At 67.1% G+C, this 115343-nt stretch carries 105 protein-coding genes, 3 pseudogenes and 1 riboswitch (2 of these 109 only partly in view); of the genes and pseudogenes, 71 read left to right on the top strand and 37 right to left on the bottom strand.

Annotated features, from left to right (window positions below; all coding sequences use genetic code 11):
* Positions 1–513 carry the 5' portion of an acyltransferase family protein gene (locus tag ACFU5V_RS25590; RefSeq protein WP_378702874.1) on the bottom strand. It extends 1674 nt beyond the left edge of the window, so the window shows 513 of its 2187 coding nt (coding positions 1–513); its start codon is at positions 511–513; its stop codon lies off the left edge, out of view.
* A gap of 214 nt (positions 514–727) precedes the next feature.
* Positions 728–1039: pseudogene (gene tnpA / locus ACFU5V_RS25585) on the bottom strand (IS200/IS605 family transposase); the annotation flags it as partial.
* A 23-nt stretch (positions 1040–1062) separates the two neighbouring features.
* Between tnpA and ACFU5V_RS25580 the strand changes: the two are divergent.
* Entirely contained in the window at positions 1063–2301 is a 1239-nt protein-coding gene (locus ACFU5V_RS25580) for an RNA-guided endonuclease InsQ/TnpB family protein (RefSeq protein ID WP_378702873.1), read from the top strand.
* A 2-nt stretch (positions 2302–2303) separates the two neighbouring features.
* Here ACFU5V_RS25580 and ACFU5V_RS25575 read toward each other — a convergent pair.
* From ACFU5V_RS25575 to ACFU5V_RS25565, 3 genes and pseudogenes are all read right to left on the bottom strand, one after another.
* Positions 2304–4148: pseudogene (locus tag ACFU5V_RS25575) on the bottom strand (FAD-dependent oxidoreductase); the annotation flags it as partial.
* Positions 4149–4237: 89 nt separating this feature from the next.
* A complete protein-coding gene (locus ACFU5V_RS25570) occupies positions 4238–5389 on the bottom strand; it encodes an MFS transporter (RefSeq protein WP_378702872.1) in 1152 nt (383 codons plus the stop codon).
* A complete protein-coding gene (locus ACFU5V_RS25565) occupies positions 5386–6351 on the bottom strand; it encodes a PAC2 family protein (RefSeq protein WP_378437558.1) in 966 nt (321 codons plus the stop codon). Before ACFU5V_RS25565 ends, ACFU5V_RS25570 begins: the two co-directional genes overlap by 4 nt.
* 51 nt (positions 6352–6402) lie before the next feature.
* On the opposite strand from ACFU5V_RS25565, the gene metH reads away from it, so the two are divergent.
* Genes metH through hisG (ACFU5V_RS25535) form a run of 6 tightly spaced genes read left to right on the top strand, consistent with a single transcriptional unit; the run spans position 6403 to position 13631 of the window.
* On the top strand, positions 6403–9972 hold the full coding sequence (gene metH / locus ACFU5V_RS25560; RefSeq protein ID WP_378437560.1) for a methionine synthase: 3570 nt from the start codon (positions 6403–6405) through the stop codon (positions 9970–9972).
* Positions 9965–10657: an HAD family hydrolase gene (locus ACFU5V_RS25555; protein WP_378437562.1), complete on the top strand. Its 693-nt coding sequence runs from the start codon at positions 9965–9967 to the stop codon at positions 10655–10657. Before metH ends, ACFU5V_RS25555 begins: the two co-directional genes overlap by 8 nt.
* Positions 10658–10672: 15 nt before the next feature.
* Entirely contained in the window at positions 10673–11530 is an 858-nt protein-coding gene (locus ACFU5V_RS25550) for a rhodanese-related sulfurtransferase (protein ID WP_378702871.1), read from the top strand.
* 1 nt (position 11531) lies between these two features.
* Entirely contained in the window at positions 11532–12425 is an 894-nt protein-coding gene (locus ACFU5V_RS25545; protein ID WP_378702870.1) for a pseudouridine synthase, read from the top strand.
* Between the two features lie 25 nt (positions 12426–12450).
* Positions 12451–12732: a phosphoribosyl-ATP diphosphatase gene (locus tag ACFU5V_RS25540; RefSeq protein WP_009473527.1), complete on the top strand. Its 282-nt coding sequence runs from the start codon at positions 12451–12453 to the stop codon at positions 12730–12732.
* Positions 12733–12779: 47 nt separating this feature from the next.
* Positions 12780–13631 carry an ATP phosphoribosyltransferase gene (gene hisG / locus ACFU5V_RS25535; protein ID WP_012687844.1) on the top strand — a complete coding sequence of 284 codons (852 nt, stop codon included), beginning with the start codon at positions 12780–12782 and terminating at the stop codon, positions 13629–13631.
* Between the two features lie 37 nt (positions 13632–13668).
* On the opposite strand, the gene ACFU5V_RS25530 is transcribed toward hisG (ACFU5V_RS25535), so the two are convergent.
* Positions 13669–14505: a thioesterase family protein gene (locus ACFU5V_RS25530; protein ID WP_378702869.1), complete on the bottom strand. Its 837-nt coding sequence runs from the start codon at positions 14503–14505 to the stop codon at positions 13669–13671.
* On the bottom strand, positions 14502–15407 hold the full coding sequence (locus tag ACFU5V_RS25525) for a RecB family exonuclease (protein WP_378702868.1): 906 nt from the start codon (positions 15405–15407) through the stop codon (positions 14502–14504). The genes ACFU5V_RS25530 and ACFU5V_RS25525 overlap by 4 nt, the downstream gene beginning before the upstream one ends.
* 95 nt (positions 15408–15502) lie before the next feature.
* On the opposite strand from ACFU5V_RS25525, the gene ACFU5V_RS25520 reads away from it, so the two are divergent.
* Positions 15503–16357 carry a tRNA (adenine-N1)-methyltransferase gene (locus ACFU5V_RS25520; RefSeq protein WP_072941736.1) on the top strand — a complete coding sequence of 285 codons (855 nt, stop codon included), beginning with the start codon at positions 15503–15505 and terminating at the stop codon, positions 16355–16357.
* Between the two features lie 49 nt (positions 16358–16406).
* Here ACFU5V_RS25520 and ACFU5V_RS25515 read toward each other — a convergent pair whose 3' ends face one another.
* Positions 16407–16898, bottom strand: coding sequence for a hypothetical protein (locus ACFU5V_RS25515; protein WP_378702867.1), 492 nt, complete (start codon positions 16896–16898; stop codon positions 16407–16409).
* A 183-nt stretch (positions 16899–17081) separates the two neighbouring features.
* On the opposite strand from ACFU5V_RS25515, the gene arc reads away from it, so the two are divergent.
* Positions 17082–18857: a proteasome ATPase gene (gene arc / locus ACFU5V_RS25510; protein WP_378440839.1), complete on the top strand. Its 1776-nt coding sequence runs from the start codon at positions 17082–17084 to the stop codon at positions 18855–18857.
* Between the two features lie 63 nt (positions 18858–18920).
* On the opposite strand, the gene ACFU5V_RS25505 is transcribed toward arc, so the two are convergent.
* Complete coding sequence (locus ACFU5V_RS25505) at positions 18921–19469, bottom strand: NUDIX domain-containing protein (protein ID WP_378440837.1); 549 nt, start codon at positions 19467–19469, stop codon at positions 18921–18923.
* A gap of 82 nt (positions 19470–19551) precedes the next feature.
* On the opposite strand from ACFU5V_RS25505, the gene ACFU5V_RS25500 reads away from it, so the two are divergent.
* The 5 genes from ACFU5V_RS25500 (at position 19552) to prcA (ending at position 23524) form a co-directional block, all read left to right on the top strand.
* Complete coding sequence (locus ACFU5V_RS25500) at positions 19552–19929, top strand: nitroreductase family deazaflavin-dependent oxidoreductase (RefSeq protein WP_378702866.1); 378 nt, start codon at positions 19552–19554, stop codon at positions 19927–19929.
* A 74-nt stretch (positions 19930–20003) separates the two neighbouring features.
* Positions 20004–21503, top strand: coding sequence for a depupylase/deamidase Dop (gene dop / locus ACFU5V_RS25495; RefSeq protein ID WP_007299057.1), 1500 nt, complete (start codon positions 20004–20006; stop codon positions 21501–21503).
* A 169-nt stretch (positions 21504–21672) separates the two neighbouring features.
* A complete protein-coding gene (locus ACFU5V_RS25490) occupies positions 21673–21867 on the top strand; it encodes a ubiquitin-like protein Pup (RefSeq protein WP_378440831.1) in 195 nt (64 codons plus the stop codon).
* On the top strand, positions 21864–22748 hold the full coding sequence (prcB, locus tag ACFU5V_RS25485; protein ID WP_378440829.1) for a proteasome subunit beta: 885 nt from the start codon (positions 21864–21866) through the stop codon (positions 22746–22748). The genes ACFU5V_RS25490 and prcB overlap by 4 nt, the downstream gene beginning before the upstream one ends.
* Positions 22745–23524, top strand: a complete 780-nt coding sequence (prcA, locus tag ACFU5V_RS25480) for a proteasome subunit alpha (protein WP_378440827.1) — start codon at positions 22745–22747, stop codon at positions 23522–23524. Before prcB ends, prcA begins: the two co-directional genes overlap by 4 nt.
* Here the strand turns inward: prcA and ACFU5V_RS25475 are convergent.
* On the bottom strand, positions 23515–24978 hold the full coding sequence (locus ACFU5V_RS25475) for a phosphatase PAP2 family protein (protein ID WP_378702865.1): 1464 nt from the start codon (positions 24976–24978) through the stop codon (positions 23515–23517). The two genes, prcA and ACFU5V_RS25475, sit on opposite strands and share 10 nt — an antisense overlap.
* Before the next feature lie 76 nt (positions 24979–25054).
* Between ACFU5V_RS25475 and pafA the strand changes: the two genes are divergently transcribed.
* From pafA to ACFU5V_RS25440, 7 genes are all read left to right on the top strand, one after another.
* Positions 25055–26413, top strand: coding sequence for a Pup--protein ligase (gene pafA / locus ACFU5V_RS25470; protein WP_012687833.1), 1359 nt, complete (start codon positions 25055–25057; stop codon positions 26411–26413).
* A 47-nt stretch (positions 26414–26460) separates the two neighbouring features.
* Positions 26461–27453, top strand: coding sequence for a helix-turn-helix transcriptional regulator (locus ACFU5V_RS25465; RefSeq protein WP_378702864.1), 993 nt, complete (start codon positions 26461–26463; stop codon positions 27451–27453).
* Positions 27450–28430 carry a helix-turn-helix transcriptional regulator gene (locus tag ACFU5V_RS25460; RefSeq protein WP_378434896.1) on the top strand — a complete coding sequence of 327 codons (981 nt, stop codon included), beginning with the start codon at positions 27450–27452 and terminating at the stop codon, positions 28428–28430. Before ACFU5V_RS25465 ends, ACFU5V_RS25460 begins: the two co-directional genes overlap by 4 nt.
* A 160-nt stretch (positions 28431–28590) precedes the next feature.
* A complete protein-coding gene (gene tatA / locus ACFU5V_RS25455; RefSeq protein ID WP_378434894.1) occupies positions 28591–28887 on the top strand; it encodes a Sec-independent protein translocase subunit TatA in 297 nt (98 codons plus the stop codon).
* Between the two features lie 71 nt (positions 28888–28958).
* A complete protein-coding gene (gene tatC / locus ACFU5V_RS25450) occupies positions 28959–29999 on the top strand; it encodes a twin-arginine translocase subunit TatC (RefSeq protein WP_378702863.1) in 1041 nt (346 codons plus the stop codon).
* An 18-nt stretch (positions 30000–30017) separates the two neighbouring features.
* Positions 30018–32753, top strand: a complete 2736-nt coding sequence (locus tag ACFU5V_RS25445; RefSeq protein WP_378702862.1) for a DEAD/DEAH box helicase — start codon at positions 30018–30020, stop codon at positions 32751–32753.
* Positions 32754–32855: 102 nt separating this feature from the next.
* Positions 32856–33551 (top strand): DUF4333 domain-containing protein, encoded by a 696-nt coding sequence (locus ACFU5V_RS25440; protein WP_378702861.1) that lies wholly within the window; start codon positions 32856–32858, stop codon positions 33549–33551.
* A gap of 16 nt (positions 33552–33567) precedes the next feature.
* Here the strand turns inward: ACFU5V_RS25440 and ACFU5V_RS25435 are convergent, their stop codons facing one another.
* Complete coding sequence (locus ACFU5V_RS25435; RefSeq protein WP_378702860.1) at positions 33568–34524, bottom strand: 5'-3' exonuclease H3TH domain-containing protein; 957 nt, start codon at positions 34522–34524, stop codon at positions 33568–33570.
* 36 nt (positions 34525–34560) lie between these two features.
* On the opposite strand from ACFU5V_RS25435, the gene ACFU5V_RS25430 reads away from it, so the two are divergent.
* Positions 34561–35700 carry a M24 family metallopeptidase gene (locus tag ACFU5V_RS25430; protein ID WP_378702859.1) on the top strand — a complete coding sequence of 380 codons (1140 nt, stop codon included), beginning with the start codon at positions 34561–34563 and terminating at the stop codon, positions 35698–35700.
* Positions 35701–35828: 128 nt separating this feature from the next.
* Entirely contained in the window at positions 35829–36587 is a 759-nt protein-coding gene (locus ACFU5V_RS25425) for a polyprenol monophosphomannose synthase (protein WP_378702858.1), read from the top strand.
* Here the strand turns inward: ACFU5V_RS25425 and ACFU5V_RS25420 are convergent.
* Positions 36547–36960, bottom strand: a complete 414-nt coding sequence (locus ACFU5V_RS25420) for a TIGR03618 family F420-dependent PPOX class oxidoreductase (RefSeq protein ID WP_012687822.1) — start codon at positions 36958–36960, stop codon at positions 36547–36549. The two genes, ACFU5V_RS25425 and ACFU5V_RS25420, sit on opposite strands and share 41 nt — an antisense overlap.
* A gap of 30 nt (positions 36961–36990) precedes the next feature.
* Here ACFU5V_RS25420 and ACFU5V_RS25415 point away from each other — a divergent pair, with 30 nt between their 5' ends.
* The 4 genes from ACFU5V_RS25415 to ACFU5V_RS25400 are packed head-to-tail and all read left to right on the top strand — an operon-like array spanning position 36991 to position 40488.
* On the top strand, positions 36991–37764 hold the full coding sequence (locus tag ACFU5V_RS25415) for an SDR family NAD(P)-dependent oxidoreductase (protein WP_378702857.1): 774 nt from the start codon (positions 36991–36993) through the stop codon (positions 37762–37764).
* On the top strand, positions 37761–38996 hold the full coding sequence (gene cbiE, locus ACFU5V_RS25410) for a precorrin-6y C5,15-methyltransferase (decarboxylating) subunit CbiE (protein WP_378702856.1): 1236 nt from the start codon (positions 37761–37763) through the stop codon (positions 38994–38996). The genes ACFU5V_RS25415 and cbiE overlap by 4 nt, the downstream gene beginning before the upstream one ends.
* Positions 38993–39742 carry a precorrin-4 C(11)-methyltransferase gene (cobM, locus tag ACFU5V_RS25405; RefSeq protein ID WP_378702855.1) on the top strand — a complete coding sequence of 250 codons (750 nt, stop codon included), beginning with the start codon at positions 38993–38995 and terminating at the stop codon, positions 39740–39742. Before cbiE ends, cobM begins: the two co-directional genes overlap by 4 nt.
* A 2-nt stretch (positions 39743–39744) precedes the next feature.
* Complete coding sequence (locus tag ACFU5V_RS25400; protein ID WP_378702854.1) at positions 39745–40488, top strand: cobalt-precorrin-6A reductase; 744 nt, start codon at positions 39745–39747, stop codon at positions 40486–40488.
* Positions 40489–40504: 16 nt separating this feature from the next.
* Here the strand turns inward: ACFU5V_RS25400 and ACFU5V_RS25395 are convergent, their stop codons facing one another.
* The gene (locus ACFU5V_RS25395) at positions 40505–40942 is read right to left on the bottom strand and encodes a cupin domain-containing protein (protein WP_378702853.1); all 438 of its coding nucleotides are present in this window, start codon (positions 40940–40942) and stop codon (positions 40505–40507) included.
* A gap of 206 nt (positions 40943–41148) precedes the next feature.
* Here ACFU5V_RS25395 and ACFU5V_RS25390 point away from each other — a divergent pair, with 206 nt between their 5' ends.
* The 4 genes from ACFU5V_RS25390 to ACFU5V_RS25375 all read left to right on the top strand — a co-directional run bounded on the left by ACFU5V_RS25390 (position 41149) and on the right by ACFU5V_RS25375 (position 45169).
* Positions 41149–41889, top strand: a complete 741-nt coding sequence (locus tag ACFU5V_RS25390) for a biotin/lipoate A/B protein ligase family protein (RefSeq protein ID WP_378702852.1) — start codon at positions 41149–41151, stop codon at positions 41887–41889.
* 246 nt (positions 41890–42135) lie between these two features.
* The gene (locus ACFU5V_RS25385) at positions 42136–43125 is read left to right on the top strand and encodes an NAD(P)H-dependent flavin oxidoreductase (RefSeq protein WP_378702851.1); all 990 of its coding nucleotides are present in this window, start codon (positions 42136–42138) and stop codon (positions 43123–43125) included.
* Between the two features lie 59 nt (positions 43126–43184).
* Entirely contained in the window at positions 43185–44558 is a 1374-nt protein-coding gene (locus tag ACFU5V_RS25380) for an MFS transporter (protein ID WP_378434870.1), read from the top strand.
* A gap of 56 nt (positions 44559–44614) precedes the next feature.
* On the top strand, positions 44615–45169 hold the full coding sequence (locus ACFU5V_RS25375) for a pyridoxamine 5'-phosphate oxidase family protein (RefSeq protein ID WP_378702850.1): 555 nt from the start codon (positions 44615–44617) through the stop codon (positions 45167–45169).
* Here ACFU5V_RS25375 and ACFU5V_RS25370 read toward each other — a convergent pair.
* Positions 45157–46026: a LysR family transcriptional regulator gene (locus ACFU5V_RS25370; RefSeq protein WP_378702849.1), complete on the bottom strand. Its 870-nt coding sequence runs from the start codon at positions 46024–46026 to the stop codon at positions 45157–45159. The two genes, ACFU5V_RS25375 and ACFU5V_RS25370, sit on opposite strands and share 13 nt — an antisense overlap.
* 129 nt (positions 46027–46155) lie before the next feature.
* Between ACFU5V_RS25370 and ACFU5V_RS25365 the strand changes: the two genes are divergently transcribed.
* From ACFU5V_RS25365 to ACFU5V_RS25355, 3 genes are read left to right on the top strand one after another with little or no spacing between them, the layout of a single operon-like run.
* Positions 46156–47187 (top strand): NAD(P)H-dependent flavin oxidoreductase, encoded by a 1032-nt coding sequence (locus tag ACFU5V_RS25365; RefSeq protein ID WP_378702848.1) that lies wholly within the window; start codon positions 46156–46158, stop codon positions 47185–47187.
* Positions 47187–48086 carry a LysR substrate-binding domain-containing protein gene (locus tag ACFU5V_RS25360; RefSeq protein ID WP_378702847.1) on the top strand — a complete coding sequence of 300 codons (900 nt, stop codon included), beginning with the start codon at positions 47187–47189 and terminating at the stop codon, positions 48084–48086. Before ACFU5V_RS25365 ends, ACFU5V_RS25360 begins: the two co-directional genes overlap by 1 nt.
* Before the next feature lie 28 nt (positions 48087–48114).
* Entirely contained in the window at positions 48115–49350 is a 1236-nt protein-coding gene (locus ACFU5V_RS25355; protein ID WP_378702846.1) for a YbfB/YjiJ family MFS transporter, read from the top strand.
* Here the strand turns inward: ACFU5V_RS25355 and ACFU5V_RS25350 are convergent.
* Positions 49278–51002 carry a PucR family transcriptional regulator gene (locus ACFU5V_RS25350; RefSeq protein WP_378702845.1) on the bottom strand — a complete coding sequence of 575 codons (1725 nt, stop codon included), beginning with the start codon at positions 51000–51002 and terminating at the stop codon, positions 49278–49280. The genes ACFU5V_RS25355 and ACFU5V_RS25350 overlap by 73 nt on opposite strands.
* A 51-nt stretch (positions 51003–51053) precedes the next feature.
* Here ACFU5V_RS25350 and ACFU5V_RS25345 point away from each other — a divergent pair, with 51 nt between their 5' ends.
* The 6 genes from ACFU5V_RS25345 to ACFU5V_RS25320 all read left to right on the top strand — a co-directional run bounded on the left by ACFU5V_RS25345 (position 51054) and on the right by ACFU5V_RS25320 (position 56938).
* Positions 51054–52352 (top strand): alpha-hydroxy acid oxidase, encoded by a 1299-nt coding sequence (locus tag ACFU5V_RS25345; RefSeq protein ID WP_378702844.1) that lies wholly within the window; start codon positions 51054–51056, stop codon positions 52350–52352.
* Positions 52349–53272 carry a transporter substrate-binding domain-containing protein gene (locus ACFU5V_RS25340; protein WP_378702843.1) on the top strand — a complete coding sequence of 308 codons (924 nt, stop codon included), beginning with the start codon at positions 52349–52351 and terminating at the stop codon, positions 53270–53272. The genes ACFU5V_RS25345 and ACFU5V_RS25340 overlap by 4 nt, the downstream gene beginning before the upstream one ends.
* Before the next feature lie 11 nt (positions 53273–53283).
* Entirely contained in the window at positions 53284–54219 is a 936-nt protein-coding gene (locus ACFU5V_RS25335; protein WP_378702842.1) for an amino acid ABC transporter permease, read from the top strand.
* Positions 54216–54980, top strand: coding sequence for an amino acid ABC transporter ATP-binding protein (locus ACFU5V_RS25330; RefSeq protein WP_378702841.1), 765 nt, complete (start codon positions 54216–54218; stop codon positions 54978–54980). The genes ACFU5V_RS25335 and ACFU5V_RS25330 overlap by 4 nt, the downstream gene beginning before the upstream one ends.
* 57 nt (positions 54981–55037) lie before the next feature.
* On the top strand, positions 55038–55421 hold the full coding sequence (locus ACFU5V_RS25325; protein WP_378702840.1) for a RidA family protein: 384 nt from the start codon (positions 55038–55040) through the stop codon (positions 55419–55421).
* Positions 55422–55693: 272 nt separating this feature from the next.
* Entirely contained in the window at positions 55694–56938 is a 1245-nt protein-coding gene (locus tag ACFU5V_RS25320; protein ID WP_378702839.1) for a reverse transcriptase family protein, read from the top strand.
* A gap of 14 nt (positions 56939–56952) precedes the next feature.
* Here ACFU5V_RS25320 and ACFU5V_RS25315 read toward each other — a convergent pair whose 3' ends face one another.
* On the bottom strand, positions 56953–57699 hold the full coding sequence (locus ACFU5V_RS25315; protein WP_378702838.1) for an SDR family oxidoreductase: 747 nt from the start codon (positions 57697–57699) through the stop codon (positions 56953–56955).
* 110 nt (positions 57700–57809) lie between these two features.
* On the opposite strand from ACFU5V_RS25315, the gene ACFU5V_RS25310 reads away from it, so the two are divergent.
* Positions 57810–58637: an NADPH-dependent oxidoreductase gene (locus ACFU5V_RS25310; protein WP_378702837.1), complete on the top strand. Its 828-nt coding sequence runs from the start codon at positions 57810–57812 to the stop codon at positions 58635–58637.
* Positions 58638–58714: 77 nt separating this feature from the next.
* Here ACFU5V_RS25310 and ACFU5V_RS25305 read toward each other — a convergent pair whose 3' ends face one another.
* The 4 genes from ACFU5V_RS25305 to ACFU5V_RS25290 all read right to left on the bottom strand — a co-directional run bounded on the left by ACFU5V_RS25305 (position 58715) and on the right by ACFU5V_RS25290 (position 61482).
* The gene (locus tag ACFU5V_RS25305) at positions 58715–59728 is read right to left on the bottom strand and encodes a glutamate ABC transporter substrate-binding protein (protein WP_378702836.1); all 1014 of its coding nucleotides are present in this window, start codon (positions 59726–59728) and stop codon (positions 58715–58717) included.
* Complete coding sequence (locus tag ACFU5V_RS25300; protein ID WP_378702835.1) at positions 59728–61065, bottom strand: hypothetical protein; 1338 nt, start codon at positions 61063–61065, stop codon at positions 59728–59730. Before ACFU5V_RS25300 ends, ACFU5V_RS25305 begins: the two co-directional genes overlap by 1 nt.
* 65 nt (positions 61066–61130) lie before the next feature.
* Positions 61131–61262, bottom strand: a complete 132-nt coding sequence (locus tag ACFU5V_RS25295) for a helix-turn-helix domain-containing protein (RefSeq protein ID WP_378702896.1) — start codon at positions 61260–61262, stop codon at positions 61131–61133.
* A 43-nt stretch (positions 61263–61305) separates the two neighbouring features.
* Positions 61306–61482, bottom strand: a complete 177-nt coding sequence (locus ACFU5V_RS25290) for a hypothetical protein (RefSeq protein WP_378702834.1) — start codon at positions 61480–61482, stop codon at positions 61306–61308.
* Positions 61483–61704: 222 nt separating this feature from the next.
* Between ACFU5V_RS25290 and ACFU5V_RS25285 the strand changes: the two genes are divergently transcribed.
* Complete coding sequence (locus tag ACFU5V_RS25285; RefSeq protein ID WP_378702833.1) at positions 61705–62253, top strand: hypothetical protein; 549 nt, start codon at positions 61705–61707, stop codon at positions 62251–62253.
* 13 nt (positions 62254–62266) lie between these two features.
* On the opposite strand, the gene ACFU5V_RS25280 is transcribed toward ACFU5V_RS25285, so the two are convergent.
* Entirely contained in the window at positions 62267–62962 is a 696-nt protein-coding gene (locus tag ACFU5V_RS25280; RefSeq protein ID WP_378702832.1) for a hypothetical protein, read from the bottom strand.
* An 801-nt stretch (positions 62963–63763) separates the two neighbouring features.
* On the opposite strand from ACFU5V_RS25280, the gene ACFU5V_RS25275 reads away from it, so the two are divergent.
* The gene (locus ACFU5V_RS25275; RefSeq protein ID WP_378439196.1) at positions 63764–63904 is read left to right on the top strand and encodes a hypothetical protein; all 141 of its coding nucleotides are present in this window, start codon (positions 63764–63766) and stop codon (positions 63902–63904) included.
* A 1108-nt stretch (positions 63905–65012) separates the two neighbouring features.
* On the opposite strand, the gene ACFU5V_RS25270 is transcribed toward ACFU5V_RS25275, so the two are convergent.
* The 4 genes from ACFU5V_RS25270 to ACFU5V_RS25255 all read right to left on the bottom strand — a co-directional run bounded on the left by ACFU5V_RS25270 (position 65013) and on the right by ACFU5V_RS25255 (position 72546).
* Positions 65013–65669 carry a PolC-type DNA polymerase III gene (locus ACFU5V_RS25270; RefSeq protein WP_378702831.1) on the bottom strand — a complete coding sequence of 219 codons (657 nt, stop codon included), beginning with the start codon at positions 65667–65669 and terminating at the stop codon, positions 65013–65015.
* Positions 65666–67492, bottom strand: a complete 1827-nt coding sequence (locus ACFU5V_RS25265; protein WP_378702830.1) for a putative nucleotidyltransferase substrate binding domain-containing protein — start codon at positions 67490–67492, stop codon at positions 65666–65668. Before ACFU5V_RS25265 ends, ACFU5V_RS25270 begins: the two co-directional genes overlap by 4 nt.
* A 102-nt stretch (positions 67493–67594) precedes the next feature.
* Complete coding sequence (locus ACFU5V_RS25260; RefSeq protein WP_378702895.1) at positions 67595–68419, bottom strand: FMN-dependent NADH-azoreductase; 825 nt, start codon at positions 68417–68419, stop codon at positions 67595–67597.
* Positions 68420–69120: 701 nt separating this feature from the next.
* A complete protein-coding gene (locus ACFU5V_RS25255) occupies positions 69121–72546 on the bottom strand; it encodes a protein kinase (protein WP_378702829.1) in 3426 nt (1141 codons plus the stop codon).
* A gap of 561 nt (positions 72547–73107) precedes the next feature.
* Here ACFU5V_RS25255 and ACFU5V_RS25250 point away from each other — a divergent pair.
* The 4 genes from ACFU5V_RS25250 (at position 73108) to ACFU5V_RS25235 (ending at position 77353) form a co-directional block, all read left to right on the top strand.
* Positions 73108–74676 (top strand): APC family permease, encoded by a 1569-nt coding sequence (locus tag ACFU5V_RS25250; protein WP_378702828.1) that lies wholly within the window; start codon positions 73108–73110, stop codon positions 74674–74676.
* A gap of 135 nt (positions 74677–74811) precedes the next feature.
* Positions 74812–75645, top strand: a complete 834-nt coding sequence (locus ACFU5V_RS25245; protein ID WP_378702827.1) for a mycofactocin-coupled SDR family oxidoreductase — start codon at positions 74812–74814, stop codon at positions 75643–75645.
* 175 nt (positions 75646–75820) lie between these two features.
* Positions 75821–76453, top strand: coding sequence for a winged-helix domain-containing protein (locus tag ACFU5V_RS25240; protein WP_378702826.1), 633 nt, complete (start codon positions 75821–75823; stop codon positions 76451–76453).
* Between the two features lie 69 nt (positions 76454–76522).
* Entirely contained in the window at positions 76523–77353 is an 831-nt protein-coding gene (locus ACFU5V_RS25235; RefSeq protein WP_378702825.1) for a mycofactocin-coupled SDR family oxidoreductase, read from the top strand.
* 95 nt (positions 77354–77448) lie between these two features.
* On the opposite strand, the gene hemL is transcribed toward ACFU5V_RS25235, so the two are convergent.
* The 3 genes and pseudogenes from hemL to ACFU5V_RS25220 form a co-directional block, all read right to left on the bottom strand.
* Positions 77449–78768, bottom strand: a complete 1320-nt coding sequence (gene hemL / locus ACFU5V_RS25230) for a glutamate-1-semialdehyde 2,1-aminomutase (protein ID WP_378702894.1) — start codon at positions 78766–78768, stop codon at positions 77449–77451.
* 104 nt (positions 78769–78872) lie between these two features.
* Positions 78873–80204, bottom strand: a pseudogene (locus tag ACFU5V_RS25225) (NAD(P)/FAD-dependent oxidoreductase); the annotation flags it as partial.
* Between the two features lie 389 nt (positions 80205–80593).
* Entirely contained in the window at positions 80594–81454 is an 861-nt protein-coding gene (locus ACFU5V_RS25220) for an SDR family NAD(P)-dependent oxidoreductase (RefSeq protein WP_378702824.1), read from the bottom strand.
* A gap of 245 nt (positions 81455–81699) precedes the next feature.
* Between ACFU5V_RS25220 and ndk the strand changes: the two genes are divergently transcribed.
* The gene (gene ndk, locus ACFU5V_RS25215; RefSeq protein ID WP_378702823.1) at positions 81700–82119 is read left to right on the top strand and encodes a nucleoside-diphosphate kinase; all 420 of its coding nucleotides are present in this window, start codon (positions 81700–81702) and stop codon (positions 82117–82119) included.
* Positions 82120–82231: 112 nt separating this feature from the next.
* Here the strand turns inward: ndk and ACFU5V_RS25210 are convergent, their stop codons facing one another.
* The 9 genes from ACFU5V_RS25210 to gcvP all read right to left on the bottom strand — a co-directional run bounded on the left by ACFU5V_RS25210 (position 82232) and on the right by gcvP (position 92770).
* On the bottom strand, positions 82232–82420 hold the full coding sequence (locus ACFU5V_RS25210) for an E3 binding domain-containing protein (protein WP_378702822.1): 189 nt from the start codon (positions 82418–82420) through the stop codon (positions 82232–82234).
* The gene (locus ACFU5V_RS25205) at positions 82408–82686 is read right to left on the bottom strand and encodes a hypothetical protein (protein ID WP_378702821.1); all 279 of its coding nucleotides are present in this window, start codon (positions 82684–82686) and stop codon (positions 82408–82410) included. The genes ACFU5V_RS25210 and ACFU5V_RS25205 overlap by 13 nt, the downstream gene beginning before the upstream one ends.
* Positions 82687–82799: 113 nt before the next feature.
* Positions 82800–84380: an APC family permease gene (locus tag ACFU5V_RS25200; RefSeq protein ID WP_378702820.1), complete on the bottom strand. Its 1581-nt coding sequence runs from the start codon at positions 84378–84380 to the stop codon at positions 82800–82802.
* A 273-nt stretch (positions 84381–84653) separates the two neighbouring features.
* On the bottom strand, positions 84654–85598 hold the full coding sequence (gene rarD, locus ACFU5V_RS25195; protein WP_378702819.1) for an EamA family transporter RarD: 945 nt from the start codon (positions 85596–85598) through the stop codon (positions 84654–84656).
* Between the two features lie 89 nt (positions 85599–85687).
* Complete coding sequence (locus tag ACFU5V_RS25190; protein ID WP_378702818.1) at positions 85688–87073, bottom strand: L-serine ammonia-lyase; 1386 nt, start codon at positions 87071–87073, stop codon at positions 85688–85690.
* Positions 87074–87077: 4 nt separating this feature from the next.
* Positions 87078–88346: a serine hydroxymethyltransferase gene (glyA, locus tag ACFU5V_RS25185; protein WP_378702817.1), complete on the bottom strand. Its 1269-nt coding sequence runs from the start codon at positions 88344–88346 to the stop codon at positions 87078–87080.
* Positions 88343–88747 carry a glycine cleavage system protein GcvH gene (gene gcvH, locus ACFU5V_RS25180; protein ID WP_378702816.1) on the bottom strand — a complete coding sequence of 135 codons (405 nt, stop codon included), beginning with the start codon at positions 88745–88747 and terminating at the stop codon, positions 88343–88345. The genes glyA and gcvH overlap by 4 nt, the downstream gene beginning before the upstream one ends.
* A 55-nt stretch (positions 88748–88802) precedes the next feature.
* A complete protein-coding gene (gene gcvT / locus ACFU5V_RS25175; RefSeq protein WP_378702815.1) occupies positions 88803–89909 on the bottom strand; it encodes a glycine cleavage system aminomethyltransferase GcvT in 1107 nt (368 codons plus the stop codon).
* Complete coding sequence (gene gcvP, locus ACFU5V_RS25170; RefSeq protein ID WP_378702814.1) at positions 89906–92770, bottom strand: aminomethyl-transferring glycine dehydrogenase; 2865 nt, start codon at positions 92768–92770, stop codon at positions 89906–89908. Before gcvP ends, gcvT begins: the two co-directional genes overlap by 4 nt.
* A 156-nt stretch (positions 92771–92926) precedes the next feature.
* A riboswitch (glycine riboswitch) is annotated at positions 92927–93020 on the bottom strand.
* Between the two features lie 218 nt (positions 93021–93238).
* On the opposite strand from gcvP, the gene lipA reads away from it, so the two are divergent.
* The 23 genes from lipA to ACFU5V_RS25055 all read left to right on the top strand — a co-directional run.
* Complete coding sequence (gene lipA / locus ACFU5V_RS25165; protein WP_378702813.1) at positions 93239–94264, top strand: lipoyl synthase; 1026 nt, start codon at positions 93239–93241, stop codon at positions 94262–94264.
* Positions 94265–94296: 32 nt separating this feature from the next.
* Positions 94297–95661 carry a Tm-1-like ATP-binding domain-containing protein gene (locus ACFU5V_RS25160; RefSeq protein WP_378702812.1) on the top strand — a complete coding sequence of 455 codons (1365 nt, stop codon included), beginning with the start codon at positions 94297–94299 and terminating at the stop codon, positions 95659–95661.
* A gap of 63 nt (positions 95662–95724) precedes the next feature.
* The gene (gene iolM / locus ACFU5V_RS25155; RefSeq protein ID WP_378702811.1) at positions 95725–96888 is read left to right on the top strand and encodes a scyllo-inosose 3-dehydrogenase; all 1164 of its coding nucleotides are present in this window, start codon (positions 95725–95727) and stop codon (positions 96886–96888) included.
* Between the two features lie 44 nt (positions 96889–96932).
* Entirely contained in the window at positions 96933–97790 is an 858-nt protein-coding gene (locus ACFU5V_RS25150) for a creatininase family protein (protein ID WP_378702810.1), read from the top strand.
* A 362-nt stretch (positions 97791–98152) separates the two neighbouring features.
* The gene (locus ACFU5V_RS25145; protein WP_378702809.1) at positions 98153–98836 is read left to right on the top strand and encodes a helix-turn-helix domain-containing protein; all 684 of its coding nucleotides are present in this window, start codon (positions 98153–98155) and stop codon (positions 98834–98836) included.
* 46 nt (positions 98837–98882) lie between these two features.
* Positions 98883–99713 carry a mycofactocin-coupled SDR family oxidoreductase gene (locus ACFU5V_RS25140; RefSeq protein WP_378702808.1) on the top strand — a complete coding sequence of 277 codons (831 nt, stop codon included), beginning with the start codon at positions 98883–98885 and terminating at the stop codon, positions 99711–99713.
* Positions 99714–99748: 35 nt separating this feature from the next.
* The gene (locus tag ACFU5V_RS25135) at positions 99749–100042 is read left to right on the top strand and encodes a Dabb family protein (RefSeq protein ID WP_378702807.1); all 294 of its coding nucleotides are present in this window, start codon (positions 99749–99751) and stop codon (positions 100040–100042) included.
* A gap of 75 nt (positions 100043–100117) precedes the next feature.
* Complete coding sequence (locus tag ACFU5V_RS25130) at positions 100118–100312, top strand: hypothetical protein (RefSeq protein ID WP_378702806.1); 195 nt, start codon at positions 100118–100120, stop codon at positions 100310–100312.
* A complete protein-coding gene (locus ACFU5V_RS25125) occupies positions 100309–101121 on the top strand; it encodes a LuxR C-terminal-related transcriptional regulator (RefSeq protein WP_378702805.1) in 813 nt (270 codons plus the stop codon). Before ACFU5V_RS25130 ends, ACFU5V_RS25125 begins: the two co-directional genes overlap by 4 nt.
* Before the next feature lie 89 nt (positions 101122–101210).
* Entirely contained in the window at positions 101211–102089 is an 879-nt protein-coding gene (hisG, locus tag ACFU5V_RS25120; RefSeq protein ID WP_378702804.1) for an ATP phosphoribosyltransferase, read from the top strand.
* Between the two features lie 104 nt (positions 102090–102193).
* The gene (locus ACFU5V_RS25115; RefSeq protein ID WP_378702803.1) at positions 102194–102646 is read left to right on the top strand and encodes a GNAT family N-acetyltransferase; all 453 of its coding nucleotides are present in this window, start codon (positions 102194–102196) and stop codon (positions 102644–102646) included.
* Between the two features lie 529 nt (positions 102647–103175).
* Positions 103176–103841, top strand: coding sequence for a hypothetical protein (locus ACFU5V_RS25110; RefSeq protein ID WP_378702802.1), 666 nt, complete (start codon positions 103176–103178; stop codon positions 103839–103841).
* Between the two features lie 591 nt (positions 103842–104432).
* Entirely contained in the window at positions 104433–104558 is a 126-nt protein-coding gene (locus ACFU5V_RS25105; protein WP_378702801.1) for a hypothetical protein, read from the top strand.
* Positions 104559–106389: 1831 nt separating this feature from the next.
* Positions 106390–107784 carry a protoporphyrinogen/coproporphyrinogen oxidase gene (locus ACFU5V_RS25100; RefSeq protein WP_378433877.1) on the top strand — a complete coding sequence of 465 codons (1395 nt, stop codon included), beginning with the start codon at positions 106390–106392 and terminating at the stop codon, positions 107782–107784.
* Positions 107785–107829: 45 nt separating this feature from the next.
* Positions 107830–108723: a 4-hydroxy-tetrahydrodipicolinate synthase gene (dapA, locus tag ACFU5V_RS25095; protein ID WP_378433878.1), complete on the top strand. Its 894-nt coding sequence runs from the start codon at positions 107830–107832 to the stop codon at positions 108721–108723.
* A gap of 3 nt (positions 108724–108726) precedes the next feature.
* Positions 108727–110220, top strand: a complete 1494-nt coding sequence (locus ACFU5V_RS25090; RefSeq protein ID WP_378433879.1) for an alanine/glycine:cation symporter family protein — start codon at positions 108727–108729, stop codon at positions 110218–110220.
* 240 nt (positions 110221–110460) lie between these two features.
* Positions 110461–111234: a GntR family transcriptional regulator gene (locus ACFU5V_RS25085; RefSeq protein WP_378702800.1), complete on the top strand. Its 774-nt coding sequence runs from the start codon at positions 110461–110463 to the stop codon at positions 111232–111234.
* The gene (locus ACFU5V_RS25080; RefSeq protein ID WP_378702799.1) at positions 111231–111668 is read left to right on the top strand and encodes a phosphonate C-P lyase system protein PhnG; all 438 of its coding nucleotides are present in this window, start codon (positions 111231–111233) and stop codon (positions 111666–111668) included. Before ACFU5V_RS25085 ends, ACFU5V_RS25080 begins: the two co-directional genes overlap by 4 nt.
* Before the next feature lie 3 nt (positions 111669–111671).
* The gene (gene phnH, locus ACFU5V_RS25075; RefSeq protein ID WP_378702798.1) at positions 111672–112259 is read left to right on the top strand and encodes a phosphonate C-P lyase system protein PhnH; all 588 of its coding nucleotides are present in this window, start codon (positions 111672–111674) and stop codon (positions 112257–112259) included.
* 1 nt (position 112260) lies between these two features.
* On the top strand, positions 112261–113376 hold the full coding sequence (locus ACFU5V_RS25070; RefSeq protein WP_378702797.1) for a carbon-phosphorus lyase complex subunit PhnI: 1116 nt from the start codon (positions 112261–112263) through the stop codon (positions 113374–113376).
* The gene (locus tag ACFU5V_RS25065; protein ID WP_378702796.1) at positions 113376–114149 is read left to right on the top strand and encodes an alpha-D-ribose 1-methylphosphonate 5-phosphate C-P-lyase PhnJ; all 774 of its coding nucleotides are present in this window, start codon (positions 113376–113378) and stop codon (positions 114147–114149) included. The genes ACFU5V_RS25070 and ACFU5V_RS25065 overlap by 1 nt, the downstream gene beginning before the upstream one ends.
* A 36-nt stretch (positions 114150–114185) precedes the next feature.
* On the top strand, positions 114186–115226 hold the full coding sequence (locus ACFU5V_RS25060) for an ATP-binding cassette domain-containing protein (RefSeq protein WP_378702795.1): 1041 nt from the start codon (positions 114186–114188) through the stop codon (positions 115224–115226).
* A gap of 31 nt (positions 115227–115257) precedes the next feature.
* A protein-coding gene (locus ACFU5V_RS25055; RefSeq protein WP_378702794.1) for a phosphonate C-P lyase system protein PhnL crosses the window boundary here: on the top strand, positions 115258–115343 show its 5' end (the start). Its footprint extends 652 nt past the window's final position; the window shows 86 of its 738 coding nt (coding positions 1–86); its start codon is at positions 115258–115260; its stop codon lies beyond the right edge, outside the window.

Raw genomic sequence — 115343 nt, 5'->3', positions numbered from 1 at the left:
GTAGAACTGCTCTTCGACGCCCAGCGACCAGTAGTGCTGGAACGGTGACGGCGGCGTGTCGGCGGCCAGGTAGTCGGTGCCGTGCAGCGCCAGCCGGTAGTTGCCGACGTAGAGCGCGCTGGCGATCCCGTCACCGAGGACCGCGCGGGCCTGCAGTGGGGGAAGGAGTACGGCGGCGGCTATCGCGGTGGCCACCAGCACGACGCACCCGGCGGGCAGCAGTCGCCGGGCACGGGCGCCGTAGAATTCGGCCAGCCCCACGCGGCCGGTGGCCGCCACGTCCCGCCACAGCAGACCGGTGATGAGAAACCCCGAGACGACGAAGAAGACGTCGACACCCGCGAACCCGCCGTCGATCCCGGGCACACCCGCGTGGAAGAACACCACGGCCAGCACCGCGAGGGCCCGCAAACCCTCGATGTCCGTACGGAACACGGTTCCGGCGGTCCGGTCACCGGTCCGCGGGCGGTCACCTGACCGGCCCCGTCGTTCCGGGCTGGCGACGGTACTCACTCGATCAGCGATCTGTCCATGCGACGAGCCCCTTCAGCTGCGGCCTTGGCCTCATGATGACAGCGGTGCCGCAGTTTTCCCGAAAGGCACGCCGTACCAGGGCAGAGCGCAATCGGGCGGACTTTCACCGGATTGATCAGAGGAGGCCTGGCCCTTCAGGGCCGGGAGGAAGCTGATTCTGTACTGCGCGATCGCGCATAGCGGGGTCGCTTCCTTGAGTGGGTTCGGTTCGTTTGTGGTTGGTGATGTACTCGGCGATGATGGCGAGTGGGGCTCCGCCGGCGGAGGCGGCGAAGTAGGACGGTGACCAGAAGTGGTTGCCCCACAGGTATTTCTGGATGTGGTCGGGGAACTTTTGGCGCAGGTATCGGGCGGAGACGCCCTTGAGGCTGTTGACCAGGGTGGACAGTTGCACGGTGGGTGGGTAGTGGATCAGTAGGTGGACGTGGTCGGTTTCTCCGGTGAACTCGGTCGACGTTGCGCCGAACTTGTCACACACCTCTGCCATGATTTGCCCGCATCGGGTCGGTGAACGGAAGGGCGCGGGGTGTGAAGCGGATCGTTGTCGTGAAGCTGGCTCCGACCCCGGAGCAGTATGTGGCGCTGACATCGACACTGGAGTTGTGCAATGCGGGGGCGAACTTGGTTGCGCAGTTCGCGCACACCGCCGCTGATCGGCGTCCGTTCGCGCTGCAGAAGCAGGTCTATGCCCGGCTCAAGGCGTGTGGGTTGTCGGCGCAGCCGGCGATCCGGGTGATCAAGAAGGTCGCGGATGCGTACGCGACCCGGACGGCGAACCTGCTCAACGGGAATTACGGCGCGCCGGGATCGAGCCGGTATGCGAAGGTTGCGGGTAAGGCGATCGTGTTCCGTCCGGACGCGGGCCAACCGTTCGACGATCGGTGCTTGTCGTGGCAGGTCGATCGATCGACGGTGTCGATCTGGACGAGCGCGGGCCGGATGCGCGACGTCGGATTCGTGTGCGCGCCGTGGCAGCTGACAATGCTCGCCGACCGCAAAGGCGAGTCGGATCTGATTTTCCGGGACGGATGTTTCTACCTGCATGCAACCGTCGACACCGACGCCCCGCAGCAGCTGGTTCCCGCCGACGACGCCACCGGGTGGCTGGGTGTGGACTTGGGGATCGTGAACCTGGCGGTGACCACCGCAGACGACCCGGCTGAACTGGACGTCCGGTGGTCCGGTGGTGCGGTCACGGCCCGCCGGAAAAAGTACGCAACCATCCGGTCCGCGCTGCAGAAGGTGGGGACCAAGTCCGCGAAACGGAAACTGAAGAAACGGCGGAGGAAGGAGACTCGGTACGCCTCCGACATCAACCACCAACTCTCGAAAACGATCGTTGCCCAAGCACAACGCACCGGTCAAGGGATCGCGGTAGAAGACCTATCGGGAATCCGGGACCGGGTACGGCTCGCACGCAGACAACGGCAACAACTGCACTCCTGGGCATACGCGCAACTGCGCGACCAGATCACCTACAAGGCGCAAGCCGCAGGAGTGCCGGTGCAGGTGATCAACCCGCGCAATACCAGTAAGACTTGCCACCAGTGCGGGCACTGCGACACCGCGAACAGGCACAGTCAAGCACTGTTCCGGTGCCGCGGCTGCGGATGGACCGGCCACGCCGACTATAACGCCGCCGCCAACATCGCCGCACTCGGACACAACAACTACCGGGCCGCCCAATCAACCGTGCCTAAAGCAGCCACCCCTCTCACAGCCAGTGAGAACGTGAGCAGCAAACCCGCGTCCTTCAGGACCGGGTAGTTGATCGTGCGCATGCTCTTGCCGTACGCGAACCCGGACGGCATGTCGAGGTCGCCCCACACCTTGGGGAGGTCCTCCTTCTTGATGCCGAGCAGGTCGATGCGCTGCCCGCCGGTGACCTTCACGAGCGGCACGCCGTACTTGTCGGCGACATCGGCGATCTTGCGGAGCTGATCCGGCGTGGTGACGCCGCCCTTCATCTGCGGGACCACCGAGAACGTGCCGTCGCGCTGGATGTTGGCGTGCACACGGTCGTTGATGAACAGCGCACCGCGCTCGTCCACCCAATCGGGACCCCAGATCGTGCGGAGCAGCGACGCGAGCGGCATCTTTCGCGGACGCGTCCTCCTTCGCGTCCGTCGCGAGTTCGGCGAACACCTGGGACACGGCGCGCAGATCGCGTTCCCGGATGGTCGCGATGAGTTCCGGTTTGCTCATCGGGATGCACGGCACGTACCAGTCGGCGGAGGGGTCTGCTTCGAGTTCGCCGCCCGCGGCGCAGGCCACGATGTCGGCGACGAGTCCCTTGCACGACCCGCAGCCCTTGCCCGCGCGGGTCTGGGCGCAGACGTCGGTGAGGGTCTTCGCGCCGGAGTAGACGCAGGCCACCAGGTCGCCCTTGCTCACGCCGCTGCAGTTACACACCTGCAGGTCGGCGGGAAGGTCGGCGACACTTGGCGCGGCGCTCGGCGCCCCGACGTCGAAGAGCATGCTGATGCGCTCCTCGGGCAGCGGCACCTTGCCGTCGAACGCCTGTGTGAGGAAGCCGGCCTTGCTGATGTCGCCCATCAGGGTGGCGCCGATCAGCTTTCCGTCCCGGACGACGAGGCTCTTGTACGTGCCGCTGCGCGGTTCGTAGTACTGGACGAACTTGTCGTCCGCCGTCTCCGGTCCCTTGACGCCCATCGCGGCCTCCCACACCGGGGCGACCAGGCCGTAGGTTTCTCCCCGGTGCTGCGCGCATTGGCCGACGGCGTACACCGAACCCTCGTCCTCGCAGCGCATCTGGTCGTCCACGACGATCCCGCGCTCGACCACCAGTCCTGCGGCCCGCGCCAGTTCGGTGTTGGGCCGGATGCCGGCGGTGACGACCACCATGTCGGCGTCCAGCGTGGAGCCGTCGACGAACGAGACCCCGGTCACCAGGCCTGCGTCGTCACGGAGCACGGCGGTGGTCCGCATCGAGGTGTGGACGCCGACACCGAGTTTCTCGATCTCGGCGCGCAGGACGCTGCCGCCGCGCTCGTCGAGTTGCTGGTTCATCAGGTGGCCGGGGGAGTGCACGACGTTGACGGTGAGTCCCTGAGTGCGCAGCCCGTACGCCGCCTCCAGACCGAGCAGACCGCCGCCGATGACCACCGCGGACACGTCGTCGCGGGCCTGCGCCATCTGCAGCATGCCGTTGGTGTCGGCGAGGTTCCTGAATCCGAACACCCCGCGGGCCAGGCGGCCGTCGTGCTCGCGCAATCCGTCCATGTTGGGGAAGAACGTGTTGCTTCCCGTCGCGACGATCAGCACGTCGTAGTCGACGACGCGGCCGCTCTCGCACGTGACGGTCTTCGCGAACCGGTCGAGCGCGACCGCGCGGTCACCGGCGTGAAGTTTCACACCGTTCGCCGTGTACCAGCCCACTGGGTTGAGGATCAGGTCCTCGTCGTCGACGGCCGCCTCCCCGGACAGCACGTGCGAGAGCATGATCCGGTTGTAGTTGCCGTAGGGCTCGTCGCCGATCATGGTGATCTCGAACCGCTCACGCCCCCGCGGTTCAGGATCTCCTCGACGGTGCGGGCGCCGGCCATACCGTTGCCGACGACCAGCAGCTTGCTCGAACTCGGTGTGTGGGCCATGCACAAAGGCTGCGCCCCCGGAGTGTCGTAACAGCTGCGCGCACGTTACGTGAGAATCAGGAACAGCTCACAGCGTCCCAGAAAGCATGTCAGGCAGGGGGCCGGTCGCGGGGTATCAGCAGTGGGGCCAGCACTGCGAGGAGCACGGCGGGCAGAAGGAACCCCGCCGCGGGCGACACCGCGTACACCGGGGTGAGGGTGATCGGCGCGAGCGCGTTGCCGGTGAACCGCAACGCCTGCACGACGGACACCGCGCCGCCCCGGTTCGGGCCCGGCGACCCGAGCACGGCGGCGTTGACGCCGACCAGGATGAACTGACCTGCGGTTCCGGCCGCGAACCACGCCACGGCCACGACCGCGAGGAGCGATACCGTCCCGGCGGCGGCGACGAGAGCCGCCCCGACGAACGCGCCGATCAGCACGGCGGAGCGGGCCCCGATCTTGTCGATGACACCGCCGACGAGGCGCGCGGTGAGGATGCCGGCGACACCGAACCCGGTGAGCAGCAGGCCGCGCTGGGTGGGGCTCAGGCCGAACACGTCCTCGGCGCGGAACGCGACCAGGAAGCTCAGCCCACCGAGTGCGCCCCAGCCGAGGAGCGCGACCACCCCGATTCTCAGCACCGACGGGGTGAGGGCGTCCCGCAGTCGCGGACGCGCCGCCCCCGGCTCGGCGGGCGGGCTGTCTGGAACACCGACCAGACCCAGCACCGCGGCCACGAGGGCGATGACGAGGAACGCGAGCCGCCAGTCGACCTCCGCCGCGAGGCCGCCGACGAGCGGGGCACTCGACTGTCCCGCGGCCTGGAAGGCGCCGAAGATCCCCAGCGCCCGGCCGAGGTGCTTCTTCGGCGTCGAGGCGGCGAGCGCGGCCAGCAACAGTGGCGTCGTGAACGAGTTGGAACATCCCTGGAGCACGCGGGCGCCGAGGAACAGCGGCAGCGTCGGCGCCGCGAAGCAGGCCAGCGACGACAGCAGGTAGACGCCGTACGCGATCCGCACGGTCCGCATCTGCCCCCACCGGGCGCCCAGCGTGCCCGACACCAGCATCAGCAACGCGAACGGCAGCAGGTACGCGGTCAGCGACCCGGCCGCGGCGGACGCGCTCACGCCGAGGTCGTCACCGATCTCGGGAAGGATCGAGGCGACCACCCCGCCGCCGAACGGGCCGAGGAATCCGCCGGCGTAGAGCGCCGTGCGCTGGAGCGAGGAACGAAGCGATTCGGACGAGTTCTTCGTCACAGCCCGAAGCTGCCGGGCCCACGCCTGCGGAGATACCGCTCGAACTCGGCCGCGAGCGCGTCACCGTCGATCTTCGAGATGGCGTCGGAGATGTCGGTCTCGGCGTCGCCGCGCTCCTCGAGTGAGCGGACGTAGTCGCCGATCTCCTCGTCGTCCGCGGTCATCTCGGTGACGGCTTCCTGCCAGTCGTCGGCCTGCGACGGGAGTTCCCCGAGGGGCACCTCGATGTCCAGGACGTCCTCGACCCGTTGCAGCAGAGCCACGGTCGCCTTGGGGTTCGGCGGCTGGGACACGTAATGGGGCACGGCCGCCCAGAACGACACCGCAGGCACACCGGCCCGGACACACGCGTCCTGCAGCACCCCGGTGATCCCGGTCGGTCCCTCGTACCGGGTCTGCTCGAGCTTGAACCGCTCGGCGGCCTCGCTGCTGTACGCGCTGCCCGTCACCGGGACCGGCCGCGTGTGCGGGGTGTCCGCGAGCAGCGCCCCGAGGATCACCACGGTGTTGATCTGCAGTTGATCGATCAGCTCGAGAAGGTCCTCGCAGAAACTCCGCCAGCGCATGTTCGGTTCGATTCCGCGCAGCAGCACCACGTCGCGGTCGCTGCCAGGGGGCGAGCACACCGACAGCCGGGTGGCGGGCCACACGATCTCCCGGGTGACACCGTCCACTTGCCGGACCGTGGGTCGATTGACCTGGTAGTCGTAGTACTCCTCGGAGTCCAGCTCGGCCAGCGGCTGGGCGTCCCAGGTCAGTTCGAGGTGCTCGACGGCTCCGCTCGCGGCGTCGCCGGCGTCGTTCCAGCCCTCGAAGGCGGCGACGAGAACAGGGTCACGAAGTACGGGCACGCCAGTGTCGGTGGCACCGTCGTCGGCGCTGTCGGTGGCACCGTCGTACGCGGTGCCGGGGGTGTCGTCGTCGGGGCCCGCAGGCGTGACGGGGAACTCACTGGAACTCACCCACCCAGCCTACGGCCAGCATTGGTTCGCGCGCCCACTAGTCTGGACGGCATGTCTGCGCCATTTCACTCTGCCCTGCTCGATGCGTTGAACCAGCGCGTTGTCATCGGCGACGGAGCCATGGGCACCATGTTGCAGGCCGCGGACCTCACGCTCGACGACTTCCTCGGGCTCGAAGGCTGCAACGAAATCCTCAACGACACCCGCCCTGACGTGCTGAAAGAGATCCACCGCGCGTACTTCGAGGCCGGGGCCGACGCCGTCGAGACCAACACGTTCGGGTGCAATCTCCCCAACCTCGCCGATTACGACATATCGGACCGTATCCGGGAACTGGCAGAGAAGGGAACCCGGCTGGCGCGTGAGGTCGCCGACGAGATGGGGCCGGGACGCGACGGGATGGGCCGCTTCGTCCTCGGCTCGATGGGCCCCGGAACCAAGCTGCCGACGCTCGGCCACGCGCCGTTCGCGACCCTGCGCGACGCCTACGCGGAGGCCGCGATGGGCATGATCGACGGGGGCGCCGACGCGATCCTCGTCGAGACCTGCCAGGACCTGCTGCAGGTGAAGGCCGCCATCCTGGGTAGTCAGCGGGCGATGGAGACGCTCGGGTCGCGGCTGCCGATCATCACCCACGTCACGGTCGAGACCACCGGCACGATGCTGCTCGGCAGTGAGATCGGTGCCGCGCTGACCGCGCTCGAACCGCTCGGTATCGACATGATCGGGCTCAACTGCGCGACCGGTCCCGCCGAGATGAGCGAACATCTCCGCCACCTGTCCAAGTACAGCTCCCTGCCCGTGTCGGTGATGCCCAACGCCGGACTGCCGCAGCTCGGCCCGAACGGCGCCGAGTACCCGCTCACCGCGGAGGAACTCGCCGAGGCGCTCAGCGGCTTCGTCACCGAGTTCGGTCTCGGTCTGGTCGGCGGCTGCTGCGGCACCACCCCGGAACACATCCGCCAGGTGGCCGAAGCGGTCCGCCTCGTCGAGAAGGCCGCGCGCAACCCGGTCCACGAGTCGGGGACGTCGTCGCTGTACACGGCGGTGCCGTTCGAGCAGGACGCCAGCATCCTGATGATCGGTGAGCGGACGAACTCCAACGGCTCCAAGGCATTTCGTGAGGCGATGATCGCCGAGGACTACCAGAAGTGCCTCGACATCGCGAAGGACCAGACCCGCGACGGCGCCCACATGCTCGACCTCAACGTCGACTACGTCGGACGCGACGGCGCCGCCGACATGGCCGCCCTCGCGAGCCGGTTCGCGACGTCGTCGACTCTGCCGATCATGCTCGACTCCACCGAGCCCGCGGTCCTGCAGGCCGGCCTCGAACACCTCGGCGGCCGGTGCGCCGTCAACTCCGTCAACTACGAGGACGGCGACGGACCGGACTCGCGGTTCCAGAAGATCATGCGGCTCGTCAAGGAGCACGGCGCCGCCGTCGTCGCGCTGACCATCGACGAGGAGGGGCAGGCGCGCACCGCCGAGCACAAGGTCCGCATCGCCGAGCGCCTGCTCGACGACATCACCGTGAACTGGGGCCTCGACGAGTCCGACATCATCATCGACGCGCTGACCTTCCCGATCTCCACCGGTCAGGAGGAGGTCCGACGCGACGGCATCGAGACGATCGACGCGATCCGCGAACTGAAGAAACGGCATCCGCGGGTGCACTTCACCCTCGGCGTGTCCAACATCTCGTTCGGTCTCAACCCGGCCGCCCGGCAGGTCCTGAACTCGGTGTTCCTGCACGAGTGCACCGAGGCGGGCCTCGACACGGCCATCGTGCACGCGTCGAAGATCCTGCCGATGGCGCGGATCCCCGACGAACAGCGCGAAACGGCCCTCGACCTGGTCTACGACCGCCGTCGCGAGGGCTACGACCCGCTGCAGAAGCTGATGGAGCTGTTCGAGGGCGTCTCCGCGGCGTCGGCACGCGAATCCCGCGCCCAGGAACTGGCGGCGCTGCCGCTGTTCGAGCGGCTGGAACGGCGCATCGTCGACGGTGAACGCAACGGTCTCGACGACGACCTCACCGCGGCGATGGAGGAGAAGCCGCCGCTCGCGATCATCAACGAGACCCTGCTGTCCGGCATGAAGACCGTCGGCGAACTCTTCGGGTCCGGGCAGATGCAGTTGCCGTTCGTGCTGCAGTCCGCCGAGGTGATGAAGGCGGCCGTGGCGTACCTCGAACCCCACATGGAGGCCACCGACGAGGACGGCAAGGGCCGCATCGTCATCGCCACCGTGAAGGGCGACGTCCACGACATCGGCAAGAACCTCGTCGACATCATCCTCAGCAACAACGGGTACGACGTGGTGAACCTCGGCATCAAGCAGCCGATCGCGACGATCCTCGACGCGGCGATCGAGCAGAAGGCCGACGTCATCGGCATGTCCGGTCTGCTCGTGAAGTCGACCGTGGTGATGAAGGACAACCTGCAGGAACTCAACGCCAAGGGTGTCGCGGAGAAGTTCCCCGTCCTCCTCGGCGGTGCCGCGCTGACCCGCTCGTACGTGGAGAACGACCTGGCCGAGGTGTACGAGGGCGACGTCAGCTACGCGCGCGACGCATTCGAGGGCCTGCACAAGATGGACGAGATCATGGCCGTCAAACGCGGCGGCGGACCCGACCCGGACAGCCCGGAAGCGATCGCCGCCCGGGAGAAGGCGGCCGAACGCAAGGCCCGCCACGAACGGTCCAAGCGGATCGCGGAGAAACGCAAGGCCGCCGAGACCCCGATCGAGGTGCCGGAACGGTCCGACGTGGCCACCGACATCGTCGTCCCGAGCCCGCCGTTCTGGGGCAACCGGATCGTGAAGGGTGTCTCGCTGTCCGACTACGCCGGACTGCTGGACGAGCGCGCCCTGTTCCTCGGGCAGTGGGGTCTGCGCGGGCAGCGTTCCGGCGACGGTCCCACCTACGAGGAGCTGGTGGATACGGAGGGCCGCCCACGACTGCGGTACTGGCTCGACCGGCTGAGCACCGAGGGAATCCTCGCGCACGCCGCCGTGGTGTACGGCTACTTCCCCGCCGTGTCCGAGGGTGACGACGTGGTCGTGCTCACCGACCCGGCACCGGACGCGGAGGAACGCTTCCGGTTCACGTTCCCGCGCCAGCACCGCGACCGGTTCCTCTGCGTCGCCGACTTCGTCCGGTCCCGCACCGAGGCGAAGGAGACCGGTCAGGTCGACGTGTTCCCGATGCAGCTCGTCACCATGGGCCAGCCGATCGCGGACTTCGCGAACGAGCTGTTCGCCGCCAACGCGTACCGCGACTACCTCGAGGTGCACGGCATCGGTGTGCAGCTGACGGAATCGCTGGCCGAGTACTGGCATCAGCGGGTCCGCGAGGAACTCGTGCTGCCCGGCGGTCACAACGTGGCCGAGCAGGATCCGTCGGAGGTGTCCGGGTTCTTCGACCTCGCCTACCGCGGCGCGCGCTACTCCTTCGGGTACGGCGCCTGCCCCAACCTGGAGGACCGCGCGAAGATGGTCGCTCTCCTCGAACCCGAACGGATCGGTGTGAAGTTGTCGGAGGAACTGCAGTTGCACCCCGAGCAGTCCACGGATGCGTTCGTGCTGCACCACCCCGAGGCGAAGTACTTCAATGTCTGAGGCATTCGACGGTCTCGCAGGCGTGCTGTGGGACATGGACGGAACGCTGCTCGATTCCGAGAAGATGTGGGACGTCGCGGTCCGCGAGTTGTCGCTGCACCTCGGCGGTCCGATGACCGAGGAGACACGCCTGAAGACGATCGGCGCGTCCAGCGCCAACGCTCTCGGCGTCATCTTCGACGCTCTCGGACTCGACCGGGATCCGGCGGCGCTCGCCGAGGCCAAGGAATGGATGTTCACCCGCGTCGAGGAACTGTTCGGCGACGGGATCCCGTGGCGGCCGGGCGCCCACGACGCGCTGCGGACCGCCCGGGCACACGGACTGAGGTCGGCGCTGGTGACCAACACCGAGCGCCGGCTCACCGAGCGGGCGCTCGAGACACTCGGCAGGCACCACTTCGACCACTCGGTGTGCGGCGACGAGGTGCCGGCAGGCAAACCGCACCCGGACCCGTACCTGCGGGGTGCGGAGCTGCTCGGGCTGCACCCGTCGCAGTGCCTCGCCGTCGAGGACTCGCCCACCGGTGCCGCGTCCGCGCAGGCCGCGGGCTGCGTCGTCCTCATCGTCCCGTGCGAGATCCCGGTGGCGGACGGCCCGGGGCGGGTGTTCCGCGGCAGCCTCGAAGGTCTCACCGGTGCCGATCTGGCCGAGGCCTGGGCCCAGCCGAGCGGTGTACGTCTCTAGGTAGTCTGGTTTCCCGTGGCTGTCCCGAAAATCGTGCTGTTCTACGTGTTCACTCCGCTCGCCGACCCGGAGGCGATCCGGCTCTGGCAGTACACGCTGGCCGAGGCGCACAACCTGACGGGCCGGATCCTCGTCTCCGAGCACGGCATCAACGCGACCGTCGGCGGCGACATCCGCGACGTCAAGCGGTACGTGAAGGGAACACGCAGCTACGCGCCGTTCAAGGACGCCGACATCAAGTGGTCGGACGGGCTCGGCGCCGACTTCCCGCGGCTCAGCGTGAAGGTGCGGCCGGAGATCGTGACGTTCGGTGCGCCGGGCGAGCTGAAGGTGGACGCGAACGGTGTCGTCGGCGGCGGTACCCACCTGGCGCCGGACGAGGTGCACCGCCTGGTCGAGGGGCGCGGTGACGACGTCGTCTTCTTCGACGGACGCAACGGCTTCGAGGCGGAGATCGGCCGCTTCCGGGACGCCGTCGTGCCGGACGTGTCCACCACCCGCGACTTCGTGCACGAACTCGACAGCGGCAAATACGACCATCTCAAGGACAAGGCCGTCGTCACCTACTGCACCGGGGGAGTGCGGTGCGAGGTCCTGTCCTCGCTGATGCGTTCGCGCGGGTTCGGTGAGGTCTACCAACTGGACGGCGGCATCGTCCGCTACGGCGAGGCGTTCGGTGACTCGGGTCTGTGGGAGGGGTCGCTGTACGTCTTCGACAAGCGGATGACCATCGAGTTCAGCGATGGGGCCAAGACCCTGGGACGCTGCACCCGATGCGGCGGCCCGACGTCCCGGTACGAGAATCTGCCGGAAGATCGGGGCCGCGAACTCGTGCTCGTGTGCGCCGGCTGCACCGAGAACCGGGCGGGCTGAGGTGGCCGGGGCGCCGCTGCCCGTCCGCAACGGCCTCGGTCCCGATCGCATCCGGATGCCGGCCGGGCTCGGGGCGAAGACCGTCGCCGAATTCCTGGTCGAGACGTACCCCGACGAGCGGGCGCACTGGCTGTCGCTGATCGACGGTGGGGAAGTCGTCGACGAACACGGCAGGGTGGTCGACCGCGGCACCCGCTATGCGCCGACCCGATTCGTGTACTTCTACCGCGACCCCGCACCCGAGATCCCGGTTCCGTTCGAGATCGACATCCTCCACCGCGACGACCAACTCGTGGTGATCGACAAGCCCCATTTCCTCGCGACCATTCCGCGGGGTGCGCACATCACCGAGACGGCGGTCGTGCGGTTGCGGCGGACGCTGGACCTCCCCGATCTCACCCCGGCCCACCGGCTCGACCGGATGACGGCCGGTGTGCTGGTGTTCCTGATCCGGCCGGAGGACCGCAGGGCGTATCAGGAACTGTTCGTCTCCCAGCAGGTCACCAAGGAATACGAGGCCGTCGCCGGACACGATCCCGCGCTGGAGTTTCCGCGCACCATCCGCAGCCGCATCGTCAAGGAACACGGGATCATGACGGCCACGGAGGAACCGGGAGAGCCGAACAGCGAAACCGTCGTCGACCTGATCGAGACCCGGGACGGCCGCGCCCGCTACCGGCTGTTGCCGAAGACCGGCCGGACGCACCAACTGCGGCTGCACATGTCGTCGCTGGGGCTGCCGATCGAGGGCGACAACTACTACCCGGACTTCCGCCGATCGGAGCCCGGCGACTTCTCGACCCCGTTGCGGTTGCTGGCGCGGGCCATCGAGTTCACCGATCCCCGTTCGGGCGGGGTCCGCCGCTTCGAGAGTCGCCGCACACTCGGGTGGTGACCGGTTCGGAGAGGTCCGCGGCGGCGTGAAACAATGGGTCCTCGTGAAGACCTTCGAATCCCTGTTCGCCGAGCTGACCGAGCGTGCCGCTACCCGCCCCGAGGGGTCCGGCACCGTTGCCGCCCTCGACGCCGGCGTCCATTCGCAGGGAAAGAAGATCCTCGAAGAGGCGGGTGAGGTGTGGATCGCCGCCGAGCACGAGAGCGACGAGGCGCTCGCCGAGGAGATCTCCCAACTGCTGTACTGGACGCAGGTGCTGATGGTGGGTAAGGGCCTGAAACTCGAGGACGTCTACCGACATCTGTGATCGGTGATCGAGACTCCTCCACCCGCTCCCGAAAGGAACCCTCAGCCATGCTGCGCGTCGCAGTCCCCAACAAGGGCTCGCTGTCCGAGTCCGCCGCCGAAATCCTCTCCGAGGCCGGCTACCGTCGTCGCACCGACTCCCGCGACCTGACCGTCCTCGACCCGTCCAATCAGGTCGAGTTCTTCTTCCTGCGCCCCAAGGACATCGCGATCTACGTCGGTTCCGGTGAACTCGATCTCGGCATCACCGGCCGCGACCTGGCCCGTGACTCGGGCGCCCCGGTCGCCGAGCGGCTGTCGCTCGGATTCGGCCGCTCCACGTTCCGGTACGCCGCCCCCGCCGGCAAGGACTGGAAGGTCGAGGACCTCGCCGGACTCCGGATCGCCACGTCCTACCCCAACCTGGTGCGCGACGACCTCTCCGCACGCGGGATCGAGGCCTCGGTCATCCGCCTCGACGGCGCCGTGGAGATCTCCATCCAGCTCGGGGTCGCGGACGCGATCGCCGACGTCGTCGGGTCCGGCCGCACGCTGCGCCAGCACAACCTGGTCGCATTCGGTGACACCCTGTGCGACTCCGAGGGTGTGCTCATCGAGCGGGCCGGTTCGCCTGCCGACGATTCCGCACGCAATCAGTTGGTCGAGCGGGTGCGTGGCATCGTCTTCGCGCAGCAGAATCTGATGCTCGACTACGACTGCCCGAAGACGATCCTCGACGACGCGCTGAAGATCACCCCCGGACTCGAGTCGCCGACGCTGTCGCCGCTCGCCGACGAGAACTGGGTCGCGGTCCGGGCGATGGTGCCGATCAAGGGGCACAACGGAGTGATGGACGAACTCGCGGACCTCGGTGCCAAGGCCATCCTCGCGTCGAACATCCGGTCCTGCCGCGCACTCTGATCTCGTTCCGCCGCAGGACGATCCGCGCCCGTTCCGGTCAGGAGCGGGCGCGGACCTGTACGGTCTGGGCGATCCGGCCGACCGCGCCGGTCTCGTCGTACAGCACGCCCGCGCACATTCCCACGCCGTCGGGTCCGATGGACGTCTCGGAGCCGACGCCGACCCATTCGCCCTCGGGGACCCGGAAGATGTGCACGGTGAGGTCGGTGTTGAGGAACGTCCAGTCGGCCGGGTCGAGTTTCGATCCCACACCGTTGGCGACGTCCGCGATGGAGAAGAGCCGCTCGAGCGGCGTCATGGTTTCGCCGAGGACCAGCGCGGGCCGCGGCCTCGCCCACAGCTTGCCGGGGCCCTCGCACCCCATCTCGGCGATCCACCGCCAGTCGAGGGTCGTCAGGTAGCCCGAATTCCAGCCTTCGCTGAACGTGCCCTCCCGGCCGGTGGACCGAGGTTCGAGTGGCGGGTCGACGACATGGGCGGCATCGCTCGTGTCGACGGTCTCCATGCGCCACGCCGAGCCCCGCGCCACGGCACGGGGCCGGTCGCCGACGGTCCACAGTTCGGCGACCACCAACTCCACCCGGCGGCCCGGCCGCTGCACCCAGGACCGGACCTCGAGTTCTGCGATCGGGATCGGGCCGAGGATCTCCACCACGACCCGCGTGATGCGCGCGTCGTCACGAGGGGCGCACCGTTCGAGTGCCCGCACGAGCAGCGCAGACGGGGGAGCGCCGTGCTGCATGGTCTCGGCCCACACGCTGATCGTCAGATCGGTGCTGTCGAATCGCTCGACCGTGATCTTCTGGTCCGAATCCACTTCCGGCGCACCCGGTGCTTCCGAACCGAGTGGTACGTAGTAGGACTCGGAACTCATTCGACAATCTCCTCGAAACCTGGTGCGTCTTCGGCGGGCCCCTCCGGCCATCCCGGGTAGGGAGGCGGCGTTCCTCCGAACGAGGGGCACAGGGACTTATGATCACACCAGTCGCACAGCCGGCTCGGCTTGGGTCGGAAATCGCCGGTGACACCCGCCGCCAGGATGGCCTTCCAGATCGCCGACAGCGTGCGCTCGAACCGCAGCAGTTCGTCCTCGTCGGGCGCGTAGGTGAGGACCGTGCCGGACGCGAGATACAGCAGCCGCAGCTGCGCCGGGACGATGCCACGGGTGCGCAGCAGGACCAGCGCGTAGAACTTCATCTGGAACAGCGCCTTGGACTCGGACATCTCGCGGGGTGCGCGGCCGGTCTTGTAGTCGACCACCCGCACCTCGCCGGTGGGGGCGACGTCGATGCGGTCGACGAATCCGCGGAGCAGCACCCCGTCGGCGAGTTCGGTCTCGACGCGCTGTTCGCACGATTCGGCCTCGAACCGGGTGGGGTCCTCCAGCTGGTAGTAGGCGGTGACGAGCGAACGCGCCTCGTCGAGGAACGCCTCGCGCTGGTCCTCGGGGACCAGGTCCATCAGGTCGGGTGCCTCGGCGAGGAGGCGCTCCCAGGACGGGAGGATCAGATCGACCGCCTTCTGCGGGACCCGTTCGGCGGCGGGCAGCCCGAACAGCGTCTCGAGCGCGGCGTGCACCACCGTGCCCTTCACCTGCGCGCGCGACGGTGCCTCGGGGAGCCGGTCGACGGCACGGAAGCGGTAGAGGAGAGGGCACTGCTTGAAGTCGCCGGCGCGGGATGGTGACAGGGCCGGCCGCCTGCGGGTGGCCGAAGTGTCGCCGGGCTGTGACGGGGAACCCTTTGTGACGGGGGCTGGCGACTCTGAGATGCTCACACCTGGCAGGGTAGGCCCCCGGTCCGACAGTCGTGTCGGGGCTGCGGGGCGGGCGCCGGACGGCGCCGGACGAACAGGCTGAGGAGTCGGTGACGATGGTGGGACGCGAAACGCGACCGAGTGGACCGTTTCGGGTGGGCGATCGCGTCCAGTTGACCGACGGCAAGGGTCGGCACTACACGGTCAATCTGGAGGCGGGCAAGGAGTTCCACACGCACCGCGGCGGAATCCTGCACGACGACCTGATCGGCACCGACGAGGGCAGCGTGGTCAAGTCCACCAACGGCACCCCGTACCTCGCGCTGCGTCCGCTGCTCGTCGACTACGTCCTGTCGATGCCCCGCGGGGCGCAGGTCATCTATCCGAAGGACGCCGCGCAGATCGTCCACGAGGGCGACGTCTTCCCGGGCGCCCGTGTCCTCGAGGCCGGCGCGGGCTCGGGCGCACTGACATGCTCCCTGCTGCGCGCGGTGGGGCCGGAAGGCCGGGTCATCTCGTACGAGGTGCGCGACGATCACGCCGAGCACGCCGTGCGGAACGTCGAGACGTTCTTCGGGGAACGCCCCGCGAACTGGGACCTGACCATCGCGGACGTCGCCGAGTTCGACGCCGACGCGGCGGGCGGCCCGGTCGACCGGGTGGTCCTCGACATGCTGGCCCCCTGGGACGCGCTGCCCGCGGTGTCCAAGGCGCTGGTTCCCGGCGGTGTGCTCGTCGTCTACGTCGCGACTGTGACGCAGCTCTCCAAGGTCGTCGAGGCGATGCGCGAGCAGGAGTGCTGGACCGAGCCGCGGTCCTGGGAGTCGATCGTCCGTGGCTGGCACGTCGTCGGGCTCGCGGTGCGGCCGGAACATCGGATGCAGGGCCACACCGCGTTCCTGGTCAGCGCCCGGCGTCTCGCCGAGGGGACCGTCACACCCAAGCCGCAGCGCCGGTCGGGCAAGGGCTGAGACACGCCTTCGGCGGCGCCCGGAGCGGGCGCCGCCGAAGGACGAGGTGCTAGCTGCAGCCCGCGCGTGCCATGCCGAGCAGGGTGCACGTGCTCTCGTCCGACACCTTCCACACGCCGTCGACGTTCTCCCACGTCCACGCCGTCGGAGCGGCCGTGCCGTGCGGGCTCGAGATCGCGACGTTCGCCGTCGCGGTATCGCCCTCCACCTGCACGTCCGTGACCGTGAAGGACACCGGGTAGTTGGCCATGGCGGCGGTCATCGCCTCCAGATTCGGGCGGCGTTCGTCGCCGTCGACGACCACGACGGTTTTCTCGTCGACCGGCCGGGCCGGGTCCACGAGCAGCTGGAGCGTACCGAGCAGTTCCTCCGACGTGGGGGCGGCGACGGTCGCGTCTACCTGGGACGACGTGGCCGCGGCGGTGCCGGAACTGTCGTCGGACGAGCAGGCCGACATCCCGAGCGCGACGACCGCCGCGCCCACGGCAACCACGGACCTACCGATGAAGGATCTGCCGTTCAGGGGCTTGCGGATTATCACGACGAACCCTTTCGTTACACAGAACAGAGAGGACACTGCTCGACAGGTAGGTAAGGCTAACATGAGAGTTTCGGTGGCCCAGGGTGTCATGTATGCCGATTCGCAATCGGCAGAATCCGTGTCACGGCGCAGAATTCGGGCAGTGCCGGTAGCGTTGATAGATCTCATTGGGAGGAGACGCACATGAGCTCGACAGAGAACCCCGATTCGGTTGCGGCCGCACGAGAGCTCGAGGCGTTGCGCGCGGAGGCGTCGGCACTGCGCAGGCAGCTCGCGGAGTCGCCGGAACAGCTTCGTGAGATGGAATCGCGAGTGGACTCGCTGTCCATCCGGAACACCAAGCTGATGGACACCCTCAAGGAGGCCCGTCAGCAGCTCATTGCGCTTCGAGAGGAAGTCGACCGCCTCGGCCAGCCGCCGAGCGGGTACGGCGTGCTGCTCGGAGTGCACGACGATCAGACCGTGGACGTGTTCACCTCCGGACGCAAGATGCGGTTGACCTGCTCCCCGAACGTCGATGCCGAGACCCTCAAGCTCGGTCAGACCGTGCGCCTCAACGAGGCGCTCACGATCGTGGAAGCGGGCACCTTCGAGCGCGTCGGTGAGATCAGCACGCTGCGCGAGGTCCTCGACGACGGTCAGCGGGCCCTCGTGGTCGGCCACGCCGACGAGGAACGGATCGTCTGGCTCGCCGAACCCCTCGCCACCGTGTACGCGGACAGCGAGAGGGAATCGGTCGCGTACGACGCCGAATCACCCACCCGCAAACTACGGCCGGGCGACTCCCTCCTCGTCGACACCAAGGCCGGGTACGCGTTCGAGCGGATCCCCAAGGCCGAGGTCGAGGATCTCGTCCTCGAAGAGGTTCCCGACGTCCACTACGACGACATCGGCGGCCTCGGCCGGCAGATCGAGCAGATCCGCGACGCCGTCGAGTTGCCGTTCCTCCACAAGGACCTGTTCCACGAATACGAGCTCCGCCCGCCCAAGGGCGTGCTTCTCTACGGTCCGCCCGGGTGCGGCAAGACGCTCATCGCCAAGGCGGTCGCCAACTCGCTCGCCAAGAAGATCGCGGAGGCCCGGGGGCAGGACAGCAAGGAAGCCAAGTCCTACTTCCTCAACATCAAGGGCCCCGAGCTGCTGAACAAGTTCGTCGGCGAGACCGAGCGGCACATCCGGCTGATCTTCCAGCGGGCCCGGGAGAAGGCGTCCGAGGGCACCCCCGTGATCGTGTTCTTCGACGAGATGGATTCGATCTTCCGCACCCGTGGATCGGGTGTCTCCTCCGACGTCGAGACCACCGTGGTGCCGCAGCTGCTCAGCGAGATCGACGGTGTCGAGGGACTCGAGAACGTCATCGTGATCGGCGCCTCCAACCGCGAGGACATGATCGACCCCGCGATCCTGCGTCCCGGCCGCCTCGACGTGAAGATCAAGATCGAACGCCCCGACGCGGAGTCGGCGCAGGACATCTTCTCGAAGTACCTGGTCGAGACGCTTCCGGTGCACAGCGACGACATCGCGGAGTTCGGTGGCGACCGCACGGCCTGCATCCGGGTGATGATCGAACGGGTCGTCGACCGCATGTACGCCGAGAGCGAGGAGAACCGCTTCCTCGAGGTCACGTACGCCAACGGCGACAAGGAGGTCCTGTACTTCAAGGACTTCAACTCGGGGGCGATGATCCAGAACATCGTCGACCGCGCCAAGAAGTACGCGATCAAGTCGGTGCTCGACACCGGTGCCCCGGGCCTGCGCGTCCAGCACCTGTTCGACTCCATCGTCGACGAGTTCTCGGAGAACGAGGACCTGCCGAACACCACCAACCCCGACGACTGGGCCCGGATCTCGGGCAAGAAGGGCGAGCGGATCGTCTACATCCGCACGTTGGTCACCGGTAAGAACGCGAGCGCGAGCCGCGCCATCGACACCGAGTCCAACACCGGCCAGTACCTGTAGGCCGAACGGCACGCGCTGCGCGGCGGGAACCGGGATACGGTTCCCGCCGCGTGTGCCGTCGGGTCAGCGGTCCTGCGCCACGAGGTAGTCCTCGAGGAGTGCCCTCGTGTCCGGCACGAACGGCCACCGCGGGTCGCGCAGGTGCGTCACCAATTCGTGGGGTGTCCACCACCAGCCCGACGCGATCTCGCTGGCCTGGTGGACGACGGGCCCGTCCCAGTGCGTCTCGTAGGCGTAGAGGTGGCAGCGCAGCCGCAGTCCCTGCCACTCGCCGTCCCACACCACCCTCGCGATGGGGGTGAGGCTCACCCCGGTGATGCCCAGTTCCTCCGCCAGTTCCCGGCCCGCGGCCTCCTCCGGGGTCTCGCCGGGATCGACGACCCCGCCGGCCAGGCAGTCGTGGTGTCCGGCGAACACCGTCTTCGTGTCCGACCGCCGGTGCACGTAGAGGCGCTGTTCGTCGCGGGAGCGGACGAGCACCCCGGCGCTCGCGTGCCACAGCCCCTCGGCGTAGACACGGGACCGCGCGGCGGACCCCACCGGCCGTCCGGATTTGTCGAACACCGCCACCACTTCGTCCGTGCCGGGTGGGGTGTTCGGTGCAGAATCCATGAGTCGATCCTGCCAGCACCCCGGCGAACGTCGGTACTGTCGACGTCGGGTGCTCGTTCCGGTGCCGAAGGGGTGAGAGTTCATGGCGTTGCCGCGTTCGATCGCCCGATTCAACCGGGTCGTCACCAACCGGGTGGGCCGTCACGTCGCGACAATCCTGCCCGGATTCGCCTTGGTCGAGCACCGTGGCCGCACATCCGGCAAGGCTTATCGCACGCCCGTCAACGTGTTCGTGGTGGACGGGCGCTACCGGTTCGCCCTCACGTACGGGGCGCACAGCGACTGGGTGCGAAACGTGGTGGCGGCGGGCGGATGCACCATCGTGACGCGCCGCCGGACGGTGCACCTGACGAACCCTCGAATCGGCACCGACGGCACTCACTCGTGGGCGCCGCCCGGGGTCCGGACCGTGCTCGAGGCGATCTCGGCGGACCGGTACCTGGAGTGCTCGCCGGGCTAGTCGCCGGACGCCGACGGCTCGCGCGGCAGGAGTGTGCCGTCGGGTGGCGTGGGCGATCGCATAGGCTCGGCAGCATGCAGCGGATCATCGGTGTCGAAGTCGAGTACGGAATCTCCTCACCCAGCGAGCCTTCGGCCAATCCGATCTTGACGTCCACCCAGGCGGTGCTGGCCTACGCGGCAGCCGCGGGAGTGCCGCGCGCGAAGCGCACCCGATGGGATTACGAGGTGGAATCCCCGCTGCGGGACGCCCGCGGATTCGACCTGGGCCGGCTCAGCGGCCCGGCGCCGGTGATCGACGCCGACGAGGTCGGCGCGGCCAACATGATCCTCACCAACGGCGCTCGGCTCTACGTCGACCACGCGCACCCCGAGTACTCGGCCCCGGAGGTCACCGACCCCCTGGACGCCGTCATCTGGGACAAGGCCGGCGAACGCGTGATGGAGGCGGCCGCGCGGCACGCGTCGAGCGTCCCCGGTGCCCCGCGACTGCAGTTGTACAAGAACAACGTGGACGGCAAGGGCGCGTCGTACGGCACCCACGAGAACTACCTGATGTCCCGGGCCACGCCGTTCTCCGCGGTGATCAACGGGCTGACGCCGTTCTTCGCGTCCCGTCAGGTGATCTGCGGGTCGGGCCGGGTGGGCATCGGCCAGTCCGGCGACGAGGCAGGCTTCCAGCTGTCCCAGCGGGCCGACTACATCGAGGTGGAGGTCGGGCTCGAGACCACGCTCAAGCGCGGCATCATCAACACCCGCGACGAACCGCACGCCGACGCGGACAAGTACCGGCGCCTGCACGTCATCATCGGCGACGCGAACCTCGCCGAGATGTCCACGTACCTGAAGGTCGGGACGACGGCGCTGGTCCTGGACCTCATCGAGGCCGGTGTCGATCTCACCGACCTGCAGCTGGCCCGACCGGTCACCGCCGTGCACCACATCAGCCACGACCCGACGCTGCGCGCGACGGTCGCGCTGGCCGACGGCCGGGAACTGACCGGGCTTGCGTTGCAGCGGATCTACCTGGACCGGGTCGACAAGTTCATGTCCGCCGAGGGCAACGACGACCCCCGAGTGGCCGATCTGCTGGAGAAGTGGGCGATGGTGCTCGACCTCCTCGAGCGGGACCCGATGGAATGCGCCCACCTGCTGGACTGGCCGGCGAAGCTGCGTCTGCTCGAGGGCTTCCGGAACCGGGAGGGCCTCAACTGGTCCGCGCCGCGACTGCATCTGGTCGATCTGCAGTACTCGGACGTGCGCCTCGACAAGGGTCTGTACAACCGGCTCGTCGCCCGAGGGTCGATGGAGCGCCTGGTGTCGGAGCAGGCGGTGCTCGACGCCGTCGACACCCCGCCGACCGACACCCGCGCCTACTTCCGCGGTGAATGCCTGCGCAAGTTCGGTGCCGACATCGCGGCCGCGAGCTGGGATTCGGTGATCTTCGACCTCGGTGGCGACTCCCTGGTCCGCATTCCCACGCTCGAGCCGCTGCGGGGCAGCAAGGCGCACGTGGGGGAGTTGCTGGAGTCGGTGGAGACCGCGAAAGAGCTCGTCGACGAGCTCACGAACTGATTCGTCGACCGTTTCCGGGCGCATCTGCCCGGAACTCGCCGTCGCGTCGGCACACGTGGGGCGGCGACGCTCGGTAGGGTGAAGGTCCGAGCGGATGATGTAGTCAGACTGCTTGGCAGGACAGGACGCTCGGAAGAAGAGCTCCCTTCACACAAGGAGGTCGGCGGCGATGGCGCAAGAGCAGACCAAACGAACTGGCGGCGGCGACGAGGACGAGACCCCGGGCGGTGACGGTGCCGGTGGGCAGGAACGTCGCGAAAAGCTGGCCGAGGACACCGACGACCTGCTCGACGAGATCGACGACGTGCTCGAGGAGAACGCCGAGGACTTCGTCCGGGCCTATGTCCAGAAGGGCGGCCAGTGACGGCGGATCGACCGGCATTGCGGACAGGTGACGGTGAGACGAGGCTCAGCTTCGGTTCGAATCTGAGCTCGTTCACCGAGTATCTGCGTGGTCACGCACCAGAATTGCTGCCGGAGAATCGGATCGGCCATCGTTCGCACTCGACACGGGGTGGTGACGGGATGGAGAGCGGTGATCTCGCACCGCACGGAACGACGATCGTGGCGCTCACCTACAAGGGGGGCGTCCTGCTCGCAGGCGACCGGCGCGCGACCCAGGGCAACCTGATCGCCAGCCGGGACGTCGAGAAGGTGTACGTCACCGACGAGTACTCGGCGGCCGGTATCGCCGGCACCGCGGGCATCGCCATCGAACTGGTGCGCCTGTTCGCCGTCGAACTCGAGCACTACGAGAAGATCGAGGGCGTTCCGCTGACGTTCGACGGCAAGGCCAACCGCCTGGCGTCGATGGTGCGGGGCAACCTCGGTGCGGCGATGCAGGGTCTCGCGGTCGTCCCGCTACTGGTCGGCTACGACCTCGACGCGGACGACGAGGCCCGGGCGGGCCGCATCGTCTCGTACGACGTCGTCGGCGGCCGGTACGAGGAACGCGCCGGATACCACGCGGTCGGTTCGGGATCGTTGTTCGCGAAGTCGGCGCTGAAGAAGATCTACTCGCCGGACAGCGACGAGGAGACCGCCCTGCGGGCAGCCATCGAATCGCTGTACGACGCGGCCGACGACGACTCGGCCACCGGTGGGCCCGACCTGACCCGAGGCATCTACCCGACCGCGGTCACGATCACCCAGGCCGGTGCCGTGCACGTGTCCGAGGAGACGACGTCCGAGTTGGCTCGGCGCATCGTCGCCGAGCGCACCGAACAAGGGGGGTCTGCGCGATGACCATGCCGTATTACGCCTCCGCCGAGCAGATCATGCGGGATCGCTCGGAACTGGCGCGCAAGGGAATTGCCCGGGGACGCAGCGTCGTGGTCCTCACATTCCGCGACGGCGTGCTGTTCGTCGCCGAGAATCCCTCCACCGCCCTGCACAAGGTCAGCGAACTGTACGACCGGCTCGGCTTCGCGGCCGTCGGCAAGTACAACGAGTTCGAGAACCTGCGTCGCGCCGGGATCGTCCACGCCGACATGCGCGGCTACTCCTACGACCGCCGGGACGTGACGGGCCGGTCGCTCGCCAACGCGTACGCGCAGACCCTGGGCACGATCTTCACCGAGCAGCCCAAGCCGTACGAGGTGGAGATCTGCGTCGCGGAGGTCGGGCGGGTGGGCAGCCCGAAGGCTCCCCAGCTGTATCGCATCACGTACGACGGATCCATCGTCGACGAACAGCATTTCGTGGTGATGGGTGGCACGACCGAGCCGATCGCGACCGCCATGCGCGAGTCGTACCGTGCCGACCTCGATCTCGAGGCGGCGGTCGGCATCGCGGTCAACGCGCTGCGTCAGGGCGGTGCGGGGGAGGGCGAGAAGCGGAACGTCGACGTGGCGAGCCTCGAGGTGGCCGTGCTCGATCAGTCCCGTCCTCGGCGCGCGTTCCGGCGGATCGCGGGAACCGCGCTCGAACAGCTGGTTCCCGCAGCGCCGGCGGCCGCCTCGGAGTCCGCTCCGGAGCCGAAACCGGACACCGAGACGAAGCCGGCCGACACTCAGGACTGAGGTCGGTACACGGCGATCGCTCCGGGCACCGTCCGGAATTCGAATCGCCGGGCGTCGGCCACCACTTCACCGTCGGTGGCCAGCGCCACCGGCGAGCCCTTCACCCGGACGGTGAGCCGGGGCACGAGGGATCGCACGTACACCCGGCTGTTTCCGAGTGTCCCGGTCGCGGCGGCGAACAGCAGCCGCGGCCGGGATGCCCGCCGGTCGGCTCGCACGTACCGGACGTCGAGAAGTCCGCCGGTGATGGCGGGACGCGACATCGGAACCTGATCGCCGGGGGAATACCGACCGTTCCCCACGAACAGCATCCAGACCTTCACGGGCCTGCCGTCGATGGTGACGGCGAGCGGTGTTGCGGCGGAGAGAATCCGGACCATCGCCGCACAGGCCGCGGGCCACTTCCCGTACCGGGGCTGCCACTTCTCCCGCAGCCGCACCGCGTCGGGATAACCACCCAGACTGGCGGTGTTGAGGAACGGGGCGGGTTCCTCGACATCGGTGTGGACGACGGCCTGATCGACGAGAACCGCACGTCCGGTCTCGACGGCGTTCACAGTGTCCGAGATGTCGGCGACGCCGGCGTCCCGCGCGAAGTGATTGAGGGTCCCGCCGGGGAACACCGCCAGTGGCAGAGAATGTCGCGCCGCCGCGGACGCTACCGCGACCACGGTCCCGTCTCCACCGCACACCCCGAGGGCACGCGGCTTCGTCTCGGCCACCCAGGCGTCGAGTTGCTCGGCGAAATCGTGGTCGGTGTCGAGGGCACGCACGTGCGCCTTCGGGAGTGCGATCGCGATCTCCTCGGAGGGATCCACGGTGTCCGGCCCGGACTCCTGGTTCACCAGCACGAGCAGACCCTCGCCGCCCGGCAGCGCAGGTGCATCGACCGCGCGGCCCAGTTCCGCCGGGTCCTCGGTGCGCACCGCCCACCAACGGCGGGTTCCCGAAGCGACGGCCCCGCCCAGCATCAGCCCGACGAGGACGTCCGACGGCCAGTGCACGCCGTTGTGCACCCGGGAGTACGCGACCGCGGCCGCGAGGGGGGCGAGCGCGGCGCCGGCCGCGGGCGATTCCAGGGCGACACCCGTGGTGAACGCCGCCGCCGACGCCGAATGTCCGGACGGGAAGGACGAGGACCGGGGGATCGGCACCCCGCGCAGCACGTTCGTCCACACGCGGGCGGGTGGGCGCCGCCGCGGGAACACCGGTTTGAGGATGCCGTTGGCCAGACCGCTGGCCATCGCGAGGGAGAGCAGGCCACGCACGGCACCGCGCCGGGCGCGTCCGCCGATCAGACCGAGCAGCGCCGCCACGCACCACCACAGGACCCCCTTGTCGGCGGCGTGACTGAGGAAGCGCATCGCCCGGTCGACCCCGGAGGGCCGCAGATCGGCGCTGCGGCCGAACACGATTTCGTCGGCCCGGTGGATGCGGTGCAGGTGTGGGTTCACTGTCTCAGCGTAGGCGCGGAGTGTCGCCGGACGGTTTTCCCGCTCCGCCGGGTGATCGGCGTTGTAATGTCGAGGTGTGCAGCGACGAATCATGGGAATTGAGACAGAGTTCGGTGTGACCTGCACCTTCCATGGTCACAGGCGACTGAGCCCGGACGAGGTTGCGCGCTACCTGTTCCGGCGGGTGGTGTCGTGGGGCCGGAGCTCCAACGTGTTCCTCCGGAACGGTGCCCGCCTGTACCTGGACGTCGGCTCGCACCCCGAATACGCGACGGCCGAGTGCGACAACCTCATCCAGTTGGTCAACCACGACCGGGCGGGTGAGCGTGTCCTCGAGGAGTTGCTGATCGACGCCGAGCAGCGGCTCGCCGAGGAAGGCATCGGCGGCGACATCTACCTGTTCAAGAACAACACGGACTCCGCGGGCAATTCGTACGGCTGTCACGAGAACTTCCTCGTGGCGCGGGCCGGCGAATTCTCCCGGATCTCGGACGTTCTGCTCCCGTTCCTGGTGACGCGGCAGCTGATCTGCGGCGCCGGCAAGGTGCTGCAGACGCCGAAGGCGGCCACGTTCTGCCTGTCGCAGCGCGCCGAGCACATCTGGGAGGGTGTGTCCTCGGCGACCACCCGGTCGCGGCCCATCATCAACACCCGTGACGAGCCGCACGCCGACGCGGAGAAGTACCGCCGCCTGCACGTGATCGTCGGCGACTCGAACATGTCCGAGTCCACCACGATGCTCAAGGTGGGAACGGCGGCGCTCGTGCTCGAGATGATCGAGGCCGGGGTGTCGTTCCGCGACTTCGCGCTCGACAACCCGATCCGCGCCATCCGCGAGGTCAGCCACGACGTCACCGGGCGCCGCCCCGTGCGGCTCGCAGGCGGCAGGCAGGCCAGCGCCCTCGACATCCAGCGCGAGTACCACGCCCGGGCTGTCGAACACCTGCAGAACCGCGACCCCGATCCGCAGGTCACGCAGGTGGTCGACCTGTGGGGCCGCATGCTGGACGCCGTCGAGACGCAGGACTTCGCGAAGGTCGACACGGAGATCGACTGGGTGATCAAGCGCAAGCTGTTCCAGCGCTACCAGGACCGGCACGGCTTCGAACTGGCCGACCCGAAGATCGCGCAACTCGACCTGGCGTACCACGACATCAAACGCGGTCGCGGCGTGTTCGACGTGCTGCAGCGCAAGGGCCTGGTGAAGCGGATCACCGAGGACGAGACGATCGAGGCTGCGGTGGACACTCCGCCGCAGACCACCCGGGCGAAGCTGCGCGGCGAGTTCATCACCGCCGCGCAGGAGGCCGGGCGCGACTTCACGGTCGACTGGGTGCATCTCAAGCTCAACGATCAGGCTCAGCGGACCGTGCTGTGCAAGGACCCGTTCCGGTCGGTCGACGAGCGGGTGGAGCGGCTGATTGCCTCGATGTAGCGGCGCTCGGGGAGTCCGTAACGGGCTCACCCACTAGGCTTCCGGGCGTGCCGACTTCCAAGATCGAGCGCTTGATGAACCTGGTGATCTGTTTGCTGTCCACCAGACAGTTCCTCACCGCCGAGAAGATTCGCGAGAGCGTTGCCGGGTACGCCGACTCCGCCAGCGACGAGGCGTTCAGCCGCATGTTCGAACGCGACAAGAACGAGTTGCGGGATCTCGGTGTTCCGCTCGAGACCGGGCAGGCGTCGCGTTTCTCGACCGTCGAGGGCTACCGGATCAACCGCAATGCGTACGAGCTTCCCGACATCGACCTCAGCCAGGAGGAGTCGGCGGCCGTCGCGGTGGCGGTCCAGTTGTGGGAGTCGCCGGAGTTGACGTCCGCGGCGCAGGGGGCGCTTCTCAAGCTGCGTGCGGCGGGTGTGCAGGTGGATCCGGATTCGGCGGCCACCCCGGTCACGGCGGTACCCGCGCGCACCCGCGGCTCCGAACCGGCGCTCGGCAAGCTGCTGGCGGCGGTCGACGCCGGCCGCGCCGTCCACTTCCCGCACCGCGGTGCTCTCAACGAGCCGTACACCGAACGCACCGTGGAACCGTGGGGTGTCGTCACCGCGCACGGCCGGTGGTACCTGGTCGGTCACGACGTAGACCGGGGCGCCGTCCGGACGTTCCGGCTGTCGCGGATCGGCGACGACGTGACGGAGTTCGGGCCGTCGGGCGTCGTCCACAAGCCCGCGGGCGTCGATCTCCGCGACATCGTCGACCGGGTCACCGGTTCGGGCGCGGTCACCGGCACCGCCACCGTGTGGGTGGCGGAGGGCCGAGCCCAGGAACTGCGCCGACTGGCGACCACGGCGGAGGAGAAGCGGGTGAGCGAACGCAGCGGCACCGTGCTCCGGATCCCTGTCCACTCCCGGGACTGGATCGCGCGGCTGGTCGCCGGCCACGGGGCGGACGCCCTGGTGCTCGATCCGCCGGAACTGCGACACGATGTACTGACCAAGCTGAAGGACGCCGCGGGGGAAGGGGGGACGTCGTGAGCAACAGGCTCTCGTCTCGACTGTCCCGGCTCCTCAACCTGGTGCCGTATTTCATCGCGAACCCCGGGATGAGTGCTGCCGAGGCCGCCGCCGAACTGGGCGTGACCACCACACAGCTGATGTCCGACCTCAACCAGCTGTGGGTGTGCGGACTGCCCGGCTACGGACCCGGTGACCTCATCGACCTGTCGTTCTCCGAAGAGAGCATCGAGGTGACGTTCTCGGCGGGCATCGACCGTCCGCTGCGGTTGACGTCCACCGAGGCGACCGCCCTGCTGATTGCCCTGCGTTCGCTGGTGGAGATGCCGGGAATGGTCGACCCGTCCGCGGCGCACAGTGCGATCGCGAAGATCGAGGACGCCGCGGGGACAGCGGCGGCCCGTGCGGCGGTGACGCCGGCGTCGGAGCGGGATGCGGGGGAGGACGTGGCGGAGGATCCCATCGCCGCCACGGTGCGGTCCGCACTCCATCGCCGGCGGGCTCTCCACCTGACGTACTACTCGGCGTCTCGGGACCGGGTCACCGAGCGCACCGTGGACCCGGTGCGGATCGTGCTGGTCGACAACCACAGTTATCTGCAGGCGTGGTGCCGGCAGGCCGAGGGGGTCCGGCTGTTCCGTCTCGACCGGATCGACGCCGCCGCCGCACTGGACGAGCCGTCCACCCCGCCGGCGCAGGCACTCGTGCGGGACTCCAATCTGGAGTTGTTCAGCGGCGACGCGTCCCTTCCCCAGGCACGGCTGCACATCGGCGCCGACTGCGTATGGGTGCTCGACTACTACCCGATGGATGTCGCCACGGTCGCCGCCGACGGTTCGGTCGAGGCGACCATGAGTTACGGGGCGCTGGAGTGGATGGCGCGGCTCGTGCTCGGGTTCGGTTCCGGAATCACCGTGCTCGAACCGCCCGAACTGGTCGACGAGGTGCGCCGCCGGGCCGTGGAGGCGCTGTCCGCGTACGAGGCCGTCGAGGCGTGAGCGGCAAGGGTCCGGCGGGGCTCTGCTCGCCGATCTGCGCTCCCAGCGGGCACCCAGGAAACCGGCAGGGAAACGGCAGCGCAACTAGCCGGTTTCGACCGAACCGGTGCAGTGTATGTCCGGTAGCATCGGGGTCACCTGATCTTTTGGAGGTTTCATCATGGGAGCCATGAGCCCCTGGCACTGGGCCATCGTCGCGCTGGTCGTCGTCATCCTGTTCGGTTCCAAGAAGCTGCCCGATGCGGCTCGTGGACTCGGCCGTTCGCTCCGCATCTTCAAGAGCGAGGTCAAGGAGATGCAGAACGACAACAGCACGCCGGCGCCCACCGCGCAGAGTGCGCCCCCCGCGCAGAGCGCACCCGCCGAGCTGCCCGTGGCGGACACCACCACCACACCGGTCACCCCGCCGGCGCCGGTGCAGCCGCAGTCGCAGCACACCGAGCCCAAGTCGGCGTAGCCCGAGCCGCCTGACAACCGGGGTGACTCGTCACCCCGGTTGACTGCTGACCAAGACTAGGGCGAACAACAGTGCGAATTCCGTTCGATCCGCGCCACAGCAAGCGGAGGACCAACCCCGACGGCACCATGTCGTTGGTCGATCACCTCTACGAGCTGCGCACGCGACTGCTCCTGTCGGTGCTGGCCATCGTGGTCACCACCGCGGTGGGCTTCTTCTGGTACTCCCACGAGATCTTCGGCATCGAGAGTCTCGGCGAGCTCCTGCGGGGGCCGTACTGTTCGCTGCCGGAGTCGAGCCGCGCCGACCTGAGCAACGACGGGTCGTGCCGTCTCCTCGCGACCGGACCGTTCGAGCAGTTCATGCTCCGCTTCAAGGTCGCGCTCACGGCGGGCGTCGTCCTCGCCTGCCCCATCTGGTTGTACCAGCTGTGGGCGTTCATCACCCCCGGCCTGTACTCGAAGGAACGCCGCTACGCGATCGGCTTCGTGGTGTCCGGCGCGGCGCTGTTCATGGCCGGTGCCGTCCTGGCGTACGTGGTCGTCGCGAAGGCGCTGCACTTCCTGCTGACGATCGGCGACAACGTCCAGATCACCGCCCTCGGCGGCGCAGAATACTTCGGGTTCATCATCAACCTGCTGATCATCTTCGGCGTCAGCTTCGAGATCCCGCTGCTCATCGTCGCCCTGAACTTCGTCGGAATCCTGCCCTACGCGAAGCTCAAGGCGTGGCGCCGCGGCCTGATCTTCGCCCTGTTCGTGTTCGCCGCGATCGCCACGCCCGGTCAGGACCCGTTCTCGATGCTCGCGCTCGCGTTCGCGTTGACCCTGCTGTTCGAGATCGCCGTGCAGATCGCCCGCATCAACGACCGCCGCAAGGCCCGCCGCACGGAGCAGGAGTGGGGTGCCCTCGACGACGACGAGGCGTCGACGATCGCGGCGCCGTCGAACCTGGACGAGTCGTTCGACGTGGCCGCCACCGCGGTCCCCGAGCCCGCGGGCCGGTTCCGTCGTTCCCGCAAGTCCGGCAAGTCCGGTGCCGCGAACAAGAACGACGAGGCGAGCACGACCGGCAGCAACACACCGGGTCAGGACTTCTCCGACACCCTGTGACAATCTGACGGGGTGGCAGTGACAACAGGTGACACGACCGGCGGCACCGAACTCGATGTGTTCTCGGCGCAGCTCGGCTTCGTGCTCGACCCCTTCCAGATCAACGCCTGCCGCGCGCTCGAGGGCGGCCACGGCGTCCTCGTCTGCGCCCCGACCGGCGCGGGAAAGACGGTGGTCGGCGAATTCGCCGTGCACCTGGCGCTCGCAGCCGGCCGCAAGTGCTTCTACACGACGCCGATCAAGGCGCTGAGCAATCAGAAGTACGCGGAACTGGTGCGGCGGTACGGCAAGGACACCGTGGGGCTGCTGACCGGAGATTCGAGCATCAACTCGGACGCCCCGGTGGTCGTGATGACCACCGAGGTGCTTCGGAACATGTTGTACGCCGATTCGGCGGCGCTGCGCGGGTTGTCGCACGTCGTCATGGACGAGGTGCACTTCCTGGCCGACCGGTTCCGTGGGGCGGTGTGGGAAGAGGTGATCCTGCACCTGTCCGAGGACGTCCGGCTCGTCAGTCTGTCGGCGACCGTCAGCAACGCCGAGGAGTTCGGTGCGTGGATGGAGACGGTGCGCGGCGACACCACCGTGGTGGTCGACGAGAACCGCCCGATCCCGCTGTGGCAGCACATCATGGTCGGAAAGCGGCTGTTCGACCTGTTCGACACGAGGGCGCGCAGCGGGGACGCCCGCAAGGATCTGGTGGTCGACCAGGATCTGGTGCGTCACGTCAAGCAGCGTCAGGCCCTCGAGCGGGCCGACTCGTGGGAGCCGCGGGGCAGGGGGAGACGCGGCGGCAGTCGCGGGTACTCCAGCGATTTCCGGCCGCTGCCCCGGCCGGAGGTGATCTCCCGCCTCGACGACGAAGGACTCCTTCCGGCGATCACGTTCATCTTCAGCCGGGCCGGGTGCGATGCCGCGCTGGCGCAATGCCTGCGATCGCGGCTCGATCTGACGACGCCGGAGCAGGTCGCCGAGATCCGGACCATCGTCGACGCCCACACCGGCGAACTGCCGAAGGCCGATCTGGAGGTCCTCGGGTACTGGGAATGGCGCAAGGCGCTCGAGCGTGGTCTCGCCGCGCACCACGCGGGAATGTTGCCGGCGTTCCGGCAGACGGTCGAGGAGTTGTTCGTCAAGGGTCTGGTCCGGGCCGTGTTCGCCACCGAGACGCTGGCACTGGGCATCAACATGCCCGCCCGCACGGTCGTCCTCGAACGCCTCGTCAAATACAACGGTGAGGCCCACGCCGAACTCACCCCGGGGGAGTACACGCAGCTCACGGGCCGGGCGGGACGTCGCGGCATCGACATCGAGGGCCACGCCGTGGTCCTGTGGCAACCGGGGGTGGAACCGGTGGACGTCGCCGGGCTGGCGTCCACCCGCACGTTTCCGCTGCGCAGTTCGTTCCGTCCCGGCTACAACATGACGATCAATCTGGTCGACCGCATGGGTGCGGCAGAATCGCGGGCCCTGCTGGAGCGGTCCTTCGCCCAGTTCCAGGCCGACCGGTCGGTGGTCGGCCTGACGCGCGGTATCGAGCGCAACGAGGCCGCGCTCACCACGCTCCGCGAACGCCTCGGCGGCGAGGACGGCGAGTACTTCGAATACGCGCGGCTGCGGGAGGAGCTGAGCAGCCGGGAACGGTCACTCGAACGGGCGGGCCGGACCGAGCGCCGGGACGCCGCCGTCGCGTCGCTCGTCGCACTGCGGCGCGGCGACGTGATCGCGATCCCCGTGGGACGGCACTCCGGTCTGGCTGTGGTGCTGGAGCCGGACCGGGACCCGACGGACCCGAAGCCGTTGATCCTCACCGAGGCGAAGTGGGCCGGCCGGGTGTCGGCAGGCGACTTCCCCGAGCCGGCACGGGCTTTGGGCTCGATGCGGTTGCCGCGACGCTTCGACCACCACACCGCCCGGGTGCGACGCGATCTGGCATCGGCGTTGCGCAGCACCGGAATCATCGCGCCGGGCCGCCGGAAGCGGAAGAAGTCGGGTGCGGCCGCCGACGACGCCGAGATCGCGCGGCTGCGGCGCGCGATCAGGCAGCATCCGTGCCACAGCTGGCCCGACCGCGAGCAATTGAGCCGCATCGGTGAGCGCTACAACCGGCTGGCCCGCGAGACGGAGACGATGCGGCAGAAGGCCGCCGCCACGACGAACTCGTTGGCGCGCACGTTCGATCGGATCCTGTCGCTGCTCGCCGAACGCGACTACGTGTCGGAGGGGGAGCACCCCGATGCCACCGAGCACGGCACCCGGTTGAGCCGGATCTATTGTGAGAGCGATCTCTTGGTGGCCGAGTGCCTCCGGCAGGGTGTGTGGAAGGGACTCGGGCCCGCGGAACTCGCAGCCGTCGCGTCCGCGGTGATCTTCGAATCGCGCCGCGAGGGGGACACCGTCGAGAGCGGCGGTCCGGGAGCGCTGCGGCACGCCCTCGACGAGACCGTGCGGGTGTGGAGGGAACTGCGGGCGGACGAGATCCGGCACAAGTTGCCGCCCACCCGTGAACCGGACTTCGGCTTCGCCGCGGCGATCTACCACTGGGCGAGCGACAATTCGCTCGTCGAGGCGCTGATCGCGGCGGGAGACCAGGGACGCGCACTGTCTGCCGGCGACTTCGTGCGGTGGTGCAGGCAGGTGATCGACCTCCTCGAACAGGTCCGGTCGACGTCGCCCGATCCGGAGGTCGGCAAGGCCGCAGGTCGTGCGGTCGCGGCGATCCGTCGCGGCGTCGTCGCCGTGGATGCTGCGTGACCCCACGCCGTGTGGTTGGATTCGCACGCCGTCCGAAGGCCCGAATCCGATGGTGGGGCGTTACGGTAGGTACAAAACTTGACACGTGAGCGGGAGGCGACGATGAGCGGCCCTTACGGACCGAACGACCCGAACGGGCAATGGGCCCAGGGACAGCAACCGGGCCAGGGCAATCCTGACCAGACCGGCGGCCAGTACGGTGCGCCTCAGTACGGTCAGCAGCCGCCCGCCCAGCCGTGGGGTCAGCAACCGGGTCAGCCGCAGCAGCCCGGGCAGCCGCAGTGGGGTCAGCAGCCCCAGCAGCCGGGGCAGCCGCAGTGGGGTCAGCAGCCGCAACCCGGTCAGCTCGGACAGCCGGGCCCGGGGCAGTGGGGTCAGCAGCCGCAGCAGCCCGGGCAGCCGCAGTGGGGTCAGCAACCGGGTCAGCCGCAGCAGTGGGGACCGGCGCCCGGTCAGCAGCAGTGGGGGCAGCCGCCGTCGTCGGGGAAGTCGAAGCTGCCGTTGATCATCGGCGGTGTGGTGGCGCTGCTGGTGATCGTCGGTATCGCCCTGGTGCTCGCGTTCACGGTGTTCGGCACGGACACCCTCGATCAGAAGGCGGCGGAGGACGGTGTCGAGCGCATCGTCACCGATTCGTACGGCGCCGAGAACGTGTCCGGTGTCACCTGCCCCTCGGGTCAGGAAGTGAAGAAGGGCAACAGTTTCACGTGCAGCCTCACCGTCGACGGTGAGAAGAAGCAGGTCACTCTCACCTTCACCGACGACAAGGGCACGTACGAGGTGAGCCGCCCCAGCTAGGCGGCTCACTCGGCCGTCACGGAACCCGCGCGGCGGCCACCTTTTTCATCGCCGTCGTGAGGCGTCCCACGGAGTTCTCGATTCCGAGTTCGTCCGCCAGCCTGCCGAGCCGGTCCGCGTCGACCGGTTCGGCGGGCAGCGTGTCGTCGCGGGACAGTTCGACGTCCGCGTCGCGCACCACCCGCACCACCGGCAGTGCCGCGTCGAGATAGTCGGCCGCGGCAGCGAACTTCGCGCGCGCACCCTTCGCCATGTCCGATTCGGGATCGACGGCCGCGGCCCGCAGTGCGGCGAGCGATCCGTATTGCATGATCAGGCTGGACGCGGTTTTCTCGCCGATACCCTTCACGCCCGGCAGTCCGTCGGACGAGTCGCCGCGCAGCAGCGCGAGTTCGGCGTAGGCCTCGCCGGCCCGGTCGGTGGGCACCCCGTACTTGGCTGCCACCTCTTCGGGCCCGAGCAACTCTGCCTTGGCGAGTCCGCGCACCACGTACAGCACCCGCACGGGCACCGGGTCGTCCGTGACGACCTGCAGGAGGTCGCGGTCGCCGGTGACGACGACGACCGGGTCGCGGGTCTCGGTGGCGGCGAGGGTGCCGAGAACGTCGTCGGCTTCGAGGCCTTCCGCGCCTGCGGTCGCGATTCCGGTGGCGGCCAGGACATCCAGGATCATCGGGACCTGTGGCGAGAGGGTGTCGGGGACCTCTTCCTCCGCCCCGCCGGTGTCCTCGGCCACCCGGTGCGCCTTGTAGGTGGGCACTGCTTCGACGCGGAACGCGGGCCGCCAGTCCAGGTCGAGGCACACCGTGAGCCGGGACGGCTGGTGCTTGGTGATCAGTGCGGCCACCATGTCGGTGAATCCGCGCACTGCGTTGACGGATCGACCGTCGGGTGAGGTGATCGAGTCGGGTAGCGCGTAGTACGCGCGAAACCACAGGCTGGCACCGTCGAGGAGAAGCAGAGGCCCTGTCATGACCCTCATCCTGCCAAACCGGTTTAGCCTGAAGCCATGAGTTCCCTCGGCGCATCGACTTCACGTTTCCCGACGACCATCTATGCCGACCGGATCGCGCGCGCAGGCGCCCTGGCCCGCGATGCCGGACTCGACGGCCTCCTCATCACGCCCGGGCCCGATCTGCGGTATCTGCTGGGGTCACGCGCGGAGTCGTTCGAACGGCTCACCTGCCTGGTGATTCCGGCGAACGGCGACACCGCGTCCGTGGTCGTGCCGCGGCTCGAACTGGCGGCGCTCACCGAATCCGCCACGTCCGAACTGGGTCTGACGGTCCGCGACTGGGTGGACGGGGTCGACCCGTACGCGCTGGTGTCGGGTTTGCTGCCGTCTCCGGCGCGGACCGCCGTCACGGATGCGATGCCGGCGCTGCACCTGATTCCGCTGTCGGAGGCGCTCGGGGCGTTGCCGGTCCTGGCCACCGAGGTGCTGCGGGAGCTGCGGATGGTCAAGGACGACGCGGAGATCGACGCGTTGCGCCGGGCCGGCCAAGCCATCGACCGGGTCCACGCCCGGATGGGGGAGTTCCTGAAGGTGGGCCGCACCGAGGCCGAGGTCGCGGCCGACATCACGGCCGCGATCCTCGAGGAGGGGCACACCGCGGCGGCGTTCGTCATCGTCGGCTCGGGACCGCACGGCGCCGACCCGCACCACGAGGTGTCCGAGCGGGTCGTCGAGTCGGGTGACGTCGTGGTCATCGACATCGGCGGACCCGTCGAACCCGGTTACAACTCCGACTCCACCCGCACGTACAGCATGGGTGAGCCCGATCCGGGTGTGGCCGAGAAGTTCGCGGTGCTCGAGGAGGCGCAGGCGGCGGCGGTCGCCCTGGTGCGTCCCGGCGTCACCGCCGAGGCGGTCGACGCGGCCGCCAGGGACCTGCTGGCCGCGCAGGGGCTCGCCGAGGTGTTCGTGCACCGGACCGGGCACGGAATCGGTCTGTCGGTGCACGAGGAGCCGTACATCGTCTCGGGTAACGCGATCGAACTGACCGAGGGGATGGCCTTCAGCGTGGAACCGGGAATCTACTTCCGCGGGGAGTGGGGTGCCCGCATCGAGGACATCGTCATCGTGACCGCGGACGGCTGTGAGCCGGTCAACACCCGGCCGCACGGGCTGACGGTTCTCCCGGGCTGAGCACGCCGGGGGGAGCGGGAGTGTGCGGGGCGGTGCGGCGCGGGTAGTAACATCTCCCATTTGTTCACGACCGCACTCGCCGCTGCACGTCCGCGGAGAGTCGGGATCACAGATCAACCGAAGGTGTCATGGAAAGCGTCGCCCCGAAGGTAACCGTCGTCGTCCCGACCTACAACGAACGCGACAACCTGCCCAAGATCGTCGAGCTTCTCGCGGCGTTGGCCATCCCGAACCTGCACGTGCTGGTCGTCGACGACAACTCGCCGGACGGCACCGGTGAGGTCGCCGACACGCTCGCGCAGAGCGGTCCGATCCCGGTCGGTGTGCTGCACCGGACCGTGAAGGACGGCCTCGGGCGGGCCTACGTCGCCGGCATGACGCGGGCGCTGTCCGAGGGCGCGGACATCGTGATCCAGATGGACGCCGACCTGTCGCACCCCACCGAGGCCATCCCGCGGATGGTGGAGACGCTGACGACGACGGATGCGGCCGTCGTGCTCGGCTCCCGCTACGTGGCGGGTGGCGCGGTCGCCAGCGACTGGCCCTGGCACCGCAAGGCGCTGTCGGCGTGGGCGAACTTCTACGTCAACGCGATCCTGCGGTTGCGGGTCAAGGACGCCACCGCCGGCTTCAAGGCGTGGCACGCGGACACGCTGCGGGCCATCGACGTCGAGAGTGTGCAGAGCAACGGGTACGCGTTCCAGGTGGAGATGAACTACCGGGTGGTGCAACGCGGCATGACGATCGCCGAGGTCCCGATCCGGTTCGAGGAACGCACGGACGGCGTGTCCAAGATGAGCCTCGCGGTGCAACTCGAGTCGGCGCGGGTCCCGTGGAAGCTGCGGTTCAGTCGTGACGCAGCGCAGCCGAGCCGAGTACGCGGCTGACGGCGATCTCCACGACCACCCGTGTCGGGTTGACCCGGGGCTGGCGGTACCTCGCGGCGTAGCGGGCCACGGCGTCGGCGACGGATTCGGGGTCGGTGAGGACCCGGGCGGGACCTTCGAGCGTCATCCAGCGCGGTCCGTCCACCTGGCTGACCGCGCCGTACCCTCCGCGTTCGGCGTTGAGGGCCTTCTGCGAGGAGCCGTTGGTGATGACTCGTGCCAGCCCGTGCTCCTGATCCCAGGTGAAGCCGACGGCGACGACGTGCGGGGTGCCGTTCTTGCGGAGCGTGGTGAGCGTCCCGAGGTGGTATTCGCCGAGGAAGGCGAGCGCCGCGTCGGGCAGGCGGATCGGGGTGGAGGGGGTGCGGTCCATCCCCCGACGGTAATCCAGGACACTGGACGGGTGAGCCTGGGATCGAAGAAGAACAGCGGAAAGCCCGACGACGGGGTGGTACTCCTGCTCGGTGGTCGCAGCGAGATCGGCCTCGAGATCGCCTCCCGGCTCGCGCCCGGCCGCACGATCGTCCTCGCCGCCCGTCGCAGCACCGAACTCGCCGCGGAGCGGCAGGCGCTGCTCGATGCGGGCGCGTCCGCGGTGGACTGCGTGGAATTCGACGCCGACGACCTGGACAGCCACGAGAAGCTGCTGAGATCCGTCGTCGACGCCCACGGCCCGCTGTCGGTGGCGGTGCTGGCGTTCGGCATTCTGGGCGACCAGGCGCGCGCCGAGCGGGACGCACGGCACGCCGTCGCCGTCGTCCACACCGACTACGTCGCGCAGGTCTCTGTGCTCACCCACCTCGCCACCCTGCTCCGAGCGCAGCGGTCGGGACGGATCGTGGTGTTCTCGTCCGTCGCGGGTGTGCGGGTGCGCCGCGCCAACTACGTCTACGGGTCGGCGAAGGCCGGCCTGGACGGGTTCGCGTCCGGTCTGGGCGACGCCCTCCACGGCAGCGGTGTGTCCCTGCTGCTCGTGCGGCCCGGCTTCGTCATCGGCCGGATGACCGAGGGAATGTCGCCCGCGCCGATGTCGAGCACGCCGGCGCAGGTCGCGGACGCGACCGTGCGGGGCCTGCGCCGCGGCGCAGGCCGAGTGTGGGTGCCGGGACGGTTGCGGCCGGTGTTCTTCGTCATGCGACTGCTGCCGCAGGCGATCTGGCGCCGGATGCCGCGATGACCGAACCGATCGTCGTCGTCGGTATCGGTGCCGACGGGTGGGACGGTCTGTCGCCGGCTGCGCGACGCGCGATCGAGGCCGCCGACGTCGTGATGGGTTCGGGGCGCCAGCTCGCCCTGATTCCGGAGTCGCCGGCCGTGCGGGTGGCCTGGCCGTCGCCGCTGGTCCCGGCGCTGCCCGGACTGTTCGAGCGGCACCACGGCCGACGGGTCTGCGTGCTGGCCAGCGGAGACCCGATGTTCCACGGCATCGGTGTCACCCTCGTCGGACTCCTCGGCGCGGACCGCGTGCGGGTGATCCCGCACCCGTCGTCCGCCACCCTGGCCTGCGCCCGGCTGGGCTGGGCGGCGCACGAGACACCGGTGGTCAGTCTCGTGAACCGGCCCGTGGACACACTCGTGCCGGCACTCGGCGATCGGACGCGACTGCTGGTGCTGAGCCGCGACGAGCACACCCCCGCGGCGGTGGCCGAACTCCTGACGGAACGACGGTTCGGGCCGTCGCGCCTCACCGTGCTCGGCGAACTGGGCGGACCCGGCGAGTCGAGGCTCGATGGAACGGCGTCGGCGTGGTCGCACGAGCCGGGGCCCCGGCTGAACGTGATCGCGATCGACTGCCGCGCCGAGTCCGGCGCCCTCCGGCTGACCCGGCTGCCGGGACTGCCGGATGCCGCGTTCACCGGTGACGGGCAGATGACCAAACACGAGGTCCGCGCCCTGACGCTGTGCGCCCTCGCACCCGCGGCGGGGGAGGTGCTGTGGGACGTGGGAGGCGGATCGGGCACGGTCGCGATCGAATGGATGCGCACCCACCCTCTTTGCCGGGCAGTGACTTTCGAGCGCAGCGCGGCACGCGTCGACCAGATCACGTCGAACGCCGCAGCGCTCGGGGTGCCGTCCCTCGCGGTGTTCGGCGACGCACCCGTGGCCTTCGGGGACGTGCCCGCCGACCTGTCCGCTCCGGACGCGATCTTCGTCGGTGGTGGCGTCACCCAGGACGGTCTGCTGGACGAGTGCTGGTCCCGGCTCCGGATCGGCGGCCGGCTGGTGGCCAACGCGGTGACGGCGGAATCGGAAGCGCTCCTGCTGCAGTGGTTCTCGCACTGCGGTGGGCAGCTCCGCAAATTTCAGGTGTACCGGGGGGAGCCGCTCGGTGGGTTCACCGCGTGGCGGCCGCAGCTGCCGGTGGCGCAATGGTCGGTGACGAAGCAGTCGAAAGGTGTTGTGGCATGACGGTGTACTTCATCGGAGCCGGTCCCGGTGCGGCCGACCTGATCACGGTTCGCGCGCAGCGGATCATCGCGGCCAGCCCCGTCTGCCTGTACGCGGGCAGCCTCGTCCCGCAGGAACTCCTGGCGGAATGCCCCGAGGAGGCGCGGGTGATCGACACGGCGCGTCTGAGTCTCGACGAGATCGTCGCCTTGCTGATCGAGGCCGACGCGGCCGGTCAGGACGTCGCCCGACTGCATTCGGGTGACCCGTCGATCTTCAGTGCCGTCGCCGAACAGGTCCGCCGACTCGAATCCGCCGGGGTCGCGTACACGGTGGTGCCCGGGGTTCCCGCGTTCACCGCGGCGGCGGCGTCGCTGGGCCGGGAACTGACCGTTCCCGGTGTCTCGCAGTCGATCGTGCTGACCCGCGTGTCCACCCTGTCCACCGCGATGCCGGAGGGTGAGGACCTGCGTTCCCTCGGCCGCAGCGGCGCCACGATGGTGGTGCACCTGGGGGCGCACCGGATCGATCAGATCGCCGAAGAACTCACCGAGAACTACGGCCGCGACTGTCCGGCCGCTGTCGTCGCGTTCGCGTCGCGCCCCGACGAGATCGTGCTGCGCGGCAGCCTGGCCACCATCGCCGATCAGGTGAAGGCGGCGGGCGTCACGAAGACCGCGGTGGTGATCGTCGGTAAGGTGCTTGCTGCCGAGGGGTTTCCGGACAGCTACCTGTATTCCGCCACCCGCGAGCGCACCACCCACTGAGCGTGACGCAAATCCTGATCCTCGGCGGCACCGGGGAGGCCCGCGCGTTGGCCGCGGCACTCGCGGACGTTCCGGGTGTCGAGGCCGTGTCCTCTCTCGCCGGCCGGGTCCGTGATCCGCACCTGCCCGTCGGTGATGTTCGGATCGGCGGTTTCGGGGGAGTCGACGGCCTCGCGGAGTGGTTGCGCGCGCATCCCGTCGACGCGATCGTCGACGCGACGCACCCGTTCGCGGCGCAGATCACGAGCAACGCCACCGACGCCGCACACCGCCTCGGGATCCCGATCGTGGTTCTCCGCCGCCCCGAGTGGTCGCCGCGTCCGGGTGAACACTGGCACGGCGCTGCCGACCTCGCCGACGCCGCCGAACTGCTGCCCGACCTGGGAACGAGAGTCTTCCTCACCATCGGCAGGCAGGGCGTCGACGCGTTCGCGGACCTGCACGCACTGTGGTTCCTGGTCCGCGCGATCGATCCGCCCGATGTGGCGATGCCGCCGCAGTCGACCCTGCTCCTCGCCCGCGGGCCGTTCGCGGTCGCCGACGAGACGGCACTCATGCGTGAGCACCGCATCGACGTCCTCGTCACCAAGAACAGCGGCGGCGGTCAGACCGACGCGAAACTGGACGCCGCACGCGCGCTGGGCGTCCCTGTACTGATGATCCGTCGTCCACCGTCGCCGCCGGCGACGGCAACAGTCGACGACGTCGCGGGGGCCGTCGCCTGGATCTGCGCGCTCACACCCTGACGACCCGGCCGGTCCGTCAGCAGGACGGCGCCGGCGCGTCCTCGGACAGGGGCTTGCCCTCCGGTTCGGTGTAGAACGCGAGCAGCACCAGCGGTTCCGTACCCAGATTGGAACCCTCGTGGACGTGATCGCTGCCGTGATCCTCGGTGATCGCCTGACCGGCGGTCGTCACCGCTGTCGTGCAGTCCTGCAGCGTGCGCGTCAGCACACCCGATTCGACGAAGGCGTACACCGGGCCGTCGTGGAAGTGCCACCCCGTCGTGCCGCCGGGGGCGATCTCGATGCGCCGCAGCGTCAGATCCGTGCCCGCCGAACTTCCGGCGACCGCCGGAACCGTCGTCTCGAACAGAATCTGCGCGGTCACCCCCGAAGACGGCGTGGCCTGGGCGGGGGAGGCGGACAGCACCGCGGCGACGGCACAGGACAAGACGACCACACTCGATCTGAGGAGCATCGTGACGACCTCTCGGCGCGCTGGCCCTGCACACAGCGCGCAGGCGTCCAGGGGGAGTGCATTACGGCGTGTCCAGGGTAGGACCACGAACCGTGCGGCCGAGGGGATATCCGCGAAATCCGATCGGCGTGCAGACTAGGTCGGAGACTCGGCGACACGATAGTGGTGACGTCTGAAGTATTGCGGAGCGGAACGGCGGGACGGGTATGACGATCGAGCAGTTGCTGACCACGCATTTTCCGGATGATCCCGTGATGGATGCGGCGTTTGCCTCGGCGCTGCTGCGGCGCACGGGGCGAGACCCGAATGCCTCTGGGCTGGTGCGGATCTACAGTCCCGCGCGGACACTGTCGTTCGGGCGGCTGGACGCTGTTCGGCCGCAGTTTCCGGCTGCGGCCGCGGCGGCGCGGCACCACGGGTTCACGCCCGTCGTGCGGGGCGCGGGCGGTCGGGCCGCGGCATACCACGAGCAGACCCTCGTCGTGGAGATCGTCTCCCCGGACACGGAGGGCATCGTCGGGGCCCGGCCCCGCTTCCAGCGCCTCACCCCGAGGATCGTCGCCGTACTGAGGACGCTCGGCGTCGATGCGCTCATCGGACCGGTTCCCGGTGAGTACTGCCCCGGTGATTGGACGGTGAACGGTGGGGGCCGCGTCAAGTTGGCGGGGACCGCGCAGCGAATCGTCGCCGGCGCGTGGCTTTTCGGCTTCGAACTCGTGGTCGCCGATCCGGATCCCGTGCGGGCGGTGCTCGCCGATGTCAACTCCGCCCTCGAGTTGGAGTTCGACCCCGCCACGGCGGCGTCCCTCACCGACCTGAACCCGGCTCTCGGTCTCGAACAGGTTCGGGCCGCGATCCTCGCCGAGATCGGCGCATTCCACGAACTGACCGCAGACCCCGACCTCCTCGCGGAGGCCGCGAACCTGCGCGACGCACACGTGGCGTGATCGGCCCCAGAAATCGGGGCTTCCTGTACGAGCCACACGTTAACTGTTGCAGAGCAGTGGGTTTCGTGACTCCGCCGTGCGCCGCCAGCGGCTTCTCGAGCGTTCTGTTCCGGAGAACGCAGGGTTCGGTACAAACCGTTGGACCCCTCTTCTGCCTGCTTCTAGCGTTGTCGCAAAGCCGTCCGGTGTGACGTGCAGCACGTGGACAACACGGCGACACGTCGGAAATGTGTGGAGGAGCCCAGCATGAGTCTGCAGAACCGTCTGACCGAGAAATTCGGAATCGAACACCCGGTAGTCCTTGCACCGATGGACTACGTCTCCGATTGGCGATTGGCCACCGCCGTGGCCGAGGCCGGTGGGCTGGGACTCATCGGCGGCGGATACGGCGACGAGGCCTGGTTGCGCGATCAGTTCGACCACGTGCCTACCGGCGCGGTCGGTTGTGGCTTCATCACGTGGTCCATGGCGCGGCAACCGCGGCTCCTCGAGAAGACGATCGGCTGCCGGCCTGCGGCGATCTTTCTCTCCTTCGCCGACCCGGCGCCGCATGCGCCTGCGATCCGTGCCGCGGGAATCCCGCTGATCTGCCAGGTGCACGACGTCGACCAGGCGCGCCGGGCGGTCGAGGTGGGGGCGAGCGTCGTCGCTGCTCAGGGCGGAGAGGCGGGCGGCCACGGGACGGGGGCACGATCGACGTTCACGCTGGTGCCCGAGATCGCCGATGTCCTTCGGCGGGAGGCGCCGGACGTGATGCTGCTGGCGGCCGGTGGAATCGGCGACGGCCGGGGCCTGGCAGCCGCGCTCGCGCTCGGAGCCGACGGCGCCCTCGTCGGGACCAGGTTCTGGGCGGCGGAGGAGGCGGCGATTCCGCGTGCCGCCCAGCACCGCGCGCTGTCGGCGGGTGGTGACGACACGATCAGGCAGCGCGCCTTCGACATCGTGCGCGAGAAGCCCTGGCCGACTCGGTACACGGGGCGAGTCCTGCACAACGACTTCCTTCGGCGGTGGCACGGCAACGAGCCGGGCCTGCGGGGCGCGCTCCGGGAGAGGCAGGCGGAATTCGTGGCTGCGGTGAAGGCCGAGGACTACGACGTCGCGAATCTGATCGTCGGTGAGGTCGTCGGACAGATCGATCGTGTCGACACCGTCGCGTCGATCATCGACGAGATGGTCGGCACGGCCAGCTCGATCCTGGGCCGCACTTCCCACGACCTGGCGGCGATCGGCTCCTAGCGCCCGATCGGTGCGACCTCGCAAACCCTCACCCCGCGCGTCCCCCAGAAGGATTCCCCATGACCAGCCAGTCCGTTTCACCACCTGCTCTTGCGAGCGGTGGAGCGAAGAGCAGTCTTCGCAAGATCATCACCGCGTCCAGCGTCGGAACGTTGATCGAATGGTACGACTTCTACATCTACGGCAGTCTCGCCGTCGTGTTCTCAGGGATGTTCTTTCCCGAAGGAAACGGAACCGCAGCACTACTCGTCACGATTGCCGCCTTCGGAACGGGCTTCGTCGTACGCCCCATCGGCGCAATCGTGTTCGGCAGAATGGGGGACCGGGTCGGACGTAAGAAGACGTTCTTGACCACCCTGCTCATCATGGGCGGCGCCACCACGATGCTCGGACTGATGCCCACCTACGACCACATCGGAATCCTGGCGCCGATACTGCTGGTGACATTGCGGCTGCTGCAGGGTCTCGCGATCGGCGGTGAGTACGGGGGTGCCGTCGTCTACATCGCGGAGAACTCGCCTTCGAAGAAACGCGGAGCCCTCACGAGTGTTCTCCAAACCACCGCGACCGGCGGTCTGCTGCTGTCGATCGGCGTCATCGTGCTCTGCCGGGTCGGGTTGGGCGAGGAGGCATTCAACTCGTGGGGCTGGCGGATCCCGTTCCTCCTGTCCGCGGTCCTGGTGCTCTTCTCGCTGAAGATCCGCATGAAGATGCACGAGTCGCCGGTGTTCGAGGAGATGCGACGGACCGGCAACCTCTCGCGTTCCCCGATCAAGGATGCCGTCGCGCACAAGCCGTCCTTTGCGTTGCTCCTCGTCGTGGTCTTCGGGGTGACGGCTGGTCTGGGGGTCGCCTGGTACACGAGCCAGTTCTACACGCTGTACTTCCTGCAGACGATATTGAAGATCGACTTCCTCACAGCCAATGTCTCCGTCGGGATCGCACTGGTCATTGCGACACCGTTCTTCGTCCTCTTCGGCAAGCTGTCCGACAAGCACGGGCGGACCCGGATCATCCTGTGCGGACTGGTCTTGTCGGCAGCCGGCTACCTTCCGCTGTTCGCGTGGATTCGACACGCCGCCGTCCACGGCGACCAGTTCCAGATGGCCCTGGCACTGACGATCCAGGTCGTCTTCGTCACCATGATCTACGGGCCCACGGCGGCCTTCCTGTCCGAGTTGTTCCCACCGCAGATCCGCTACACCGGACTGTCCCTGGCCTACCACATCGGGACCGGCGTGTTCGGTGGCTTCACCCCTCTGGTGGCGCTCTCGCTCAACACCGCGACCGGAAACGTCCTCGCCGGACTGATCTATCCCGTCGCGGTCACCGCGGTCACAGCAATGGTGTTCGTGCTGACGTTGCGGCGGGGAGTGGACAGCCCGATAGTCCGGCGGGCGTGGAAGCAGATCGATTCCGAGTACTCGTCATGAGACACCCGGCCCGGTATGGGCGGTCGCAGGCGAACGGCCCAGGCCGACCCGGCGAAGTGGACACCCGCGTCACTGCACTGATCCGTGCCACCGATTCGTTCTTTCTCGCGACCGTGACGCCCTCCGGGTGGCCGTACATCCAACACCGGGGCGGACCGCCCGGCTTCGTGCACGTGCTCGATCCCTCGACGATTGCGCTCGCGGACTACCCGGGAAATCTGCAGTTCGTCACGATCGGCAACCTCGACGAGAACGACGCGGTGGCTCTCTTCTTCATCGACTATCCCACCCGCACCAGAGTCAAGGTTTACGGACGGGCCGAGGTCGTCGAGCGTGCCGACGATCCGGATCTCGTCGCCAGGCTTCTCACCACGCCTGACGGGGTCGTGAACGCCGGCTGCGACCGCGCGCTCGTCGTCCACGTCGAAGCGCTGGACCGGAACTGCGCGAAGCACATTCCCCCGAAGTACGGCGAGGCGCGGATGCGGGAATCGCTGACGTTGGCCCGCAAGGGATTGCAGGACCAAATCGATATCCTGAAATCCCGTAATGCCGAACTGGAGCGGGAGATCGCGCAACTGCGTGGCGGCGGTGACGGTCAGCGCCGTTGACGGACGGTGGCGCCGCCGGGTGGGGGAGAGTTGCGGATCGCGGCGTCCCGCAACACCCGCAGCAGCGGTGTCACCCGGTTGCGGCGGTACACGAACCTCACGACCGCGGGCGGCGCACCGACCAGCGGGACGAACCGGACGTTGCGGTGGTTCACGCGCCTGCGGGCGACTTCCGGAACCGTGCCCACACCGCGATCCGCGGCGATCAGTTCGAGCCACTCGTCGAAGTTCGAGCACGTCACCACCGGGCCGTCGTGGTTCGGCCACAGATCCTCGGACGTGGTGCCGCTGAGGGTGTTGATGACCAGGGGAAGCGTCCCGAACTCCGCCCAGTCGATGGACTCGCGGCTCGCGAGAGGCGACGCCGTCGAGACCGCCGCGATCCGCTGCTCCTCGAACAGCGGATGCTGCACGAACTCGTCGCCCGGGACGTCCCGGCGGACGACCGCGGCGTCCACGGTGGCGTTGTTCAGTGCGGCGATGGGGTCGTCGCAGCGACGCGGAACCACAGTGGCGCGGGAGTTCCTCTCGACGTCGTCGATCACCTGCTGCGCCCACGGATCGGGGAGGAGCCAACTGAAGCCCAGGGCGAGGGTTCGGGTGGTGTACAGCGCCACCGCGGAATCGAGATCACCGAGGATGACGCGCACCTTCTCGACGAACCCGGCGCCGTCCTCGGTGAGGGCGAGCGCACGCGAGGTCCGGTCGAACAACCGCACGCCGAGCGAGGCCTCGAGTTGCTGCACCGTTCGGGTCAGCGCCGGTTGCGTGATGTGGAGCGCGGTCGCCGCGGCGGTGAACGAGCCCGCCTCGGCGACCGCCACGACCGCCCGCAGATGCCGCAGTTCGATGGTCATGACTGCCAAGCATAGATCCAGCCGAAACGGCATTTCCGCTCCCCGATACTGCGGTGCACGATGGTGGACGGAAGCGTGAGAAGAGTATGAATCACGTTCGCCACGCACCCATCGACCGAAAGGAACCTGGTGTTCGATTTCGAAGACCTCCGAATTCCCATCGTCGGAGCGCCCATGGCAGGGGGACCCAGCACGCCCGAGCTCGTTGCCGCGGTCTCGTCAGCCGGTGGCCTCGGCTTCCTTGCGGCCGGGTACAAGACCGTCGACGCGGTTCGCCATGAGGTCGACGCGGTCCGCGTGCTGACGAGCGCACCATTCGGACTCAATCTCTTCGTCCCCGGCCGACCCCTGGCCGACCGCGCGGCCGTGGAGACCTATCGGGAGCGGTTGCAGCCGCTCGCCGAACGCTGGCAGGTGTCGCTGCCGGAGGTCGTCGACTTCGACGACGACACATTCGACGCCAAGGTCGACCTCGCGGTCGAGCGTGCAGTTCCCGTGGTGTCCTTCACGTTCGGCCTTCCGCCGCGAGGCGTCGTCGATCGGTTGCACGCTGCCGGCAGTGCCGTCGTGGCCACGGTGTCGGATGTCGACGAGGCGCGGTCGGCCGCCGAGCGGGGCGTCGATGCGATCTGTCTGCAGGGAGTCGACGCAGGCGGGCATCGGGCGACGCTCGACCCGGACGCGGAGCCGGACCCACGTTCGACCCGGGAACTGGTCGAGGCGGCCCGTGCCGCGGTCGACCTTCCCCTGGTCGCGGCGGGCGGGATCGCGACGGGCGCAGACGTTGCGGCAACACTCGAAGCCGGTGCCACTGCCGTGCAGATCGGTACCGCTCTCCTCGACGCCGACGAGGCAGGGACCAAACCCGCCCACCGGGCCGCGTTGCACGACGCCCGCTTCACCGACACCGTCGTCACCCGCGCGTTCTCGGGTCGTCCCGCCCGCGGGCTGGTCAACGATTTCATCACCGACTTCGATGCCTACGCGGTGACGGCCTATCCGCAGGTTCACCTGCTGACCAGTGGGCTGCGGGCCGCGGCGGGCGTCGCGGACGATCCGCATGGCCTCGCCCTGTGGGCCGGCGTCGGGTATCGCAGTGCCCGGTCGGCCCCCGCCGAAGAGATCGTCCGGGACCTGTCGAGAGAAGCGCGGGACGTCTGATGGACATCGGCGACCTGAACTTCTTCCTGGCCGTGGCCCGCGCCGGGGGAATCTCCCGGGCTTCGAAAGAACTTCTGACGGTGCAGTCGAACATCAGCTCCCGGATCCGTGCGCTCGAGGACGAACTCGGAGTGGAACTGTTTCGCCGCCATGCGCGCGGAGTGACCCTGACGAACCCCGGTGAACGTCTGCTGCCGTACGCCGAACACATCACTCGGCTCGTACGCGAAGTGACGCAGGTCGTCGGCGACGACCTGGATCCCTCCGGACGACTCGCGATCGGCTCCATGGAGACCACCGCGGGATTGCGGCTCCCCGGGGTGCTCGCGGCCTTCAGCGAGGACTGCCCCCGAGTCGACTTCACCCTGACGACCGACACGACCGACGCCCTCACCACCCAGGTGCTCGAGCATCGACTCGACGGGGCGTTCGTCTGCGGACCGGTGCGGCATCCGGACCTGGTCTCCGAGCAGGTGTTCGTAGAGCAATTGGTGCTGGTGAGCGGCGTTCGCGTGGCGGACTTGGACTCCGTGTCGGCCGATGAACAGCGGCACAGGATTCTCGTTCTCCGGGCCGGATGCGCCTACCGGGCCCGGCTCGAGCGACTCTTCGAGAAGCATGGAATGCCGAGTCCGGACGTCCTCGAATTCGGAAGTCTCGAGGGCATCCTCGGCTGCGCGGCCGCCGGAATGGGTGTGACGCTGCTGCCGCTGGGCGTGGTGACCGCGTCGCCGTCGGCGGCGGCCTTGAAGGTGCATCACCTCGCGCCGGCCGACTCGCGCGCGGAAACTCTGTTCATCCGCCGCAAGGACGCCGCCACGACCCCTGCCCTGTCGCGTTTCCTGTTCCACACCCGCGCGTCGAGCCGCCCGGCCTCCCTGAAATCCGTGGCTCGCTAGGGCGGCGAATGTCTGTGAAAGAGAACGTATGAACGCAATGGGTAGCGCCGAAGACCTGGTCACGTTCCGCACGCCGACATCGCCGTGGGGCACGGTCGGCCGGGTCGGGGCTGCATTGGCGGCGAGTATGGGCATCGGACGGTTCGTCTACACACCCGTACTTCCGCTGATGGAGGCCCAGGCAGGATTGACACCGTCGGCGGGCGCCGCTCTGGCGACGGCCAACTATCTCGGATATCTCCTCGGGGCGCTCGCCGGAATCGTCCTTCTCGGATTGGTGCGCTCGGTGGCAGCCCTGCGTGTCTCGCTGCTCGTCCTGACCCTCACGCTGGCGTTGATGTCGGTGGCATCGAACGAAACCTTCTGGGGCGTGCTGCGATTCATCGCAGGCGTCACCAGTGCGTTGGTGTTCGTCATCGCTGTCGGCGCCATGCACTCCACTCTGAGTGGGCAGGCAGCGCACCTGTCGGGCTGGGCGTTCGGCGGAATCGGGGCGGGTATCGCCCTGTCCGGGCTCGTCGTCCTGATCCTGCGGTCGATGAGCACGTGGGAGTCGGTGTGGTGGGTGGCTGCGCTGCTCACCCTGATCTGTACCCTCGCCGCGTGGACGCTCACACCAGAACGCGCACCCATGGCGCCGGCGGCGGAGCACCGAACATCGCCCAAGCGCAAGCACCGCCGGTTCACCATGCTGTTCATCAGCTATTCCCTCGAGGGCGTCGGATACATCATCGCCGGCACTTTTCTCGTCGCAGCGATCGACCACACCGCAGGCAGCGTCGCCGGCAGTGGCGCCTGGGTGATCGTCGGGCTGGCGGCGCTACCGTCCGCTCCACTCTGGGCGTTGCTCGGCCGGCGATGGTCTCGCCCGATCCTGCTGGTGACCGCCCTCGTCGTTCAGGCCGCCGGCATCGCGCTGCCTGCGCTGGCAGACGGCATCTGGCCCGCCCTGATCTCTGCCTTCCTGTTCGGGGGAACATTCCTCGGCATCAGTCAGATGACGCTGACGATCGGCGCGCACCTCCAGTTTCCACGCGCGGTCGCGATCCTGACGACCGGATACAGTCTCGGTCAGATCGGGGGCCCGCTCATCGTCACACCACTGCTGTCCGATGGCTACCATCTGGCATTGCTCGTCGCGTCGGGCATCGTTCTGGCGGCAGCACTCGCCGCCGCGTTACTTGCGTCCACTCACAAGAGTTCTGTCGAAACGAGTCGGAGCCACAGCCACAGCCGCGTGGTCGGATTGTCGAAGTCGATCTGAAACTCCTCGGCGAGACGGGTGATCCGGTACCGAATGGTATTGCCGTGGACATGCATTCGGTCCGCCGCCTTGGATACGTTCGCGTTCGAATCGAAGTACGCACGCAGGGTGATCAGAAAGTCGGTGTGATGGGTGGCGTCGTACGCCCGGATCGCATCGATGACATCGAACTTGTCCAGATGATTCTCGGTGATGTACTGACCGATCTCCAGTAGGTTGAGCTCGGTCCAATAGTCTTCGAACACAGCCGCTGCCGGAGCTCGAGGTGTCGGATTCTCTCGCGTGACCGACTGTTGGTGCATCAGGTACCGCAGTGTGCGCAGCGCCTCGGTCCGGGATCGAGGTAGCTCGCTGATCTGCTCGGCGATCCCGCCCACAGCGGAGACGACGGGATGCGCGCTGATCGTCGTCGCGTAGGAGCCGATGTCACGAATGACGCGACGATGGGTTGCACGGGGAGAGTCGCCAGCGCAGGGCAACAGCGCATACACGACCGAGTCGATCAGGGCGCTGTACGCGCTGCGGAACTGTACGTTGCACGTGACGGTCACGAGCTGCAGTAGCCGATGTTGCTCGCGCATGGCGTCGAGGCTGCCTGCGTTCGGATGGGTGAGGGCGAACGCCGCGATAGCGAATCCGTCGGTGAACTCGAGTCCGAGTTGCGCGGCGGCGAACGAGGCCCGGGCCGGATCGTCCATCAATGTTCGCATGAGATCGGCGTTGCGTCGTTCGGTGAAATCGGAAGCGGACCGGGCGTGAAGCATGTGCAGTCCGGCCAGCGGCGCCAGCCTGTCGAGCGCATCGAGGGCCGGTTGGCGGCGTTCACCTCCGGGATCGATGATCCAGATCGATCCGAGCAGTTCCCCGCCCGCCCGGACCGCGAGCGCCAGCCGGTCCGCGATCCCGCTGGGCGACTGCACGAACAGTGCGGCGGTGGAGGAGTAGACGACCTTGAAATCGGCGTCGAGGGCTGGAGGTGTCCGCTCCTGCAGGGTCAGAGTCGTCTCGCGCCGTAGGTCGTCGATCGGCTGGCCCGGCACCGTGGAGTATCCGAGGATGCGGCCTGAAGGATCGACGATGCTGGCGGCGCCATTGGTTATCGAGGCAACGGCGTTGGCGAAGGCGAACAGATCGCCCAGGCGCACGCCCGATACCGAATCGACCGCAGCACCCGCGACCGCTGTTCGTGCCATCGCGATCAGTCGTGTCCAATCCGCGTCGTCGCCGACGACGAGCACGGGAATGTCGTGACGACTGGACGCGGCCCGCAGGTCCTCGATCGGGGTTCCTCGTGCTTTGACGATCACGGCGGCGGCCTCGCCGTCGGCGGCGTGGACGAGTACCCGCTCGAATCCGGCGGATCCACAGGACACCCCCATCGCGAGGACGACGGTGTTCCTGACGTTCGCCTGGTCGTCGAGTGCGTCGTAGAGCTGTACGTCGGTGACGGGACGACGGAGATTCTCGGCGGTCGGGTTGACGTGCAGTAGATCTTCCTGCACCAGCCTGTTCCAGGCTGACAGCGCGATCGGCGCGGGTGTCGTGTCGCGATGACGCGAGGACTCCTCCGTGCGATCCATTTGGAACATCTTACAAGCATTGTTTTCGAGCTTGGAATCTCCTCCATATGAACCAGGTGAGGTTTGGATCACTATTGGTTCCACCCCGCGCACCGGGTGTCAGCACCACTTCGAGGAGTCCCGATGAAACTCAGAGATATCAGGTCGTTAGTGAATGTCGAGGGCCCCGCTCGGTCCGCGTCACAACGCCTTGCACGGCGATGCCACAGCATCGAGGACGTACGAAAGCTGGCCGCCGCCCGTCTCCCGCTGAGCATCTTCGACTACATCGAGGGCGGCGGCGAGGACGAAGCGTCGGTCCGCCGCAATCGTTGCTCGTTCGACGACTGGTCGTTCGTGCCACGCTGGGGTGCGGTGGAGAACCTCGACCTGGCGTCGAGTCTCCTGGGCAAGCCAGTCGCCATGCCGTTGATGCTCTCTCCCACCGGGGGAACACGCCTCTTTCACCCGGATGGTGAACTCGGTGCGGCGCGTGCGGCTCTCGCCGCGAATGTCCCGTACGGTCTGGCGCACCTGAGTACGACGCCGATGGAACTGGTCAGCGCGCAGACCCCGGGCCTGCGTCGCTGGTTCAACATCGAACCGATGGCGGACAAGGGCATGCTCCAGGCGATGCTCGACCGGACAGCGAACGCGGGATACGAAGCCCTGCTGGTCAACGTCGATTGCCGAGCGATCGGTCATCGCGAACGTGACTACCGCAACGGCTTCACTGCACCCCCGTCCCTGAAACCGCGGACGGTCGCCGAAGGGGCACTCCATCCCGTATGGTCGTGGAGGTTTCTGCGCAACGGCGCGATCGCCTTCCCCAATCTCGACGGAACGATCGCGGAGGGGCCGCTGGCGAGCACGCCGGATATGTGGCGAACCCTGCTGTCGGGTACCTACGAACCCACCGATTGGGACACCCTTTGCGATCTGCGCTCCCGGTGGAGCGGTCCGATCGTCCTCAAGGGGTGCGTCAGCGCCGACGATGCGGCGATCGCCGCCGACATCGGGATCGACGCCATTCAGGTCAGCAACCACGGCGGCCGGCAACTCGATCACATGGCCTCCCCACTGGACGTTCTGCCGGAGATCGTCGAACGCGTGAACGGTCGGGTCGAGATCATCGTCGACGGCGGCATCCGCCGTGGCTCGGACGCGATCAAGGCGCTGGCGCTGGGGGCGACTGCGTGCGCGATCGGCCGCCCCTACCTCTACGGCCTCGCGGCGGCGGGCCAGGAGGGTGTTGCCCACGTGCTGCGGATCTTCGCCGAGGAGATGACCCGCACCATGATGCTGCTGGGGGTGTCGAGCATCAAGGAACTGCAGGACAACGGGCCGTCCCTCGTGAGGAACCGCCACGCCGCCTCCGCCCGCTCGACGAACGCGTCCACCGGACCGCGCACGGCCACCCCGAATCGGAAGTCCTCGTCATGACGAGTCGTCTCGGACGCCACTCTCGCGGATTCCTGTGTGCCGGTGCACTCGCCGCCCTTCTCCTCTCCACGGTCGGCTGCGGTCGGCTCGAGGAACTTGCGGACCCGCCGGCCTCGGCTCCCGTCGAGGGTGACAGCACGCCGTCGCTTGCGGTGAACGAATCAGCCGTCGCACTGCTGCCCGGTTCGGTGTCCGCACGGCACACGCTGCGGGTGGCGATCCCGACGAACGAACCTCCCACCCAGTTCTACTCGGAGGGCACCCGGTACATGACGGGCACGAACCCCGACATCGCGAGACTCATCGGCAAAGCCCTGAACCTGGATGTCGACATCAAGGTTGTCAATTTCGACTCCATCATTCCCGGCATCGCTGCCGGACGCTACGACATGACGGTGTCCTCGATGACGCCCACCACCAAGCGAATGGCGGTAATGGATTTCGTCGACTACATGCAAATGGGGAACGCCATCGTCGTCGCGAAGGGAGCGGAGCCCGTCACGAGGGACACTCTCTGCGGCAAGAGAGTCGGCGTCCTGACGGGCTCGTATCAGCTCACCGTCAACGTTCCGGCCTACGAGCAGGACTGCGCGGCCGCCGGTAAGCCGCCGATTGAGACCGGCCAGTTCCAGGACACGCGGCAGGCGATCTCCGCGCTGACCAGCGGCCGGCAAGATGCTGTGCTGGCAGACTCACCGATCCTCGAGTACGCCACGGCCAACAATCCGGCAATCGAGGTGTCGGACACGTTCGACTACACCCCCGTCGCGGTCGGCGTGACCAAGGAACCAGCACTCGTCGACGCCGTATCCGCGGCACTCGACGCCGTCATCGCCGGCGACGCGTACCGGAAAGTCCTCGAGAAGTATGGTGCGGAGTCCGCGATGATCACCCGAGCTCGCGTCAACGCGGCCCAATAAGGAGACCTACCATGCACCAATTGGCCTCGCGAGACGCCTTCCCTCCGCCGTCCGCGGTATCGGAACTCCCGGACACGTCCATCCCGGTGGTGCCACTCAAACATCCTGTCCGGCAGACGTTCGGACTGGCCCTGCTCATCGTCGCCGTGGCGGTGACGTGGAACGTCGCAACCAACGACCGGTTCCACTGGAATGTCGTGTCGTCCTATCTCTTTGCGCCGGAGATACTTCGAGGGGTTGTTCTGACGATCGTCCTGACGATCGTGTCGATGACCGCCGGTATCTCGCTCGGAACGCTTCTTGCCGTCATGCGACTGTCGGAGAACCCGATCGTCAATTCGATCAGCCGCGGCTACATCTGGTTCTTCCGGGGAACTCCGCTCCTCGTCCAACTGATCTTCTGGTACAACATCGCAGCCCTGTATCTCACCATCTCGATCGGAATCCCCTTCGGGGGACCCGAATTCATGATCGGTTCCGTCAACACGCTGATCACGCCACTCGGGGCCGCCCTCCTCGGGCTGTCCCTGAACGAAGCGGCCTACATGGCAGAGATCATCCGTGGTGGTATCGGATCGGTGGACAACGGCCAGTACGACGCGGCTCAGGCGCTGGGAATGAACAAGACTCAGCTGATGCGCCGGGTCATTCTTCCCCAGGCGATGCGTGTGGTGTTACCGCCGACGGGGAACCAGGTGATCTCGATGCTGAAAGGGACGACCCTCGTCAGCGTTCTGGCGATCTCCGATCTGCTGTACTCCGCGCAAATCATCTATTCGCTGAATTACCAGACGATCCCGCTGCTCATCGTCGCGAGCCTGTGGTATCTCCTGATGACCACCATCCTGAGCTTCTTCCAGGACAAGCTCGAGAAGCACTACGCGCGCGGTTTCACCGCGGCGGTCACCCCCGCACGTCGTCGATTTGCACTGGGAAGGGCGAAATGAACACCGTCATGGTGAAAGCAGAGGGAGTACGGAAGCGTTTCGGTGCCACCGAAATCCTCAAGGGCATCGACCTCAGTGTCGAGCGCGGCTCGGTGACCTGCCTCATCGGACCGTCCGGATCCGGGAAGACAACCTTCCTGCGCTGCATCAATCACCTCGAGAAGGTCGATGCGGGCCGACTGTACGTGGATCAACAGTTGATCGGCTACTCGGAACGCAATGGCCGGCTTCACGAGATGAAGCCCCGCCAGACGGCACGGTCTCGACTGAACGCCGGGATGGTGTTCCAGCGCTTCAACCTGTTTCCGCACATGACCGTGCGCGAGAACATCGTCGAAGCCCCGATCCACGTTCTCGGCAGACCCCGCGACGAGGTGACGGCGGAGGCACACGTGCTGCTCGATCGTGTCGGACTGGGGAACCGAGGTCAGGCGTACCCACGGGAGCTGTCCGGGGGACAGCAACAGCGGATCGCGATTGCCCGCGCCCTCGCGATGAAGCCCAAACTGCTGCTCTTCGACGAGCCGACCTCCGCGCTCGACCCGGAACTCGTCGGTGAGGTACTGGACGTGATGAAGTCCCTTGCCGAAGCCGGTATGACCATGGTCGTGGTTACCCACGAGCTGGGGTTTGCCCGCGAGGTCAGCGATCAGATCGTCTTCATGGATCAGGGTGTCGTCGTCGAGGCGGGCCCGCCGGCCGAGGTTCTGGGGAACCCGCACCAGGAGAGGACCCGCGCGTTCCTCTCGAAGGTGCTGTGAACACCTCACCCGCCCGCCCGCGACCGATAGCACCGAACGATCAGGACGGAGATTCACATGAACAGGCAACAGATCAGCACAGAGCATGCACCCAGCCCCTCAGGGCCCTACTCCCAGGCGATCATTGCCGACGGGGTTCTGTACACAGCAGGCCAGACACCCCACCACCCGGATACGGGGGAGCTCGTCGGCTCCACCATCGAAGAACAAACGGAACAGTCGATGCGCAATCTCGCGGCCGTACTCGAATCGTGCGGCTCGGACTTCTCGCGCGTGGTCAAAGCGACCGTCCACCTGCAGAATCCGGCGCGAGACTTCACCGGTTTCAACGAGACCTATGAGAAGTTCGTCTCGCACCCGTACCCGGCGCGGACCACCGTCGGATCGCATCTCGGTGACTTCCTGGTCGAAATCGACGTCGTCGCCCTGTGCACCCGCTGACCGGGTCGACGGCGCACTCGGACCGGCGGAGTCGCTCGAATCGAAATCAGCACCGATAGGCCCCGCACGGCAGAGATCATGTGGCATTCTCACGAGGTGCGACGGTGGCGGGGTGAGAGTGGTGTGGCCGGTTCGCCGGCCGCGACCACGTCAGGGGTAACCCCTGGCTCGACAGTGTTCACCGGAGACACCGTCCGACGCGCGACCGCATGCTCCGCGTGCTCCGGCGCGCCGCAGACGACAGGTATCGGTCACCTCGCACCGTCGCACACATGACGGAACGCCCGGCCCTGCCGCCCGAGTTCGCCCGTCGCCTCGCAGCGGCGGCGGTCGACGGAACCTGGACGAGGGCCGGCCTCGTCCTCCGCTTCGAGGAATCTGGAGTGCCGGACGCCGCCCGGATCGCGGCACGGCTCCACGACCTCATGCCCACGCCGCCGATCGACGGCATCGACAGCGTCCATCGGCTGCTGTCGGACCTCCCGCTGATCGAGCGAGCAGAGCCGATCGTCGACGAAATATCCGGCAACGACTGGAGGTTCGACGTCCCGCAGTGGTCGCGCACTGCCGCGGTCGCCGAGGCGGTCGGACTCACCCCCGCCGAACTCGACTGGTTCGCCGATCCCGGCGGGTGGCTGCGCACGAAGGCGCCGCCGCTGCAGCACTACCGCTATCGGATCCGGCCGGACAACCGCCTGCTCGAAGCGCCGAAGGAACGCCTTCGGGAGGTACAGCGCCGGATCCTGCGGACCGTCCTCGACCGCGTTCCGCCTCATGCGGCGGCGCACGGATTCGTCCGAGGTCGCAGCGTCCACACCTTCGCCGCCCCGCACGCGGGGCACGAGGTCGTGCTGCGCATCGACCTTCGCGCGTTCTTTCCGTCGGTCTCGCGGACACGGGTGCGGGCGGTCTTCGACGCACTCGGCTATCCGACGCGGGTGTCGCGGGTGCTCGCCGGGCTCACCACGACGTCGACCCCGCCCGGTGTCCTTGCGCAGCTTCCCTTCGACGCGGCGAGCCGGCTCCGGGGTGCGCACCTCCCGCAGGGGGCGCCGACGTCGCCGGCTCTCGCCAATCTGGTTGCACACCGGCTCGACCGCAGGCTGACCGGACTCGCGCGTACCCACCGCGTCGCGTACACCCGGTATGCCGACGACCTCGCGTTCTCCGGCTCGGACCTGGCGGTGGATCGACTGATCCATGCCGTCGGCCGGATCGTGACGGACGAGGGCTTTTCCGTCCACCCCGGCAAGACCCGGGTGATGCGAGCACACCGGCGCCAGCACCTGGCCGGGCTGGTGGTCAACGCTCGTCCGCAGGCGTCCCGTGCCGAATACGACGACGTGAAGGCGCTGCTGTTCAATTGCGTTCGGCACGGACCGGATTCGCAGAATCGCGACGGAAGACCGCACTTTCGCGAGTACGTCTACGGACGCATCGCCTGGATCGGCGAATCGAACGAGAGCAGGAAACGTTCGCTGCACGCACTGGGCGCGAGGGTCGACTGGACGGGGTAGCTGCCGGACTGCGGTCAGCCCCGGCCGATGTACGGCATTCCGGTGGCCATGATCGTCATCGTCGGCACGGTGACGTCCAAGGGCAGCTCGACCAGCCGGGTCACCGCGTCCGCGACGTACCGCGGATCGAAGGTGGGTTCCGCTCGCATTGATCCGTCCGGTTGGCGGGCGGATTGGCCGATGCCGGCCGTCATGGCGGTTGCGGCGTTCCCGATGTCGATCTGGGTGCAGCAGATGTCGTGGTCGCGGCCGTCGAGCGCGATCGACTTGGTCAGTCCCGAGACTGCGTGTTTGGTTGCGGTGTAGGCGACGCTGGCGGGTCGGGGTGTGTGCGCGGAGAGGGAGCCGTTGTTGATGATCCGTCCGCCGCGGGGTGTCTGCGTCTTCATCATGCGGACGGCTTCGCGTGCGCAGAGGAAGGCTCCGGTGAGGTTGGTGGCGACGGTCCGGTCCCAGTCTTCCGGTTCGATCTCGTCGACTGTGCCGTTGGGGCCGAAGGTGCCGGCGTTGTTGACGAGTACGTCGAGGCGGCCGAACCGTTCGGCGACGGCGGCGAAGAGGCTGTGGACGGATGGGGGTGAGGAGACGTCGGCCGGTATCACGAGCGCGTGATCGTGGCCGTGCGCCGTCTGATCGAGGGCGTCGCGTGTGCGTCCGGTCAGCACCACGTGGTGTCCGGCATCGAGTAGTCCGGTCGCGATGGAACGCCCGATTCCCGAACCGGCACCTGTCACGACGACGACCCGTTCCGTCACGTTCACTCCCTGGTTCGATCGGCAACGCATGGTTCATGAACAACCGATGGTAACCCGCAGGAATCACGGTGCGCCGAACCCTGGAGTGGGGGCGCGGAGTCGGGTTTCCTGTCCCGGTGACCATCGCAGACATCGCACCCCGTACCGCACTGCAGCAGCGCTACTGGGACCCCGCCCTCACCGAACCCGCGCAGTGGAATCCGGTTCTCGAATCCCTGCATTCGCACCGGTCGGTTCGCCGCTACCTGCCCGATCCGCTGACCGACGAGACCCTCGACGTCCTCGTCTCGGCGGCGCAGTCGGCCGCCACGTCGTCGAACCTCCAGGCGTGGAGTGTCGTTGCGGTCCGCGACCCCGACCGGAAGGCGCGCCTGGCCGCGCTCGCCGGCGACCAGGCCCACATCGTCGAGGCTCCGGTCCTGCTGGTGTGGCTCGCCGACTTCGCCCGCGTCCGTCAACTCGCCGGCGACCGCGGCGCGCCGATCGAGGGCGCCGATTACCTCGAGAGCAGTTACCTCGGGTTCATCGACGCCGCCCTGGCGGCGCAGAACGCCGTGACCGCGGCGGAGTCCCTCGGCTTGGGGACGGTGTTCATCGGAGCAATCCGCAACAAGCCCGAGGAGGTCGCCGCGGAACTCGGGCTGCCGCCCCACGTGTTCGCGGTGTTCGGGCTCGTCGTCGGACAACCCCACCCGGATGCCGACGCCCAGATCAAACCGCGCTTGCCCCGGCAGGCTGTACTGCACCACGAGACCTACGACCTGCCTGCCCAGCGCGACCACGTCGACGCCTACGAGGGGCGCATCGCTGCCTTCTACGGCGCCCAGCAGCTCGAACATTCCTGGACTGCACGGGTTCTGGACCGACTCGCCTCGGCAGCCCGGTTGAACGGGCGGGACCGGTTGAAGGAATCGCTGATCCGTCTCGGGTTCCCCCTGCGCTAGGGCGCAGCGTGCTTCGCGCCGTCCGCCGCGACGAGGTCGCGCGCGAAGCGCTTCGTGTCAGGCGTTGCCTGCCGCTGTCAATCACGGTAGGTCGGGGTGGGTGGGCCGGCCACCGGACCGAGCGGGGCGGCAAGCCAGCGGTCGTACAAACGCATCCAGGTCCCGTCGGAGCGTACGCGTTCGAGGGTGCCGTTGACTGCCCGCACCAGGTCGTCGTGGTCCTTGTTCACACCGATGCCGTACTGGTCCAACTGCAGCTCGGGGCCGGTGACTTCGAGGTGCGGATCCTGTACCGCCATCCCCGCCAGGATGACGTCATCGGTGCTCGCAGCGTCGGCTTGGCGCTGTTGGAGGACGATGAGGCAATCGTCGAGGTCCCGGACGGCGACGATCGTCGCGGTGGGAACCAGCCGCTGCACGGCATCGAGCGACGGGGTGTCGACGAGCGAGCACACCCGCCGGTTCGCCAGGCTCTCCAGGGTCACCGTCGCGGCGTCGGCGCGCACCAGCAGGCGTTGGCTCGCCCGGAAATACACGGTGGAGAACGCGATTCGCTCCGCACGTTCGCAGGTGATGGTGAAGGTGCGGGCCACGATGTCGACGTCGTTGCTCTCCAGTGCGTCGAGTCGGGCGGCCGATGTGAGGAGTCGGAATTCGATGCGGGACGGATCCCCGAGCAGATCCCGTGCGATTTCCCGCGCGATGTCGACGTCGAAACCGGACAGGGTGCCGGTCACCGGGTCGCGGAAGCTCATCAGGTTGGTGCTCTGGTCGACACCGACGATCAACCGGCCGCGCGCGCGAATCGCGGCGACCGCCCCGCCTGCGGATGCCGCGCCCGGCGGGGCGGGACGAAGGCTGGCAAGGGCGCCGCACTCTACGGGTGATTGCGGTTCGGGCGGGGCAGTGCCGCCGGTGGCGGCGATGGGAGCGATGATCGTCGCGCCGTTCGGGAGGGGGAGGCCGCCGTAGGATCCGTTTCCTTGCGGCGAGAGCTCCTGCGGCGCTGAGCATCCCGAGAGAATGATCGCAGCAGCGGTCACCGTGCCGAAGAGGGTTCGGCGGCGCGTCCTCGGGGGTCGGGGCTGCATCAGTGGTACTCGTTCACTCGGGGCCACACCCCGGCTCCGACGGCGAGCGCGGCGAGCACGCTCAACGCGACCGCGCCGTTCGCCAGGGCCGACAGGGTCCGATACGACTCGGTGGTGGCGTTCACTGCCTCTTCCCGCAACGCAGTGATCGCCTCCTGAATGTGTGTGGTGAGGTCGTCGAAGGCGGCCGCGGAATCGTCGGCGCCGGTACCGACCGCAATGCGCGCGGCGTCCTGGTAGTCGCCGCGGTCGAGCGCCTGCTGCTGGCGGGTATGCGCCCGACGCCACCGTTCGAGTGCCGCGTTCGCCGCGGCCGCGGGGGCGGCGGCCGCGGATCCCGGCGGGCTCTGGGCGATCAGCTGTGCGAGTGCAGCGGTGTGCCCGGTGTAGTCGACCTCGGGTTGGCTGTCGGACCCGCGCTGCAACAGCGACAGCGTTTCGTCGGCGCGGGCCTGCTGCGCGAGGATGCCGGCGCTCGCGATCGCAGCCAGCGGCTCGGTGCCCGCCACCCGTGCGTGGGCGCCTGCCGTCGAGGACACCAGACCGGCCGTGCCCACCCACAGCGCGATGGCCGCCACCAGCACCGTGGCGGCGAGCAGGGCCGGGTTCAGCCGCCGATGCGTCTTGCGCATCAGATACCGCTGCGCGAGCACGAGCAAGACCAGCGCCGCGACCGTGGTCGCGAGCGCAGCGCCGGGGAGCTGCTCGGTTCGGCTCTGGGTGTCGGCGACGGCACGGATCTGTTCCGAGTACAGGGTGTGCGCCATCGGCAGAACGGTGTCCTGCATCAGCGCGGAGGCGTCACCGAGGTACGCCACTCCGATCGGGTTTCCGGCGTTGTCGTTGGCGCGGGCGGTCGAGATCAGTCCGGCGTAGACACCGAGGTGCCGGGAGATGTCCGTCAACTGCTGCACGGCGTCCCGATTCTGCGGGTCGACTCCGGTGCCGGCGACGACCAGCGCCGCCGAGGCGTCCGCGAGCGCCTGATTGTAGGTGTGCAGCAGCGTCGTCGGATCGGCGTCGGTGGAGATGAACGAGGTGGTGGCCGCCGCATCGGCGATCGACAGTGAGCTGTAGAGAGACTGCGCCGCTACCGCCAGCGGTTCGGTGTGGCCACGCAGCGTCTGGATCTGTTGTTGCCGGGCCGCCACCGAGACGGACGGCACCACTCCCGCGACCAGGGTGGCGGCGATCAACAGCACGCCGAGGAGGGCGAGCCGGCCCGGGGTCGACATCAGGAGTTCGCGCCACGGTCGGCGCGGTGCGGCGTCCTCGACGACGAGCGATTCGTCGAGGACGTGCCCGTCCGCGGTGGTGTCGGTCGCGCGTGGGAACACTGTGCTCCTCCAGGCCCGTCGGCCCGGGCACCACGCGCTCGCGGGCGCGGGCCGATCAGCGCTTTTCAGTCTGCCCGATCGGGGATCGCATCGAGGCAAGTCGCCGATTGCCGGACCGGGTACGGCCTGGTTCGGGGGTCGACGCCGAGGATGTCTCGGATCTTGTTGATCCGGTAGTACAGGCTGGTGCGGTGCAGGTGCAGGGTGTCGTGCTGCGCGACTACTGCCCCAAGACCCCGTTCACCGAGGAACGCCCCACCGTGCCAGCACCTCGGCGACGACGCCCTCGACGATCGCGGGGGTCGGCATGCTCAGGAACAGCGCCTCCGCCTTCGTCGCGGCCTCCACCGGCGAGGACACCGAACGGGTACCGAGCGCGACCGCTGCCTCCACCGCCGCAGTGTTCAGGTCGTACACCGCGACCCGACCTCAACGCTACGAATTCGTGAGCTGGGTCACGACCGGCACATGACGAGAGCTTTTCGCGATCTGCCCCTACATTTGTGGAAACGAACCTCGATGATGCCGTTGAACAGGCAATACGTGCAGCGGGGTGCCCTCGGGGGGAGGTCTCGCCGATCTCGGTGAGGCCGCGATGCGGGTCGCGCGGTCCGGACACGGGCCTGACAGAATCACCGTGTGTCGTGGAATCAACCAACAATTACCGGATGGACGGCCCGGATCGACGACGACCTGTCCGCGGTCGCGCTGATCGATCCGTCGCATCTCACCCGCGCCACCCTGCGCCCCGGACCCGGTGACGAGTTCACCGCGCACTTCTCTCGCCTCGCGCGAGAATCCCTGGCAGAGCGCATAGACCGTTACGGTGCCGCGCTACGCAAAGGCGTCCCGGCGTCCCTGGAACTGGCCGACGGAACGACCGGGGCCGTCACCGACCAAATGGCCGGAAGGATGCGCCGCAAATACAAGAGAGCCGAAGTCGCTCTCTCCGGCCGCGCATACACGCTTCGGCACACGTCCGGGCGTAAGGCGACCGCCGAGCGCGACGGAGCGCCGCTCGCGGAACTCGTACGCGGACGCGGACTCCGCTCCATCAGCGTCACGCGCACCACCCACGCGCACACCGACCACCTCGACGAGGTGATCCTGACCCTGTTCGAGAAAGTGATCGTCCCCGGCCGCAGCGGCGCCATCGACGAATTCGTATCAAGTCTCAGCGGAGTCTGAGTTCCTGCAGCAGTCAGCTGTTGGTGACGACGAAGCCCTTGCCTACAGGGTTGGGTTGGGCGTTGATGCCGTCGAGGACGGCAGCGAACTTGATGTACTCGAACGCGAACAGCACAGGGTCGAATCCGCGGACCATACCCACGATCTCGGTGTTGTTCTGAAGTACGGGACCCCCGGAGTCGCCACCGCCTGATTGGGCGTTGCTGTAGAAGCGTGTCGTGGTCTGCGAGGTGATCGCCCCGCAATGAATTCCGGTACCGGCCCCGTCCTTGCAATGGGGACCGACCGGGTTGGAGGAGCCGATCCCGTCGACCCGGGCACTGGGACCATTCGATGTGAGTACCGCGTCAGCGTTGAGCCGAATGACCACCCAGTCGACGCCGGTCCCGCCGCCGGGACTGCGGTACGCGATGTTCCCGATGTGTTCCCGCGGTCCGGTCGGCGTAAAGCGGTAGACGGGCGCACCGTCGGGTGCGTCGTCGACACAATGGGCGGCGGAGATGCCGATCTTGTTGCCGAGCGAGTCGGAACCGACGACGCCCATCGTGCAGAACTCGATGATGCCGGGCGGGTGGGGCACCGGGTTCATGTCGTCGGTCCAGGGAATGCCGTTGGACACGACACCGGTGGCTGATGCCGCCGGCGTGTTGGCCAGGAATGCGCCGAGGATGACTGCGAGGCACGCAAGAAACCCGTATAGCCTTCTCAATTGAGTTCTCTCTCTTCTTCGCGGCCGTCGAGGGACGGTCGCGAGGTCGTACTTGGTGGTGGCGAGCTGTGCTAGATGTGACGATTCCTCGACGGCTGACCGTCGGGCGACTGAAGCAGCGGTACTCTGTCTGCCGGTCGCCGCTGGCTTCCAGCCTTCGGCAAGGCGATCAGGGCGCGGACATCGTTCTCAAGAACGGAGGGGTCGGCTGCCCGCCAATCATCCGGTCACAGTGGATGATCGAAGTTGCGGAGGGTGCAGACGTCGCGCGCGACGAGGGGGAGCGGTGGAGCTGATCGTGCATCGGGGTCCTCGACTTGCAGGGTTCGGGGGTGTTCGACTCCCACACTCCTCGCGAGATGTCCATCCGACGACGGTAGAACGACCGCTGGACATACCTATTTCGCGCCCAGGGATGTCCGCAGAAGGGGGATCTGCACGGTGACCGGCGAGTTCGACTGCGCCGATGGGTAATACCGTGTCTGGCTGGCGCCGATGTCGGCATGCATGCTCGAGCCGGCGCCCTCCGCACGATCTGTGACGGTGACGCGAGATGCTTGGGCGACCGAGTGCGCACGCGGCGGTGTGACGCAAAACACAGCTGATTCTGTGGGGGAAGCCTGGCGCTCGAGGGTGTTCGGTTGCAACTCTTGGCCGAGACCCCAGCCTCCATGCCCAGATACGGGTATGGGTGTAGGTATTTCGGCCAATGTGCAGGTGTCGAAGTCGGTCCAAGGTAGCTGGTATGCCGCGTCATCGACGTGGCAACCGAGAATATCTGCACGTGAGAGAAGAGTTGTCATGGCACCGAGCGCCGAGAATCTGGGCACCAATCTGCTGAATGCATTGCGAGTCAGTGTGGTTGGCACTGTTCTGTACGCCGGGCTCATCATGGGCGTGGTTGTGGTGGCGGTGTGGAAGTTCCCGATGCCCGGCGTGTAGACGCCGCGCCTCGAGGAAGCACTCGGTAGCAGTTCGTCGAGAGAACTGACAGGCACGAGCGGACGCGGAGGTCCGCCGTCTCTCGCAGTCCCGAGCCCCCGATCTGGATCACAGTGGCCCGGCCGGAGCGTAGTCCGCTCCGGCCGGGCCTTGCCGGAACGTGCGACAGGTGCCGCCGCGATCGCCGAAGTCTTCGGGAGCCTGACGCCTCGTCCGGGCAGGCGGGGTCTGTCGGTCGGAATCGGGCACGGTCGGTATCGGGCATAGGAAGGCCCGCCCGCACGACGTTGCCGTCGCACGGGCGGGGTAATCCCCCGACGCGCACCAGGGGGGTGGTGCGGTCGTGGAGTGCAGCACTGATCCCTCAAAAGGGGGCGCATGTTGCCTGTCTGCGGTTGCGCGGGTGTGCTGCATGCGTGTCTGCGAGTGAAGTTGTGGGTCGGACGTCGTGTCCGGCGGCCTCCTTCTCACGGGTCGGCGGGTTTTCGAAGTGCTTCCGATTGTGGCGGTGATCTGCGCTGTTGCACATGGGTCGTTTGACGCATGGACGTACCTGTTTCTGCGGTTCGCGTGCTTCACACGAGGCCTTGTCCATGTCGCGACAGGCGATGGTGTCGCCTTCACGGCGGAGCGGTGATGCGGTTCGGGGACTGTCCGGAGGAATGTTCGGTGCTCTTGGAGGGTTCGGCGATGACGACGGGAGCGGCGGTGTATCCGTGGTCGGGCAGGTGGCGTCCGCCCGGTCGATTGACGGACGTCGAGTATGAGACCCGTCATCAGACCGCACAGGCTGCCTGAAACTGCGCACCCGTGGTGGGCACCGAGGTCGATATCGAGGCCGAGGGCACCGATGCCGACCAAGTGATCGTTGAACTCGTCGCTCTCGTCGACAGACCGTCCGGTCGGGTCAGACCCTCCAGTGTTCGCGCGCCAGTTGGCGGAGGTCCAGAAAGCTGCGTCTGCCGTGTTGAGATCAGTGAAATACTCAGCACACCAACAGACCCTGGAAGGGGGCTGATGAGGAGTGCTTCTGTGACATCGGCCAAGCCTGTGCCCGCAGCGATCCCCGCGTGTTTGGCTGCATGGTCAAGGCCTCGTGGGTCGAGGCTCAGGTCGACAGCGTGATCAGGCGACTGCCAGTGAGTGCGTCCTCACGGCGCTCAAGCTTACTGGCGAGCGCCAGGAACAGATTGGCGGTAGTCATCGCGTCGCCGAGCGCGTGGTGTGGTGTGTGCACGGGCAGGCCCATACGAGAGGTGGCGTATTCGAGGCCGATCGACTGATTCGGGCCCACAGCGATGTCGAGGACGAGCGATGCGAGTTTCGCGGTGTCGATCACATCACTGGTGAACAGGCGTTGGGAGCACTTGAACGCACGTCGGAGAAAGGAGTGCTCGATCCACGCACCGTGTGCCACGAGGATGTGTCCGCGCAGCAGTTCGTCGAGTCGGTCGACGCAGTCGCCGACCGACGGAGCAGCAGCCAGATCCTGTTTACGCAGACAGTGAGTCCGCAGCGCTGCTTCCGAGCTCTCACGTTCAGATCGGACGAGACTGTACGTGGCCTCCGAGGCCGCGATTCGGCCTTCTCGAATGGGCACCGCTCCGTAGGAGATGATGTGATCGTTGCAGGTATCGAGGCCCGTGGTCTCCAGATCGATGACGAGGTAGTTCGATGACCGCCAGTTTGGTGCATGGCTGCTGTTCGACGCATCGACATGGCCGTGGTCAGCGCCGCGCCGTCTCCACCCCAGTTTCCTGGTCATTGTTCGTACCGATCCGAACTGATCCGCTCTTGGACCTGGTTGATGGCGCGAAACGCTGCGCGTAGGTGCCGTCGTTGGAGACTGTCGAGCTTGTCGACATCGACGGTGGAACGGATTTCACTGTCGCCCTTGATTGCCTGAATCTGTTCGTCGAGGACGAGTTCGTAGCACAGTGTGAAGGCACCCTTGAGGGATTCCGCTTCGTCGATGTTGAGCCACCCGGCGGCGTGTGCGCGATCGAGCCGGTCTACGGTCGACCCGGTCGTGTCTCCTGTGCGAAGAGCGAGTGCACGGGCCAAGGATGCGACCGGACGCAACCCTGCCTTCTTCAGATTGAGGTGACCTTTGAGCTCGCCGAACCGGCCGATGACGAAGTTGCGGGTGAAACCGGAGGGCGGTCGACTCCCCAGCGAGTAGTGCGTGAAGGTGCGGCCGAAACTGGGGTCTTCGGCTCCGGCCGAAAATGCTGCGCGCACCGGCTGCGCCAGTGCGGTATTGGTGATGGGGCGTGCGTCGAGCAGGGTTGAGGTGAGCATCAGGTACTTGGGGTTGTCGAGCTCGGCCCGCCAGAGTGCGGCCGCTTGTTGCCACGCACCGACGGTGCGGTTGAACAGGGGGGAGGAGGCGTTGAGCCCTTCGGGGCAGGGCATCAGGCCGAACTGGTCGAGCCGGTCCAGCAGGGGGCGGCAGGCTGTTGCGATGTCTTCACGACTGGGTTGGGTGGATCCGTCGACGTCGGTCGGGTTCCACACGAGTGCGGTATCGATGTCCGAGTTCAGCAGTGGCTCGCGTCGTCCGAGCGATCCGAGCAGCATCCAGCTGCTGTGGATACCGGCGAGGGGCGTTGTGCTGGTGGACAGATCGATGATCTTGCGGAAGACGGCTTCGACCATCGTCGAGTACAGCGCCCCCAGGTGGAAGGGCGGGACTCCGGCATCCCAGAGTTCGACCGCGGTCGGTCGCAGCATCGTGGCGGCCCGAGCGAGCTCGTCGAACGAGTTCGCCGACGAGGTTGCGCTGCGGATGAGCAAGGGATGACGCACATCGGTTGCTGCGATGTCGACTACTCGCGCAATGCCCACTGCGCTCCCGCTGGTGTCGGTAACGACGAGGTGATGGATGCCGTGTTCGACCATGTGCAGGTAGGCGGCGCTGACCGTGACATCCGACGAGACAGCCATCGCCGGGATGCTGGCGATCGCCGAAATCGGTGCATCCACCGGAATCTCCCCGGTGGCCACCCTCTTGCGGAAATCATCGTCGGTGACGATGCCGATCTGGCCGTCGTGCACGAAATTGGCACACGACTGACCGGTGCGGGTCATGGCTTGCGCGACCTCGCGGATGGAATCGTCGGCATGGCACCAGTAGATGGGGTGAGTGAGATCGACGATGGGACGTTCGAGCCTGTTGAACGAACCGCCGGATGCCAGCAGGCGCTCACGCGCAGTGACTGTTCCGTAGTGTGCATAGCGCAGGCGGTCCGGATGCGCGACCACCGTGCGAGGATCGGGGATGCGATAGCAGAGGGTGTCTTCGGCGGCGCGTACAACCAGGGCCGGCGGCAGTCCGGAGAGCACCGAGACGTGACCGAAGGTGTCTCCCGAGGTGAGTACATCGACCGTGCGGCCACGGTCGAGGACTTCGACAGCACCGGTTCTGACGATGTAGAGATGTTCAAGCGCCGGTACGTTCTCGCGGACGATGACCGCACCGCTGCCGAAGAACTCCACCTCCACCGTGCGCGCGAGCTTGTCGAGATCGTCACTGTCGAGCAGGTCGTACGGTGTTTGCGCGCCGAGGAAGTCGATGAATTCCTGCATCGCGTCCTTGCCCTTCGTGATGGTCGGTGCCTCATGATCGGCCCCCGGTTCCGCGGTCGCCCCTGTTGATGTGAAGCGACCACGGTCCTCAACTTCCGCGGGTCAGCCGAAATGCTTCGCGAACTGCCGGGCCAAATCGTCAACCTCGTGCTGGGCAGTCGTCTTGTTCGACTGCGATGTGCCCACCCACGAGGCCATCGCCGGGATCCGTGAGGCCAGCGTCAGTTCGGCTCGGACAAAGGTGACGTCCATACCCAGGGCCACCCCGAGCACCTGCTGCAGTGGCGGGATCTGGTGATCGATGAGCTCATCGGGGGTCCCGGGGCCATACTGATCGCCGCGGCTGGTCACCACGATCACAGGTTTTCCGGCAAGCGGCTCCGTCACGGCATCGAACGTGGTGGTGATGCCGGGCACGTGAACGTAGTCGATCCACGCCTTGAGCGTCGACGGGATCGACCAGTTGTACATCGGAGCACCGATCACGACGATGTCGGCCCCGATCAGTTCCTCGATCAGCTCGCGCTGGAGGGCATCGGCTTCGACGGGCACGGGGCGGCCGGGGGTGCGGAGTCTCGGCGCCCAGTGCAGCTCGTTCGTCGGGATGTGCGGCAGCGGGCTGGTGTGCAGGTCGCGTCGCACCACCGAATGCTCAGCGCCGAATGAGCTCCATTCCGCCGCGAACCGCGCCGTGAGATCCCGGCTGGTAGAGGAGTGAAGATCGGCCGACGAATCGACATGAAGTAGCTGGGGCACTGTCGTCCTTTCCTGGGCGGCGAACTGTCGCCGCGCTACGTGCCGGCTATCGGTGAAGCAGGAGCCAATGCATGGGCCGGGCTCCGCGTTCTCCCGCCGCAGCCGCCGACCAGGAAATCCTGGACGAAGTAATCGCGGGAGGAGTGATAGCGCGTTCCTGCAGGCTACCATCCTGTGTTCGGTAAAGGCATCCTCTTTTGGGGTATGTCGAGTTTGTTGATCGGTATGGCGATCGAACAATGGCTTGAAGCCAAGTCTTGACAGGCAATGTCGATCACCCGCTATTATCGGTTCGCTCGCGGAAAGGGGCGGCAAGGTGGGTAGGGGTTGTGTGAAGCTGGACCTTGCCGCCCTGCGGGTGCAGCGCGCTCGGCTATATCGACTGCGCTGCAATAGGGTTCGATTTCAGTGGACGATGATCCATGTATAGCATTGCAGCGCATTGTTTTTCCTCGACAGGATCAATGTGTGCGCCCACCGGGGTCTGGCAGGTTCCCGGTGGGCGTTGTCGAATGCCCTGCAGCACAGGCGCGCCGTGAGCGATGGCAACGGTGGGACGTTACCTGCCGACGGAGGTGACGGCAGGCAGCGGACCGACCGAACTGCTTGCGCGGGAGTTGATCGCGCCGGGACTACGCAACCGATCGGTGACATCGCGCGTGCATCCAAGGTTTGCCTCGACTCGGGTGCGCGCAGCTCGTCTCACGGGGTAGGGCGGGTCCACCACCGTCGAACTTGCTGAGCAGTGACACCGAAAACTCACCGATTTCCCGCAAGGAGATCTCGGCACCAGTCATTTCCCGCGCATCTGTTCGAGATCAGCCTCCGCGGCGGCCTGTGTCGACGCGATTGCAGAGGTCCTGGGTGTCCGCTTAGGTCTGCAGCATCGAGTCGAGAAACGAAAGCTCTATCCCGGAGGCCTGCTGGTTGTCGGCGAGATCGCCTCGAACGTCCGCAAGCAACGACACCATCAGCGCGCCACCGTCCGGGAGATAGCGCACCAAGCCTCCTTCTTGGCAGGTGTGCACCATCTGGGCAATGAGGCCTGTCGCTTCGTCGTGCCGTCCAGCGACGGCGAGGCAGGTGGCCAGCAGACGCTGCGCCTGCAGCAACGCTCGGCGTCGGCGGGTTCCCACCAGCGCGGTGACCCACTCCTTGGCCCAGGAGCAGGCCAGTTCGACGCTGCCGCGGTCAGAGGTGTCGAGGAGCCGCCTGATGGCGACTGCTTCCTCGAGTTGGACTATGACCTCCTCGAGCCCGTTGTTCGGATAGCGACGATTCGAGTACTCGACGCCGGCGCAGTTCGGCGCCCGCAATGGTGGAAGGTCCAGGATGAGTCGTTCGTACTCCACGGCGGCGCTGAGCCGTGGTAGCTGTAGAGACGCGCCGAGTTGGGCGCCCGCCTCGAGGTACTGGGCGGCGGTGTCGGGTTCACCGCGATACGCCTTGAGCCGGGCGCCACTGACGTAGTGGGCGAGCATGAAGTCGACGCCGCCTTCTCGCCCCAGAACCTGGCTCTCATCGAGTAGGTGTTCGGCTTCGGCGATTTCCCCGCGTTCGTAGAGCAATGCACCCAGCAGCGCCCCTGCCAGCAGCGCTGCTTGGCAGCGCTGGCCGCCGGATTCGACCGCCAGTCGGTGGGCTTTGCGGAACCGTCGCTCGGCACCGATGACATCGAGTTCTTCCATCTCGGCGAGCCCGGCAAAGCAGTGGCCGTAGATGACGCTGAACGGTCCGCTCAGTTGGGTGTCATATTTCGCCGACTGCCGCTGAAGCTGACGGGTGGCTTCGAAGTCGAAGTCGAAGATCGTGACGAAGCCCGCGATTCCCGCTGCGGCGGAGGCCACCCAGGGTGGCACCGCTTCGGGCCGTGCGAGACAGGCAGAGAGGAGTTCGCGCACCCCGTCGATCTGGTCGATGCCGATCTTGATGTCGGCTTGGACCACGTCGGCTTCGACCCGCAGAGCGGCGAGTTCCGCTGCGGGCAATTGGCGGTGGGTGAGGAGCTCGGCGGCACGGGTGGCGGCCTGCTGCGCCGACTCGGGCCGTACAAGGGCGCTGTCCGCCCACGCAATGCACAGTTGGAGCCGGGCGCTGGTCGCGACGAGGTGATCGGGCAGCTTGTCGACAAGGCCCAGTAGCGACGTCAGACGGCCCTGTTCGAGCAGGTGGAAGCCCTCTCGTTCCACGAGGTCGACTGCTCCGGTCGCGTCGCCTCCGGCGAGGGCGTGATCGACCGCCTCGCTGAGCAGATGGTGGGCGGCGAACCACCGTGCTGCCACCAGATGCAGGGGTCCGACCCGGTCCGGGAAGTCTCGCTCCAGGCGTTTGCGCAGGAATTCGGCGAACAGATGGTGATAGCGGAACCACTTACCTTCGTCGTCGGTTCGCTGGAGGAACAGGTCCTGACTCTCGATCTGTTCGAGCAGAGCCTGCCCGTTCCCGACGTCGGCGAGCGCGGAGGCCAGCGAGCCGCACAGGCGTTCGGTCACCGACGTCTGCAGGAGGAACTTGAGCACTTCCGCGTCCAGGGCGTCGAGCACGTTCTCGGCCAGGAATTCCCCGATCGCCGGGTGCCGGCCGGAGATGCTGCCGAGGAGCTGCTCGGGATTATCCCGTCCCCGCAGCGACAGCGACGCCAGTTGCAGAGCGGCCGCCCACCCCTCGGTCGAGTCGCGCAAGGTCGCAACAGCGTCGTCGGTGAGCTGCAGTCCGGCGCGGTCGACGAGCATCGCATGGCATTCCTCTATGGTGAATCGTAAAGAGGTGGAGTCGATTTCATTCAGTTCGCCGGTCACACGCATCTTGGCGAGCGGCAAGTGGGCTTGGGTGCGGCTGGTGACCACGATCCGCAGATGATGGCAGCCGTTGTCGATGAGGTATCCGAGCGCGGCGATGGTGTCGGGATCGTCGACGCGGTGCCAGTCGTCGATCACCACGGCGAGATGCTCACTGCGGTGGTAGATGTCGTTTACCAGTGTCGCCAGTACGTAGTGTTGTGCCTGTTCGCCGTGTTCCTCGAGGATCTGGCCCAATTCGCCCGCCAGCGTCGGTTTGACCTGTCTGATTGCCTCGACGAGGTGGGCGAGGAACCATGCGACGTTGTTGTCGTCGTGATCGATGGTCATCCAGGCGACCGGCACAGCGTCGGAGACGAGGATGTCGCGCCATTGTGCGGCGAGCGTGCTCTTGCCGAAGCCGGCCGGCCCGTGAATCACCGTCAGTCGTCGCGTCAGGCCCGCGCGCAGGTCGTCGAGGAGGCGTTCGCGGCCGACCATGGCGTGGGTCGAGGGCGGGCGGGATCGGGTGACCGGGATCGGTGGGGTGGTGAACCGGGGCGCCGGTGCGGTGCCGGTGGTCGGTGCGGGTGTGCCGCGCGCCGGGTGTTCGCCGGTGGATGCGGGTAGCGCCATGTCGTCGACGGCGAGCCGGTGACGGCGTTGGACGGCGCGGAGTTCGTCGCCGAGCGCGGCTGCGGTGGCCGGCCGGTCGGCCGGCTCGAGGGACATCGCACGTTCGACGGTGGCGGCGAGATCGTCGGGGAACCCTTGTTCCCGCAGGTCCGGAATCGGCTGCTCGGTCATCCGCAGGAACTGGGAGATCAGTTTCTCGCCGTCGCGGCGTTCGAACGCGGCGTGCGCGGTGAGGAGACAGAACAGGGTGGCGCCGAGACCGTAGACGTCGGCTGTCGGCTCCGGTTCGGCTCCGCGGAGGATCTCGGGGGCGGTGAAGGCCGGGGAACCGGTGATTGAACCGCTGGTCGTGCGGAAGCCTCCCGCCACGCGTGCGATGCCGAAGTCGGTCAGTTGCGGTTCCCCGTAATCGGTGAGCAGAACATTTCCGGGTTTGACGTCGCGGTGGAGGATCTCGCGCTGATGGGCGGTCTCGAGGGCGCCGGCGAGTTTGATGCCGTATCGAAGTGCCTGTTTCCACTCCACCGGGCCGCTGCGGCGCAGTGCGGCATCGATCGAACCGGCGCCGTGGAACTGCATCACGATGAACGGCCGGCCGGTGTCGGTCACCCCGACCTGATGAATGTTGACGATGTGTGGGTGCCCGGAGAGTTGGCCCATCGCGATCTGTTCGCGAAGAAATCGTTCACTGCCGTCCGTGTCGAGAGCGGCAGTGAGTACTTTGACGGCGACCGTGCGGCGGAGGGACCGTTGCCGGCACCGGTACACGACACCGAACCCGCCCCGGCCTACTTCCTGCGCATCATCGAAGCCGGCGTCGGCGAGTTCCTCGACGACGCCACCGCCCGGGTCGCGCTGGGTGGCGAACGGATCGTGCGCGTCCATCAGACAACCCGCCCTCGCTCTCGATGCAACGGCTGTTCCAGCGATACCGAGCTTAACCCTGGCAGGAGCTGGGAAACCCCGGTCGAGAGCCGGGGACCTGCAGAGCTCGCTGCAGAGACCGCGAATCGGCGCATCGACCAGGAAATGTCCCCTCCGGGACTCACCGGCACGGCTTCCACGATGAGTGCAGTGATCGGAGATCCGATCAGAAGCTGCCAATCGTCGACTCTGTGGCTCAAACCAGCGAACGATTTACACCTGATTAACGTTCGGGGGTTACCTTTACCGAACGTAGGTGGTAACTTAGCTGCATGGCGTGATTGAGATCACTCACGCGGAGGCCCCAGGCTTCACCCGAAAGAGCGACACGGTTTCGGTTGGGCGGCAGGGCTTTCGGTCGACAACTTGATAGTCCACAAGTGTGAGTGCTCCACCGCACCACGTCATTTCAACGACGCATACACGTCCAATAGCAAGCTCGGAACGCATCGCACCGGTGCGTTGACTTGCCATGCGGACTTCTGTGCGGCCCCCATCAGATGATCCCCCAAGGAGGAGACTGTGCAACAGGTCTCTGATTCTTCCGACGCCGCCCATCTCGAGTCGCTCGGCTACGAGCAGAAGTTCGATCGCAAGATGTCGCTGTGGTCGAATCTCGCACTCGGGTTCCTCTACCTCTCGCCGCTGGTCAGTGTCGTGGCGATGTTCGCGCAGGGACTCGCGACAGCGGGACCGCCGTCCATGTTCTGGATTTTCATCGTCGGTGGTGGGCAGCTGCTGGTCGCGCTGATCTTCGGTGAAATCGTGGCGCAGTACCCCATCGCCGGTGGTCTCTACCAGTGGGCGCGGCGGCTGTGGAGCGGCAGGTACGCCTGGATGCTGTCGTGGATCTACCTCGCCACCGTCGTGGTTGCGATCGCGACCACCGCGATGTTCAGTTCGAGTTTCGTGGCGAATCTGTTCACCGGGACCGCGACCAGCACGGGCGCAGCGATCACCCCGGGCGTACAGGTGCTGATTGCTGCCGGAATGCTTGTGCTCGGGCTTCTGCTCAACATGACCGGTACGAAGACGTTGGCGAAGATCGCCGGCGCGGGTCTGGCCGCCGAACTGGTCGGTGTCGTCGCCGTCGGTCTGTACCTCCTCGTGTTCGAACGGCACCAGCCTTTCTCGGTCTTCTTCGACACAATGGGCACCGCAGGCAACGGGGGCTACTTCGGAGCGTTCGTCGGCGCGGCGCTGGTCGGTCTGCTGATGGTCTACGGCTTCGAGGCATGCGGTGAGGTCGCCGAGGAGGTGCCCAACCCGGGCCGCCGCATTCCGCAGGCGATGATCCTGACGGTCGTGGTGGGCGCCGGATCTGCACTGCTCTCCTTCGCCGGATACGTCTTGGCCGCTCCCAACCTGCAGGAGATCGTCGACGGTGACGTCGCGGACCCCATCCCGGTGATCCTGCAGGACTCGATCGGGCTCTTCGGCACCAAGGCGTTCATGGTCATCGCTCTGACCTCCTTCCTCGCTTGCGTGATGGGCCAGCAGGCCGCAGCCAGCCGCCTGGTCTTCTCGTTCGCTCGCGACAACATGTTCCCCGGCAGCCACACGTTCTCGAAGCTGTCGAAGGTTCGCCACGTACCGGTCAACGCGACCGTAGGCGTCAACCTGCTCTCCGGCTGCATCCTCATCTTCGTTTACCTCTTCCCGGAGTCGCTCTTCCGCGTGGCGTCCATGCAGATGCTCGCCGGCTACGTCGCATTCCAGATGGTCGTGTTCGCCGCACTGCGTTCACGGCTGCGCGGATGGAAGCCGGCAGGTTCCTTCACCCTCGGCCGGGCCGGGATGGTCGTCAACATCGGTGCCCTGGTCTATGGAGTTCTGTCAATTCTGGTCCTCGCCAAGCCTTCCGGTGATCCCAGTCTGGCCTTCGTCGACCGCTGGATCGCGGTCGTCGGTTTCGCGGTCGTGACTCTCACCGGCCTGGCGTACCTGCTCATCGCCAAGCCCGAGAAGAACTCGACCGCACCGGAGGGTGATGCGATCGAGGTCGCCGACGCCATGCGTGCCCGCCGAGCCGGGCAGACCCTGACGGCCAAGGTGGACGAGGACCGCGCGACCGCCGCGGTCGAATCCTGAACCAGGCAATCCACCCCCGCCCCGGTTCGCCGACTGCGGCGGACCGGGGCTGACAAACACACGAGAAGACCTCATCTCCTCATCGGTAGTGCGCCGCACACCGGATGAGCGTCTCGTTTCGAAAGGATAGAAAACATGGGCCAGCTCGACGGCAAGGTCGCTTTCATCACCGGACTCGCGCGCGGGCAGGGCAGGTCACACGCCCTCACCCTGGCCCGCGAGGGCGCCGACATCATCGGACTGGACCTGTGCGGCGAAATCGAGTCCACCGCCTACGAGGGCGCTACCGCCGACGACCTAGACGAAACCGTCCGTCTGATCAAGGACCTCGGCCGCCGGGTCGTCGTCACGCAGGCCGACGTGCGCGACTACGACCAGGTCAAGGCCGCCTTCGATGCCGGACTCGAACAGCTCGGCCGCGTCGACATCGTCATCCCGAACGCCGGAATCTGTGCCGGGGGACCGATCTGGGAGAACACCGTCGAAGCATGGCGCGAAACGATCGACATCAACCTCACCGGTGTCTTCCACACGATCAAGGCCGCCACACCGACCCTCATCGAACAGAATGAGGGAGGCTCGATCGTCTTCATCGGCTCCACCGAGGCCCTCAAGGGTGCCGCGGGGATCGGGGCGTACTCGGCATCCAAGCACGGCGTAACAGGTCTGATGACCTCCCTGGCAAGGGAACTGGGCCCGTACAACATTCGAGTCAACTCGGTCAACCCGACCTGTGTGGACACGCACATGATTCAGAACGAGTTCGTCTGGAAGCTGTTCCGGCCGGACCTCGAGAAGCCGACGCGTGAGGACGTCAGCGACACCTTCGCGAGCACACACATTCTCCCGGTTCCGTGGATGGAACCCCAGGACGTCAGCAACGCCATCTTGTACCTGGTCACCGACTCCGGTCGTTACGTCACCGCAACGACACTCACCATCGATGCCGGCTTCATCGTCAAGTCCTAGCCGGATGCGGGGCGCGGGGGCAGGGCACCGGCAAGCCTGCCCCCACGCTCCGACCCGCCCTCATAGCGTCGGGGGGTCTCCCGAGGTGGCGGCAGTGACTGGTTCGTTGCCGTGGTCCGGAACTCGCACACGGCGTGCGAGGCTCACGCGCCACCCGGTCACGGCGCCGATCTGCGTGCTCGTCGTCGACCCGGCGATCGATACCGCCGCCTTGGAGTATCTGCAGCAGCCGGGGCTGGCGCCGGGCGAGGTGGTGGCGATTGCGGTTGAGCCGCATCTCCGTCACGTCGTCGCCGCTGTAGAAGCGTTGCGCCGCACCGGCTACACCGATGCCGTGGTGGCGATCGGGCAGTTCGATCACGAAGATGACAGGATCGCGATACTCGAGGCCGGCGCTGATTATGTCCTTGACCTGCCTCTCGACCCGCGTGAACTCGGTGCATGGGTTCGAGCCTGTTGTCGTCGCCTTGGTCGGGGCCGCTCGGAGACGGAACCGGCGGGACCACCCGAGCACACAGACCCGCACGGCATCACACTCACGTGGAGTGACCGTTCCATCGAGCTCAATGGTCGAAGGACTCCGTTGACCATGACCGAGTTCGACATCATGGCGGTTCTCGTGCGCACAGCGGGCCGGGCAGTCTCACGTGAGTATCGACTGATGATCGTCTGGGGAATCACCTCGGAGTCGAAAACCAACGTGCTCAACGCCTATGTGTGGTCGTTGCGCCGCAAACTCGCAGCCATCGGTGCCCCGAGTGCCCTGCACACCGTTCGAGGGGTCGGCTTCGCGCTGCGGGAGAACTAGAGCGACCAGAAGTTGGATAGTCCGATTGCAGACGCGGACATAACGGAACAACAGAAATTGGAGAATGACATGGGAAAGCTTGACGGGAAAGTCGCGTTCATCACGGGCGCGGCACGAGGCCAGGGACGCGCCCACGCGGTGCGATTCGCCGAAGAGGGCGCCAACATCATCGCTGTCGACATCTGCGCACAGGTGGAGTCCGCACCCTACGACATGGGCACCGCCGCGGAGCTGGAAGAAACCACCCGCCTGGTCGAGGCCGCGGGCGGCAAGATCGTGAGCAAGATCGCGGACGTTCGCGATCTCGCCGCCCTGACCGCAGCCGTCGACGAGGGCGTCGAACAATTCGGCCGCCTCGACATCATTCTCGGCAACGCCGGTATCTGCACCTACGGTAACCTCGCGACGATGTCGGAGGAACAGTTCGACGAGATGATCGAAATCGACCTCACCGGGGTGTGGAAGACCGTCCGCGCCGGCGTCGGAAAGATCATCGAGGGCGGCAACGGCGGATCGATCGTGCTGACCAGTTCCACCGCCGGCCTGAAGAATCAGAACACCATCGGCCACTATGTCGCCGCCAAGCACGGCGTCACAGGTCTGACCAAGGCCCTCGCAAACGAATTGGCGCCGCACAACATCCGCGTGAACTCGATCCACCCCACCAACTGCCGCACACCCATGATGACGAACCCCGGTGTGCGGAAGATGTTCCGGCCGGATTTGGAGAACCCGACCCTCGAGGACGCCATTCCCGCATACGGCTCGATCCTGCTGCTGGACACACCCTGGGTCGAACCGGAGGACGTCTCGAACGCCATCCTGTTCCTGGTATCGGAGGAAGGCCGGTTCGTCACCGGCACCGCGATGCCGGTGGACGCCGGGATGCTCGCGAAGTAGCCCGACAGCCCGGGTGGTTGCCATCGGTGGCAGCCACCGGGGTTTCATGTTCGGCGAGATCGAGCGCGTGGTCAGGGACCGGCTCCGCCGGCACCTCAGTTCCGGGGTGCCGCGGCGGCGGCCTTCGCGGCGTGCGGCAGGGCGTCGGCGATGATCGAGAATGCGGTGTCGTCCATGGCGGCGGAGACGAACCACGCCTCGAACGCGCTCGGCGGCGGGTACACCCCGCGGGAGAGCAGTCCGTGGAAGAAGGCCGGGAAACGCCAGGTCTGCGCGGCCTTGGCCTCGGCGTAGTCGGTCACCGGGTCCTCGGTGAAGAACACGCTGAGCATGGTGCCCGCGGTCTGCACCCGGTGCGGCACGCTCGCCGCGGTCAGTGCGTCGGACAGCAGCGTCCGCAGGGTGGCACTGTTGCGCTCGAGGGCGTCGTACACGCCCTGGTCCGCGGCGCGCAGGCTGGCGAGCCCGGCGGCGACGGCGACGGGGTTCCCGGACAGGGTGCCTGCCTGGTAGACGGGTCCGGCGGGGGCGAGGTGGGCCATGACGTCGGCACGGCCACCGAACGCCGCGGCGGGCAGACCGCCGCTCATCACCTTGCCGAACGTGTAGAGGTCACCGGCGACGCCGTCGAGTCCGAACCAGCCGGCGGAGCTGACCCGGAATCCGGTCATCACCTCGTCCATGATGAGCAGCGCGCCGTTGTCGCGGGTCAGCGTGCGCAGGCCCTCGTTGAATCCGGGCTGGGGCGCCACCGCGCCCATGTTGCCGGCGGCGGCCTCGGTGATGACGCACGCGATCTGGCCCTCGTTCGCGGCGAACGCCCGGGCGACGGCGTCGAGATCGTTGTAGGGCACGACGATGGTGTCCTCGGCCTGCGCGCCGGTCACGCCGGGCGACGTGGGGAGGCCGAACGTGGCGAGTCCCGAACCGGCGTCGGCCAGCAGTGCGTCGACGTGTCCGTGGTAGCAGCCGGAGAACTTGAGGACCTTGGTCCGGCCGGTGAATCCGCGGGCGAGGCGCACGGCGCTCATGGTGGCTTCGGTGCCGGAGTTGACCAGCCGCACCTTCTCCACCGGCGCGACGCGGCGGACGATCTCCTCGGCCAGTTCGATCTCACCCTCGGTGGGCGCGCCGAACGACAGGCCCGTGGTGGCCGCCTTCTGCACGGCCTCGACGACGGCGGGGTGCGCGTGCCCGAGGATCATCGGCCCCCAGGAGCAGATGAGGTCGACGTAGTCGTTGCCGTCGACGTCGGTGAGCGTGTAGCCGGACGCTTCCCTGATGAACCGCGGGGTGCCGCCGACCGAGTGAAAGGCGCGGACGGGCGAATTCACCCCGCCGGGAATGACCGGTTCGGCCCTGGTGAAGAGTTGCGCGGACCGCGAAACGTGCGGTGTCTGTGTTCCATGCGGTATGCCGAGCACGCGGTTACTCCTTCTGTGGTGGTGACGCACCGGTCACCGGGATACTTCGGTGCCCGCGGGTGACTATCGGGCGGCGGCATCGGTGCCGGTGCGGCGTGCCGGACCTGGTGGAGCACATTCCGGGCAGTGATCTGTTGATCGGTGACGGTGAGGTGACCTCGCCACGACCCCAGCAGCATCCACATCCACGCCAGAAGAATCGCTATGCGGCTGCGAAATCCGACCACGTTGACGATGTGCACGGCGATCCAGAGCATCCAGGCCCACCACCCGTGCAACTCGATCTTTCCGATGCGAGCGACGGCGTTGAACCGCGAGATGATCGCCATCGATCCCTTGTCGCGATACCGGAACGGTGCGCGGTCGGGGCGCCGCTTACCGCGAGTCGCCGCCTTCGCCTCCGCGGCGATCTGCCGTGCCGCGTAGCGGCCGCTCTGGATGGCGAGTTGGGCGACACTGGGCAGCCCATCTCGGGTCATCATGTCGCCGACCACGAAGACATTCGGATGTCCGGGCAGGGTGAGGTCGGGCTGTACCTCGATGCGGCCTGCTGAGTCGACTGTCGCCTCCGACTGCTGGGCCAGGTGTTCACCGAGGGGGCTGGCCACCACGCCGGCGGACCAGATCTTGCAGGTGGCGGCGATGGTGTGCCGTTCCCCCCTGCTGTCCTTGACGGTGACACCGTCCGCATTGACGTCTTCGACCGTCGTTCCCAATCTGATCTCGACGCCGATGCGCTCGAGCGCCTCCGCTGCCTCCGCCCCGAGATCACCGCCGAGGTGGGGGAGCACGTCGGATGCGGCATCGAGCAGAAGGATCCGCGCGTCACGGGTGTCGAAATTCTGGTAGGCGCCGACGAGGGTGCTGTGAGCCAGGCCGGCGATCTGCCCGGCCAATTCGACACCGGTCGGACCCGCACCGACGACGATGAAGGTGAGCAGTTTTTCTCGCTCGACCGGATCGGCGGTCAATTCCGCCTGATCGAATGCGGTCAGGATGCGCCCACGCAGCTCCAGTGCATCGTCGATGGTCTTGAGCCCGGGAGCGTGTTCGGCGAAATGGTCGTTGCCGAAGTAAGACTGACGGGCGCCTGCCGAGACGATCAGACTGTCGTAACCGACCGTGGCCGTATGCCCCGAACGGACCGCGGTCACGGTGCGGTTGGTCAGGTCGATGGAGATCACCTCACCGAGTCGAACGGTGACGTTGGCCTGATCTTTCACGAGCATGCGGGTTGGTGCGGCGATCTCACCCTCGGACAGGATGCCGGTAGCAAGCTGATAGAGCAGCGGTTGGAACAGATGATGGTTCGTCCGGCTGACGAGGGTGACGTCGATGTCGGCCCCGCGCAGGGACTTGGCCGCGAACAGCCCACCGAAACCCGAGCCGATGACGACGACCCGGTGCGGGTGCGGTGACTGTGACATGTCGGTGCGCCTCTTCCCGAAGTCGATGTCAGCGTCCACTCCGGCGGCGGGTAACCCCGGTCGGACGACGTGGGACCGGGCGTCGTCCGACAGAACCGGCGCCCGTCCGCTGTTGGTGGCGTGAGCGGACGGGGCGCCGGTGTGGACGGCAGGCGGATCTCGATAGTCGGTTCAGCAGACCCGCGTGCCGACGGCCCGGAGGGTTTAGGTGGCTCTGCCGGTAGGACGCCAGCAGAGCCGGGAATCGAGGCACCCCAGCCCCGGATTCACTGAAAGAATACAGCAAACATCATGAAATAGCAAGCGGGGCATGACTGTTCACGTTTGAGACGCGTGTCGATGCGACGAGACTTCCGAGTCTCGCGGGGTCGGTGAGTTGGCCGAAACGCCTAAGCCAATATCCCGCCGTCGAGCACCAGGTTCGATCCGGTCATGTACGAGGATTCCTCGCCGGCGAGAAAGACTGCTCCGTTCGAGATCTCGTCGAGCGCGGCGGGCCGGCCCAGCGGGACGGTCGAGTCGTTGTCGGCGGCCATGCTCGCCGGATCGTCACTGGCGGCCACGGCATCCTGTGACATGCCGGCCTCGCCAACAATTCCGGGACACAGCGCGTTGACCCGAATGCGACGATCGGCCAACTCGCGTGCCATGCCGCGAACGAGTTGGATGACGGCGCTTTTCGTCATGCAGTACACGCTCTCGTTCGGATACGCGGTGAACGAGCTGATCGAGCCCATGACGATGACGCTGGAGCCGGGGGAGAGCATCGTATGCATCCGCCGGGCGCACAACCACGGTGCGCGGACGTTGACGGAGAACATGCGGTCGAACTCCTCGGGTGTGGTGCTCCAAAACGGGCCGTAGCTGATCACGCCCGCGTTCAACACCAGGATGTCGATCCGGCGATGTAGCGATTCAACCCCTGTGGCCAAGGCGTCGACGGCGTGCGCGTCGCTGAGGTCGCCGGCAACGAAATCCGCCCGCACGCCGGTGTCCCGGAGTTCGCCGGCCAGGGCTTCGCCCCGGTCGTGGCGGCGGCCAGTGAGTACGAGATCGGCTCCCTCCGAGCCGAATCGCCTGGCGATCGCGGCGCCTATCCCGCCGGTCGCACCCGTGACGACGGCGACGCGCCCTGCCAACCGCTGGGACATGCGTATCCGCCTTTCGTGACCGTGCGCGAGAAGTGCGGCGCGTCCGGTCGGGTCGGGCACGCCAGTGCAAACGGTATAGGCGTTGATCGGCCAAGTCAATCAAAATCGGCTGAATATCAGTAATATGATCGGATTACAGTTTCGATAGATGCGAAATATCCGCCGATTGTTCGGCGTGCCGATCGTTGATTGGGCGTTCGGTCGCGGAGGATCGCCACTGTGCCGGCCCGGGCGCCGACGATGTCCCAGGAAGGTGCCGAAAAATGCGAAAATGTAACGCCTCGTGGGCAATTGACTGTCGACCGATTCGTCAGACGAGCCGATTCCGGGCTATCGTTTTGCGGGTGAGTGAACGTACTTTCATCCTTGTCAAACCTGATTGCGTCGCACGCGGACTCGTGGGGGCGGTTCTCGACCGGGCCGAGCGAAAAGGGCTGTCCCTGCAGGCCCTCGAATTGCGCACTGTCCCCGACGAGATCGCCGCCGAACACTACGCGGAGCACCGCGACAGGCCCTTCTACGGTGAGCTGCTCGATTTCATCACCTCCGGACCCGTGGTGGCAGCGGTGCTGGAAGGGCCGCGGGCGGTGACCGCCTTCCGGCAACTTGCGGGAGCCACCGATCCGGTAAAAAATGCGGCACCGGGAACCATCCGAGGGGATTTCGCCCTCGAAACCCAGGCCAATCTGGTGCACGGATCGGACTCGTCGGAGTCCGCGCAGCGCGAGATTGCCCTGTGGTTCCCCACCCTGTCCACGACGTAGCCTGGCCTCCGCTGATTTCCCTCCCCGCTCCCGGCGGGTCCCTGTGGTCCCGCCGGGAACGGGGAGGCACCTCACAAGCCTGGCCGGACAAGGGGCCTATGGGCGGAGAAGTTTACGAGGACTCGACATCTTTGCGGACGACGCGTCCGGCAGGGCCGGATCCTCGAACGGTGGCCAGATCGATACCGCGCTCGCGAGCGATGCGCCTGATTAGAGGAGTTGCGATGATCCGGGACGTGCATCCGGTGCGGCTGTGCGCGTTCTGACCGCGCACATCGGTGGCTGGCCTCAGCTCGGCCATAAGTGGGTTCCTCTCTGCGGTGCTCGTTCGCCGGGTTCGGCGGTCACCGCGTCGGGCGGGACCGCCTCGTGCGGGGAGGCGTTGTCGGCGCAGGTCCGCTCGCGGTCCCCGCGTCGGCGGCGGCCGCGAGTCAGTGCACGATGTCGTGCGTAGAACTGGTTGACGGTGAGCCCGAACTCGGTGAAGACCGCCTCTGGGGACGGGCCGCCGTAGGGTTCCCACTGTCGGTGAAATTCCTCGATCGCGCGGTGGTATCGATCCCTCATCCGAATGGCTCCGTCGCCTGGTATCGAACGAATGCCCCACCATGGGAAGGGGCGTTGACTGACGAGGCGGCTGCAGCGCCCGCGGATTGCTCAGAGCGCTGCAGCCGCATGTCCTACGCCCGACCGGCGCGGAGTCGTTGGGCGATCTCGATGGCATCGCCCTCGGGAGCGGTCGACTTGCGATCGGGCTTGGCGACCAACAGGTACACCAGACCGACCACCGCGACAACGAGGAACCCGATCAACGCGATCCACCGGTCGTAGAACGGCAGGCTGGTGTCTGCGCTCGGCTTGGCGAGGATGACCATGGCGACGACACCGTAGATCAGTGCTCCGATGTTGATCACCAGGCCGCTGCGACCGAGGCTCCACGGACCGCCGGGTTTCCAGCCCTTCAGGCGCATCCGCAGTGCGGCCAGGACCACCATCTGGAAGGCGAAGTATCCGGCCAGCATCTGGAACGCGGCGATCCGGAAGAGCGAGTCGGGGGAGTAGAACACGAAGATCACCAGCAGTACCGGCAGGACGTTGACGGCAATCAGCGCATTGATGGGCACGTGGCGCTTCTTGGCAGTTTTCGAGAACAGGGCGCTGCCGGGGAACATGCCGTCTCGTGCAAACGAGTACACCAGGCGGCTGACCGCGGCCTGCTGGCCCATCACGCCGGCGATGAACGAGGTCAAGACGGTGAGCAGGAACAGCTTGGTGCCGATCATTCCCATGCTGTCGTGCAAGATCGCCGGGATGGGGTTGGAGTCCTCGCCGGCGACGATTGCTTGCAGGTTCGGTGCCGCGAGCACGTAGCCGGAGAAGGCGATCACCGCGACGACCATGCCGATGACTACCGTCAGCACCATGGACACGGGGATGGCGCGGGCGGGGTTGGGCGTTTCCTCGGCGACCTCGCCGCAGGATTCGAAGCCGTAGAACATGTACAGGCCCACCAATGATGCTCCGAGGAAGGCGAAGAAGTACGGACTCGATCCGCCGGCACCCATGGTGTCGAAGAAGACCGAGAACGGCTGCTTGCGTTCGAAGATCAGCAGGTAGAGGCCGATCACCATGATGCCGGCGATCTCGCAGATGAGACCGATCTGCGAGATACGTGCAAGGGTCTTCGTTCCGGCCATGTTCAGCAGCAGGCAGATCGTGATCACACTCAGGGTGATCGTCAGCTTCTGCACCGGGGACGCAGTGATGGACGGTTCGGCATCGGTGCCCCAGAACAGGCTGGCGATGAAGTCCGAGCTGAACAGAGCCGTCGTGGTAATGCCGATGGTGATACCGAAAACGTAGATCCACGCCATCCACCAGGCGTATCGCCCGTTCCACAATCGGCGCCCCCACTGGTACAGGCCGCCGGCGAGGGGGAACTGGGAGACGACCTCGCCGAAGACGAGGGCGACGAGGAGCTGGCCACCGGCGATGAGGAAGATCCAGAAGATCGCCGGCGGGCCCGCGGTACTGATGCCGAGCGCGAAGATCGACACCACGCTCACCATCGGCGAGAGATAGACGAAGCCCAGGGCGAAGTTCGCGGACAGACTCATCTTCCGCTCGAACTTGTTCTCGTACCCGAGCTCCCGCAGATGCGCGTCGTCGTCGAGGTGCTCATACACCTCCGACGGGGTGGAGGAGTCGGGCGGAGGTGGCGTGTCCGCCTGGAGGTCGGCACTGTCACCGGTGGCAGGCATTTGGGTCCCTTCGATGTTCTTTCGCATTGAGCGCGGCCGGATTACGTATGTGTTGCAACGCGGCCTGGAGGCGGCTCGTCTTCGGCTCTGCGGCAGGAGATCCCACCTTCGCCGTCGGGTGAGCTCGCGTTGTGGGAGAAACGCTACTCCGTGATCGGTATTGCGGCTATAGTCTGGCGAAAATTCCGTGTAACGATCGGGAAAGCGATCAAGTTGGCAGTCGTGGTGGCGGTCTGATCGGGACGTCGATCGAGGGCGCCGCTGGGATCGGTGTCATGGAAGTGCCGGGTCGAGTTCGTCTTGACGGATCCGACGCGACGACCGCAGTGAAACGACGGCGTTCGTAGTGAAGACGGCGAGGGCAATCCAGATCAGGATGAAACCCGCCCACCGCGCCGGCGGCATGTCCTCGTGGACGACGAGAATTCCCCACGTCATCTGCATCCCCGGGGTCAGATACTGCAGGATCCCCAGGGTCACGAGCGGCACCGCCTGGGCGGCCCGTCCGAAGAGCAGCAGTGGGGCGGCGGTGATCGGGCCGAGGCACAGCACGAGGAGGGTCTGTGCCGGGCCGGAGGAGAAGGCGTGGGGCGCCCCGCTGAGGAGGGCCACCACCAGGATGGTGAGGGCAGCAGGGAGTGCGACCAGCCCTTCCGCGGTCAGACTCACCGTCGGCCGCAACGGGACGAGCTTTTTGACCACCCCGTAGGAGGCGAAAGACATCGCCAGGGTCAGTGCGATCCAGGGCGGCCGACCGTAGTCGACGGTCAGGACGGCGACCGCCACCACCGCGAGTATCACGGCGCAGATCTGCACCCTGGTGATGGACTCCTTGAACACGATGACCCCGAACAGCACGCTGACCAGGGGGTTGATGAAGTATCCCAGGGCGGCCTCGACGACATGGCCGGTGGCCACGGCGAACACGTACATCCCCCAGTTGATCGAGATGAACAATGATGCGGCCGCCACCATCCCCCAGGTGCGTCTCGGTAGTCCCCTCAGCTCGCCGAGGTGTCCGGCGAACCCGAGTACGGCAAGCATCAACACGACGGTCCACACGATCCGGTGCGCCACCACCTCGAGCGGCGAGAGGAACGTCAGCAGCCCGAAGAACGCGGGAAACGCGCCCCAGATGGCGTAGGCACCGAGGCCGGCGAACAAACCGGAGGTGGAGGTGGCAGCCCGGACGGCCTGGGGTGTGGGCGGGGAGGTCACTGCAGTGGGTTCCTTCTGCGCAGGTGGGCGGTCACGTTCTGCCCCCGGCCGCCCGCGCGGGCAGGGTGTGCGGGGGTGCCGGCGTCAGATCAGCACTCGACGACGTTGACCGCGACGGTCACGGCCAGGCCGCCGGTGGAGGTCTCCTTGTACTTCGAACTCATGTCCAGCCCGGTCGCCCGCATGGTGGCGATGACCTCGTCGAGACTGACCCGGTGGGTGCCGTCGCCGCGCATGGCCATGCGGGCCGCGGTGATGGCCTTGTTCGCCGAGATCGCGTTGCGCTCGATGCAGGGAATCTGCACCAGGCCGCCGATCGGATCGCAGGTCAATCCGAGGCAATGCTCCATCGCGATCTCCGCGGCATTTTCCACCTGTTGCGGTGTGCCCCCGAGGATCTCCGCCAAGGCGCCCGCCGCCATGGACGCGGCCGATCCGACTTCGCCCTGGCACCCGACCTCGGCACCGGAAATGGATGCCTGCTGCTTGTACAGCGCCCCGATGGCACCGGCGGTGAGCAGGAACCGCAGAGCGACGTCGTCGGGATCCTCCCGGCCCGCGGTGGTGTAGTGGGTGGCGAAGTGCAGCACTGCGGGAATGATGCCGGCGGCGCCATTGGTCGGCGCCGTCACCACGCGGCCACCGGACGCGTTCTCCTCATTGACGGCCAATGCCACGAGATTGACCCAGTCCTCGGCATGCTCGGGTGATTTGTCCGGATCCTCGTCCCGCAGCCGCTGATGCCAGGTATGCGCGCGCCGTCGCACATTCAGGTTGCCGGGCAGGTTCCCGGTCCGCTGCATCCCGTTGTACTGGCACTGCTCCATCACATCGCGGATATGCAGAATCTCCTTGACGATCTCTCGTTCCGGACGCAGCGTGAGTTCGTGCTGCATCATGATGTCGCTGACGGCGAGTCGATGCTGCTCGGTCAACGCCAACAGTTCGGCGGCGGTGGAGAACGAGAAAGGCGAGGAGCCCTCGTGTTCCGGCGGCCGGTTCTTCTCCTCTTCGGAGACGATGAAGCCGCCGCCCACCGAGTAGTAGATGCTCTCGAGCAGGTCGCCGTGGGTGTCGGAGATCGCACGGAACTTCACCGCGTTCGGGTGGTGGTCGAGGACGGTCAGCGGCCGTTTGATCAGGCGCTCTTCGTCGAGGGAGATCAGGTGCGTGCCCCCGAGCCGGACCCGACGGTCGGTGCGCTGCCGTGCGACGACACGCTCCATCTCGTCGGCTTCGAGGGTGTCCGGGTGCAGCCCCTCGAGCCCGAGAAGGATTGCGGTGAAGGTGCCGTGCCCGGCCCCCGTCGCGGCGAGCGATCCGTACACCTCGACGTGGACCTCGTCGATGTAGTCGAGGACCCGCAGCGAGCGGAGTTCGCCGGCGAAGCGTGCGGCGGCCCGCATCGGCCCGACGGTGTGAGAACTCGACGGGCCGATTCCGACGGAGAACAGGTCGAAGACGCTGACGGTCATGACATCACAATCCTGGGTAGAGTGGCCGGCTCTGCGCCAGAGCACGAACCTGGTCGGCGAGGTCGGACAGGTCGGCGTCGTCTTCGGCGATCAGTGCACGCGCGATCAGGTCGGCGACCTGCTCGAAATCATCGGTGGTGAAGTCGCGTGCTGCCAGGGCCGGAGTGCCGATCCGCAGACCGGAGGTGACCATCGGGGGGCGCGGGTCGAACGGCACCGCGTTGCGGTTGACCGTGATGTCGATCGCGGCGAGACGGTCCTCGGCCTGCTTGCCGTCGATGTCGGCGTCACGCAGATCCACCAGCACGAGGTGGACATCGGTACCGCCGGTGAGCACCGTGATGCCGCGGTCCTTGACGTCCGCGCGGGAGAGCCGCTCGGCGAGGATCGTCGCACCGTCCAGGCACCGCTGCTGGCGCTCGACGAATTCCGGCTGCTGGGCCATCTTGAATGCGGCGGCCTTCGCCGCGATCACGTGCTCGAGCGGTCCGCCCTGTTGGCCGGGGAACACCGCGGAATTGATCTTCTTCGCGATGGCCGCATCGTTGGTCAAGATGATCCCGCCCCGCGGCCCGCCGAGGGTCTTGTGCGTCGTCGACGTCACGACGTCGGCATGCGGAACCGGTGAGGGATGCAGGCCGGCCGCGACCAGACCCGCGAAGTGCGCCATGTCGACCATCAGCAGGGCCCCGACTTCGTCGGCGATCTGCCGGAACCGGGCGAAGTCGATGTGACGCGGGTACGCGGACCAGCCGGCGATGATCAGCTTCGGCCGGCTCTCCCGGGCAATGCGGGCGACCTCGTCCATGTCGATCAGGTAGTCGGTTTCGGAGACCCCGTACGCGACCACGTTGTAGAGCTTGCCGGAGAAGTTGATGCGCATGCCGTGGGTGAGATGCCCGCCAGCGGCGAGGGACAGGCCCAAGATGGTGTCGCCCGGGTTGATCAGGGCGTGCATGACCGATGCGTTGGCGGTCGCACCGGAATGCGGCTGCACATTGGCGAACTGGGCCCCGAAGATGTCCTTGATGCGATCGAGGGCGAGCTGCTCGATCTGGTCGACGTACTCGCAGCCGCCGTAGTATCGGCGGCCCGGGTAGCCTTCCGCGTACTTGTTGGTCAGCACCGAGCCCTGCGCCTGCATCACCGAGATCGGTGCGTAGTTCTCCGAGGCGATCATCTCGAGGCCGGTCTGCTGACGTTCGAGTTCCTTGCGGATCAGGTCGGCGACGTCGGGGTCGAAGTTGCTCAGCTCACGCGAGAGGATGCTCATGCGTCGACTCCGTTCTTCTCCGCATACTCGGCGGCGGTGAGCAATTCGCCGGCCTCGGACGGCAGGACGGCGAACAGCCAGCCCTCGCCGTAGGGGTCCTTGCTGACCAGTTCCGGGTCGTCGACCACGGCGGTGTTGACGATCGACACGGTGCCGCTGACCGGCGGGTACAGCTCGGACACTGTCTTGGTCGACTCGACCTCGCCGCACGCCTCGCCGAGGGTCACCGTCGATCCCACCGTGGGGAGTTCGAGGTAGACGAGGTCACCGAGGTTGTCGACGGCCACCGCCGTGATGCCCACCCGCACAGGGTCGGCGGGCAGGGCGGCCCCGGGTGCGACGGCGACCCACTCGTGCTCGTCGGTGTAGCTCAGGTTTCCGGGAAGGGAGATCTCGCTCATGGCTTTTCTGGCCTTTCGAAGATGACGCTGGGAACGGGACGGGCCGACGGGGTCGTCAGGACCGCTTGTAGAAGGGGGGCTTGACCACGGTGAAGGGCAACTTGCCGCCGCGAACGTCGACCAGCACCGTCGAGCCGAGTCGGCTGCGTTCGCTGTCGAGGTAGGCCAGCGCGATCGGGTAGCCGAGGGTGGGGGAGAGGATCCCCGAGGTGACCACCCCGATGACGGAATTCGGGTCGTAGGCGTCGTGCACCGCGTACTCCGCCCGCGCCGCCCGCTTGCCGGTGCCGACCAGCCCGACCAGCGTGCGCGACGGTGCCGTGTCGGCGATCTTCGCCAGTGCCTCCGATCCGACGAACTTCTTGTTCAGGCGCACCACCCGCCCGAGACCCGCTTCGAACGGGGTGATGTCGAGACTGAGTTCGTGCCCGTACAGCGCCATCCCGGCCTCGAGCCGCAGCGAGTCCCGGCACGCGAGACCGGCGGGAACCCCACCGGCGCGCACCGTCGGCTCGAGCAGCGCCCGCCACAGCTGGACGGCGTTCTCGTTCGGGACATACAGTTCGAAGCCGTCCTCACCGGTGTATCCGGTGCGTCCCAACAGAACCGGGATCCCGGCGACGGTGGCGGTGGTGGCCGCGTAGTACTTGAGCTCCTGCACGGTGGCCGCCTCCGCGGAGGGGACCAGGGTGAGCAGGATCGCCTCGGCGGCCGGCCCCTGCAGGGCGATCAGAGCGGTCGTCTGCGAGCGATCGGTGACCGCGACGTCGAATCCGGCGGCGCGCTCGGTCAGCTTGGCGAAGACCGTGCCGGCGTTGGACGCGTTCGCGACGACGAGGAACTGGTCGGCGCCGAGCCGGTAGGCGACGAGGTCGTCGATGACGCCGCCGTCGTCGTTGCAGATCAGCGAGTACTTCGCGCGGCCCGGCGCCACTGCGGTGAACTCACCGGCGAGGGCATGGCCGAGGAACGCGGCCGCATCCGGGCCGGTGACGTCGATCTCGCCCATGTGGGACAGGTCGAAGAGGCCGGCCACCGACCTGACCGCGTGGTGTTCGGTCAGGTCGCTGTCGTACTTCAACGGCATCTGCCACCCGGCGAAGTCGGTGAAACTGGCTCCGAGGGAACGGTGCTCGTTTTCGAGGGGAGTAGCGAAACTCATGCGAGGACTTCTTCTCTCGTATCGGTCGATGAGGGGGCTTCGAAAGCGTCGGGTGCGGGGCACGAGCACACCAGGTTGCGGTCGCCGTGTACTCCGTCGATCCGCCGGACCGGCGGGAAGTACTTGTTCTCGCGCAGCGAGGGCACCGGGAAGGCGGCCTCCTGCCGGGTGTAGGGCAGCGTCCACTCGGTGGTGGTGACCTGGGCGGCGGTGTGCGGGGCCTGCCGCAGCGGGCTCGATTCGAGTGGCCAGGTGCCGTCGGCCACCCGCTGGATCTCGGCGTGGATGCCGATCATGGCGTCGATGAACCGGTCGAGTTCCTCGAGGTTTTCCGATTCGGTGGGTTCGACCATCAGGGTCCCGTTGACCGGGAACGACAGGGTGGGGGCGTGGAATCCGTAGTCGATCAGCCGCTTGGCCACGTCTTCGGCGCTCACACCGGTCGCCTTGGTCAGGGCACGCAGATCGAGGATGCATTCGTGGGCGACCAGATTCCCGTCGCCGGTGTAAAGCACCGGGTAGTAGGGAGCGAGCGCGCCCGCGAGGTAGTTGGCCGACAGTACTGCGGTTTCGGTGGCCCGGGTGAGTCCGTCCGGTCCCATCAGTGCGATGTAGGCCCAGGTGATCGGCAGGATGCCGGCGGAGCCGTAGTTCGCCGCGGAGACCGGGGGGCTGGCGGGGTCGGCCGCGAGTGGGTCGGACGGCAGGAACGGGGCCAGATGCTCGCGCACGGCGACCGGGCCGACACCGGGACCGCCACCACCGTGCGGGATGCAGAAGGTCTTGTGCAGGTTCAGGTGTGAGACGTCGCCACCGAACTCGCCCGGCCTGGCCAGGCCGACCAGCGCATTGAGGTTGGCCCCGTCGATGTACACCTGCCCACCGGCGTCGTGGACGAGTTCACACACGGTGCGGACGTCGTTCTCGTAGACCCCGTGGGTGGAGGGGTAGGTGAGCATGATGGCGGCGATCTTGCCGCTGTGCCGGTCGATCTTGGCGCGCAGATCGTCGAGGTCGATGTTGCCGTTGGCGGCCGTCGCCACGACCACCACCTGCATCCCGGCGAGCACCGCGGAGGCTGCGTTGGTGCCGTGCGCGGACTGCGGGATCAGACAGATGGTGCGGTCGGTGTCGCCGTTGGCGGTGTGATAGCCGTGGATGGCGAGCAGACCCGCCAACTCGCCCTGGGAGCCGGCGTTCGGCTGCAGCGAGACCCGGTCATAGCCGGTGATCTCACAGAGCCACCGTTCGAGGTCGTCGGTGAGCTCGCGGTAGCCCTCGGTCTGGTCGGCCGGTGCGAAGGGGTGGATGCCGGCGAACTCCGGCCAGCTGATCGGCTCCATCTCCACCGCGGAGTTGAGCTTCATGGTGCACGAGCCGAGCGGAATCATCGTCCGGTCCAGGGCGAGGTCCTTGTCGGACAACTTGCGCAGGAACCGCTGCATCGCCGCTTCCGAACGGTAGCGCCGGAACACCTCGTGCTGGAGGAAGGTCGAGGTCCGGGTCAGTGTCGGCGGAATGTAGGAGGTGTCGACGGGGGCCAGGGCCGCACCGAAGGCCGCCAGGACCCGCTCGACGATCTCGCCGGTGGTGTGCTCGTCGCAGGACACCCCGACGTGGTCGGCGTCGATGTAGCGCAGGTTGATCCCGTCCGCGTTGGCGGCGCGGACGATGACACCGGCCCGGTGCGGGACGTGGGCGACGACGGTGTCGAAGAAGTTCGAGTGCAGGGTCTCGATGTCCGCGGCGTGCAGTCCGGAGGTCAGGTGCGCGGCGTGCGAGTGCACCCGCCCGGCAATCGCACGCAGTCCCTCGGCGCCGTGATAGGCGGCGTACATCGCGGCCACGTTCGCCAGCAGGGCCTGGGCGGTGCAGATGTTGCTGGTCGCCTTGTCGCGGCGGATGTGCTGCTCGCGAGTCTGCAGCGCCAGCCGGTACGCCGGGGAGCCGTCGGCGTCCTTGGACACCCCGACCAACCGGCCCGGCAGCATGCGTTCGAGACCGCCTCGGACGGAGATGAATCCGGCGTGCGGGCCGCCGAAGAACAGCGGCACACCGAACCGTTGGGCCGACCCGACGGCGATGTCCGCACCCTGCTCGCCCGGGGAGGTGATCAGGGTCAGCGCGAGCAGGTCGGTGGCCACCGTGGTCAGGGCGCCCCGCCGGTGCGCCTCGGCGATCGACTCGCTCAGATCCCGCACCCCGCCGGTGACCGACGGATTCTGGTAGACGACGCCGAAGAACTCCCCGTCGGGCAAGCCGCGGTCCAGATCGGTCACGACCAGCTCGATGCCGACGGCGTCCGCGCGGCCGCGCAGAACGGACAGCGTCTGCGGGAAGCAGCCGGCGTCGACGAGGACCCGGCGCGAGGGGGACTTGTTGGCGCGGCGCATCAGCAGGACGGCCTCGGCGACGGCGGTGGCCTCGTCGAGGAGCGAGGCACCCGCGACCGGGAGGCTGGTGAGCTCTTCGATGACGGTCTGGAAGGTCAGCAGCGCCTCGAGTCGGCCCTGGGAGATTTCCGGCTGGTACGGGGTGTACGAGGTGTACCAGCCCGGCGCCTCGAGGATGTTGCGACGCAGGACGGCGGGAGTGATGGTGTCGTAATAGCCGAGCCCGATCATCTGCACCCGCGGCCGGTTCTTGCCGGCGATCGTCCGCAGGTCGGCCAGCACATCCTGTTCCGCGCGGGCGGAAGGCAGGTTCAGCGGTTGCGCGGTCCGGATCTGGGACGGAACGGCACGCGAGACGAGGGCGTCGAGGGAGTCGTATCCGAGGACCTCGAGCAGTTGCGCGATCTCGGTCTCGGACGGGCCGATGTGCCGGTCTTGGAACGTGGGTGCGATGTCGGGATGGGACACGAAGGACCTCCAATGGTCGGTTCTGCTCGACTCGACGTCGAGCGCAGAGCGCGGCCCTCCCCGATCTGTCCTGTCACCTGAGAGATTGGGCACCCCAACAGTATTGGGGCGCTCTTCACCTTCGGTAAGCGTTCGCGACGCTTTCTCCAGAGTTGCCTCTGCGTGTCAGTACTGGGCCTGAGAGATTCCCGGGGAGGAACTTGCTCCTACGGCGGCCCTGCCTCGGCAGGGCATCTCCTGACACGCATCGAACGGCATGTGCGGTTGTTGTGTGCCCCGCCACTGTACCCAAAATGTTCGGAGTTCCGCACGCCGATTGGTAACAATCGAGAAAACTGCGCGGAATTCCGCTCAATTGGGGCGATCTGTTCTTGTGTTCGCGGGTTCGGTGCGGCACTCTGGGGAGCGAGCGTCGGGCGACCGCCCACGCTGTTCGGCATTCCGATCACCCCGACCCGAGGAATCGCCATGTCAGTGACCAGCGACGGCCGCAAGCTTCTGCGTCTGGAGGTCCGCAACGCTCAGACCCCGGTCGAACGCAAGCCGGCCTGGATGAAAGCCCCCGTTCGTATCGGCGCTCAGTTCCGGGAGATCTCCGCCCTGGTCGAGTCCGCGGACCTGCACACCGTCTGCCGCTCCGCCGGATGCCCGAACATCTTCGAATGCTGGGAGGACCGCGAGGCCACCTTCCTGATCGGCGGAGACCAGTGCACCCGCCGCTGCGACTTCTGTCAGATCGATACCGGCAAGCCGGTCGACCTCGATCGGGACGAGCCGCGGCGTGTGGCCGAATCGGTGCGGACGATGAACCTGAAGTACGCCACGGTGACCGGTGTGGCTCGCGACGATCTTGACGACGGCGGGGCCTGGCTGTACGCAGAAACCGTCCGGATCATCCACGACCTCTGCCCCGGGACCGGGGTCGAACTGCTCATCCCGGACTTCTCCGGAGTGCCGGAGCAGTTGACTCAGGTCTTCGGGGCCCGGCCCGAGGTGCTCGCCCACAACATCGAAACCGTGCCGCGGATCTTCCGCAGAATTCGACCGGGCTTCACTTTCGATCGATCCCTCGACGTGCTCGCCCGCGCGAAAGCCGCGGGCCTGATCACCAAATCCAACCTGATCCTGGGGATGGGTGAACGGCGCGACGAGGTCGACGAAGCCCTCGAGCAACTCCACGCCGCCGGATGCGACCTGGTGACCATCACCCAGTATCTGCGCCCCTCTGCCCGCCACCTTCCTGTCGACAGGTGGGTGCACCCCGATGAGTTCGCCGAACTCGCCACCCACGCAGAAGGACTCGGCTTCGCCGGCGTGATGTCGGGGCCGCTGGTGCGCTCCTCGTATCGCGCCGGTCGCCTGCATGCGGCGGCCGTCGCCGCCCGCCTCACCCCGCAGCCTCCAGCGTCCGGATTGAGCGGACTTCCGATCGAAACTCCGAATGAAACAGCAGTTCGTTCGGAACTCCGATCAAAAGTTGCCGAATACTCTTGATTTGTTCGGTAAACAGGTCTAGCGTTCTTCTCATGACAAGCGCAAGGCGGCCCGGCGCCGCGAGGAGCGAAGCGGCTCCGATCGTCGTGGTCATCGGTACTTTCGACACCAAGGCCGCTGAACTCGGAGCCCTCAGCGATGAGATCGAGCGGCTCGGTGGGATCGCGATCATGCTCGACACCTCGGCTCGGACGGCGCAGCGTCCCTCGGACGCGGTGATCGGCACTCGCCGCTTCATCGACCAGGCGACGGTCGCCGCCGCGGCGGGAAGTTCGATCGCCGCGATCAGCGAACTACCGCGCGGTGAGGCCGTCAGCGCCCTGCGGTCGGGCGTCAGTCGCCTCCTGAGCGCGATGGTCGCCGAAGGCGAGATCGACGGCGCCGTGTGTATGGGAGGGGCCGGAACGCACATCGCCGGCCCTGCCCTGCAGTACCTGCCCTTCGGCTTCCCCAAACTCATCGTCTCGCCGCTGGCCTCGGGAAACCGGACCTTCGACCCCTACGTCGGAATCAGCGACATCGCCGTTCTGCACTCGGTCGCCGACATCATCGGCATCAACTCGGTGACCAGCGAGATCTACCGAAGCGCCGCCGGCTACATCGTCGGTGCCGCGGCCGCCGCCGCGCTCGCCGCCCCGACCGCGGATGCCGGTCAGCGGCCGATCACCGTGGCGGTGTCGATGAACGGCAACACCACCCCCGCGCTCGAGCGTGCCCAGAAACACCTCGAAGGCAAAGGCTTCGGCTTCGTTGCCTTCCACGCCAACGGCACCGGCGGCCGGGCGCTCGAGAACGCCGTCCAAGCGGGACAGGTCGACGCGGTCATCGATTTCACGACCACGGAGCTGAGCGGACACCTCATCGGTGGCCTGATGGATCCCGGTCCCCACCGGATGGAGGCGGCCGGCAAGGCCGGACTCCCTCAGGTGCTCGTTCCGGGCTGCGTCGACTTCATCACCTGCGGCAAGCTGGCCGACACCCAACGACAATTTCCGGGACGCACCTACTTCGGGCACAACCCCGAACTCACGCTGGTGCGGCTGACCACATCCGAAATGATGCGGGTAGCAGAAACATTCGCGGCAAAGGCCAACAACAGTGTCGGCCCGACCCGGGTGTACGTCCCGACCGCGGGCTTGTCGGTGCCCAACGCGCCGGGCCAGGTCTTCTGGGATCCGGAAGCCGATCGCGCCTTCACCACGGTGCTCGAATCGTGCCTCGAGCCGAACATCGAACTGACCAAACTCGACGTTCACATCAACGATCCCGCCTTTATCGACCACATACTTGCAGATTTCGTTCCTCTGCTCGAAAGCCGTGACCGTCACGCACCGTCTGCCGCCCCGGCGGAGGCATCCATCACCACAACCCCGCGCGGTAGCTATGCCCATCGCTAAGGACGGGCCTGATAGCTGCATCCTCAACCATCCGCGAGTGAACACGATCGATCGGAGACACCGATGAAAGCAGTAGTTCTCGAAGCAGAGTGGGCCCCGCGTGCATCTGCACGCATCTCGGACCGCGACGCAGAACGCCAGTGGGCCCGCATCGCCAGCGATGCGTACCGCAACCCGTCGGTCGACCTCCGGACGATCGCCGACCCCGGCGAACCCGGTCCCACCGAGGTCGTCGTCGAGGTCGGTGCCTGCGGGCTGTGCGGCTCGGACGTGCACATGTTCGAGACCGACGACGAGGGGTACATGCTGCTCCCGTACCACCTCAAGGCCCCGGTCATCACCGGCCACGAGTTCGCCGGCAAGATCGTCGCCGCCGGTAAGGACGTCACCGAGCTGCGTGTCGGCGGACTCGTGGCCGTCGAGGAAATCCAGTGGTGCGGCAACTGCCGCGAATGTCGCGGCGGGTACTGGAACCAGTGCCGCAACATCGAAGACCTCGGCTTCACCGTCAACGGCGGCTTCGCCCAGTACGTCAAGGTGGACGCCCGGTTCTGCTGGCCCCTCGACGCGGTCCTCGACCGATACGGCGACGAGGAAACCACCCTCGAGGTCGGCGCCCTCACCGAACCGACCAGCGTCGCGTACGAGGGCATGTTCACCCGCGGCGGCGGCTTCAAGCCCGGTGGTGCGGTGACGGTGTTCGGCGGCGGACCCATCGGGCTGGCCTCGGTCGCACTCGCACAAGCCGCCGGCGCCTCGAAGATCTTCCTCGTCGAGCCCATCGCCGAGCGTCGCGAACTCGCCCTCAAGCTCGGAGCGACGCACGCCATCGACCCGATCAACGAGGACGCCGCCGACGCGGTGCTCACCGAAACCCGCGGAAACGGCTCGGCGATGGTCGTCGAGGCCAGCGGAAACACCAAGGCCGTGATGCGCGGCGTCGAAGACACCCTCGGAGTCGGCGGCAAGGTCATCGTCGCCGGCATGGACGCCAACGCGGCACAGATCAACCTCATCAACATCCAGCTCAAGGCCGGCTCCTTCTACGGAACCGTCGGACACTCCGGAACCTGGGACTTCCCGAACGTCATCAACCTGATGGCCGCCGGGCGAATCAACATGGAGCACGCCATCACCCGCCGATTCCCCCTCGCCGGGCTGGTCGACGCCATCGACGAAACCAAGGCACGCGGCAACGGAAAGATTCTGGTCAAGCCGCAGCTCTGACCACCACCAACACCTGTATCGAACACCCTAGAAAGGCCTCTCCCATGACCGAACTGCACTCGCGCCTGATCACCGACCTCGCACCGCCGGACATCCAGGAATACCTCAAGACCGACGACACCATCCTCATCCCGATGGGCGCGGTCGAGATGCACGGCTACCACCTGCCCATCGGCACCGACATCTACAACGCCATGGAGGTCTCCAAGCGCGCAGCCGAGAAGGCCGGCGTGCTCTACGGCCCGCCGATCTGGACCGGCTACAGCCCGCACCACCTCCGCGAAGCCGAGAACGGCATGGGCACCATCACCTTCCGTGGAGACACCGTCCGCGGCATCATCTACGACACCGCCCGCTCGCTGATCCACCACGGCTTCAACCGCATCATCTTCGTCAACGGCCACACCTCCAACACCAAGGTCACCGACGAGGTCTTCCGTACCCTGCGGTACGAGACAGGTGCACTGCTCGGCATGTTCAAGCCCTACGGTGAGCGCTACCTCGGCATCATCGAAGACCTGATGGAGAACACCGCAGAGGAGACCGCCGGCTGGCACGCCAGCGAGCAGGAAACGTCGATCATGATGGCGTACAAGCGCGACAACGTGAAGCTCGACCGCGGCCTCGACACCCGCGCGCAGGCCCCCGAATGGCTGCCCGAGTCCTTCAAGAAGGTCGACGCCAGCCCCGACGTCGAGTTCCAGGGCTACGAGTACTTCTACTTCCCGATGGAGCACCAGGAGATGGCCCCGCACGGCGTCATCGGCAACCCCTTCCGTGCCACCGCGGAGAAGGGCGAACAGATCTTCGACCGGTTCTCCCAGCACCTCGCCGACGCCGTCGGTGAGCTCAAGAAGGTCAAGGTCGACATCACCCAGCGTGAGTACATCCTGAAGGCCTGACCCCGCCCCACCCCCTACACCAGCGGCCGCCCCACGCCGATCCCTCGGCCGGTCCGGACTCCCTGGTGTAGGGGCGAGCCCCTCGCGGCTCGGAACCCAAGCTTCCGGGTAGGGCGATGTCTTCCACTCGCCCTACCCGGGTATCCACCTCCCCCCAGTGGCCGAGATTCCGAACAAGTTCACAGAGAGCTATCGGTCGCTCCCGACCGTCGACGGGCAAATTGCCACCTTTGAGTTGTTCACTCCCATAAGGATTCGGTCGGAATAGACACCGAACGGGATCGAAACGGCGTGTGCGCGATGTTCGCCAAACCGAACACCCCGACGTAGACTGGACTCGGCCCGAAGTAACCTTCGGCACGGTGAGGAAGCCCGGCCGATACCGCGCAGGGGCGCTGTTCACCGGCCCGGCTTCAGACGAGATGGAGGAAGAGATGACGGACGTGACGGATGATCCGGCGGATGTGGGTTCGATCGGTGACAGGCTGCGAGCGCTGCGCACAGAGCACGGCTACTCGATTCGTGCGCTCGCCGAGCGTGCCGAGATCTCATCCTCCGTCATCAGCGAAGTCGAGCGGGGAAAGACCGAACCGTCGATCTCGACCCTCAAGCGTGTGGCGGCCGCGCTCGGAACCAGTATCACGTACTTCTTCACCGCGCCCTCACAAATGAACGGTCACGTGATCCGCGCCAAGGAACGGATCACCATCAGTTCGGCAAGCGACAACGGGCACGAGGCGCGCACCTCGATGAAGGCCCAGGGCGTGCATTTCGAACTGGCGTCGCCCAACGAATCGGAGGTCCTCGAGGCGATCTTCGGCCGGTACGAGATCGGCGCCAGCACCGGCGACGAGCTGTACAGCCACGAAGGCGAGGAATGGGCGATGGTCCTGAAAGGACGCTTCAAAATCACCCTCGCCGACGAGGTGTACTTCCTCAACCCCGGCGACTCGATCTGGTTCCAAAGCACCACCCCCCACAAAATTGAAAACGTTGCAAACGAAGTAAGCGAATACATCTGGATCGACACGCCGAAATCCTTCTGACCTGAGATCAGAAGACCCTCGTGTCCAAAAGCGGAGGAGAAATCAAATGGGAAAGCTCGACGGCAAGGTCGCCTTCATCACCGGCGCCGCCCGCGGTCAGGGACGCTCGCACGCGGTGAAGCTGGCGCAAGAAGGCGCCAACATCATCGCGGTGGACATCTGCGCCCCCGTGGAGTCCGCTCCCTACGCCATGGCCTCCGCTGACGACCTGCAGGAAACGGTTCGCCTGGTGGAAGCGGCCGGCGGCAAGATCGTCAGCCGGATCGCCGACGTCCGCGACCTGGCGGCCCTGTCCGCGGCCGTCGAGGAGGGCGTCGAACAGTTCGGGCGCCTCGATATCATCCTCGGCAACGCCGGCGTCTGTACCTACGGCAAGCTCGCCACCATGTCGGAAGAGCAGTTCGACGAAATGATCGAGATCGACCTCACCGGTGTGTGGAAGACCGTCCGGGCGGGCGCCCAGGCCATGATCGACGCCGGTAACGGCGGATCGATCATTCTCACCAGCTCCACCGCCGGCCTGCGGAACCTCAACGAGATCGGACACTACGTCGCCGCCAAGCACGGCGTCACCGGACTCGCGAAGGCACTGGCCAACGAGCTTGCTCCGCACAACATCCGCGTCAACTCGCTGCACCCGAGCAACTGCGAAACCATGATGATGACCAACACCGGGGTGATCAAGATGTTCCGTCCCGACCTCGAGAGCCCCACCCTCGACGACGCCAAGGACGGCTTCGCCTCGATCCACCTGCTCGACACCCCGTGGGTTCAGCCCGAGGACGTCTCGAACGCGATCCTCTTCCTGGTGTCCGACGATGCCCGATTCATCACCGGCGCAGCAATTCCCGTCGACGCGGGCATGCTCGCCAAGTAGCCCACGACCGAACAGTTCCCAGCAGAGAGGACGACATGCCGTTCACCCATGTCGTGACGTTCCGGTGGGTACCGGAGAAGCACAACGTCGCCGACGAGGTGCGCCGGTCACTCGAAGAACTGGTGCGCTCCCTTCCCGGTGTGCACAGCTATCTGTGTGGCTCGGATGCCGGCCTTAACCCCGGAAACTCCGACTTCGCGGTGGTCGGCACCTTCGCCAGCAAAGAAGACTTCCTGCACTACCGGGACCACCCCGAGCACCAACGCATTCTCGAGGAACTGATCGTCCCCAACCTGGCCGAGAAAGAAGTCGTTCAAATCGAACGATGACTTCCGGGTCCTGGCAGGGGCGGATCACCCGCAATCTGCCCCTGCCAGCACCCGCACTCGGAAGAGATCGACACGATGACGCCAGACGAACGAGATCTCCTCGACTTCGCGACGAAATGGCTGCCCTACGGCGGCGGCCCCGGCGAAGAAACGATGCTGACCTTCGGATTGACCCGGCCGCAGTACCTGCGCCGCCTTCACCGGGTCATCTCCCGGCACCCTCAGACGATCCCCCCGACCACGCTCGAGAAAATCAAGGCCCTCACGTGAGCTCCGCTGCCACGCAGATCGCCCCGCCCACCGCACCGGCCCCCGGCGAATGGAAGACAGCACTCCTCGAGCTCCTCCGCGTGCTCCGAAGCCGCGACCTCAGCGACAGCGCAGCGCGATCACTCGCCCTGGCCTCGGCCACACGGCTGCTCGCCGACTCCACACCAGCGGCAGCAAACGAGAACACACCACGGCAGACCTCGGCCCTCGCGCTCGACGCGCTACGCGCCCAACTGCGCGTACTGCAGCTCACCCAGCAGCTCAGAATCGACTACCTCCTCGATCCCAAGTCCACCACCACCGTTCCCACCCGCGCCGCCACCACGGCCCGCCGGTGGACCGCGCACGCGATCACCCTGCTGTGCAACCAGACGCGGGTCTCACGCTTCCACGTCACCTGGTACATCGGCGCCACCCAGATCGTCATCAGCATCCGAGACGACGGACCGGGCGAACTCGACGGGCAGTGGCTGCACAACGAAATCGACCTCGGCGGTTTGCCCCGACCCCACCAACTCGACGTTCGATGCATCCCCCGATGGGGAACCGAGATCGCGATGACCCATGTGATCGGAAACCACAGTCTGGCACGATCCCATCTCCCTCACGGGCACCCACTGACGACCCTCAACACCCGCGAACGCGACGTCCTGAACATCGTCGCTCGCGGCGAAAAGAACAGAGCCATCGCAGAACAACTCGGCATCAGCGAGAACACAGTGCGCTTTCACGTCACGAACATCCTGAAGAAGCTCGATGTCGGAAGTCGACAAGAGGCCACGGCGAAACTCTTCGAAGAACTGCACTGACACGGCACCGCGCCCTGGAAGTGCCCAAGAATCGCCCGCCACCTACGACCGTTGACCAGAACACCGAGTCCGCCCGAAAGGATCCACAGATGCTTCGCGTCGCAGTTCCCAACAAGGGCTCTCTGTCCGAGTCCGCCGCCGAGATCCTCACCGAGGCGGGCTACCGCCGGCGCACCGATTCCCGCGACCTGACCGTCCTCGACCCCGCCAACTCGGTCGAGTTCTTCTTCCTGCGGCCCAATGACATCGCGATCTACGTCGGATCCGGCGAGCTCGACCTGGGCATCACCGGCCGTGACCTCGCCCGCGACTCCGGCGCCCCCGTCAGCGAGCGGCTCGCGCTCGGCTTCGGCCGGTCCACGTTCCGGTATGCCGCCCCCGCGGGCAAGGACTGGAAGGTCGAGGACCTGGCCGGACTCCGGATCGCTACGTCGTATCCCAACCTGGTGCGGGACGACCTCTCCGCACGGGGGATCGAGGCATCGGTCATCCGGCTGGACGGCGCCGTGGAGATCTCCATCCAGCTCGGGGTCGCGGACGCGATCGCCGACGTCGTCGGTTCCGGTCGCACCCTGCGCCAGCACAACCTGGTCGCGTTCGGTGACACCCTGTGCGATTCCGAGGGTGTGCTCATCGAGCGCGCCGGGTCGGCCATCGACGACACCGCCCGCAATCAGTTGGTCGAGCGGGTGCGTGGCATCGTCTTCGCACAGCAGAATCTGATGCTCGACTACGACTGCCCGAAGACGATCCTCGACGACGCGCTGACGATCACCCCCGGGGTCGAGTCGCCGACGCTGTCGCCGCTCGCCGACGAGAACTGGGTGGCAGTGCGGGCGATGGTCCCGATCACCGGACACAACCGGGTGATGGACCAACTCGCCGCTCTCGGCGCCAAGGCCATCCTTGCCTCGAACATCCGATCCTGCCGCGCGGTCACCGACCGATACGCCTCGGAGGACCAATGATGGACACGACCGAACACGAGAACCTGCGCCGGCGGCAGGCGGATAGCGCCACCTGTCGTCGATTGCTCAGAGTCCTCACCGATGCAGTCCGTGCAGGAGTGCGGATGATGAGGGCCGCCGCAGCGACGGCCCTGGACGTGGCCCGGCACCTCTATCCCGAACCGCTTACCCCCGAGGACGGATACCCACCCCTGGCGGGGCCCCTGACACCCGCAGCCGATCGCCGTCGCGACGCCATCAACCGCACAGCGACAATAGCTGCAGTACTGGACAATCCAGCGCGGGATCGATTCGATCTCTGGGTGGGCGACGAACTGGTAGGTGTGCTCGGCTACCTCAACGAGCACGACATCGCCGCCCAGGAACCCTCCGACCGGCGCGGAGTGGCGTTCATGCACACCATCATCGCGGAGGACTGGTCCCGGCAAGGACTCGCAGCCTTCCTCGTTCGCGAAGCGTATGACCATGCGCGCAAACGTAACTGGACGGTCCGCCTTGTCTGCAGCTACGCCCGGAGCCTGGCCCTTGACCGCCAGGCACACGAGGTACAGACGTAGCCGCGTCGCGGATTTGGGGTGACCGAGGTCGATCCCGGCGCAACTGTGCGCGAGCGGAAGGGCCGCCGACTGCCCGTCACAGGTTGCGAGATGAGTAGACACCACGACACTTCGTCCCTCGTGGACTTCTATCGGCCTGCGTGAGCCGCTCCGCGAGTCGAACAATGGCGTCCTCGGCGCTGCCAGTAGCACTTTGAACAGTTCACTCCGGTGAGCGGTGCCGGCGACACAGCTTTCGGTGTCGAACCAGCCGAACATCGCCGCCATGTAGCTCGACAATCGCAAATTCCGAACATCAAGCTCGATCAGTCAGTTGAGATCAGCGTCCGAAGATCGGATAACCGAACGAAAATATCAATATGGGGTTGATTTGTTCGGCAAACCGGTCTAGCTTTTAGTCAAGCTACCTCGCATGAATCACATTTAGTCCCAGCGCATAAGGCGCGGGATCGTCCGCCATGGCGGACCGCCCAAACTCCGACCAGCTGATCGCTGCCGCGGAGATCCCACGATGCAGACAAGGCCTGAAATGATCGAGCTAATCGCGATGCTCACACACAACGACAAGACCGTTGACAACGCAAGGGAGGTCTTCGCGCAGTCCGTCGATGCGCCCACGCAGCACTGGGGGTTCAAGGACACCGGCCTCTCTTCCCCGGAACTGGCGCTGCTTGCGCGAGACATGAAGGATGCGGGTAAGACTGTGCACTTCGAGTCGCTGGAGGAGGAAGAGTCACGCTGCGTGGCCGCGGCCCAGTTCGCGATCGAAAACGGGTTGGACTTCCTGATCGGCATGGCCTTTCACCCGTCTGTCGCCAAGTTGCTCGCAGAGGCAAAGGTGGGGTACCTGCCGACCTGTGGCGGCCGCAGTGGAATTCCGCGGATGCTTCACGGCAGCATTGAGGACATCGTGGGAGATGCGAACCGAATTCGCCCCCAGGCCGACGGGGTAGCGCTGTCGCTGTACCGGTGGACTGACGGGGATCCGGGACTGCTCGGAAAAGCCTTCATCGAGGAAGTCAAGTCCCCTGTCGTTGTCACCGGCTCAATCAACAGCACCGACCGCATGGACGAGATTGCCACACTGTCCCCGTGGGGCATCACAGTTGGCTCCGCACTGTTCGACGATGTGTTCGGGGTCGGGAGTTTCGCCGCCGGTCTGGAATGGATGCGTAACTACTTCGACCGCGGCTGACCGGTACATCTGCGGTCGCAGGGGGGCGCCCAGCACCAAGGTGCCGCCTGGTCTGCGAGGGGCTCCGCGACGACGTGTATGAGGTCGTGGACCGCGATAGGTGCCGGGCCGGGCCCGATGAAGTCGAGGATGGATTCCACCGTGTAGGGATGTTGGCGAGCCGAACTCCGAATATTGTTCGGTCACTATCGAATCGGTCGGCCGAAGGAGAAAGCGGGATCGGCAAACCGGTTAGATAGTTCGAAGTTAGTGGTTCCATCGACATCGTTTCTCGGAAAGTGGTACCCGGTGTCGAGCGAGCATCCGCCGATTGAGTTGTGCCCCGTCTCACCTGCTCGAAATGCTGAGGCAGGGCCGAAGCGCGGTCTCTTGTTTTGTGGGGAGGGACCTATCGGGGAATCTGGGGAGGCGGTTCCGGAATCTCTCGCTGGCCGACTCCGAAGAACCGGAGTCGGCCGGTCTCGCATCGTAAGCGAGCTCAGTTTGAATCCGCAGCCCCGCGTGAGTGCCGCCCGTCAATTCCGACTTCCTCCGAATCTTGGCTGCGCTGAAGGTCGGTTCGCTGACGCGGCGGCTGGCGGGAGGGCGGCAGTGACGACACCGCGGACCGCGGAGCGGTACACCTTGCGGGAGCCGGCGCAGGAATGGGAGGAGATCGCGCCGTTCGTGCGTGATGTCGTCCGGCGGGGGCTCGGCCCGTGCTGCGCGCGGCAGTAATTGAACCGGAACTCGACTGTGACCTCGATGTGGCGTGGGTGCGCGAGCGGGCCGCTCGACGTTGAACAGATCTTTCATCCCGCGACGGTGAACCGGTACGCGGTTGCCCCCCGGTTCGCGTACGTGACACCGTCCGGTCGCCGGGCGACGCTGGGGCAGCGTTGTCACGGCGGATCAGGCGGGTGGCGCCGTGGGGGCAGCCCCGTCAGGGGTTGCCGCGACGGTCGGTGTCGACGTCGTACACGACTGAGCAAGTGGAGACGTCGCTGTGGTGGGCGCCGCGGCACGCAATGTGCGGTCCGTTAACGGGGGCTGGCCCTCGGTGTCGGGGTAGGTCTGGCCGGCGCCGAGATGGTCAATGCCCCTGCCGCGGATGTGCGGGTCCGAGGCGAGAAGGTGATTGTCACCGTGTCAGGGCGGCTGGCACGGCAGGTTCCGGCCCGGGCGGCGTACCGCGAGGCGGTGCTCGCGTCCGCGGGTCAGGCGGGAGGGGTACCTGTTCCGGATCCGGTTCCGTGGGTCGAGCTCGTCCGGGTGGGGGGTATGGGAGCTCTGTGATCTCCCGCCCGGACTCGGGCTGACAACGTCGTCGAGGTTGCGGTGCACGTGGGTGTTGGCGATCCTACGAACTGTGCTTGCGGACGCCTGACGGGGGCGGATGGCCGCTCTACACGGTCGACGTGAATGCCCGAATGGGCCGGCGCAGCAGTGAGTTCAAGGAAACGGTCCTTTCTGCGGCCTCGATCTGCACCTGATCACCGATGTCCCGTCCGCGCCCTGTTGTGGCCCGGGGCGATGAACCTCCAACCCGCAGGGTCGCACAGAGGCAACAGCGGCATGCCCGCCGTTTTACGCTCGGCGACCGCTTCGGAAAGCCGCACCAGCTCGTCGCCGACGGCGCCTACACGAGGCGGGCCGGGTTCTGGGCGATCAACAACCGCATCTCGGCGCCCTGACGTCGTGGGCGGCGTGTTTGCGGTGGCGGGATGCGTTGGTGACCCGGTATCGCGCTCGGGGAGCGCATCGTCCGCTCGGGTCGTTGCCGGCTAAGGCGGGCGGTACGTCGGGGGTGTCCGAGCTGGTCCGAACATTGCTGGCGCAGTGGCGGACCCACGTCGCGGCGGGGATCGAGGCGATGCAGGCGGCAGGCGAGGTCCGGGCGAAGGTGGATGCGTCGCGCGTCCGCGTTCATCGCGCGTATTCAGGGTGGGGTGCGGGTTGTGCGGTCAACTGGCAGTGTCGAGGATCTCGAAGCCGTCCTCAACGCTCTGATCGATTCCCTTCGGGACCCGGAATCACCCGTTGCCCCCGCTGGGCCGCATCGCCGCACTCTGGCTGACAGCTTCGGCTCGGTCGCTTGGCTGCATCAGGTGGTTGCGGCTCCAAGGCCCAGCCGATACCACCTGGTCGGGAACGCGTTGCTCATCCCCGTGGCGGCCTGCTCGTTTCTCCACTTTCGATTGTGTCCACATCTGAGGTGGTGTCCTCCAATCAGGAGTCCTCACCTGCGCCGTGAGCTGGCGACATGGCGACTGCCCTCCCACTGCAGATGCCTTCGGCGACGCCTGCCTGACCGGACGGTCAGCTCGGCGCAGCCCTCGGAAACGCCGAACTTTCCGCGATTCGGGATTGCGTGATCTGTGATCACACTTTAGTCTTAGGTGGTCCGGGTATGACGGGCATCACCATCAGACCCGATATGTGCGACTCGACCCGGCCTGGCTTTCAACGGCGCTACCGCAAGCCAGGACGGGCGTCCCGAAACAAGGATTCGCCAGCAACTCGCCGATGCCTCCGGTGAGAGACGCGGCGCTAGTCAAGGAGATACGAAGTGCGAGATGTAGTTGTTGTCGGCGCGGGCCTGGCCGGACTCTCGGCCGGTTGGCGGCTGCGTCATTGGGACACCCTCGTTCTGGAGTCCGACGAGCGCGTCGGTGGCCGTATTCGCTCCGAGCGTCGCGGGTCGTACTGGCTGAACTGGGGCGGCCACGTGTTCGCCGGCCCCGGATCGTCGACCGAAGCCCTGCTCAACGAGGCCGGCGTCATGTCGGTCGACATCCCGGGATCGCTTCAGGCGCTCTCCATGAACGGGAAGTTCCTCAAGAAGGGGCACATCGCCACCTACCCCTTCCGGATCCCGATGTCCCTGTCGGCACGGATGGCGACCATGCGTGCCGGAATGAAGATCGTTGCGGGCGTCGGAAAGTACACCGGCGTGGTGCGGACGCGCGCCGGCGAGTCCGGCGCAATGCGACAGCAGCGAATCTACGACTTCGCGAACGACGAGTCGTTCCTCGATTTCGTCGGAGACCTGCCGGAGGATGCGGCCGCCCTGTTCAAGACCACCGTCACCCGGTCGGCCGGAAACATGGACCAGATCTCAGCCGGTGCAGGCATCGGATACTTCAGCTTGGTGCTCGGATTCGGACAGGGCCTGAGTCGAGGCATCGTCGGCGGCCCGTCCACCCTCACCGAGGCTCTCGCCGCGTCGCTGGGCGATCGCGTCCAGTTGGGTGCCGTGGTGCAAGAGGTCGTCCACAAGAAGGAATCGGTCGTCGTCCGCTACCGCCAGAACGGCCGTGACCACGAGGTAGAGGCACGAACCGTCGTTCTCGCCACGACCGCGGACGTGTCCCATCGGGTCGGTGTCGATCTGCCGCAGGAGCTGCGTGAAGCGCTCGCGCAGATCAAGTACGGACCCCACGTCAGCTCGGCATTCCTCACCGACGAGAAGACGAAGCAGCCGTGGGACGACATCTACGCCATCGCTGCCCCGAAGCGTTCCTTCGCGATTGCGCTGAACCAGGCCAGTATCGTGCGCGGCAGCGAGTCCGTACGGCAGCCGGGCGGCAGCTTCATGACGTTCTCGCCGGCAGCCCTGGGCCAGGCACTGCTCGACAAGAGTGACGAAGAGGTCGTACAGACCCACCTCGCCGATCTCGAGCAGATCCTCGGGCCCGGATTCTCCGACACGGTCGTCGAGGCCAAGGCCGCGCGATGGAAGAATGCGTCGCCCTACAGCTTCCCGGGCCGCGCGAAGCTGCAGCCCACGCTGACTCGTGGAGCGGGTCGCGTCTTCCTGGCCGGCGACTATCTCGGAACGCTCTACACGGAAACGTCGATCACCTCCGGGTTCTCCGCCGCACAAGAGGTGACGAGTGTGCTTGCCACACACCGTCAGACACTTGCAAGCAGGCCCGTGGCCGCACAGGCCGCCAGCGCCTGACACTCCGCACACCAACACCCGCCAACGAACCAGGAGCCACTTTTCATGTCCAAGCAACTCAGCGGTGTCCTCACCGCACTGACCACCCCGTTCGACGCCGACGAGCAGATCGACATCGACAAGCTGAAGGTCGTCGTCGATCGCTCGATCAAGGCGGGCGTCGACGGAGTCGTCGCCGCGGGATCGACCGGTGAGGTCGGGGCGCTGTCGTCGGACGAGCGCCTGCGGCTCGTCGACACGGTCATCGAGCACGCCGACGGCCGGGTACCCGTCATCGCTCAGACCGGTGCCACGACCACTGCCGAAGCCATCCGGCTGTCCCGCGCGGCCGAGAAGTCGGGCGCTGACGTGCTCATGCTGATCACCCCGTTCTACGAGCCGCTGTCGACCGAAGAGACGGTGACCTACATCAAGGATGTCGCCTCGTCGGTGGAACTGCCGATCATGCTGTACAACATCCCCGCGGTCACCGGTGTGAACCTGGACCCCGGTACCGTTCGCTCGCTGGCCGAAGAGGTCGACAACATCCGCTACATCAAGGACTCGAGCGCGAACTGGGAACAGGCACTGCAGCTGATCCACCACCACAGTGACGTGATCGGCACGTTCATCGGCTGGGACTCGTACATCTACAGCGCTCTGGTCGAGGGTGCTGCCGGAGTCATGGCGGGTGCCGCGAATGTCGTTCCTGACGAGATCGTCGCAGTCAACCGGCTCATCGCCGACGGCGACCTGCACGGCGCGCTCGCCAAGTGGCGCGACCTGTACCCGGTGATCGATTCGATGATCTCCGTTCCGTTCATCTCCGCCGTCAAGGCAGGCCTTGCCCTGCAGGGCGAGCCGGTCGGAGCTCCCCGTCGCCCCACGGCCGAGCTCCCCGCCGAGCAGGTCGAGCGAATCGGACGGGCTCTGAAGAAGCTCGCTGACCGGAACGGGTAAATCGTGCCGGAAATCGACTGGGCCGAGTTGCTCACGACTCTGGCAGACGGAATCTGGGGACCGATGGCCTATGTCGTCCTGGGCCTGGGGCTGGCATACACCATCGCCATGAAAGGCATTCAGTTCCGGCGCATTCCCGACATGATCCGCCAGCTGAGGGAGCACAGCGAGGGGGAGGGAGGCCTGTCCTCCTTCCAGGCGCTCGTGCTCGCTCTCGGGAGCCGCGTCGGTGTCGGAAGCATCGCGGGCGTCGCAACCGCGGTCGGCGGTGGTGGACCGGGCGCACTGCTGTGGATGGCCGTGACGGGACTCGTCGGCTGCACCGTCGGGTATGCCGAGGCAACCCTTGCGCAGGTGTTCAAACGGCAGGTGGAGGACGAGGACCGGAAGAAGGCCGGCGAAGACATCGGCGGCATGCCGTACTACATCAAGTACGGCCTGAAGCTTCCGAAGGTCGCGGCGCTCATCGCGTTTCTCGGGCTGGTCGGCTACGGCTTCATGTTCCCCGGGTTCCAGGTCAGCACCATTGCTTCCAGTGCTCAACTGGCGTTCGGGTTGCCGAGCTGGGTGCCCGCGGTCTTCGTCACCGCACTGATCGCCTTGGTGATCTTCGGCGGCACGACGCGGATCGTCAAAGTCACCCAGACTCTCGTCCCGACTCTTGCAATCGGGTACCTCGTGCTCGCACTGGCCGTGATCTTCGCGAACCTCGAAAGCGTCCCCGACGCAATCAAGCTCATCGTGAACTCGGCATTCGGTCTCGATCCCGTTCTCGGCGGTATCGCGGGCGCCGCAGTCGCGTGGGGTGTACGCCGGGCGGTCTTCGCGTCGGCGAACGGCATCGGTGAGGCCACCTTCGCGGCCGCGGCGGCGCGGACCTCGCATCCCGGCAAGCAGGGCCTCGTCCAGACGTTCAGTATCTACATCGACGTCCTGCTGATCTGCATGGCAACGGGTTTGATGATGGTGGTGTCCGGCCAGTACAACGTCTCGGACGGCTCCGGCGGACATCTCGTCGAGAATCTTCCCGGCGTCGAGGCAGGGCCGAACTGGGTTCAGAAGTCCATCGACACCTTGGCGCCGGGATGGGGTGCGGGCTTCATCGCCGTCGCCGTGTTCCTGTTCGGCTTCACCTGCCTGCTGCTGTACTACTACGTGGCGAACTCGAACCTCCTGTTCCTGCTGAACGGGCGAAAGGGACCGGTGCCCAAGCTGATCCTCAAGATCGGCACACTCACCATCGTCTTCGTGGGTTCCGTGGTGAACGCCGGAATCGTCTGGGCCATCGGCGATATCGGGCTCGGAATGATTGCGTGGATCAACCTCGCCTGCCTGGTACTGCTCTTCCCGCTGGTCTACAAGGTCTACCGTGACTTCGAGCAGCAGAAGAAGCACGGGCTCGACCCGACCTTCGACCCGAAGTCGCTCGGCATCGAAGGAGCCGACTTCTGGGAGGAGAGCACTGTCACAGCCGCCACGGCGGATCGCAAAGACTGAGCAGTTCGTTCAAGGACCGTGCACTGCGTCGATACGACGCGGTGCACGGTCCTTTTCGCTGTGCGCGGCAATTGGTGACCGGCACCCTCGCGCGGGCGGAACGTAGATCGGTGCGAGTTCTGCGTCGGCATTCGACGGGCGCGAACAGCCCGACAACTTGTCCACCCGTTCAGCGGCGTTTCCTTCCCGGTTACCTGCAGGGCGGTTGTCCGTACAACTCCGCCCGTGACAGTGGTCGCCATGACGGAGCATCGGTACCGCACCATCGCGGACCAACTGGAATGCGAGATCGAGCGCCTGGCGCCGGGCACCAAACTCGACAGCGAACACGAGCTGATGAAGCGTTTCGGGGTCGGCCGGGCGGCTGCGCGGGGCGCGGTGCAGGAGCTGGAGCGGCGACTGCGGGTGCGGCGCGTCCAGGGTGCGGGGACGTTCGTCGCCGAGCGGATCGACTATGTCATCTCCCGCGACCGCCGGCCGTCGTGGCACCGCACCGTCCGGGAGGCCGGGGCGGTACCGCGGTCGGTGATCCTCGAACGGTCGCTCGCACCACTGCCCACCGATTGCGCCGACCGGCTGGAGGTGCCGCACGGTACTCCGGCGCACCACATGGTCCGGCTCAGTTACATCAACGACGTCGTCGCGGGCCTCGGCTTCGAATGGATCTCCCATGACGCCGTCCCGGACCTCGCCGAGGGCATGCGGGTGGAGGAATCCCTCGACGAGGTGCTCCGTCAGATGGGCCACGTCCGTTCGGTGCGGTCCTGGTGCCGCACCGCCTCGGACATTCCGCCGGCCGACGTGCAGGAGAAGCTGCAGCTGGTGTCCGCGGTCCCGGTCTGGGTGGTGGAGAGCGTCAACCGCGACGCCGACACCGGCACACCCCTCACCTACAGCAAGGCGTGGATGCGCGGCGACGCCGTCCGCGTCGTCATGGAGATCGGCTCTCCGGACGAACCCCGACCACTTCCCATTGACATCGAGAACGATACGAAAGAGGTCTCGACCCCATGATTTCCCACGTCTACAGTCGCGAACGCGTCGCCGAGCTGCTGGCCGCGGCGTCGGCGGGTGATCTCGTCGAGCTCGCCGACGCCTGCCTGTCCGACGGCGCCGAACTCGCGGTTCTCACCGCGCCGGAGATCGGCTCCGTTGCGGCGCAGGTGCGCGAACCCATTGCGTTCGAGCACTTCTTCCTCGGCGACGTCCTCGCCTGCCGTGCCGAGGTGAGTCTCGCCGGGGTGCGGGGCTGGGCGATGCGCATGGGCGACGACCGGGCCGCTACCCTCGCCGCCGCGATCTGCGACGCCGAGGTCCAGGCCGACCGTCCGCACGCCGACCGTGTCCTCGAGCTGTGCGCCCGGGTCGAGGACCACCGCCTGCTCGCCGACCGTGACGAATGGGCACGGCTGGCCCCCACGATCGTCCAATTCGAGGAGTTGACCTGAGAAATGAGCGACACCATCGCGATCGGTTCGGCGCTCGGCGCCGGCCTGAACCCCCACCGGGCGCAGCGCGTCTACCGGGCCATCCTGGAGGCGTTCGCGCGACCGGGAACCGTCCACGCGTTGCCCCGCACCAACTTCCCGCCGGCCCTGCTGCCCGTCCTTGCGCTGGCCGACCTGGAGACGGGCACGCACGTCCTCGAGCAGCGGCAGGACTGGACGTCCGTGCTGGCCGTCGCCACCGGTGCACCCGCGGCCTCGCTGGAGACGGCGAAGTACGTCACCGCGCTGCGACCGCCGACGGTGACCGAATTCGGTTCCGTGACGATCGGTACGGCGCTGAGCCCGGAGTCGGCGGCGACCGTCGTCTGCGCGGTCGACGCGATCGACGGCGGCACGCCCGTCCGCCTCACCGGTCCGGGAATGGTTGCCGAGACGGCGTTCGCGCCGACCGGTTTCGACCCCGCGCTGTGGGAGGTCCGGCGCCGCCTCGTCGCGGATTTCCCGTCCGGCGTCGACCTACTGCTGGTCGGTCCGGACGGATCACTCGTCGGGATCCCCCGCACCACCGTGGTCTCCGGAAAGGAGAACTGACATGGGATATTCGGGAGCACGTGGCGGCCTGGACGCCATCCTCGCCGCCGAGTCGCTGGTGCGCGGCGCCCGGAACACCGACCCCGCGCCGTGGCTGACGACGGAACAGATCACCGGCCGCATGCGGTTGGCCGTCGACCGGGTGATGGGGGAGGGCAGCCTGTACGACGAGAACACGGCCGCCGACGCGCTGCGGCAGGCGGAGGGCGACGTCATCGAGGCCACCCACCTGGTGCGGGCCCACCAGTCGACGTTGCCGCGACTGGCCGTGAGCGAGCCGATCGACCCCGACGAGATGGTGGTGCTGCGGCGGATCGTCCCCGCGCACCGCACACCCGACGGCCCCCAGTTGCTCGGCCGAACCAGCGACTACACCGGCCGGATGCTGGACCGCGACGCACAGCCGGAACCGGTGATCGTCCCGGAGGGTCCGTCCGCGGAAACCGAACGCGCGCAGGATCAGCGGCATCCGCGACGATTCTCCGACATGCTCCGCGAGATGGATCTGCTGGTGGACAACCGGCCCGCCGACCCGATGGCACCGAAACCCGAACCCTTCGACATCTCACGGCACCCCGCACGACCGCCTGCCCCCCGCTCGGCGATCCTCGCGAGCATGGCCCGCGCCGAGACCGGCTCCCTGATCGGCACCTGGTACCGCTCGATCCGCGGCACCGAGGGCAACATCCACGAGGTGACACTCGGCGAGGTGCGGCACGGCCGGCTCCCGCTGCGGGTCACGCACCCGCACACCGGAAAGCCGGTGCTGCTCGGACACATCCGCGCCTCGGAGTGTGAGGCGATCGAGGACCTGGACGGCCCGGACGAGGACCGCAGCCGATTCGACGTCGGCTACGGACTGTGCTTCGGGCACAACGAACGCAAGGCCATCGCGATGGCGAACCTCGACATCGCCTGCCGGCGGTTCGGTGACACGGACGGACTCGAACAGGTGCTGCTGCTCACCACCGACGGCCTCGACTCGTGCGGTTTCCTCGAGCACCTCAAGCTGCCGCACTACGTCACGTTCCGCTCGATGATCGACCGCAAGCGCGCCGTGCGCGGTGTGGAGTCGGTGGCCGAGCGCACCGCCGATCCGATCGGAAGGACCTGCTGATGACCGTCACCGACACCGTCACCGAAATACATACCACCGCAAGCATTTTCGCGTCGCTCGACGCCGAATCCTTTCCCCGCGGGATCCTCGACGAGGGGTCCAAGCGGGAGATCCGCCGCGCCACCCTCGCCGCCGTCTGCGTGCCCGGTTACCAGGTGCCGTTCGGATCCCGCGAAATGCCGGTGGCCCGCGGCTGGGGTTCCGGCGGACTGCAGATCACGCTGGGCCTGCTCGGCGGCGACGACACCGTCAAGGTCATCGACCAGGGCGACGACGACGGCGTCAACGCCACCAACCTGCGTCGCCTCATCGTCGACAGCGAGCACTGCGCGCAGACCCAGGACACCCGCGACTGCACCGTCGTCCAGAGCCGGCACCGCATCCCCGAGGAGCCGCTGAACGACGCACAGGTTCTGGTGTTACAGGTTCCCGTCGCGGAACCCCTGCGGGGCGTGCAGAAGTCGGTGAGTGAATGCGCCCGGATGCACGCCGAGGCCGACTATTCGATGATCTGGGTCAGCCTGTACGAAGACCTCGTCCGCAACGGCGTCATCACCAAGACCACCGGCTACCCGGTGCTGGTGAACGGCCGCTACGTCATGGTCACCACCCCGATCCCGCGCTGGGACGTGCCGCGCCTGAACAACGCCGCGAGCCTGACGCTGTTCGGCGCCGGCCGGGAGAAGCGCATCTTCGCGGTCCCGCCGTACACGCGGGTCGAGCCGCTCTCGTTCGACGACGTCCCGTTCGAGGTCGAGGGCGACACCAGCTAGCGGTGCGCGCGCTGCGGTTCGTCCGACACGTTCCTGGTGGAGGCGCCCGGCGGCCGGACGGCCTGCAGCGACATCGAATGGTGCACTAGGACACTCGACGGTGACGTCGATGCAGGCACCCATGCGGTCCGGTCTCCGTTGCGTTTCGTGCCCGACCCGTCCCGTCGGGTGCGGGCTGCCGCGGTCGCGGGCCGTCGTGATCCGACCGAGCTGGAGGCCCGGCCGGTCCCGGCCCACGCCGACGGCTGGACGCTCGCGGTCCGCGGTGTCGGCAAGGTCCACGGCCCGGGCGGCGCCGACGCGGTGCCCGGAACCGGACCCGACACCGGAACCGCGATCAGCCCCCGCACCGGCGCCGTCGTCGCCGCCTGGGACGTCGGTTTCGACGTCGCACCGGGGGAGGCCCTCGGTCTGATCGGTGAGTCGGGCTCCGGCAAGTCGACCGTGCTGCGCTGTCTCGTCGGCGAGGAAACGGCCACCGCCGGTTCGATGTTCCTCACCACGGTCGGACACGGCGAGACCGACGTGTTCGGACTCGACGCGGCCGACCGCCGGGCGCTGCGCGTCGACACCGTCGGTCTCGTGCACCAGAACCCGGCGGACGGTCTGACGATGAAGGTGTCCGCCGGCGGCAACATCGCCGAACGGCTCACCGCGGCGGGGTGGCGGAACTACCACCAGATCCGGGACCGCGCCGCGTACCTGCTGGAGAAGGTGGAGGTACCGCTCGACCGGATGGACGACCCCGTCCACACGTTCTCGGGCGGCATGCGGCAGCGGGTGCAGATCGCGAAGGCCCTCGCCACCGACCCCCGGGTCTTGCTGCTCGACGAGCCCACCACCGGACTCGACGCGTCCGTCGCCGCGGGTGTGCTGGACCTGCTCCGCAAGCTCCTCGCCGAGCGGGACACCGCCGCCGTGGTCGTCAGCCACGACTTCGCCGTCATCGAGGCCCTCACCGACCGCTGCCTGGTGATGAACGTCGGCCGGGTCGTCGAGTCCGGGCTCACCGACCAGCTGTTCCAAGACCCGCACCACCCCTACACGCAGCGGCTCGTCGCGGCCGCCCGTCGGTGACACCGACCATCGAAGACCGAGGTAACCAACCATGATTTCTCCGATACTGTCGGTCCGCGCACTGCGGAAGACGTTCACACTGCACACCATCGACGGCCGCACGGTGACGTCGCTGCA

The sequence above is a fragment of the Rhodococcus sp. NPDC057529 genome (assembly GCF_042802055.1).
Classification (GTDB): Bacteria; Actinomycetota; Actinomycetes; order Mycobacteriales; family Mycobacteriaceae; genus Rhodococcus_F.
Note: the sequence above shows the minus strand (reverse complement) of the source record. Positions and strands in the feature narration are given on the sequence as shown.

Bases quoted from the DNA above. Each gene is read 5' to 3' on its own strand.
- metH (WP_378437560.1), top strand. From the start codon at position 6,403: ATGTCTGCGCCATTTCACTCTGCCCTGCTCGATGCGTTGAACCAGCGC.
- ACFU5V_RS25555 (WP_378437562.1), top strand. From the start codon at position 9,965: ATGTCTGAGGCATTCGACGGTCTCGCAGGCGTGCTGTGGGACATGGAC.
- hisG (WP_012687844.1), top strand. From the start codon at position 12,780: ATGCTGCGCGTCGCAGTCCCCAACAAGGGCTCGCTGTCCGAGTCCGCC.
- ACFU5V_RS25530 (WP_378702869.1), bottom strand. From the start codon at position 14,505: ATGAGTTCCGAGTCCTACTACGTACCACTCGGTTCGGAAGCACCGGGT.
- ACFU5V_RS25520 (WP_072941736.1), top strand. From the start codon at position 15,503: ATGGTGGGACGCGAAACGCGACCGAGTGGACCGTTTCGGGTGGGCGAT.
- arc (WP_378440839.1), top strand. From the start codon at position 17,082: ATGAGCTCGACAGAGAACCCCGATTCGGTTGCGGCCGCACGAGAGCTC.
- ACFU5V_RS25505 (WP_378440837.1), bottom strand. From the start codon at position 19,469: ATGGATTCTGCACCGAACACCCCACCCGGCACGGACGAAGTGGTGGCG.
- ACFU5V_RS25500 (WP_378702866.1), top strand. From the start codon at position 19,552: ATGGCGTTGCCGCGTTCGATCGCCCGATTCAACCGGGTCGTCACCAAC.
- dop (WP_007299057.1), top strand. From the start codon at position 20,004: ATGCAGCGGATCATCGGTGTCGAAGTCGAGTACGGAATCTCCTCACCC.
- ACFU5V_RS25490 (WP_378440831.1), top strand. From the start codon at position 21,673: ATGGCGCAAGAGCAGACCAAACGAACTGGCGGCGGCGACGAGGACGAG.
- prcA (WP_378440827.1), top strand. From the start codon at position 22,745: ATGACCATGCCGTATTACGCCTCCGCCGAGCAGATCATGCGGGATCGC.
- tatA (WP_378434894.1), top strand. From the start codon at position 28,591: ATGGGAGCCATGAGCCCCTGGCACTGGGCCATCGTCGCGCTGGTCGTC.
- ACFU5V_RS25440 (WP_378702861.1), top strand. From the start codon at position 32,856: ATGAGCGGCCCTTACGGACCGAACGACCCGAACGGGCAATGGGCCCAG.
- ACFU5V_RS25435 (WP_378702860.1), bottom strand. From the start codon at position 34,524: ATGACAGGGCCTCTGCTTCTCCTCGACGGTGCCAGCCTGTGGTTTCGC.
- ACFU5V_RS25430 (WP_378702859.1), top strand. From the start codon at position 34,561: ATGAGTTCCCTCGGCGCATCGACTTCACGTTTCCCGACGACCATCTAT.
- ACFU5V_RS25425 (WP_378702858.1), top strand. From the start codon at position 35,829: ATGGAAAGCGTCGCCCCGAAGGTAACCGTCGTCGTCCCGACCTACAAC.
- ACFU5V_RS25420 (WP_012687822.1), bottom strand. From the start codon at position 36,960: ATGGACCGCACCCCCTCCACCCCGATCCGCCTGCCCGACGCGGCGCTC.
- cbiE (WP_378702856.1), top strand. From the start codon at position 37,761: ATGACCGAACCGATCGTCGTCGTCGGTATCGGTGCCGACGGGTGGGAC.
- cobM (WP_378702855.1), top strand. From the start codon at position 38,993: ATGACGGTGTACTTCATCGGAGCCGGTCCCGGTGCGGCCGACCTGATC.
- ACFU5V_RS25395 (WP_378702853.1), bottom strand. From the start codon at position 40,942: ATGCTCCTCAGATCGAGTGTGGTCGTCTTGTCCTGTGCCGTCGCCGCG.
- ACFU5V_RS25390 (WP_378702852.1), top strand. From the start codon at position 41,149: ATGACGATCGAGCAGTTGCTGACCACGCATTTTCCGGATGATCCCGTG.
- ACFU5V_RS25385 (WP_378702851.1), top strand. From the start codon at position 42,136: ATGAGTCTGCAGAACCGTCTGACCGAGAAATTCGGAATCGAACACCCG.
- ACFU5V_RS25380 (WP_378434870.1), top strand. From the start codon at position 43,185: ATGACCAGCCAGTCCGTTTCACCACCTGCTCTTGCGAGCGGTGGAGCG.
- ACFU5V_RS25370 (WP_378702849.1), bottom strand. From the start codon at position 46,026: ATGACCATCGAACTGCGGCATCTGCGGGCGGTCGTGGCGGTCGCCGAG.
- ACFU5V_RS25360 (WP_378702847.1), top strand. From the start codon at position 47,187: ATGGACATCGGCGACCTGAACTTCTTCCTGGCCGTGGCCCGCGCCGGG.
- ACFU5V_RS25355 (WP_378702846.1), top strand. From the start codon at position 48,115: ATGAACGCAATGGGTAGCGCCGAAGACCTGGTCACGTTCCGCACGCCG.
- ACFU5V_RS25345 (WP_378702844.1), top strand. From the start codon at position 51,054: ATGAAACTCAGAGATATCAGGTCGTTAGTGAATGTCGAGGGCCCCGCT.
- ACFU5V_RS25340 (WP_378702843.1), top strand. From the start codon at position 52,349: ATGACGAGTCGTCTCGGACGCCACTCTCGCGGATTCCTGTGTGCCGGT.
- ACFU5V_RS25335 (WP_378702842.1), top strand. From the start codon at position 53,284: ATGCACCAATTGGCCTCGCGAGACGCCTTCCCTCCGCCGTCCGCGGTA.
- ACFU5V_RS25330 (WP_378702841.1), top strand. From the start codon at position 54,216: ATGAACACCGTCATGGTGAAAGCAGAGGGAGTACGGAAGCGTTTCGGT.
- ACFU5V_RS25325 (WP_378702840.1), top strand. From the start codon at position 55,038: ATGAACAGGCAACAGATCAGCACAGAGCATGCACCCAGCCCCTCAGGG.
- ACFU5V_RS25320 (WP_378702839.1), top strand. From the start codon at position 55,694: ATGACGGAACGCCCGGCCCTGCCGCCCGAGTTCGCCCGTCGCCTCGCA.
- ACFU5V_RS25305 (WP_378702836.1), bottom strand. From the start codon at position 59,728: ATGCAGCCCCGACCCCCGAGGACGCGCCGCCGAACCCTCTTCGGCACG.
- ACFU5V_RS25275 (WP_378439196.1), top strand. From the start codon at position 63,764: ATGGCACCGAGCGCCGAGAATCTGGGCACCAATCTGCTGAATGCATTG.
- ACFU5V_RS25270 (WP_378702831.1), bottom strand. From the start codon at position 65,669: ATGACCAGGAAACTGGGGTGGAGACGGCGCGGCGCTGACCACGGCCAT.
- ACFU5V_RS25265 (WP_378702830.1), bottom strand. From the start codon at position 67,492: ATGCAGGAATTCATCGACTTCCTCGGCGCGCAAACACCGTACGACCTG.
- ACFU5V_RS25260 (WP_378702895.1), bottom strand. From the start codon at position 68,419: ATGGTAGCCTGCAGGAACGCGCTATCACTCCTCCCGCGATTACTTCGT.
- ACFU5V_RS25255 (WP_378702829.1), bottom strand. From the start codon at position 72,546: ATGGACGCGCACGATCCGTTCGCCACCCAGCGCGACCCGGGCGGTGGC.
- ACFU5V_RS25245 (WP_378702827.1), top strand. From the start codon at position 74,812: ATGGGCCAGCTCGACGGCAAGGTCGCTTTCATCACCGGACTCGCGCGC.
- ACFU5V_RS25235 (WP_378702825.1), top strand. From the start codon at position 76,523: ATGGGAAAGCTTGACGGGAAAGTCGCGTTCATCACGGGCGCGGCACGA.
- ACFU5V_RS25210 (WP_378702822.1), bottom strand. From the start codon at position 82,420: ATGGCCGAGCTGAGGCCAGCCACCGATGTGCGCGGTCAGAACGCGCAC.
- ACFU5V_RS25205 (WP_378702821.1), bottom strand. From the start codon at position 82,686: ATGAGGGATCGATACCACCGCGCGATCGAGGAATTTCACCGACAGTGG.
- ACFU5V_RS25200 (WP_378702820.1), bottom strand. From the start codon at position 84,380: ATGCCTGCCACCGGTGACAGTGCCGACCTCCAGGCGGACACGCCACCT.
- ACFU5V_RS25190 (WP_378702818.1), bottom strand. From the start codon at position 87,073: ATGACCGTCAGCGTCTTCGACCTGTTCTCCGTCGGAATCGGCCCGTCG.
- glyA (WP_378702817.1), bottom strand. From the start codon at position 88,346: ATGAGCATCCTCTCGCGTGAGCTGAGCAACTTCGACCCCGACGTCGCC.
- gcvH (WP_378702816.1), bottom strand. From the start codon at position 88,747: ATGAGCGAGATCTCCCTTCCCGGAAACCTGAGCTACACCGACGAGCAC.
- gcvT (WP_378702815.1), bottom strand. From the start codon at position 89,909: ATGAGTTTCGCTACTCCCCTCGAAAACGAGCACCGTTCCCTCGGAGCC.
- lipA (WP_378702813.1), top strand. From the start codon at position 93,239: ATGTCAGTGACCAGCGACGGCCGCAAGCTTCTGCGTCTGGAGGTCCGC.
- ACFU5V_RS25160 (WP_378702812.1), top strand. From the start codon at position 94,297: ATGACAAGCGCAAGGCGGCCCGGCGCCGCGAGGAGCGAAGCGGCTCCG.
- iolM (WP_378702811.1), top strand. From the start codon at position 95,725: ATGAAAGCAGTAGTTCTCGAAGCAGAGTGGGCCCCGCGTGCATCTGCA.
- ACFU5V_RS25150 (WP_378702810.1), top strand. From the start codon at position 96,933: ATGACCGAACTGCACTCGCGCCTGATCACCGACCTCGCACCGCCGGAC.
- ACFU5V_RS25140 (WP_378702808.1), top strand. From the start codon at position 98,883: ATGGGAAAGCTCGACGGCAAGGTCGCCTTCATCACCGGCGCCGCCCGC.
- ACFU5V_RS25135 (WP_378702807.1), top strand. From the start codon at position 99,749: ATGCCGTTCACCCATGTCGTGACGTTCCGGTGGGTACCGGAGAAGCAC.
- ACFU5V_RS25130 (WP_378702806.1), top strand. From the start codon at position 100,118: ATGACGCCAGACGAACGAGATCTCCTCGACTTCGCGACGAAATGGCTG.
- hisG (WP_378702804.1), top strand. From the start codon at position 101,211: ATGCTTCGCGTCGCAGTTCCCAACAAGGGCTCTCTGTCCGAGTCCGCC.
- ACFU5V_RS25115 (WP_378702803.1), top strand. From the start codon at position 102,194: ATGATGAGGGCCGCCGCAGCGACGGCCCTGGACGTGGCCCGGCACCTC.
- ACFU5V_RS25110 (WP_378702802.1), top strand. From the start codon at position 103,176: ATGATCGAGCTAATCGCGATGCTCACACACAACGACAAGACCGTTGAC.
- dapA (WP_378433878.1), top strand. From the start codon at position 107,830: ATGTCCAAGCAACTCAGCGGTGTCCTCACCGCACTGACCACCCCGTTC.
- ACFU5V_RS25085 (WP_378702800.1), top strand. From the start codon at position 110,461: ATGACGGAGCATCGGTACCGCACCATCGCGGACCAACTGGAATGCGAG.
- ACFU5V_RS25080 (WP_378702799.1), top strand. From the start codon at position 111,231: ATGATTTCCCACGTCTACAGTCGCGAACGCGTCGCCGAGCTGCTGGCC.
- phnH (WP_378702798.1), top strand. From the start codon at position 111,672: ATGAGCGACACCATCGCGATCGGTTCGGCGCTCGGCGCCGGCCTGAAC.
- ACFU5V_RS25070 (WP_378702797.1), top strand. From the start codon at position 112,261: ATGGGATATTCGGGAGCACGTGGCGGCCTGGACGCCATCCTCGCCGCC.
- ACFU5V_RS25065 (WP_378702796.1), top strand. From the start codon at position 113,376: ATGACCGTCACCGACACCGTCACCGAAATACATACCACCGCAAGCATT.